The organism is Polyangium jinanense (assembly GCF_028435265.1).
Lineage (GTDB): Bacteria > Myxococcota_A > Polyangia > Polyangiales > Polyangiaceae > Polyangium > Polyangium jinanense.
This window is the reverse complement of the sequence record NZ_JAGTJK010000009.1, coordinates 1-115343: the sequence shown is the minus strand read 5'-3', so window position 1 is coordinate 115343 and position 115343 is coordinate 1. Positions and strand designations below refer to the sequence as shown.

Genomic DNA, 115343 nt, shown 5'->3' with positions numbered 1-115343 from the left:
GTCATGGTGTGGCAGCTCGTGCGTCCGCGCTTCGGATGGTGGAGAGCGATCGAACGCGCGACGGTGATGCTGCGCCATGCGTTGAAGAAGGCGTGGCGCGATGGGATACGATTCGTCGTTTTCGAGCTGCACGAGCTTCTGGCGAGAGTATGCGCGATCCGTGAACGAGGTTCGGGAACCTCGATCACGGGCTCGCCGGCTTCGATATCGAAGGGGGAGGACTTCGATCACGGGCTCGCCGGCTTCGATGTCGAAGGGGGAGGACTTCGATCACGGGCTCGCCGCCTTCGATGTCGAAGGGGGAGGACTTCGATCACGGGCTCGCCGCCTTCGATGTCGAAGGGGGAGGACTTCGAGCACGGGCTCGCCGCCTTCGATGTCGAAGGGGGAGGACTTCGATCACGGGCTCGCCGCCTTCGATGTCGAAGGGGGAGGACTTCGATCACGGGCTCGCCGCCTTCGATATCAAAGACGCCATGCGCTGCAAGCCGTGGGCGAGGCTCCTGCGGCATGTGTTTGCGATTGACGTGACGGTGTCCCGAATGCTCGGGCAAAATGCGCTGGCGGGTGGTGGCGCTCACGCCTCACAGAACGTCGCCGCTGACCTGAACATCCAGCTGCTCTGGCTCCCCAAGCGCTGCTCCGAGCTGCCCACGAACGAGAGCGACAAGGCTGAGGCATATCCGGGCAAGGCTTAGCACGGGAGGCTACTTCAGCGCATGAGCGCACTTGAGCGTATTGGACAAGCAAGGTGGAGCAAGGTGGAGCGCTCGGCGGGGGCTGCTCTCGGCCCCATCATCCCATTGACGCGAGCCGCGCCGCCATTACGAGCCTAGATGGACGCCAGATTGTCAGCACGGAGAGATGGGAATGGATCCCTCCAGGCTGAGCTCGTCAGCCTCGTAAACTCCCGAAGGGGAAACCGACGAGCCTTGGCCAGAAAGAACGGGAAAATCATCATGAGCAAGAAAGTCATCATGAGCAATGGCTATCTGGAAAGCGACGAGCCTGTGTTCGAGATCGAGGTGCTCGGCGAGCACTCTTCCGGACAACAAGGCATCTACACCGCGGCACCTCCTCTTCCTTGTTGCTCCAGCAGCAGTAACAGCGCCAGAAGCTGTAACAGCACCTCCACCCCCGGCGGGAGCAGGCCGCGCATGGGAAGCGGATCCTAGCCGAGCAAGCATGTTCATGGGCATGGCCGCCGGTCACGGTGACTCGCTGCGGTCGTCCGTCCCTTCCTCCAGGCTCTCCCGGTCGCCGGTGGTTCCCCGGCTCCTCGCGGTGTGTTCATGAAGCCGAAGATCAAGCAACATTTGACGGTGTTTCCGATCTCTGACGAGGAGTGGGGCATCCGAGGAGGAGCTGAAGAGCTCGTTCGTATACGAGCGAAGGGGGACGACGCCGCACGGGTGCTGAGCGCAATGCTTCCTTATCTTGATGGGACCCACGAGACGTCCGAGATCTTCATGGAGCTCGACCGAAAAGGACTATCTGCTGCGACCGCCCGAGCCCTGCTCGAGCGGCTCGAGCGGACCGCGATCCTCGAGCATGCGCTGGACGCCCCGCTCGACGAGGACGAGCAGGACGATCCGGCCATCCGGCGTCAGCGGAGCTTCTTTTCGCGCTTCGCGGACGATGGGGGCCGCGCTTTGCAGAAAAGACTGCAGAGCTCGCGGGTTGGTCTCGTTTGCGACGCAGGGCTCGGCCCGGTCGTCCTCCGGCAGCTCACGCAATCGGGCATCGAAGATGTCCTCGTCTTTCCCGTGCGTCCCGAGCTCGCTCGATGCGAGCTCAGCGTAGCCAGCACGCGGCTATCGTCCGTCGCGCGGGTCGCGGTTCACAGTCTCGATCGTCGACGCATCTGGCCCGATGGCCTCGCGGCGCCCTTGCCGGACCTGTTCATCGTGGCCTTGGCGGCGGACGATCCGGAGCTGCTGGAATCGATGGAAGAATTCTCCTTCGAGAGGAACGTTCCTTGGTTGCTCCTCCAGGTCGATAGCTCGCGCGAGGCGAGCATCGGGCCGTTGTTCGTCCCGCGCGAGTCGGCTTGCTACTCCTGCATGGAAGGCCGGGTGCTCAGCAATCTACGGTTCCCCGGCGAGTACCTCGCTTTTCGCGAGCACCTCCGACGCCAGCAGCATGCGAGCGCCGAGATCGGCGGCCTCGCCGCATTCTATGAGCTCACCGCCGGCATCGCCGTCATGGAAGTGGTAAAATTCATCACCGGGTACAGCGCCCCCCAGCTCGTCGGCAGACTATTGACCGTCGACACGACCACGTGGTCCAGCGAATTTCATGATGTGTTACGGCTACCGCAGTGCCGCTGCCGCCTCGGTCAGGAGACGTTTTTCCCCTGGAAGGAGCCGTGTTATGTCTCACGCCAAGGCAGGTAATCGCAATCGACTGGAGCTACGGGACGTGCCTTGGAGCTCTCCGATGGAGACGGTGCAGAAAGGTGGCCGCCTCGTGTCCCCGCGTACAGGCATCCTCCAGATGATCTGCGCCGGCGTCCATCAACCCGGTGACCCGCACTGCGAATCTTTCGCAGCCGTCGCGAGTGACGCTGCCCGGTTCTCGACGGCGACCAACGCCAGCAAGACCAGCAAGAGCGGTGGAGCGGGGCTGACGATGGACGCGGCGCTGGCGGCCACCATCGGGGAAGCCGTCGAGCGCTACTGCATGAACTTCTACGATAAGCGGGACCTGGTCCTCGATTGCGCCCGGAACCTCAACGACCTCGCGGTGAATCCGACCCTCGTCAGCTTGTTGTCGCGTGAACAGATCGAGAGGAACCCGACGGACTGGGCCTTCTTTGATGAGGACAGCGTCATCCGATGGGCCTGGGGTTACTCGCTCACCCAGGACCGCTGGCGCCTTGTCCCGGCCTGCCAGGTATACCTGAACTACACATTCGACGCGGACGAAGCCGCCATCATGTCCAATGCGTCGAGCGGCCTGGCGGCCGGAAACACGCTCGAGGAGGCGATACTCTCAGGGGTGTACGAGGTGATCGAGCGCGATGCCTTCACGAACGCCTGGCTGCATCGATACGTCGCCCGGCGCGTTCGCGCCAACAGCCCCAGGCTCGAGGAGTTCCTGGCCACGTGCTGCCTCGCCGAGCACCCGTCGATCAACATTTCGCTATTCGATATCACCCTCGATATCCCGGTGTTCTGCTCCTTCGCCGTCATCCAGCGCCCCGCGGAGTTCGGCCCCGTGCTGCTGGTCGGAACAGCGGCTCGCCTGGACCCCGAACGAGCGATCGAGAAGTCGCTGCTCGAGGCCTGCCAGGAGATGGCCTACGTCCGCTATCTCCGAAACGAGATGCAAGATTGGTATCCCAGCGAGGACTTCACCAATGTCACTACATTCGACGAGCACTTTATGGTATACAACCACCGTCCCGAGCTGATCGAGGAGGCCTTCGCCTTCTGCAGGGAAGTCCCCGGGGTCGTCTGCTCTTCCGATCTGCCCAGCCGCTCCACCGGGCGTGTGCTTGGGGATGTGAACAGGGCTGTCAAATTCCTCGACGAGCGAGGGTACGAGGTCATCGTCGTGGATATCACCACGCCGGATATTCAGGACATCGGTTTGCATGTCGTGAGGGTGCTGGTCCCCGGACTCGTGCCGTTGCACGGAGATCACAATCTTCCCTTCCTGGGCGTTCCACGGCTCGACGCACTCCGAGGCTCGCTGGCCGGAGGGCAGCCTGGGCGAACCGGCAGCCATGGATACAACCCTTACCCTCACCCTTTCCCCTGAGGAGTGGCGTGATGAAGGATTTGAAGTTGCTCGCCAAGCTCGGCCAGAACGCGGCCTTCGGACCTCTGGCCTGCCGCACCTCCGGCTACCAGCTCTTTCATGAGAGCAGCAAGTACAACGCCGCCAGCAGCAGCAGGATGGCCATGCTCCAGATCGCCTCGATCCGTCGCGACGAGGAAGTCATGGAGATGCTCAGCAAGCCATGCAAGCTCTATAGCCTGGCCGAGGCGCGCCCGCTGCAGATCCCGGAGGCCCTCAACACGCTGGAGCAATCCATTCATGATCGCCGTTCCGTCCGCCGTTACACCGGCGGGGCGATCTCTTTGGGCGATCTGTCGCGACTGCTCTTCTTCATGTACGGACAGACGCAGAAGGACGGCTGCTTCCGGGCCGTCGCCTCGGGTGGAGCCTTGTACCCGCTGGAGGTCTACGTGTTCGCGTTCCGGGTCGAAGCGCTGGAGCCAGGGCTCTATCACTATGCGCCGCAGCGCCACGGCCTCGACTTCATCCGTCGAGGCGACTACAGAGAGCAGCTGGAGGCCTGCATAACCCTGGAGGGCGTCGAGCTGTCGTCGTCCTGCATGCTCGTCGTGATCTCTGGCGTATTCATTCGATCGACGCTCAAGTACGGTGACCGCGGCTATCGCATGGTGCTGATGGAGTGCGGCGAAGCCGGCCAGAACCTGAGCCTGATGGCGACATCCATGGGCCTAGGCTCCGTGTGGCTCGGTGGATTCATGGATGATCGTCTCAATCGGCTCCTGGAGATCGACGGCGTCGAGGAATCTGCGCTCGCCCCGATGGTCGTCGGCAGGCGCGCGTGACGCTGTCGTCGGAGGAGAGGACCGTGCTTGCGTCTTGGGATCTCCCATGGCTCGAGGGGATGCCCGCTATTTTCTCGCGCAGAGCTCGGCCCAGTTTGCCTGGTGAAGCGCGACCGGCCTCGGAACCGCTGTCCTCGTGGCGCGCGCCGGCGGAACGAGCACCTTGCCGGTCGGATCGAGGACGGCCACGTACACCTCATTCACGCAGTTGCTCGATGGAGCGCATTGGCGCTGATCGTCATCGCGGGAATCGGTCCAGGCGGCGAGGATCCGGCTCTTGTCCGCTGTCGCCCAGAGTCCGTGCGTCCCGCCGGCCGCTTGGCTCAGGAGGACCTGCGGCGCCTGCGCTCCAGGTTCCGACGCAAAGACCAATTTTCGATCCTCGCTCCAAACACGCGTGAGCCGGCTGTTGATCCACGCCGCGGCGCCGAAGCGCGCCGTATGCTGGTCCCAAGGACTGGCCGGCGCGTCGGAGAGCACGCGGAAGTCGGCGGCCGAAAGCTCGAGCGCGTGCAGACCCATGGTATCCCGCGCGATTGCATGATTCACGCCGTTATCGCCAACCACGATGCCCACCCGGTCGCCAAGCGTCCCGAGCGCGACGAGCGTCCCCGTGTCCGCGAGCTTGACCGTGCCGGCGCTCCCCAAAGGCGCACCATCGGCAGCAAGGCGCTGGAGCCGAAGCTCGGGACCACCTTGGTGCCAGGCCAGCAAATAATCGCCGCCGACGGGCTCGAATAACATCTCTCCGCCCGCGAGACCGGCGCTCGACGAAATCGATACCGCGCCCCCCGTGGGCTCGCCATTCAGCCCGAGCGGCCTGAACCTCAATACCTCGTCCCCGCCCACACGGCCTTGCCAAACGATACCCGCGCGGGCTCCGGCGCGCGCCAGCGCGAGAAAAACCGGCCGCCCGGGCTCCGTCGAGATCGTCTTGATCGACCCCGGCCTCGGCGCTCCCTGGCTCGTGTCCACGTACACCAGACGAACGTCGCGGTCCTCCTTGCCACGGGCCGTCGTGAAGGCCACGAGCAGCCCGCCCGGAACGTCCAGCGTCTCGACGAGCCCCAGCCAGTCGTTATCGCTCCGCGCGAGCTCGACGGGCGCCCCGACCGGCTCGCCCCGAGGCCCGAGCTGCTGGGCGAACACGGCCCCGATGGAGCTCGTGTCCCCAGGCCGCACGTGCGTCTCGGTCCGTCGATAGACGAGGAGGTAGCCGTTCTCGCGTGCGACGAGCCGAGAGGGCGTGTTCTCCGCATACACGTGCTGCCTGGCCCGCTCGACCTGCGCGTTGCGGCAGGCCCAGAGCGCCTCATTGCCGCCGCGAATGGTGAGCTCGACAGGGTTCGAGACGAGCGCGAGCGGCGTGGCCCCGGATAGGCCGTCCGCCCGGTAGCGCACGCGTAGCGACACCACGCCGGGCCGGGCGTGATCGAGGACGCGGAACGAAGGCGCCCAGGCGTGCGCGTCGTCGATCTCGAGCTTGCTACGCGCGCCGAGGACGCGTCGATCCTTCGGCTCGATCGGATTCGTGAGACCACACCGCGCGTTGGGCGTGAAGCCCAGCGCGTGCGGCAGCGGCTGGCCTTTGGCATCCGCGAAGACGAGCTCATAGGCGGGCTGTCGCATGCCGCCCCAGGAGCCGTCGAGGGGCGGGACGACGACAGCCGCGTCACCCGAGGCATTGCGGAACGCGAGGTGAAAGTGGAGCTCATCGCCGACGGCGAGGTCGGTGTCGTCCACCGTCAGGACGAGCGAGACGCCCCGCTGCACCTCTTGCGCGGCAACATTTGCAGGGGAAGCGGAGGTGGACTGGGCGAGCGCGTGGTCCGTGCCGCAAGAGCCGAGCGCGAGCAGGGAGAGGAGCACGAAGCGCCGGTGAGCGACGGGGCTTTTGCGTTGCACGAGCGTATGATGCGAGACCACGTGCGCCTTGGCAACGGCCGCATGCGGTCCGGATGGCGATATCCGCCTTCGAGGCGCTGGCCACCGCGGTCCAAGCAATCGAAAGCACGTGAAGATTTCGCCGCGAGGGGGGCGGCGGAAATGCCGCCCTTCCGCTCCCCGAGGGCGCCCCCACGTCCCACCGTCGAGCGGCGTCGAGCACGTGGTCCGGCGTGCGATTGTAGCGGAAATTTAAGGGCGCAGCGCGCCATGGCATCGAGTGACGGCCCGGAGATCGTGGCCCCGACAGACGGCCGGCGAGAACGGCCCCTTCACGGGGAAGCGCATTTCACGGGTAAACGTGTGCCCTGCACCCGTCCGGGAGAGGCAAGCTCGCCGATGTCGAGCGCGGTCAAGGGCTCGAAATCCCTGGGAAGATTGCCGCGCCGTGAAACCAGAGGTGGACGGAATGCCACGCGTGGCGCCGGGGGAGGTAGACTTTCGTGGAGGAGCCTCAGTCCATGCGGTAGCAGCAGACGCAGGGCTTCGTTTTTCGGGTCGACGCCGTCCGCCCTCGTCACCCTCGACGCGGCCCCGGCACTTCATTGCCCTCGACCTCGCCGGGATCGCCGGCCTCGACCTCGACCCCCGCGGCAGGTTGCCCGGTCTTTCTCGTTGATCGCGAATGTCACATCGCGCGGCGTTTTCTACTCCCAAGATCCCTCTTGCGGATCGAACTTGGCGAAAGTTTCCGATCCCAACGCCGTTTCCGAGGCCCATTGCGAAATCTCGAAGATGGCATCGCTCCCTGCCGGGCACGAAAGAAAGAGAGCATAGGGTGTAAAGAGCGCCTCGGCACCGAAGTCGGGCATCGAATACCGACGGCCTCGTTTGGTGTTCTTCTGTTCTTCCCACCCGAAGGCGAGCCGCTCGGTCAGCGCTTCAAGCTCCGCTTCCGTGAAGCGATCGAGGACGTGCTCACCGAGCGCCTCGCGTTCGAGCGCTTCAAGCAGCTGACGTGTCTTCGCTTTGAACTTCGTCTGGACCCGGCGCGGGAGGATGTAAACGGCGTAGCTCATGAGGGTGCATCCTAAAGGAAAATCGTCTTTCGGTTTGACCGGTGGCGGGCCTCTGTTCTTCGGGACACGTAAGAGATGGACTACACAAAGTTCGTCGCGCGCGCAACAAAACCTAGTCTCAGGCCGATGGCGCTTGGGCGAGCTCCGCGAGCCGGACCTTCATTTTGCCGCTCCGCCCCCCGGCATCCGGGAGCGGCGGAAACTGGCTCACGAGCACGGTCACGGCGGCGAGACCTCGGAGGAGATTTCGCCGCTCACCGCGCCGCTTCGATGCCCGGATGCCCGAACCCAGCAAGCACACGAGCAGGGACCGGCGTTCTCCGGAGGTTTCAATCCATCTTTCGGAGCCTTCTCGGCTCCACATTCGGAAGCACGCGAAACCGGCCATTCCCAGCAAAATCTACCACGCGGGGCCCGCCCGAAGCCTGCTGTAGGTGCATCAAACCGCTCGGCTGCCCTTCCGTGCTGACGACAAATCCGAGCGTTGACCAACGCTTTGTCTCGTCCTCGCTGGTATACGGCATCACGACAAGCTCGCAGCCAGCGGCAAAGGTCGTGCATAGCCGGCGGATCACGGCCAGGTCCACATTCCGCTTCCGATAGGCGTCATCGATCGACATCTCTGCGATGTACAACAGATCGCTACCGCGCCCCTGCGCATATTCGTCTTTGAACCAGTCGTCGTCAAAGTAAACCGAATAAATGGTCTCGAATTCCGCGTCCTCCGCATCGAGCGCGTCCAGGAGTGACACGTTCAGGCGCGAGGCTTCCTCAACGTGAATGAGGGCGATCAACACGCTACCAATGTCCTCCTCGTCGTCGTCCTCGCATTCGTCCTTATTGTGGCCGCTCGATTCGTAGACGACGCAATGTAGCCACGTAATGAGGCCCCTGTCTTCGTTCGGCTCGGCGACAGGCAGATTTCCTACGAGACGTAATCCGATCATGGCGCGTTTCTATCCGAAAACGCGCCCTCGTCAACCCGAGAAAAACCACGACGCATCACCCGCTCGACGCATGCACGCTCGCGTCGAGCGGCGCGTCACGTGCTCGCCCGCGTCCAGATTCGCGCCGAGCTGGCGCCCGTGTCATGATGTGACCGCCCGTACGCCGAGGAGCACCCGCCGAGGCACCTCGCGCGAGGGCGTTCCGGGGTTCGTTCATCCGTTCCGGAATCGTCCCGAACCCCCTCGGCGTCTGCATCGCCCTGATACGATGCGGAACGCTCGTCCGCGGGCCTCGTGCTTGCAAGCGCGGCTTCCATGGCGCGCGCCTGCCCGCAAGGACCCCTCCCCAGAAGCCGGTACGGTCTTGCCGGGGTGGTGCTCGGGCTGGTCCTCGGCGCGTTCGGGGGCGCGTGCTCGACGAACGGCGCGCCGCGCCTCGACAGCCGATGCACGCTCGTTCCCGGGCCAAGCTCGGGGCCGCCCGGCGGCGCGGCCCTGAAAGCGGAGACCGTCGCGGACGGGCTCGAAGTGCCGTGGGGAATCGCCTTCCTGCCGAACGGCGACCTGCTCGTGACCGAGCGTCCCGGCCGCGTCCGGCTGCTGCATCAAGGTGGGCTCACGCCGCCCATCCTCGTGCTTTCGGTGGTGCAGGAGGGCGAAGGCGGGCTGCTCGGCGTCGCCGTCGATCCGAAATTCACGCAAAATCGGTATTTTTACATTTACCTGACGGTGCGTGGGTCGGACGGACCCGAGAATCGGATCGAGAGATATCGACTTTCGGACGACAGCGCGAGCGCGACGCGCGACAAGGTGCTCGTCGAGGGGATCCCGGCGAATCGATTCCACAATGGCGGGCGGCTGCGTTTCGGGCCCGACGGGATGCTGTATGCGGGGACGGGGGACGCGCAGCACCCGGATCTCGCGCGGGATCCGAAGAGCCTCGCCGGCAAGCTCTTGCGAATGACGCGGGACGGGGAGGTGCCCGGGGACAATCCGTTCCGCAAGAGCCTCGTGTACCTGAGCGGCGTGCGCAACGTGCAGGCCTTCGCGCTCGCGCCGGGCGGCGAGGTGATCGTCGCGGATCACGGGCCGAGCGGAGAGATGGGCCGAGAAGGGCACGACGAGATCACGCGGGCGCGGGCGGGCGACGATCTCGGGTGGCCCACGTATTACGGTTGCGAGGTGGCGCTCGGCGTGACGGCGCCGTCGCTCGTGTTCGAGCAGGCGACGCCGCCGGGCGGGGCCTTGCTTTACCAGGGCGACGCGATTCGCGAGTGGAAAGGGAGCCTGCTCGTGGCGACGCTCGGCTCGCAGCACCTGCATCGCGTGACGTTCGACAGGGAGGACCCGAGGCGCGTGGAGCACCACGAGGTCTATTTCCAGGGCGAGGGGCCGACGGGGCTCGGGCGGCTCCGCGACATCGTGACGGGGCCCGACGGGGCGCTCTACGTGACGACGAGCAATTGCGACGGCCGCGGCGATTGTCCTCGCGATGGGGACAAGATTTACCGGATTACCCGCTGGTCCCCGCCGCCGGCCCCGCTTCCATCGCCCGAGGGGTGACGTCTTTTTCCTTCCGTGGTGGGAGCGGGCGGGCACTTTTGCTAGGGTCCCGGGGCCGCCGTGTGGATCGCTCGCCCGCCTTTTGCCGTGCTCCTCGCTGCTTCGCTTCTCGGCTGCGTGCAGAGCCCACCCGGCCCGCCGCTCTGCGCCGCGGACGTGCCCTGCGCCGCGGAAGGGGACGCCTGCGTGGTCGGTCGTTGCAGGCCCAAAAAAGACACGCTCGTGACCGCGATGGACGCGCGCCGGCTGTTGCTCTTCCCGGACGCCGTGGCGGTCGTGTCGTCGAAGGGGCCGAGCGGGGGCGGTGAGGCGCTGCCGGAGGCGGTTTCGCTCGGGCGAAGCGCGGCGGGGGATACGTCGCTCCTGCTCCACTTCGAGGTGCCGGTCGCCGAGGTGGGCGAGGTGTCGTCGGCGTTCCTCGTGCTCGAGACGGCGACCGCGTCCGAACCGCCGACGCAGCCGGTGTCGCTCTCGATCGCGCGGATCCTCGAGCCCTGGCGCGCGGATTTCGTCTCGTGGGGGCGGAGCCCGCGTCTCGACGTGGCCGAGAAGGCGGGCACGGTGGGCGTGACGTCGCCGAGCCCCATGCGCATCGACGTGACGCACGTGGTGCAGCGCTGGGCGAAACGGACGGGCGAGGAGCACGGTCTCGCGGTGCTCGCCGATCCGAACGATCCGCGTGGGATCACGTTCTCCCTCGGCGTGGTGGAGAAGCGGGGGCCACGCCTCGAGGTCTACGTACGGTGACGGCGAAGGAGCCGCTCCTCTCGGTCCGCGACCTCGCCGTCTCGTTTGCGACCGCCGAGGGAACGAGCGTGAAGGCGCTCGACGGCGTCTCGTTCGACGTGCCGCAAGGAAAGACCGTGGGGCTCGTGGGCGAGTCGGGCTGCGGGAAGACGGCGACGGCGCTGTCGATCCTGCGGCTCTTGCCCACGCCGAGCGCGCGGATCGATCGCGGCGCGATCCTGTTTCAAGGGGAGGACCTCTTGAAGCTGCCGGAGCGCGCGATGCGGCAGGTGCGCGGCGGCAAAATCGGGATGGTGTTCCAGGAGCCGCTGACGGCGCTCACGCCGGTCTACTCGGTGGGCACGCAGATCATGGAGGCGATCCGCCTTCACGAGCGCATGTCCCGCAAGGAGGCGCGGGCCCGCGCGAGCGCGTTGCTCCACCGTGTCGGTTTTCCCCGGCCCGACGAGCGCTTCGACAGCTACCCGCACGAGCTCAGCGGCGGCATGCGGCAGCGCGTCCTGCTCGCGATGGCGCTCGCCGCGCCGCCGCGGCTGCTCGTCGCCGACGAACCCACGAGCGCGCTCGACATGGCGCTGCGCGCGCAGATCATGGCGCTGCTCGCGGATCAAGCGCGCGAACTCGGGATGAGCTTGCTCGTGATCACGCACGACCTGCCGTTCGTCGCTGAGATCGCGCACGAGATCGTGGTGCTCTACGCGGGGAAGGTGGTGGAGTCGGGGCCTCCTTCGCGGGTGCTCTCGTCGCCGCGGCATCCGTACACGCGAGCCCTCGTGCGCAGCGTGCCGCCCGCGGGCTCGTTCCGGACGCGCGGAGAGAAGCGGAAGGCGCTGCCGACGATCGAAGGATCGCTGCCGGATCCGCGCGGCGTTTCGCGTGGATGTGCGTTCGCGCCGCGCTGCCCCGAGGTGATGGAACGGTGCCGCGAGGAGGCGCCGCCGCTCGTCACGGTGGGAAGCGAGCGCGACGCGGTCCGGTGTTTCCTGCATGGAGGCGCGGCATGAGCGGAGGCGGACCGGACAAACCTCGCTCGGGCAAACCGCTGCTCCAGGTCGAGAAGCTCTCGACGTTGTTCCCCGTGCGGCAGGGGTTCTTCAAGGCGCCGAAGTTCTTGCACGCGGTCGACGGGGTGAGCTTCTACATCCGGCCGGGCGAGACGCTGGGGCTCGTCGGCGAGTCGGGCTGCGGCAAGAGCACGCTCGGACGCACGGTGCTGCGCCTCGTCGAGCCCACGCTCGGGCGCATCGTGTTCGACGGGCAAGACATCACGCGCCTCTCCGAGCGCGCGATCCGGCCGCTGCGCCGGCGCATGCAGATCGTCTTTCAGGACCCGTACTCATCGCTCAACCCGCGCATGACGGTGCGTGAGATCGTCGGCGAAGGGATCGCGGCGCTCCGGCTCGCGAAGACGCCGCGCGAGGCCGACGAGACCGTGGAGGAGATGGTCGCGAAGGTGGGGCTCGGCCGCGAGGCGCTCGATCGTTACCCGAACGAGTTCTCGGGCGGGCAGCGGCAACGCATCGCGATCGCACGAGCGCTCGCGGTGCGTCCCGATTTCGTCGTCTGCGACGAGCCCACGAGCGCGCTCGACGTGTCGGTGCAGGCGCAGATCCTGAACCTGCTCGAACGGCTGCAGGACGAGCTCTCCGTGAGCTACCTGTTCATCTCGCACGATCTGCGCGTGGTGAGCTACATGAGCCACCGCATCGCGGTGATGTACCTCGGCCGCATCGTGGAGATGGGGCCGGCGCGCGAGGTGGCGGAGCGGCGGCTACACCCGTACACGCGCGCGCTCTTCGGGGCGCTGCCGCGCGAGGACGGCGATCCGCGGCCGCGTCGCGTGCTCTGGGGCGAACCGCCCGGCCCGCTCGAACCGCCGCGCGGATGTGTCTTCCAGTCGCGTTGCCAGAAAGCCGAGAAGGGGCGCTGCGACGTCGAGGCGCCGGATCTCACGGAGATCGTCCCCGGGAGCCACCACCGCGTGGCCTGCTTCCATCCCGAAGCGAGCGAGATGCCAGCGCCATGGCCGAGCGCGAGGCCCTCGATCCCGGCGGGGGGCCCGCCGAGCGAGGGCTAGACGCCGATGCGCTCCGACGACTCGGCGTCCTCGATGCGGATGTCGGGCGACGGCAGCTCGAGCTCTTCGCAGGCGAGGACGGCTTCGAGCTTGATCGGATTGGCGATCGTGGGGGTTTGTCCGACCGTGAGCGCCTCGACGACGGCGCCTAGGGTCCAGCGGCCGAGGGACGAGAGGCGCACCTCGTCGCCCGCGACCTGGAGTGTGTCGCGAAGGTCCTCGTGCTGGTGAAGGAGCTCGTCGGCGGCCGGACCGAGCACCATGCGGGCCGTGCGCACGACGCGGCGGAGCACGCTGTTCCAGGCGGTGATCGTCTCCTCGTCGGTGGCGTCGTCGAGGATGTCGAGGCCGACGGGCAGGCGCGCGAGGCGGTCGATGTAGCGATGGAGCAACGCGCCGCGCAGCAGGCGGCCGTGCTGCGGGGCGATGATCTCGACGGGCGGATCGAGGGCGCGGATCGCGTCCATCGCGCGGGTGAGGACGCGGTTCGTCGGCATGTACGTCTGGTGGAAGGCGCGGATGCCGGCCCAGTCGCTCTCGTCGGCCCAGAGCCCGCGCGCCTCGATCGGCGTGAGGCCGCCGAAGAGGTCACCCGTGAAGAGCACGCGCGTCTCGGGATCGTAGAGCATCACCGCGCCGCGGAAGTGGCAGAAGGGGCTCGGGACGGGGAGCATCATGTGGCCCGTGGGCACGTCGAAGCCGCGGGGAAAACGGGCCGTGTCGACGTAGCGCTCGGGCGGCAGGTTGAAGTGCACGATGAGGCGCCACGTGGCCTCGGAGCAGACGATCGCGGCGCCCGGCGCGTAGCGGGCCGAGATCACGGCGGCGCTCGAGCCGACGTCCGGATCCTGGTGGTTGATGAACAGCGCCGAGAGCTTGTTCATCCCGCCGATGAGCGTGCCGATCTTGGCCGAGACGACGGCGAAGTCGGAGCTCGATCCGGGGTCGACGAGCAGGTGGAAGGGGCCTGCCTGTTCGAAGCCGGGCTTGGGGCGGAAGACGCGCAGGTACGGGTTCGCGTGGAAGATGCTCTTCGGGTCACGCTTGCCGACCCAGAACGTGTCCTTGGCGATCTCGATGGGCGAGACCACCTCGGGCCGGTCTTGCTGCTGGGGCGGCGTGGGGCGCTGGCCCGGCGGGCTCGCGGCGGGCGAGAGGGGGCCGCTCGTGCCACGCGAGGGCGTGAGCTGGCCGAGCGGCGCGTGAGGCGCGAGGGGCACGTGCGGCGCGTGCGGCGCGTGCGGTGCGTACGGCGCGTGCGGTGCGAGGGACGACGCGGAGTCCGGCGGCGTAGGCAACGTGGGCGGCTGCGTGCGCGTGCCGGCCATCGCGATGGTGGCAGGCTCCGAGCTCGTGCCGATCCTCGGCTCCACGAGTGCTTTGCCGTGCAAGCGATGGGCGTCGGGTGTGTTTCCGGGCGAGACGCGCGTGGTCGGTTGCAGCGCGTCGGCGACGGCGGCGCGCATCGTGGCGGCGTCCTGAAAGCGGTTCGCCTTGTCGAACTGGAGGGCCCGATCGACGAGCTCGATCACGGCGCGGGGCAGGGAGGGCGCGACGAGCGCGACCGAGCCGACGGGCTTCGTGGCGGCCATGATCAGGCTGCCGGTGAGGTTCTGCGCGTCGTGCACGAGGCGGCCCGAGAGGAGCGTGTACAGCGTCGCGCCGACGGCCCAGAGGTCGCTCGTGGCGTCGACCTCGTTCCAGTCGCCGCGCGCCTGCTCGGGGGGCATGAAGCCCGGCGTGCCCATGGTCGTGCCGAAGCTCGTCACGATGCGGCCTTGCTGGACCGCGGGCTCGAGCGCGCGCGCGAGGCCGAAATCGAGGACCTTGATGGTGCCGGCCTGCGTGAGGAAGATGTTCTCGGGCTTGAGATCGCGGTGCAGAATGCGCTTTTCGTGGGCGGCGACGAGCACGTCGAGCACGGCGTGCGCGAGCGTGAGCACCTCGTGCGTGGGGAGCTTGCCGCCGCAGCGCTGGGCGATACGGTCGTAGGTCTCGCCTTCGAGCAGCTCCATCACGAGGAAGGCGACGCCGTCGTCGGTCTCGTCGTCGTCGAGGATGCGGACGACGCCGGGGTGGCCGACGGCGTTCGCGGCATAGCCCTCGTGGTGGAACCGGGCGCGGATCGCGGGCTCGGCGGCGAGGTCCGGGTGGAGGACCTTCACGGCCGCGCGGTTCTTGTTGCGGTGCGTGGCCGCGTAGACGGCCGCCATGCCGCCCACGCCGAGCAGCATCTCGAGCCGCCACTTTCCCTTCAGAAGCGTCCCGATGCGCGCCTCTGCGCGATCTCGATTCGCCCGTTCCATGGCGATCATGCGGTCGTTTTCCCCACGGGAACCTCCGCGACCGGCATTGCCGAAAGCACCGGAGTCGAGAGAAATCTAAGGTAGCACGGACACATGCGCCGGGCGAGACGATAGCGATCGCAATGGTGCGTCACACCATTGACGTTGGATCGTCAAAAGGAGCTCACGCATTGCGTCGATGGGGAGACGACCCGGGGCGCGTGTCGTCGGACCATGGAGGACAAACGCGCTCACCACGGGAAGGAGGTGAGCGCGTGAGGGGTCCGATCAGGCCTGGGCCACCGGCTCTTCTTCGTCGCTCTCGTCGGCGGCATCATCCGCGGCCGGAACGACGCCCGTCCCGAGCTGCGACAGGATCTGCGTGCGCCACGAGATCAACGTCTGCGCGCGGCGGCCCGCGGTCGAATCCGACAGCCCGCTGAGCTTCACGATGTTCTTCGTGATCGTGTCCTGCGTGGGGGGCTTGTCGGTGAGGATCCCGGGGGCGATCGCGCCGATGATTTCGCTGTCCTGGATCGACTTGCGGAACGACTCGCGCTCCTCGGCGCTCCCGGCCGGGTCATTGCGGAGTGCGTTGCCGAGCTCGGTGGTCCCGAACCCGCCGCCCTCTTCCTCCACGAGGAACCCGAGCACGCGGGCGGTGTGGAGTCCGTAGAGCACGTGGCGGGGGTTGATCCCGGTGCGGTCGGAGACGTCAGCCTTCGATTTCGAGCCATCGGCGACCGCATCGATGATGCGGCGGACGTTTTCGAGGCTGTCTGCTTGCGGAATGTCTTTGCTTTCGAGGCGACGACGAGCGGTCGGCATGTTGAGGGGACGGAGTCTACATGCAGACCGGCGACCTTTCCGCCAAAAATTTGCCCGAACGTGTCGAGCGCGCGCGGAAAGGCCCCCGAGCCGCTGGAACCACGTGACGAGGCTGCCTCCGCGGGGGCATGATCGAAGTTTTTTGGCGCAGTTGACGTGTTTTGGATTACCTGCCTCGCGGGGAAGCGAGGTCAGCGGAGGGCGCGCATGGCGCGGGGAGGGAGACGCGACCGTACGGACGAGCTGATGGAGGCTCGACGCGCCGCATGGTTCGTCCTGTTGCAACTACGGGCCACATGCGCCCGCGCGCGTGGCGAAGGAATTGTTTGGAGGACCAACCTTTTGCGCCGGCGAGCGCGACCGCTCGTCGACGATCTTCACAGCACGAGCGCAGGCCCGTTCATCCGCGTGATCGACTCGCCGCCCGAGAGGCGCAAGTCCCGCACGAACACCGTGTCCGTGTCCGCCGCGTCTTGCCCGAGCACCACCGTCGTGCCCGTCTCCGTCCGCACGACGACCTGATCGAGCGGCGCGAGGAAGCTCCGCCCCTCGCTCGCCGACACCACCCGCAACCAGGGCGCCGTGTCGGCCCCGCGCTTCGCGATCCACGCCGCGATCGGCGTCGCAGGGATCCCCGCCGGCAGGGCCGTGTAGACCCACGGCGCATCCGCGGGCACGTGGAAGGTCGTCTCGGTGGAGCCCGACACGATCCGCACGATCCCCTCCGAGGGCACGAGATGCAGCCGCACCGGGAGCTCGTTCGCCGTGCTGCTCGTCGTCGTGATCTCGGCGGACACGATGCGGCCGCTCACGTCGAGCGTCACGTCCTCGACCACCTGCCGCTCGGCCCCGCTCGCGAGCATGAGGCGCGTCTCGCCATGCAGCTTCTCGATGCCGTCCGGTCCGAGCGAACGCCAGGTTTGACCGGTCGAGCCGCGCTTGCCCGCGAAGGCGTGCGTCGACTCCGCCGTTCCCTTTGATGGTTCCTTCGAGTCCCCCGCGCCCGCGGGTGCATCGCACGCGCTCGTGAGCGAGGCGGCGGCGACGATCGATACGGCGGCAAACAGCATCTGCGAAGTGCGCATCAGGAAGGCCCTCCGTCGGTCCGTTCATGGGGATCGACGGAGAACCCCGGCGCGTGTGACGAAAAAAGTTCAGCGTGTACAGCCGAGCCGCGTCGACCGTTCGCGCGCCTCGTCCGCCGTCACGCTCCGCGGCCGCGCGCGCCCCCATCGATCGAGCACCGTCCGGTACGACGCACACGCGCCGCGTGTGTCCCCCGACGCTTCGAGCGCCTGTCCGAGCCACAGATGCGCGCGCGTGTGCGCGATCGGAAAACTCAGCGCCGAGCAGCTCCCGGCCGCCTGCGTGAGCCAGCGTTTCGCCTCGTCGAGCCGACCGCCGAGCATGAACGTGACGCCGGCCGACGCGCCCACCAGCGTGCCCGGTACGTACGGCGGCAGCGGGCCGTGCTCCGCGAGCGCCTCGAGCGCGTCGCGCGCGTCCTCTCCCTGGATCGTCGTGGCCGCCCAGCCGTGCAGCCACAGATAACTGCGCGCCGCCGGCGTCGCGCGGGACGACCACTCCGCGAGCCACGCGCGCCGCCGCGCCGCGAGCCCCTCACGCGTGATCACGCCCGCCTTCCGCGCCGTCACGAGCAGCGCGGGCGTCGCGTCGTTCGAAAGGGCCGAGTCCTCCGCGCTCGGATCCGGCTCCCACGCGCCCTGACGATCCAGATAGTCGAGCGCCACGGCCCCGGCCTCCGCGTGTTTCCCCGACTCGATCAGGAGCTCCGCGACCGCGCGCGCCGCGATCCCGTGATCGTTGCGCCGCGCGCTGCCCTCCGCTCGCTTTCCGAGCGCCCGCGCGTGTTCGAGCGCCGCCTCGAAGTCACCGTAGAGCGCGGCCTTGCGCATCGCGCCCACGACGAGCACGCGACTCTGCACGAGCTCCGCCGTTCCCTTCGGCAACTCGTTCACCTGTTTGCCCGCGTGACGCAGCGCCTCCTCCACCGTCGCGCTCGGCTCGCCGCGTGACGCGAGCGCGTCGGCGAGCAGCGGGTACGAGAGGTGCGCCTGCGCGCCGCGCGCGATCATCTGCCGCGCCGACGACTCCATCGCGGCGCAACGCCCCGCATACCCTTCGAGGCGCGCGCGGTACGACAGGCACGCCATCGCATCCGGCGCGACCTCGAGGCACCGATCGATGGCCTTCTGCGCCTCGTCGAATCGGCCGCGGTACGCCTCGAAGACGGCGAGCGAGCTGAGCGCCCGGGCGAACTGCGGGTCGAGCTCGATCGCGCGCTTGAGGTGCTGGATCGCCGCTTGAAAGTCGTCGAAGTTGCCGCGGCCGAGCGCCAGGAAGTACCAGAGCTGCGCGTCGCCCGGGTGGTCTTTGATCATCACGCCGAGCCTGCGGCTTGCCTCGGCCCAGTCCGCGGGCTCGCGCTGCACGACCGGCTCGATCGCGTCGAGCAGCGCGCGGTCCCGCGGCGAGAGCGCGTCACTCTTCGCCCGCGCTTGCCGGAAGCTCTCGCGGACGCCGTCGAGGTGCTGCGCCATTCCGATCGCCGCGTACTGCACGTGCGCCGAGGCGAGGGCCGGATCGAGCGTGATCGCCCGCTGGAAATCCGGCCCCCACGAGCCGCCCGCGCGGAACGATTCGAGCCCCGCGCGATAGGCTGCGCGCGCTTCCTCGCTTTGCGACGCCGAGCTCGGCAGATCCGTCGCGACCACCGGCACGAGCGCGTTCGCAGCGGCGACACGCGTGCTCGCCGAGGGCTCCTCCAGCGGCGCCGCGGCCCTCTCGCTCCGGATCTTCGACGCCCCGATCGCCGCGACGAGCATCAAGACGAGCACCACGAGCGCGGCCGGGGCCAAAAAGCGCGTCATCCCCGGCTTTCGTGCGTCGTGATCGAGTGCGAGCTCCTTCGCGATCGCTCCGGCGTTCTCGTACCGCGCGTACGGCTCTTTTTGCAGGCACCGGAGCGCCACGCGTTCGAGGTCTGGATCCACGCCCGCGCGGATCGTCGACGGCAGCGTCGGCTCCGATCCTTCGATCGACGCGAGCACCGTGGCCGCGTTTTTACCGACGAACGGCCGCTTCCCCGTCAGCATCTCGTAGAGCATCACGCCGAACGAGAAGACGTCGCTCCGCGCGTCGACCGGTTTTCCGCGCGCTTGCTCGGGCGACATGTAGCTCGGCGTGCCGATGATCGCGCCGTCGGCCGTCGCGACCGACACCGGATCGATCTCCATGTGCGTCGCTTTCGCCAGCCCGAAATCGAGCAGGATCACCCGGCCATCGGCCTCGATCATCACGTTCTCGGGCTTCATGTCCCGATGCACGAGGCCACGACCGTGCGCCTTCGCGAGCGCGCGGGCGAGGTCCCTCGCGACGCGTCGCGCCTCGTCGAGCGGCAGCGCCGGCGCGTCCTTCGGCCTCGCGTCGAGCCGCTCGCGCAGCGTCGATCCGCGCACCCGCTCCATCGCGATGAACGCCCGACCGCAATCCTCGCCGACGTCGTAGATCGCCACGACACCCGCGTGCCCAAGCGCTGCGGCTGCGCGCGCCTCGCGCAAGAGGCGACGCTTGCGCTCCTCGTCCTCCGACAGGAGCACCTTCAGCGCGACTTCGCGGCCGAGTGTCGGATCCGTCGCGGCGAACACCACGCCCATGCCGCCGCGACCGATCTCTTCGCGCACGACGAATCGCCCCACGCGCTCGCCCGGTCGTGGCAACGTCGCCGGTGCGCCCGGCGCGCTCCGTGAAGGGATCCGTGCGATTTTCGCCAGGAAAGGATCAGGCGTGATCGCCCCGTCGCCGTCTTCGGACGAGGACGACAGGGACGTGTCGTCTTCGTCGTCGTCGACGTCCCGCCGCACGTCACTCGTGCGTCCGGACAAGGGCTCGCCTGGCATGGACCGCCGCGAGCATACCATCCGCGAGCGCCGTTTCGCGCGGGAGAGCACTTCCCAAGCGCCGGCGGGGCGGGCAAGATGACCGTGCCCGCGCGCTGCCCCAAGGCTCGGGCCTCACGTCGCATGGACGCGGACAAAAGGCGCACAATCGATGCAGACATCCGCCGCCTCGCCGAGGGCGGGGACATCGGCGCCGCCACGTCCGTCGCCTTGCGCGCCTACGGCCCCGAGATCTTCGAGTTCGTCGCGGCGCTCCACCGCAACGAGACCGACGCCGCGGAGGTATTCTCCCTTTTCGCCGAGAAGCTCTGGAAAAGCCTGCCGAGTTTTCGCTGGGACGCCTCCTTCCGCACCTGGGCGTATGCCGTGGCGCGCACGTCGTCCCTCGATTTTCGCCGCGCCGAGAAGCGCCGCGCCGCGCGGGTCGTGCCCTTGCCGGAGGGCTCTCAGCTTTCGGCGATCGAGGCCGAGGTCCGCACCGTCACGCGCTCGTACCTCCGCACCGAGCGACGCGATCGTTTCGCCGAGCTCCGGGCGCGCCTGCCGCCCGAGGAGCAGGAACTCCTCATGCTGCGCGTCGATCGACAGCTCTCGTGGGACGACCTCGCCGTCGTGCTCCACGGCGAGGACGCGCCGCCGCTCGGGGCGGACGAACGCAAACGTGTCGCCGCGCGCCTGCGCAAGCGCTTCCAGCACCTCAAGGAAAAGCTCTACGAGATGGGGCGGCGCGAGGGGCTCGTCGGGGATGACAGCTAGCGAAGAAAGGTCTTTCGCGCCGCGCCCTCGCCTGCTATCGCACGCGGCGAGATGAGCCGCATCTACCGCACCCTTCCTCCGCCGGGCACTGCGCTCGGCATTGCATTCTCCGGGGGCCTCGACACGCGCACGGCCGTGGCCTGGCTCTCGCGCCAGGGCCTCCGCGTCCATTGTTATACCGCCGATCTCGGCCAGCCGGACGAGAAGACCCCGGCGGACATCCCGCCCGTCGCGCTCACGCACGGCGCCGCGGCGGCGCGGCTCGTCGATTGCCGCGAGTCCATGGCGCGGGAAGGCATCATCGCCATCCAGTGCGGCGCGTTCCACCTCTCGACCGCCGGCCGCAAATATTACAATACGACGCCCCTCGGCCGCGCCGTCACCTCGACGGCCATCGTCCGCGCGATGCGCGAGGAGGGCGTGCACGTCTTTGGCGACGGCAGCACGCACAAGGGCAACGACATCCAGCGGTTTTACCGTTATGGCGTGCTCGTCGATCCCGAGCTCAAGATCTACAAGCCCTGGCTCGACCAGAAGTTCGTCGACGCCTTCGGTGGCCGCACCGAGATGGCCCAGTATCTCGATTCGATCGGCATGCCGTACCCGATGGGCACCGAGAAGGCGTACAGCACCGACGCGAACGTCCTCGGCGCGACGCACGAGGCGAAGGACCTCGAGTTCCTCGACAAGGGCATGACGATCGTGAACCCCATCATGGGCGTGCCGTTCTGGCGCTCGGACGTCGCGATCGCCGAGGAGGAGGTCACGGTCGAATACGCCGAGGGCGTGCCCGTCGCGCTGAACGGCGCACGATTCTCGTCGCTGTTCTCCCTCATCGTCGCGGCGAACGAAATCGGCGGGCGGCATGGACTCGGGATGAGTGATCAGATCGAGAATCGCGTCATCGGCGCGAAGAGCCGCGGCATTTACGAGGCGCCCGGCATGGCGCTGCTCCACATCGCCTACGAGCGCCTGCTCTCCGCGACGCACAACGAGGACACGACCGACCTCTACGTCACGCTCGGCCGCCGCCTCGGCCGCCTCCTCTACGAGGGCAAGTGGTACGACCCCGAGGCGATGATGCTGAAGGAGTCGCTCGCCCGCTGGGTCGCGACGCCGATCAGCGGCATCGTGCGCCTCTCGCTCCGCCGCGGCGACGATTACACGATCCTCGAGACCCGCGCGGAGAAGAGCGCGTATGCGCCCGAGAAACTCTCCATGGAGAAGACCGAGGCCGCGTTCACGCCCGAGGATCGCATCGGCGCCCTGGAGATCCAGAACCTCGCCGTCTCGGACAACCGCACCCTCCTGCTCCATTATGCCGATCGTCTCGGCCGCCTCACCGGTCCTTCGGCGTCGTCCTTCGGCGACGTCCTCGGCGAGGGGGAGGGCGGGCCGAAGCGCCTCTCCTGAGGGGATACGGCGCCGCTTGTCGCCGCGCGGGCGTGTTGGTAGCTTCACCTGTCCTCGATGCTGCTGCCACGCCCCGAGCTCCTCGAACCCGAGACCCTCTTCCACGGCCGGTATCGGGTGATCCGGCCGATCAAGTCCGGCGGCATGGGCACGGTCTACGAGGTCGTCGACGAGAAGACCTCGAGCCGGCGCGCCCTCAAGGTCATGCTGCCGAATCTCGTGTCGAGCGAGGAGGGCCGCAAGCGCTTCGAGCTCGAAGCGCGGGCGACGGGCGCGATCGAGAGTGATCACATCGTCCGGATCGTCGACGTCGGCATCGATCCCGGCACCGAGCTGCCGTTCCTCGTGATGGAGCTGCTCCGCGGTCGCGACCTCGGGGCGATCCTCGATCAGGGCATCCGGCTCACCGTCGAGGACGTGCTCCGTTATCTCGCGCAGACCGCGCTCGCCCTGGACAAACTCCATGCCGCGGGTGTCGTCCACCGCGATCTCAAGCCCGAGAACGTCTTCGTCTCGTGGCGCGACGACGGCACGCCTTGCGTCAAGGTCCTCGATTTCGGGGTCGTGAAGACGGAGGATCCTGTCGTCGCCGGCATCACGACGCGCGGCATCCTCGGCACGCCGATCTACATGGCGCCCGAGCAGGTCGAGGCCTCGCGCGACATCGGGCCCGCGGCCGACATTTATGCCCTCGGCCAGCTCGCCTACGAATTGCTCGTCGGCGAGCCTTACTGGTCCGAGGAGCTCGAGCGCGACGGCTCGCCCATCCTGCTCGCAACCGACATTTCGGGTGGCCCGCGCGAATCGCCGGAGGCGCGGGCCAAGCGCCGCAAGCGCGTCGACCTCCCTGCTGGATTCGATTCCTGGTTCGCCAGCGCGACCGCGAAATCGGTGGAGGCCCGTTTTCCGCGGGCGACGTTGGCCATCGCGGCCCTCACGGATCTCGTGCGCGAGAGCGCGCGGCCGTCGGTGGAGCAGGTTCCATCGGCCAAGCCCAGGTCATCGGCTGCGCGCCCGGCGGCGGCTCCGCCTCCGGCGCGCGAGGTCGCGAAAAAGGGATTTCTGGTCACGGTGGATGGCGCGACGAACGTGGTCCGCGTCGACGTGTGGGGGTTCTGGGACCTCGGGGACGGGAAGGGATACTGGGAGGAATTCGAGCGCAAGACGAGGCCGCTCCTCGGCAAACCGTGGTACGTCCTGGCAAACATCTCGAATTTTCCCCCGCAGAAGCCCGAGGTGAGCGCGTTCGTCGAGAAGACGATGACCCACGCGCGCCAGCATGGCCTCGTGCGCGCGGCGAACCTCATCAGCAGCGCGCTCGGGCGCATGCAGATTCAGAGGCTTTCCGTCGAGACGGGGCTACCGGTGTATTCGTTCTTCACGACGGAGGGCGAGGCATTGCGGTGGCTGCTCACGGGGAAATGAGCGCCGGATCCTGACGTACGCGCGTGAAGGTCTCACGCGGCCTTCGCGCGCATCTCGTCGAACCACGCGCGCGCTTTCGCCTGCGTCTCGAAGAAGCGGTGAGCGATCTTCGCGCCCGTGAGGGAGCTCGTCGCGCGAATGATGAGATCGAGCACCACGCGGACGGGGGCAGGTGCGCCCACGTACGCGACGAAATGCGGGGGGAGGTTCCGGGACCGATCACGCAGCTCGTGCCGCGATCCGGGGCTGAATCCGCCCGCGTCGGAAATGTCGCACAGGACGAAGAGCCGGCCCCGCGCGAGCAATCGTTCGTCCGTCAAGCGCGCGAGCGCCGCCATCTCGCCGGGCAGGATCGGCCCGTGGAACTCCATCACGAGGAGATCGCCGGGCTCGAATCGTACATAGTGCCGGCCGACCCACGTCCCTCGACGCTCATCGGCCGATCGTGCCCGAACGCGCGCGTGGCGTCCAGTTTGGCTCACGTATCACGCGAAAGGGACGGGATCGGGGCGATGGACGCCGCATTGCCTCTCCCTGTGCGTGTAAAGCTGGACAGTCGGGTGCGTCACGCGGTAACATCCCTTTCGCCATGAAGAACCGGAATTCCTTCGTTGGCAGGGGGCTCGAGGGTACGCGGCGGCGCTTTCGCCGGGCATTCCGCGGCGTGACGCTGGTCGAGGTGCTCATCGTCATCGCGATCATGGCGATCATCTCGTCGGGCGCGACGTACCTCGTGTTTCCCGAGTACAAGAAGGCGCGCATCCGGAGCGCGCTCATCGGCGCGTCCGTGATCAAGACGGCGGCCCAGATGTACGTCGAGCTCGATTTGCAAGGCGCCACCGACGATTGCCCGACCATCGAGGAGCTCGTGGTCGCCGGGAAGATCGACGGAAAGAAAACGGACGATCCCTGGGGCGTCCCGTACAGAATCCTGTGCGCAGGGAAGGAGATCAACGTCATCTCCTGCGGCAACGATCGAAAGCCGGACACGGAGGACGACGTATGGGACGATTTCAAACCGGCTGAGCTGGATCGATTGAGCGCCCTTTGATGCGCTCGCCGATGGATCGCTACGCGCCGACGCAGGAACGGCCCAAGGCTCCGCCTTCGAACCTCGTCCCCACCTCAGCGGCCGCCCGCTCGCCCGATTCGAGCGCCCCCTCCATGTAGCCCGTCCATTCCGTCGCCGTCTCGGTGCCGGCCCAGTGGATTCGCCCCGCCGGCTCGCGCAGCGCGCGCCCGGCGCCGGTCATCACCCCGGGCCCCATCACCCCAACGGGACAGCCGCGCGTCCATGCCTCCGTCGACCAGTCGAATTCGACGTATTCGCTCGGTCGGAGCGCCCGCTCGCCGAACATACGCCCGAGGCTCCCGAGCACCACCGCGCGCCGCTCCTCCGGAGGCCTCTCCGAGAAGACACGCGCCTTCTGGCCCACGACAAACCCCAGCAGCGAATGCACCGCGCCGTCGTGCGAGCCATTGTCGAACACGACCGACATCGGCCCCGTGCTCGTCACGGCTTCCCCCGAGAGCCCCGCCTCGCGCCAGAAAGGCCGATCGTAGACCGCGATGCATTTCACCGTGGAGCCCATCGGCATGCGTTGCGTGAGCTGATCCCGCACGACGGGCAGGAGCGGCCTATATTCGATGCGGCCCGCGAGCGCCGGAGGGACCGCGACGATCACGTACTGCGCGCGCACCGCAATCTCGTCCGACGTCACGACCACGCCGCGCCCATCCTGCTCGATGCGCCGCGCCGGCGCGGAGAGCACGACCGCGTCATCGAGCCGCGCCGCGAGCCGGATCGAGAGCTGCTGCGCGCTGCCCACGAAGCGCCGCTCCTGCGCCCCGCCCTCGATTTCGACGAGGCGCATGAGCCCGCCGCCCGCGCGCAGGTACGCGAGGAAATACAGCATCGAGATCTCGCGCGGCTCCGCGCCGAACACCACGCGCACCGCCGCGTCGAAGAGCTCGCGCACGTCGCTGCGCGTGATGAGCTGCCTGGCTGCGGTTTCGAGCGTATCTTCGTCCCACGCCGATGCCTCCGCCGCCGCGAGCGGCCTCCCCTCGGGCAGCCGCGCCGCGAGCGCGTCGAGCTTGCGCAAAGCGAAGTGCAGCGCGACGAGCCCCGGCACCGGCAGCGAGGGAATGGTCCCCGAATACGTCGAGACCCGCCCGTCCCGCAGCAAGACTTTTTGCCCGGAATGGTACGTCGGAAACGTCGCGACCCCGAGCTCGGCGGCGAGGCGCCCCAGGCGGCGTTGCCCCGCGCCGAGCCATTGCCCTCCGAGATCGAGGACACGGCCCCCGATCTCCCGGCCCAGCGTGCGCCCGCCGACGCGATCCCGCGCTTCGAGCACCACGACACGTTTTCCCATGCGGGTCAGCGCGTCCGCCGCCGAGAGGCCCGCGAGGCCGGCGCCGACGATGACGACGTCGGCCTCGTGTTCTTTCTGGAAAGGGGCCATGGCCTCGCCGCTCCGATCAGAGTCGCTCGAGGACGACCGCGATCCCCTGCCCGCCGCCGATGCAGGCGCTGCCCACCGCGATCTGCTTGCCCGTGCGGCGCAGCGTGTGGACGAGGTGCGCCGTGATGCGCGCGCCCGAGGCGCCGAGCGGGTGGCCGAGCGCAATGGCCCCGCCATTGACGTTCGCCTTCTCCAGCGGAATCCCGAGCTCCTTCTGCACCGCGAGCCATTGCGGCGCGAACGCCTCGTTCACGTCGAAGAGGTCGACTGCGTCGAAAGAAATCCCCGCGCGCTCGAGGGCCTTCGGAATGGCGGCCGCCGGGCCGATGCCCATGATCGAGGGATCCACGCCCGCCGACGCCCATTGCAGGAGCCTCGCGAGCGGCGTCCAGCCCTTCTCGCGCGCCTTTTCCGCCGTGGTCACGACGAGCATCGCCGCGCCGTCACAGATGCCGCTCGCATTGCCGGCCGTGACCGTGCCGTCCTTCTTGAAGACGGGCGCGAGCTTCGCCAGCGCCTCCGGCGTCGATTGCGGCCTCGGGTGCTCGTCCACCGCGAACGAGACCGGCGGCGCCCCGCGCTTGCCCGGCAGCTCGATCGGCGCGATCTCGTCCTTGAACGCGCCCGCCTCGTTCGCCGCGGCCCAGAGCTTCTGGCTGCGGAGCGCATATTCGTCACATTCGGCGCGCGAGATGTTGTATTTCGCCGCCAAATTTTCGGCCGTGATGGCCATCGGCGAATTCACGTAGCTATCGGTGAGCGCGCTCCAGAGCGAATCCTCGAGCGCCGGGGCCTTGCCGAACGCGAAGCCTTCGCGCCCGCCGCGGAGCACGTGCGGCGCCTGCGACATGTTCTCGGTGCCGCCCGCGAGCACCACGTCGGCGTCGCCGAGCAGGAGGAGCTGGGCCGCCTGCACGACCGCCTCGAACCCCGAGCCGCAAAGCCGGTTCACCGTGAGCGCCGGGACCTCGATGGGCACGCCCGCCTTGAGGCCGATGTGGCGCGCGCAGTAGATGGCGTCGGCGCTCGTCTGCATGACGTTGCCGACGACGACGTGTCCGACGTCGGTCGGCGCCGCGCCGGCCTGCGCGAGGGCAGCCTTGGCCGCGTGCGCCGCGAGATCGTTCGCCGTGACACCCTTGAGCGCGCCATTCATCGTCCCGAACGCGGTGCGCTTCGCGCCCACGATGACGATGTCCTTGCTGAGCTTGGCCATGTTTTCTCCGTGCATGTCCTGTGAGGGCCGGGAGCATGCGCCGGACTTTCGTGCCGGGCAAGTCCCCTAGAACATCGATCGGTTTGCAACCGCTCGCTCTCGTTCGAGCGCAAGAAATGCGCGAATCACGCGCCGCGGGAGCGTGAACCCTCACCTCGAAAACCGCATGCGGTACTCCATCGGCGACACGAAAAGATGCCGCTGGAACGTCACGCGCATCCGTTCCTCATTGCCGAATCCGCACTGCCGCGCGATCTCGTCCACGTTGCGCGTTGACGTTTCGAGCAGCCGCCGCGCCGCCTCCAGCCGGAACATCTCCACCGCCTTCGCCGGCGTTCGTCCCGTCGTCTGCCGGTAGACGCGCGAAAAGTTCCGCGGGCTCATCCTTGCTTTTTTCGCGAGCAGCTCGACCGTCAGATCCTCGCGGCCGAGATTTTCCGAGATCCAGTGGTGCAGATCGTCGAAGGCTCCGCCGTCTTCGACCTGCGATTGCAACACCTCGCTGAACTGCGACTGCCCGCCCGGCCGCTTGAGGAAAACCACGAGCTCGCGCGCCACCTTCATCGCGATGTCCCGCCCGCAGTCCGCTTCTACGAGCGCCAGGGAGAGATCGATTCCCGCCGTCACGCCCGCCGACGTCCAGACCGGCCCCTCCTGCACGAAGATCGCATCCCGATCGACCTCGACCGAGGGAAAACGTTTCTTCAAGAGGTCACACATCAACCAGTGCGTCGCGGCTCGTTTTCCCGTGAGGAGCCCTGCCTGGGCCAGGAAAAACGTTCCGGTGCACACGGAGGCCGTCCGCCGCGCCCTGCGGGACATTTCGGCGAGCCAGCACGCAAGCTCCGTGGCGCCGTCGAGCGCTTGCTCGATCTCCGGGGCGCCGGGCACGACGATTGTGTCCACCTCCTGGCCCGTGAACTCCGCGACCGGCGACGTATCGAGCTCCACGCCCTCCGCCGCGCGCACGAGCCCGCCTGTCAGGCTCACGGTTCGTCGCGCGTAGCCCGGCCGTCCGACCGCCTCCATGTAGCGCGACGCGGCCCAGAACACCGTCTGTGGCCCGGTCAGGTCAAGCAGCCCCATCCCGGGAAGCGCCACGAACAGCACGAGCCGCGGTTGGCTCACGCACGTTGGCCGAAAATCAGGGGTCAATGGCATTGGCGGCAGGCCCTCCTCGCCATACCAGAGGTAGCATGTCGAAGAAAGTATTGATCGTCGGAGGAGGCTTCGCCGGAGTCTGGGGCGCTCTGGCGGCCGCGCGGCTGCTCGACCAGCAAGGAAAAACCAGCGCGGACGTCGAGGTCACGCTCGTCTCTCCGCAGCCCGCCCTCCACATTCGCCCGCGGCTCTACGAGCCCTCTCCGGAGGACATGAGCGCGCCCCTTTTGCCACTCCTCGATGCGATCGGCGTCCGTTTCGTCGAGGGGTCCGTCGCGGAAATCCGGACCCGCGACACGCAGGTCGACGTGATTGCGACAAACGGCGCGAGGCGCAGCTTGCCTTATGATCGGCTGCTGCTCACCAGCGGCAGCAAGCTCTTCCGACCGCCCGTTCCCGGCCTCTCGGAGCATGCCTTCTCCGTCGATCAGCTGGGCGATGCCGTCGCGCTCGACAAGCACCTCGCGGCTCTCGCCGCCCTGCCCGAGACGCCCGCGCGAAATACGGTCGTCGTCGCAGGAGGCGGATTCACGGGGCTCGAGCTCGCCACGGAGCTGCCCCTGCGCTTGCGACAGGTGTTCGGCGCGAATGCGAAGATCTCGGTGATCATCGTCGAAAGGGGAGGGGAGGTCGGCGGCGGCCTCGGTGAGAACCCGCGTCCCGTCATCGTGGAGGCGCTCCAATCCCTCGGCGTGGAATATCGGAGCGGCATCGCCGTCGCGTCCATCGATGCCGGCGGCGTGGTGACCAATTCCGGCGAGCGCATCGAGGCCCACACCGTCGTCTGGACCGCCGGCATGCGCGCGAGCAGCCTCACGGCCCAGGTCTCTTCCTCGCTCGATCCCCTCGGCCGCGTCGAAGTCACCCCGGACCTGCGTGTCGTCGGCACACCGCACGTTTTCGCGGCGGGTGACGTCGCCCGCGCGCTCACCGACGAGCAGGGCCATTACGCCCTCATGTCGTGCCAGCACGCCATTGCGATGGGCCGTTTCGGGGGGCACAATGTCGTGGCCGACCTCCTCGGCGTTCCCACGCTCGAATACCGGCAGCGGTTTTACGCCACCTGCCTCGACCTCGGGGAATGGGGAGCTCTCTACGCGGAAGGCTGGGATCGCCAGATCAAGCTCACGGCCGCCGCGGGCAAGGAGCGCAAGCGCGCGATCAATACCATGTGGATTTATCCCCCCGCTCCGAACCGCGCTACAGCGCTCGCCGCGGGCGACCCCCTGATCACCTTCGGCTGAATTCAGCGCGGGGGGCGATCGGCTTTCCGGGCCGATCGGAGCCCCCCCCCGCGCTGCGAACGTCAGGGCCGCTCGACCTTGAACGACGGCGACGTCCAGGTCTCCCAGTGCGCCGGGTTGTTCGCGTCGCCGAGCGCCTTCAGCACGCTCATCTTCATCACGTAATTGCCGTTCGGCACGGTGACCACGTTCTTGCCGATCGTCGTGGTCCCATTCCAGGCGAACGAATACGTGCCCGTCGGATCCGCGTTCCGCCCGACGTACGTATACGTGTAGGCGGTGCCCCACGGCTTCTGAAGGCCCGCAGCCTCGACGATGTCGACCTTGATCGTCGTCACCTGGTGCTCGACGTGCAGGGTGACGTTCGGCACGTTGGTCGTCCCCGACATCGTGAAGACAGCGCCCGCGTTTTGCTTGTTGTAGGTCGGCGGATTGGTCGAATTGTTCTGTCGCGACAGCCAGGGGAAGCCCTGCGCCGTCGGGACGAGCGCCACGATCGATTGATAATCACCCTTGAAGCCGATGTACGGCACGCGCAGCGTCGTCGTGCCGCCCGTCTGCGCGAACTTGATGAAGCCGCCGTACACGCCTTGATCGGCGAGGTTCGGGTTCGGCGTGATCGTGACCTCCACCGTCGCCGTGCCGTTCGCCGGGACCGTCACGCTCTGCGCGCTGAAGTCCGCGGTCGGCGGCACGTCCGTCTTCGAGAGCGCCGCCGGCGTGCCGTACGTGCCCACCGACGAGGCGCCCGGCTGGTGCGAGACGTCGTACGTGATGGGCTCATTGCCGTCGTTCTTCAGGGTGATCGTCTGCGTCGTGGGGCCCGTCGTCTCGCCGAGGGCGATTCGGCTCGGCCACACGCTGGCCGTCGTGACCGCGGCCTTGTCGACGCGAATGAGGCCCGCGCCCTGCCGATGCGCGCTGTCGAGGATGCCCGTCGACGGATCGATGCCCCAGAGGAGCGGTTCCGCCGTGTTCTGGAGCCGCGCGCGAATCGCGTCGAAATCGGTCTCGCCCGTCGCCTGGATGAGCAACGCGATCGAGCCCGCCGTGTGCGGCGAGGCCATCGACGTGCCGCTCTGCGAGGTGTACCCGCCGAGCTCCAGCGGATACGTCGAATAGATCGACCCGCCCGGCGACGTGAGGTCCGGCTTGAACGAAAGATCCGGCCCTGCGCCCCACGAGCTGAACGTCGAAATGCGCCCGGCGACGCTGTTCGGCGAGGTGACCGTGTCGTCCGTCCATGTCAGGGACACCGCCCCCGCGCCCAGGCGCTGGACGATGAGATCACCTTCCGCCATCGTAATGCCGACGACCGGGATCCCCACGGGCGTCGTGCCCGCGGGCGAACCCGTGGGAATCGTGACGCCGGGGACCAGCGCGCCGGCCGCGTTGTTGTACACGACGACGGCCGAGGCGCCCGCGGCCTGCGCATTCTTCGATTTCTCGAAGAACGTGCAGCCGCCGCGCTTGATGAGCGCCACCTTGCCCGTGAGGCTCCCCGCCGCCGGCGGATTCACGTTGCACGCGTCCGTGGTAATCGTATTCGCCGTCGCCGTGGCCACGATCTCCAGCGTGCCCGTGAGCGGCGCGGGAGGCACGCCCGTGCCCACGTTGTACCCGAAGGACTTGGCGTCCGGCGTGATCGAAAACGAGAGCTGCGCGACGTGCGTGTTCTCGGCGGAGGCCGAGGCAAAAACGTTTGTCCCGACGCCCGGCGCGCCCGTGGCCCAGACGCCGCGGTCGCCGTTGTTGCCGCCCGAGCAGGAGACGATCGTACCGTTCTTCGAGAGGTTCGACGCCGCCACGGCCGTCGGATACTGCGGCCATTGATACCCGGAGCCGATGCTCATGTTGACGACACGCATGCCGTCCTGCTGCGCCCGCTCCATGGCCTGGATCATGATGTCCGTGCTCGTCGACCCGGCGCAGCCGAACACGCGATACGCGCCGAGCGTGACCTCGGGGGCGACGCCGACGACCGCGCCATTCGCGCCGACGATGCCGGCGACGTGCGTGCCGTGACCGCCGCAATCGTCCGGATCCGCGTCGGGAATGGCATACGCCCCCGCGACGCCCGACTGGAACCCGTCACCGACGAAATCGTAGCCGTACTGGACCCGGCACCCCGGACCAAAGCAGCCGCCGCCGAGATCGGGGTGATCATAATCGACGCCGCTGTCGATGATGCCGACGCGGACATTCGCGCCCGTGAGCCCGAGCTGGCTCCGCGCGATGTCGACGCCCGTCATCGCGATCGCCGTCGCCATGTCCATCTGCGGTCCGCCGTCCTCCGGCGTGTCCTCCTGCTGGATCGGGACCACCGGCCAGACCGACTTCACGCCGGGAATCCGTGCGAGCTCCGCGACGTGCTCGGGCGCGACCCGGATCGAAAGGCCGTTCCACAGCCGGTGGAACGAGAGCCGCTCGGTGTACGAGATGCCCCGCTTTTCGGCCTCGGCCTTGAACACGACCTTTTGCTGGAGGAGCAACGACTCCGACCCGCCGCGCAGGAGCGGCTTCTCTTCGAGCTCCACGAACCAGAACTCGGGGGTCTCGTTCTGCTCGCGCGTCACGACCGACGAGGGATCGTACGCGTCCCCGTTCCCATCCGCCTGTTCCCCGTCGGGCTCTCCGCCGCAAGCCGCGAGCAAGGAGGGCAATGCAAGTAGGTGAATCCAGCGAAAGCGCCTCATGTGTACCTCTTCGGCCGCCGCGTTTGGGGCCCTTTCCAGACCAGTGCCCCCGCCGCAACCGGGCGTCAAGAGGGTGGGAGGACTTGCCGTCGGGGAGGCGTGCCCCATTGCCTTCGAACATGCCCCCGAAAGGGCGGCCGGGGAGGGTGAAAATGCGAATTTCATCGCGGAAGACGCTCTTCGTTGTTTTCGGTTTGCTCGCCGCATCGTCCTTCCTCGCCCCGCGCGCCGCGGTGAGCGACGTTGCCGGCGAGATCACGAACCCATCCGCGGCGGCGCCGGTGCTCGAAGGGATGGGATCGCTCCACTTCCCCATCACCACCAGCGTCCCCTCCGCCCAGCGTTATTTCAACCAGGGCATGACGCTGGCTTATGCCTTCAACCACGCCGAGGCGGAGCGCTCGTTCCTCGAAGCCGCGCGCCTCGATCCCGGCTGCGCGATGTGTTTCTGGGGGGCCGCGCTCGTGCTCGGCCCGAACATCAACGCTCCCATGAGCGACGACGCCGTCCCGCGCGCGTATGCGCACATCCAGCGCGCCCGCGCGCTCGCGACCGCGAACAGCGTCACGCGCCGCGAGTGCGAGCTCATCGAGGCCCTCGCGATGCGATACGCGCCCGCCCCCGTGGCCGATCGCGCCCCGCTCGATGTCGCCTATGCCGGGGCCATGAAGAAGGTCGCCAAGCGCATCCCGGACGACGTGGACATTCTCGCGCTGTACGCCGAGGCGCTCATGGACCTGAGCCCCTGGAATTACTGGGAGCGCGGGAAGCCGCGGGCGAATACCGAGGAGGTGATGTCCGCGCTGGAGCGGGCGATGAAGCTCGATCCGAACCATCCCGGGGCAAACCATTACTACATTCATGTCGTCGAGTCCTCGTCGCACCCCGCGCGTGCGCTCGACGCGGCCGAGCGGCTCGCGGACCTCGTGCCTGGCGCCGGGCACCTCGTGCACATGCCGTCGCACATCTACCTTCGCCTGGGCCGCTATGATGACGCCGCGATCGCCAACAAGCGCGCCATCGTCGCCGACGACAGGTACGCGCCCCTCGCCGATCCCTCGAACATGTACCTCGTCATGTACCGGACGCACAACGTACACTTCCTGTGGGCCGTGTTGGCGCTCCAAGGGAAGTCCGAGGAGGCGCTTCGGGTTGCGCGCTCGATCCCGCGGCGTCTCGGACACGCCGCGCACGGCCACGGCGAACCCATGGCCACGATGGTCGAGCATTTCCTGGCCGCACCCCTCTATGCCCTGGTTCGTTTCGGCCGGTGGCAAGAGATCCTGCATGCGGAAGCGCCGCCCGAGGATCGCGCCTACTCGCGCGGCGTGTACCATTACGCCCGGGCCATTGCGTTCTCCCGGCTCGGCGACGTGAAAGCCGCGGATCGCGAGCTCGCCGCGCTGGAAAAGATTGCGGCGGAGCCCTCGCTCCTCAGGACCACGGTGTCCGGCGTGAACTCGCCGAGCGCCGTCCTGGGCGTCGCCCTCGCGGTCACGCGTGGCGAGCTCGCGGCGGATCGGGGCGATCTCGACACGGCCATCCGCGAGCTCCAATTCGCGGTCGTCCTCGAAGACGAGCTCCGTTACATGGAACCGCCGGACTGGCACCACCCGACGCGGCAGATCCTCGGCGCCGTCCTGCTCCGCGCGCGGAGGGCCACGGAGGCCGAGCGTGTCTATCGAGAGGACCTCGAAAACCTGCCGGAGAACGGGTTTTCGCTCTTCGGCCTCGCCCATGCGCTCGAGCTCCAGGGCAAGGCGTCCGAGGCGGCGAAGGTCCTTCGCCGATTCGAGGTCGCCTTCGCGCGCGCCGACATCCGGCTCGAAGCCTCCCGGTTCTGAAACCTCCTCGCCCCGAGGGGGACGCCTCGCGTCACGAACTTTTCGATGCTCCAAGCCGGTTCGGCTATCCTCGCCCGCGAGGAGGCCTTCGGTGACGAAAACACGCAAGAAGACGCTTGGATGGATCGCCCTCGGGTTGCTCGGGGCGACCTTTGCTGCCTGCGGGGGCGATGACAAACCGATAACGGAAAACCCCCCGACCGCGGTTGATCCGCTGGCCCATTGCCAGTTCGAAACCCCACCGGAGCGCCCGTCCAAACCGGCAAATGCTCCGACGGACGTCAAGGCCGGCTACGGCGCCGCCGTCCTGCCCATGCCCATCGGCACGCCCGTGGGCGGCTACGCCTCGCGCACCGTCGGCCTCGGCGGTGCCAAGCCCGTCGACGACCGCCCCCGGCGCTTCGGCAAGAGCCTCGTGCCCACCGTGGGCATCCACGACGCGCCACGCGCCGAGGCCCTCGCCCTCGAAGCCGGCGGCGAGCGCGTGGTCATCGTCCGCGTCGACGCGCCGCTCCTCAACGAGAACACACTCTTCGAGCTCGAATCAAAGGTCGCCCCCGACGGCTCCATGCGCGGCCGCATCATCATGACCGCCTCGCATAGCCACGCCGCCTGGGCCGGCTACCAGCCGAGCTTCATCCTCATGCCCGGCGTCGATCGCCCGAAATCCGCGCTCGCCGAGCGCGCCATCGCCGCCATGGCCGACGCCATCGAGCAGGCGCTCGGCGGGCTCGCCCCCGCGAAGATCGGCGTCACGGTCGAGAAGGACTTCGACCCGAACGACGAGGTCAACCGCGACCGGCGCGGCGAAAACAACATGCTCCCCGGGCCCGACGGCAACGACGCGGGCAAGCGAAAGGACCCGACGCTCTGGGTCCTGCGTGTCGACAAGGCCGACGGCACGCCCCTCGCGGCCCTCGTCGATTTCCCCATTCACGGCACGATCGGCGGCGGCGACAACCCGCTCGTCTCGACCGACGCCCCCGGCGCCATCGCGCGCGCGCTGAGCGCCGAGCTCGGATATCCCGTCATGCACGTGCAGGGCGCGGCCGGCGACGTCTCGCCCGCGGGCCACGACGGCCGCACCTCCTGTCCGGACTCGCTCCGGTGCCTCGACATTCCGCGCCTGGAGACGCTCGGCGCCCGCGCGACCGAGCTCATCGCGCCCATCATCGGCAGCGTTCAGACCGGCGACAAGGCTGCGTTCGAGATCGTCACGCGGAGCTACTACATCGGCCGCGACGGCGTCGTGAAGCGCCCCGACGGCACCGAGCTCCGCTACGCGCCGTACGATCCGAACGTCGAGGAGTACGTGCCCGACGGCGTCTTCCTCGACGAGAATGGCAAGGTCAAGAGCCCCATCGACGAGTTCAACACCTACGCCGGCGCGGGCCTGTGCGGCGAGCAGAGCGGCACGGGCGCGATCGCCGGTTTGCCCGGGGCGCTCAGCATGCCGGTCTACGGCTCGTGCCTCGAAATCGCCAAGGGCGGCGGCATCATCTTCGGCCTCTTCGACGTCGGCTCCGACATGCCCCTGCCGCTCTGCGACTCTGTCCGCACGACGGCCGCGGCGTTGCGTATTTCGGGCACGCCGACCGGCGATTACCTCGTCGTCACGGCGCCCGGCGAACCGGTCGCGCCCTGGGCAGCTTATCTTCGTGGCCTTTCGCCCGCGGGCCCCGATCGGACGCTGCTCATCGGGTATGCCGACGATCACGTCGGATACATTCTCACGGGCGAGGATTGGCTCGCGGGCGGCTACGAGCCGAGCATCAACGTCTGGGGCCCGCTCGAAGGCGAGCTGATCCTCGCCGGCGTGCTCGAAGCGGCGAAGCTCGCGTGGACGCCCGAAATCGAGGATCCCGAAGTCGGCAGCTCGCGCTTCACCGCCTGGAAATACCCCGACGAGGCGCCGATCACGAAGCTCGAGACCACCGATCATGGCACGGCGGCGTCCGTGTCCCCCGTGCTTTTCTGGCCGGACACGGTGGCCGCGGAGGTCTCCGTGCCGCAGGTTTCGCGGGCGGTCGGCGCCGCGCGGTTTGCCTGGTATGGCGGCGATCCGGCCATCGACATGCCCGAGGTATTCATCGAGCGGGAAGCGGCGCTCGGCATGTACCAGCCGCTCGCCGACGCGAAGGGCCGCCCGGCCACCTCGTACGAGGGTACGATTGTCACGACGTACTCGCCCGACCCGGTGCATGCGGAGGTGCCCGAGCACCACGTCTACACGGCGACGTGGCAGCCCGTCCCGTCGGACCTCTTCTCCGCGCAGAAACCGATGCTGCCATTCTCGCTCCCGCTCGGGAAATACCGCTTCCGCGTGAAGGGCAAAGCGCTCGCGGCATCCGGCGAGACGACCTACGAGATCACGAGCCCGTCGTTCGAGGTCGTCGCCGCGCCGCTTTCGTCTGCGTCGACCGCGACGCGTGGCGCCTCGTCGATCGACCTCGTGGCAAACCTCGGGACGGCGCCGGGGCTTCGTGCTTTGCGGGTGGGGCCGAGCGATTCGGGCGTGCCGCTGCTCGGCCCGTGGACGGTGACGGTGACGTTCGCGAACAACCAGACGAAGACGGTCGAGGTCAATCCCGACGCCGAGGGCAAGGCCAGCCTGCCGCTCACGATGCAGGAGGCGCTGGATGCGCAATCGGTCGAGATTCGCGACGTGGCGGGCAATGGCGGGACGCTGACCGTTCCTTGATTGTCCCGAGGGGGACGCCTCGCGTCCCCTTCTCGTCCGGGCAAAGCCCGGACGATTCACCCCGAGGCGAGTTCGCTTTGCGATCTCGCAGAGCGCCGAACAGTTCGGCGCTCTAACTCGCGCGCTTCTCGCGCCTCTCGCGCTTCTTCCCGTCGCGCCGCGCCTCCTTGCCGAACTTCTCGCGCGCGTTTTCCTTCAGCTCCTTCGCGAGCTTCTTCACGTCCTTCGCCTCGTCGCGCGTCACCTTGCCGTCTTTGCCGGCCTCCTTCGCGGCGGCGCGGATCGCGGCGGCGCCCGCCTCGAAATCCTTGCGGATCTGCGCCTTCATCGACTCCGGCAGCGGATGCGCGGCGAGGAGCGACTCCATTTGCTCGCGCGCGTGCTTGATCTTTTCCTCGACCTTCTCGTCGAAGCGGGCCGACTCCATGGGGAATTCGCCCTTGCCGTGCTTCTTCTTGTCGACCTTCTCGACCCTCGGCGCCTTGCCCTTCTCCTCGGCGGAGGCGGCGAGCGGGGCGGTCGCGAACACGAAGGCGAGGGCAAACGCGAGGGGGCGAACGAAAGTACGAAGGCTCGACATGGCGGGGCTCCTTTACGGGCGATGCCGTGGTTCGAGCGGAGGAAGAGCACGCGGCATGCCAGGCGTCCGGGCCTTGTGATCCGCGGATTTTGCGAGATCTCGGCCTGCGGAGCAAGCGCCGCACCTGCGGAATTCCGCGCCCGCTGCGGCGCATCGCGCGCACCGGGGCGGCTCGGGTACCGGCGCGACGGGCGCCGAGGGAGGCTGGTACGAGATCGATTACTGCTGTTCGAGTTGCTCGTAAGGCCAACCGGGCGGCGGCGGGGCCGTCGTCCAGCGGAAGTTTTCGGGCTCGAGGATCGATTCGAGATACTCTCGCCATAGCTCGAGGATCAATCGATATGTCGACGCCGTCACGAGGACCTGCATGGCCAGGCGACCCGTCCTCGTGGCCTGGTTCGGCCATTCGCTCGAAATTCGCGCCATCAGCGTGTATTCGAGCTCGATGATGCGGTCGACCGAATCCAGGCGCCGCTGGATCTCCTCGCATCGGACGGCGATGATCTTCTTGTACCAGTCGTGTCCCTCCCTGGTCATCGCGCCCTCCCTTCACGAGGTGATGGCGCGCCGCGGCCCCCCTCCTGGGCAGCCGCGGCGCGCGCATCGGGCTCGTTCACGGCTGTACGGGCGCCGGGGCCGGGGCCGGGGCCCCACCACCACTACCAGTACCGCCCGGCGTGGCCTCGAGGAAGCGGATCGCCCTCCCGGCCTTCATGAAGAGGAGGAGATTCTTGGCGACGACCTGCTCGAGCGTGTCCCGAACCGACTCGTTGACCTCGAGGATCTCGTCCACGGTCGCCGGCGTCACCGGCGTCGGCGTCTGGCCCGGGAGCGTACCGAGGACCCACTGAATCTTCTCACCCTCGGCGTTGAGGATGTGCGAGAGACCCATCTCCTCCATTGCGATCGAGATGAGGACGAGGGACGCGACGTCTTCGCGCTGAAAGTCGGGGAGGTTCGGGAAATTGGGGATATTGACCTGGCTCATGGTTTCTTCCTTCTTATTCGTAATGCCCCGCGGCGTCCGGCTCCCTATGAGCCGTTTCGTTTATCGCTGCGGGCACTAGCAATGACGAACGAGGCGTCGTTTTCGTGAGCAGAGAATCGACGCTCGCGCGTCGTTTTCCCGGACCGCTATCGGCATCCGACGCGGACGGACACGATCGCGTGTCTCGACGATTCCCGTGTCGATTGGCGAATCGATATTGACGGGGCCGCTCCTCCATCGAATCATCGGCAATATTCAACTTACCTGCACGCGCTCGACTGGCGCGTCGCGTCGATTGGGGAGGTTGCTCATGGGGGGGGAGAACCAGAGCTTCACGCGTGCCTCTTTTCAAGAGGCGTGGTCGCAATCCGAGCCACAGCTCCGGAAGCTCTGCTTTCGCTGGACAGGAAGGGATCCCGAGGCCGCGCGCGACGCGCTCGGCACGGTCGCCGTGCTCGCCATGGAGGAGCTCACGCAGCGCCCGGGCGAGATATCGAATGTGCGCGCCTGGCTGACCCGGCTCGCGCGGAACGCTTGTGTCGACATTCACCGGGAGCGCGCGATCAAAAGGCGCGCGATCGAGCGGCTCACGATCGAAGGGGGGATCGAATCGGCGCACGCCGAGTCTCCGGAGGCCGAGCAGATGCGGCGCGAGCTCGACGTGCTCGTAAGGAGGGCCATCGACGGCTTGCCGCCCGGACTCGCAGAGACCGCGAAGCTCCGTCTCGTCGAGGAAGAACCTTACGAGGACATCGCAGGCGAGCTCTCGCTCTCGCCCGAGACCGTACGAAAGCGTATCCAGGACGCGCGAACGCGTTTACGCAACGAGCTCGCGACGCACGTGGAGGAGACGAGGCCCCGCGGAATCACGCGCCGGGTGGAAAGCCGTCTCTCCACACGCTGATGCATACGGCCCGGGCCGGATATGTTTTATACGGCCCGGGCCGGATATGACATTGTCCGACCCATTTTACCTCGACTCCCGCGCGCAACGCGCCTCGGCTTGGTGATAGCTTGGTCGACACTTCTATACACTTGTACAATCGGGGGGCGTAATGACGACGACCGCGCCGGGTCCTGGGTTCCTGACGGCGAACGAGGCCGTAGCGTTCCTTTCCGTCAAGCGGGCAACACTCTACACCTACGTGAGCCGGGGCCTCTTGCGAAGCGTCCCGTGCCCCGGGGGGCGCGGCAGGTATTACCTGCGCGAGGACGTCGAGCGATTGAAAGCTCGGAGCGAGGCGCACGCCGGCAGGTCCGGGCCTGATTCCGATGTGGAGCGAAGCTCGTCCCGGACGTTCATCACGCAGATGTCCCCCGAGGGGCCACGTTATCGAGGGCACGCCGTGGCCGACCTCGTGCGCGAGGGCAACTCGTTCGAGGCCGTGGCCGAGCTCCTCATGGTCCGGGAGGCTCCCCTCGAAGGAGGATCGAGACTGGGCGTGGCCCTCGTCCGACGAGGAGCGGCGCGACGTCCTTTCAATCCTGCGCCGGGCCTGCGATGCGCTCGTGCTCCTCTCCTTGCCTTCGGCACCCCTCGACGTGGTGCGCCTGGGTATCCTCTTCTGGGCGCTACACCGGCACGGTAACCCCAGCCCGGACCCACAAGCGAACCTCGTCGAGGCGCGCGCGCTGCTCCGGCTCGTCGCCGCATTGCCCGCCACCTGCCGCGGCGTCACGCGCGCTCTATCGGCCGCCCGCGCCTCGACCCTCGCCGAGAGCCTCGCCATTGCGTGGCCCCCCTCGGAAGGGGATTCCAGCGCGCCGACGCGCGTGGCGCTGCTCGATCGCGCGCTCTCGCTCGTGGCCGATCATGCCGTTGATCCGCCCGCGCTCGCCGCGCGCGCCGCCGCGCATGCGGGCGGCAGCCTCGCGGCCTGCGTGCTCGCGGGCGTGGAGGCGCTCTCGGGGGACGAGCACGCCGGGGTATGCGCGGAGCTCGCCGATTGGATCGACGTCCTCGAGACGACGGCGAAGGTCAGGGAATTCGTGGCCGAGCGGCTCGACAGCGGGACCCCGATTCCTGGCTTCGGTCGTCTTGCCGGGGCGGACCCCCGCGCGGCGATTCTGCTCGAGGCCGCTGCATCCTTTGCGCCCGCGGATAGACGTCTCCAGCGCGCCCTGGATCTCGTCGGATTCGCGCGCGGTTGCGGGGAGCCCGGCCTCGAAGTGGGGCTCGTGGCCCTCGCCGCGGCGCTCGGATTGCCGCCGGGCGCGCCGCCATTCTAGCGGTCGGCCGCGTGGCCGGGCTCGTCGCGCACGTCCTCGAAGCCGAACATCGTTACTGACGTGCGAGCGCCTCGAACCACGGCCGGAGCGGGCGCGTTCCTCGCGCCTCGGCCACCGAATCCGTGGTCATGACGGCCGCGACGAACTCCAGCATATCGGACAGGCGCGGGTGCGGTAGGCGCAGGCCGGCGCTCCAGAACCGAAATACGCCGGGCGGCACGTGCATGATCCGCGGCTTTTTGCCCACGACGTCGAATGCGAGCCGCATGATCTCCTCGCGGGTCAGGACCTCCGGGCCGCCCACCGTGACGAACTCCGGGCCTTCCTCGACCACGGAGACCATGGCCTCGGCGACGCAGATAGGATGCACGGGATTGGCCTTTGCCGTCCCGTCGCCGGCGACGGAGCCGAATCCCATGCGGGCCATGTCGATCAGATCGCCGAGCGCCGAGTAAATCCCGGTTGGCCGGACGAACGAGCACGAGAGGCCCGAGGCGCGCAGCATGTCCTCCGTCTCGACGTGCGCCCGGATGTACCGCGTGTGATCGTATCCGGGCCCGGGGTGCGCGGAGAGATACACGAAACGTTTGGCGGAGGCGCGAAGCGAAGCTTCGAGGAGGTTTGCGTGGGCCGCGACGTCCACGTCGCGGAAGGAGCGACGCTCGCTCATCCCGAGCGCCACGTTCGCGCCGAGGCAGGACACGACGACGTCGATCCCCGCGAGCGCCTCGCCGAGCGAACCGGCCCGCGTCGCGTCCCCGAGGACGACCTCGCTCGCGAGCGGGCGGATCTTCTCGGCGTTTTTCGCGCTCCGGGAGAACGTTCGCACGAAATGGCCACGCTCGCGGAGGAGACGCAGCACCTCGGAGCCGACAGCGCCGGTCGCGCCGGCGAGGAGAATACGCGGTTGACTCATGGAAACCCCCCAGGGCCCGGAGTCTACCGCGCGTCTCACTCGCTCGTCGCGCGGATCCCGAACCGGGCCATCAATCGCTGCAAATGCCGCCGATCCACGCCCGCCTCGCGCGCCGCCCGCGACACGTTGCCGCCCGACTGCGCGAGGATCGCCTCCACGTAGGCCCGCTCGAAGCGCTCGACCCAGGCATCCTTCGCCTCGTGATACGGCAGCTTCAGGAGATTCGCCTCGACCCCGCTTGCGTGGGCCGTCTCCTTCGGCGTTTCGGGGCTCGGCGGGGCCTCGGCCTTGCGCTCCTCGGCCCGTGGGCTCACCGCGGGCTCGCCCGGCGCGGCGAAGGCGCCGAGCACGGCCCAGCGCTCCACGATGTTGCGCAGTTCCCGCACGTTGCCCGGGAAATCGTAGCGGGAGAGCATCGCGATCGCCGTCTCGTCGAGCCGCGCGCACGGCTGCAAACCCGACGCCGCGCGCCGCCGCGCGAGCTCGTCCTGGATGTGATCCACGAGCAGTCTGAGGTCCTCGATCCGCGTCCGCAAGGGCGGCACCCGCACGATCACCACCGCGAGCCGATAGTAGAGATCCTGCCGGAATCGCCCCGCCTGCACCTCGCGCGCGAGCGACCGGTTCGTCGCCGCCACGATACGCACGTCGACCGAGCGCGACCGATCCGAGCCCACGGCTTTGACCTCGCGTCGCTCGAGCGCGCGGAGCAGCTTCGCTTGCATGTCGAGCGGCAGCTCGCCGACCTCGTCGAGGAAGATCGTCCCCCGATCCGCCGCCACGAACGCGCCCGGCCGCTCCCGCACCGCGCCCGTGAATGCGCCCTTCTCGTGCCCGAAGAGCTCGCTCTCCAAAAGCTCCCGCGGGATCGCCCCGCAGTTCACCGCGACGAACGCGCCCGCGCGCCCGCTCGCCTCGTGCAGCCCCTCGGCCGCGAGCTCCTTGCCCGTGCCCGTCTCGCCTTCGAGCAGCACCGTCAGATCACTCGCGGCCACGCGCTCGAGCAGCGCGAACATCTCGCGCATCGCGGGGCTCGCGCCGAGCATGCGGCCGAAGCGCGCGCGCGGGCTGATCTCCTGCTCGACCGTCTCGGCGAGCGGTTCGAGGCGCAGCACGCTGTTGCCGAGGCGCACGAGCGTGTCGTCCGTGATGGCCACGCGCTCGATGCGCAGGTCGCCCACGAACGTGCCGTTCGTGGAGCCGAAGTCCGTGAGCGAGAAGCCGTGAGGCCCGAGGCGCACGGCGAGATGCTCGCGCGAGACGGCCGGGTCGCGCAGGGTCACGTCGACGTCGAGGCTCGAGCCGACGCGCACCTCGTCCTGCGCGAAGACGTGCGCGGCGCCCTGGTCACGCGCGTCGGGCGCGTCGACCACGACCACGCGCAGCTTGCGAATGCGGCGCACCGAGGGGCCGCTCGTCGCGTCGATCACCTCGGTCACGGGCCGCCGACCCCCCGACCCGCTCGGGGCGCTGCCGAGCAATTTCGTCCTGCTCTCGCCGTCGCTCATCGCTCGCGCTCCTCCGCCTCCTCGTCCTCGTTGCTGGCCGTGCCCTTTTGCGGGGCGACGAGCACCACGTGCTCGTTTGGGCGCACGCGGAACGTGTACTCGCGCCGCGCGCCCTTCGGTAGCACGACGGCGACCGTATGATCACCGCCCCTGAGCTCCAGCCTTCCATCTGCGGGCAAAGTCACCTTTTCCCCGTCGACCTCGACGTGCGCGCGTCGCGGCACGACGCCGGCGAGCGAGACGGAGCCGCGCGGGTTGCGCGGCGGGAGGCGTGCCGAGAACTGGCCCATCGCAAAGAGCAGCACCGCGCCGAGGGCCACGGCCAGATACACGGAGGCGGAGCGTCGGGGCGGCGGCGCGGGGCGGGCTGAAGGCGCGGGCGCAGGTTCGGGTGAAGGCTCGGGCAGAGGCTCGGCGAGCGCGGGTGGCGGGGTCTTTTCGGACAAACCACGCGCGTCGGCCGCGGGGAGCCGGGCGAGCGACGTTCGTTCCTCGGGGGCGCGCGCACGATGCGCCTCCACGCGCGCGGCGAGCGCTTCCCGATCGAGCGCCAGCGCTTCGAGGCCCGCCGCGATCGACACGCTCGTGGGCCTGCGCGAGGCTTCCCGCGCGAGCGCCGCCGAGAGCCCCGGAACGCGCGCCTCCCACGCCGCGAGCGCCCGCGGCGGATCCCCGCGCGCGCCCGCCGACGCGAGGTCGTCCTCGGGAAAGATGCGCCGCCCGAGCGCGCACTCCGCCACCACGACGGCCCACCCGTAGACGTCGCTCGCGGCGCTTGCCTCGCCGGGCAGCGCCGCCTCCGGGGCTAGATACCCCGGCGTCCCCGCGACCTCGGGGCGCGCCTCGCCCGCGCGCCTCGCGAGGCCGAGGTCGAGGAGCTTCGCCTCGCCGGTCTCGTCGATCATCACGTTCGAGGCGGCGAGGTCGCCGTGCACCCAGCCCTTCTCGTGCAGCGCTGCGAGCGCCCGTGCCACGTCGAGCCCGACCGCGCGCACCGCGCCTTCCGGCATCGGCTCCGCGCCCGCGACGAGCTCGTCGAGCGGCGCGCCGCGCACGTGCTCGAGGGCCACGTACGGCAGGCCTGCGAGGTCGCCACGTGCCTCGAGGGCGGGCAGCGCCGCGGCGCGCACCTCCGCGAGCACCTCGCCCTCGCGCTGGATGGCTTGCGCGGCGCGGCCCGAGGCGCGTTCGCCCAGCACGGGCCGCTTCAGCACGAACGTCTGGCCGCTCCGGTCGCCGAGCCGGACGGCGACGAGCACGTCCGACATCGCCCGCCGCGCGAGTCGTTGTACGAGGAGGAAGTCGCCGAAGAGCTCGGGCACGAACGGCGCGGGCACGGGCGGAGGGTAGCCGAGAACGGCCCCCGGCGGACACCTTCGCGCGGGATCCGGGAACCTTCCGTCTTCCGTGGCGTCCACACCCGGACAAAAGGGCCGCTCCGCAGGCGTGATCCGGCCCGAGGAAGGTCGTCATGCGTCGTCATCGTCCTCTCGTCGCGGCCCACACTCTCGTCCTCCTCGCGGGCCTCTCCGGATGCCTCGCTGCGCCTGGCGAGATCGACGACGAAAGGACCCCGCCGGCCGCGACCCGCGGCGCCCCCGCCATTCTCGAAACGGCCTCCGGCATCAGCGAAGACGACTTCCTTCAAGACGAGACGAAATCACCGACGCTCGCCGCGCCCCGCGGCTTCGGCACGATCACGGGGCGCCTGCCGGGCACGAGTACCGTCGTCCCCGGCGTGCGCCTGCGGGCGCATTCCGTGCGCGTGACCATTCGCGACGGATTCGCTCGCACCGAGATCGAGGAGGAGCTCGCGAACGACACGCCCACGGTCCTCGAAGGCCGATACGTCTTCCCGCTCCCGCCGGACGCGAGTTTGTCGCGGCTCGCGCTCTGGGTGGGCGACGAGCTCGTCGAGGGCGAAATGGTCGAGCGGAATCGCGCGGCCCGCATTTTCCAGGGCATCGTCGACGACACGGTGCGCCCGCGTGATCCGGCGCTGCTCGAATGGACGCAAAACAGCTCGTTCTCCTTGAAAATTTTCCCGATGCCGGCGCGCGGCAGCCGCAAGGTGATCCTCGCATACGACGAGGTCCTGCCCGTGACGAAGGGCGCCCTGCGGTACACGTATCCCCTTTCTCTCGGCGAGGATCGCGCGGTCCGGATGGATTCGTTCCGCGTGCACGTCACGGTCGAGGACGCGGGCGGCGCCGCGGCCGAGGCGAAGGTCCTCGGGCATGTGGCCTCTCTCCGCACCGAGGCGGGCCGCCTCGAAGCTGATTTTCAGGCCGAGTCGTTCGTCCCGAATGCCGATTTCGTCCTCGAATTCCCGCGTCCCCAGGCGGAGATCCTGCCCGTCGCGGTCGAGAGCGGCGGCGAGGGGCGCGGGTATTTCGCGGTCCGCGTCCCGGTCCCGACGGCGCCCGAGGCCAGCTCGATCGAGCCCCGCAATGAAAAGGTGCTCGTCCTCGACGCGAGCCACGGCGTCACGCGGGAGGGCCTCTCCGCCGAGGTGACGGTCGCCGAGACCATGCTGCGCCGATTGCAGGAAGGCGAGCGATTCGCCGTCCTTCTTTGCGACAGCGCCTGCGTTTCCTACCCCGAGCGTGGCCTCACCGCGAAGAGCGACACGTCTGTCGCCGAGGCATTTCGATTCTTGCACGAGCGCGCGCCGCAGGGCGCCTCGGATCTCGCCTCCGCCCTCGTCTCCGCGATTTCGCGCATCGAGACGCAGGGCCGAGGGCAGGTCGTTTATCTCGGCGATGGCGCGCCGTCCGCGGGAGAGTTGAAGGTCGATTCGATCGCCGCGCGGGTCCGGCCGGTTCTGTCGGACAAACAGGCCGAGCTTCGCCTGGTCGGCGCTGGTCCCTCCATTGACGAGCTCGTCCTCGGCGGGCTCGCGGAAGAGCTTTCTGCTTCCTATGAGCGGCTCGCGGCGGGCAGCGGTTCGCTCGCGCAACGCGCGCTCGTCCTAGCGAAGGGCCTCGACGTCCCGCTCCTCATGAATGCGCGCCTCACGTTGCCGGCGGGCTTCGTGGACGTGTTCCCGCGCAAGCTCCCGGCCGTGCGCGCCGGGGAAGAGATGGTCCTCGTGGGCCGGCTCTCCGGGGCGCCCTCGGCCGAGAGCGCGACCGTGGAGCTTTCGGGCGAATTCGATGGCATGCACGTGCTCGAAGCGCGGACGCTCTCGTTCTCGGCGGCGCCGGGCGCCGATCGAAAGGTCATTGCGCGGCGCTGGGCCACGGAGCGCATCAGCGAGCTCGGCCGGCGCGTGGACGACGACGCGGCCAAGGAGACCGTCGCGCTTTCGCAGCAATACCACGTGCAGAGCCGCCTGACCTCGCTGCTCGTCCTGGAGAACGACCGCATGTTCGCCGCTTTCGGCATTCCGCGAACGCAGGGAAAGAATGGCCTCTCCTCGGAGGTCGAAACCGGTCTCGGGCATTTGAGGGCGCCTTCCGATCCGATCGGCGAGGCATTCGGCACGGGCGGCCTCGGTTTGTCCGGGGTCGGCGAGGGTGGGGGCGGGACGGGGCAAGGGTTTGGCACGGGCCACGGCAGGCTCGGGTCCGTGCCCGACGGGATCGGAATGGGGAGCCACGCGAGCCGGTCGGTCCCGAGCGTCCGCATGGGCTCGACGACCGTGAGCGGTCGAATGCCCCCCGAGGTCATCCAGCGCATCGTGCGGCAGAATTTCGGGCGCTTCCGCCTCTGCTACGAGAATGGCCTCCGGTCGAACCCGACCCTCGCGGGCCGCGTCGCCGCCCGGTTCGTCATCGGTCGCGACGGCTCGGTCGTGTCCGTGGCCAATGGCGGCAGCGATCTCCCGAATGCGGACGTCGTCGCCTGCGTGATTCGCGCCTTCCAGGGCCTCTCGTTCCCCCAGCCGGAGGGCGGGACCATCACGGTGGTGTATCCGATCCTGTTTTCACCCGACGGCGGCGGCGCGCGCTCCTCACACCCGTGGCGCCTCTCGCGCCATTGGCGGGGTTCCTCCTGGATCGGCAAAGCGGACGAGGCCTGGCGCAGTGCCGGGAAGGACACGCTCGACAAGCTCGAAAAGTCTTCTCTGGAATCGCCCGAGAGTCGCCGGGCGCGTGAGGCGTGGGTCACGGGCCTGCTCGCGCGTGGTCGATTCGAGGAGGCGCTGCGCGAGGCCTCGAAATACGTCGAACTCGACCCGGACCGCGCCCGCGCACACGAGCTCCTTGCCGAGGCCGCGGCCGCGCTCGGCGAGGAAAACATCACGCTCGTCGCGCTCGATACCCAGGTGGAGCTCGACCCCTCGAATGCGTCTGCGCATAAGCGCGCGGCCCGGGCCTTCGAGGCGTCCGGCGACGAGCGCCTCGCCTGCGCGCATTTCCGCTCGTACGCCGAGCTGCGCCCGCTCGACCAGGATGGCGCCTACGAGGCGCTCCGCTGCCGCGCCCGCGTCCTCGGCGAGCGAGATGCCGTGCTCGCGACCATCGCTGCCCAGAAAAACCTGACCAAGTCCCTCATGTCCTTGCGCGATGCCCTGGAGAAGGGCGAGACGCCGGGCTACGTGGCGGGGGAGCCCGGTGGCGAACGAATCTCGGCGAAACTCACGTGCGGCGAGGGCGTGGAGGGTTGTCCGCGTGTCGTCTTGATCGATCCCGCGGGCCGCGTCACCACGCCGATCGTGCCGGGGACGGGCCGCTCGGGCACGTCGTGGATCGCGGCGTCCGCATCGAACGGGACGTACCGCGTGCTCGTGACCGGCGGCCTCCCGGCAACGAAGGGGGAGCTCGTGGTTCGTCTGGACGATACAATCAAGAAGTTCGAAGTGCGCGGCGGGGAAGGCGCGCGGACGGCGGCGGTGATTTCGAGCGGCGAGTGACAGATCGATGAAACGAAAAAGGCCGCGCCTCCCGAGGGAGCGCGGCCTTTTTTCATTCAAGCGGGGAATCGAATCAGATGACCTCCGCGCTCCGGTACGGATGCGAATCGGGAGCCATCGACTTGGCGCCCTTCTTCGCAGGGACCAGGCCCGCGGCCCGCGTCGCCACGAGGCTGCCGATCGCCACGAGCACCACGACCACCCGCACGATCCCGCCGATCACCGGCAGCGGGCCCGTCAGCACGAAGAGCGCGCAACCGAGTGCGAGGTGCGCATATTCGTTCTTCGTCTTGTGCCCGATGAGCGCGCGGCCCACGACCTCCAGCGTCGAGCACATCGCCGCGAAGACGCCGAAGGTCCCCGCAAGCAGCCCCACCACCGCGACCGGAATGCCCACCAGCGTGATGCAGAGCGCCACGAGCAGCGCTATCGCGCCGAGCGAACCCACGATACCGAGCGCGAACGAGCGCATCGGCCGGGCCGCAATCTCCACCTTGAGCGACTCCGCGCGCTTCGTGAAGAGCGCAATCAAGACCGCGCCGAGCGCAAAGAGCAGCGCACCGCCCGTCATCGCTTCGCTGAACTCACGCATGAAGTGCTGTGCGTTCGACGGTTCGTCGTGCTTTTCTTCCTCGACCCGCGTCGAGACGTCCCCCGCGACGACCGCGCCCTCTTCGCGGTCGAGCTTGCCGCCCACGATCCGCGCATCCCCGTCGAGGCGCGCCCCCTTCTTCACGTTGAGCGAGCCGCCCATCACCTGCGCGTCGCCCATCACGTGCGCGCCCGGCTCGATCGTCACCATCCCGCCCGCGACCTCCACGTCGCCCGTGACGACGCCCTTCACCGTGAGCGTGCCGCCGATCAAATGGACGTTCCTGACAACCTCGTCCTTCTCGATCACGAGGTTCTGCCCCACCACCTCGCGATCCTTGCCCTCGCCCTTGTTGGCATGCGCCCCGGGATGCTCGGGCCTGGCCGCGGGCGCGTCCCCCGCAACGTTTGGCGGGACAGGCGGCGCCGGAGGCACGGGCGGCACGGGCGGCGCCGCGGGCACCGGAGGCACGGGCGGCACCGCGGGCGCGGGCTCCGCGGCCTTCGCGGCGGGGGCGCGGGAAATCGAAATCAGCGTACCGTCGCGGCGGGCGACGTAATCCCCACCTTCGAGGAGAAGCGAAAGGACCTTGTCGGCAGGCTGGTCCTTGACGTGCAGCGAGGCCGGCTCCGTGGACGGGGCGTGAATCACCACGCTCCAGCCCGCCGCCTCGGCGAGGCGCTTGATGGCATCTTCCTGGGGCACGCGCTCGACGTCGAGGCTCACCTTTTTCTCGTCCGTCGGCCATTCACCTTGCTTCTCGACCGCCGCCAGCGAGGGCGCCGCGGTCGTCAGAGCAGAAAGCAAGAACGCGAGCCCAGTAAGCCTTCCAGCAGCCATTTCACACGCCTCCTTCTTGCGCCAAGTCGTTCGAGGACCCCGGACGCGACATGCGCGATACGACGAGGCCCGAAATCAAGAGCACTGCCGACGCCGCGAACGCGAGCGTCGGGAACCATTCACTCTTCGACACGAGCGCCGCGCTCCGCGTCAGCATGAGCGAGGCCCGCCAGATCGTCCCGAGCAAGCTCGGGACACCGGCGATTCGATCCAAAATGCCCGGCAGCGCGCCGAGCGTCGCGAGGAGCAGCGCGCCGAGCACCGCGCGCTTCGGCAAGGTCGCGAGCCCCCGCACGGACGCGGGCGCCTTCGCGATCGCCGCCGCGTCCGCCTTCACGGGCGCCTTTACGGGGGCGAACGACGGCTCCGCGAGCTCCGCGAGCAATTCGCTCGCGTGCGCCGAGAGCAGCGCCTCCGCGCCGAGGCGCTGCGCGCAATGGTCACAACCGTCGAGATGAGAGAGGGCATCCGCTGGGACGATCCCTGCTTCTCCGTCCGCTACACTCGAGAGCACGATATCCGTCACGTGTCCGTCGTGTTGCCAGGCCAGATCCGGCGGGAGTTTGTCGAGATCGTCCATCGTCGCCACCGTCGTTCCTCTCTCGTCATCTCTCGTCAGCGCTTGGGGCTTTGCTCCGCAAGCGGAGCTGCGCCCCAAACCCCATCATTCGCCGACCGTCTCCGCGAGCAGACGCCGGCCGCGCGCGAGCCACGTCGCCACGGTCCCGAGCGGGACCCCGAGGCGCTTGCAAATATCCTGGTATCCAAGCCCCTCGACGTGGAACATCACGAGCGCGCGCCGCTGCTCCTCGGGAAGCGAGCCGAGCGCCCGTTCGAGACGGGTCGCTCGCTCGGCGCTCGCCGTGCGTTCTTCCGGACCCGGCGAGGGGTCCGGCACCAGGTCGAGCCACGCCGTCGTGGTATCGTCGGACACGGACTCCATCCGTGCCTCCACCCGCCGCGTGCGCTTGCGGCTCCGCAGCGCATCGAGCGCCACGTGCCGCGCAATGCCGATCACCCACGGACGGAGCGGCTCTCCGTCACGCAAGCGGCTCCGGCCCTCGAGCGCGCGGGAGAGCGCCTCGTGCGTGCAATCCTCGACGTCCGGGTGATCCCGGCGCTCGCCGAGGACACACGCCACCACCGCCACGACGATCTGTCGCAGCGAAGCAGTTTCCTCCGGTGAGACGGCCGCCGTTTGGGGCGGCGCCTTCGGGCCGGGGACGTTGTGCGTCATGGGTGCGGGCTGCATCCTCGCCGCCCTGTTCGGCGGAGCGGGGGAAGAAATTTCGAGCCCCCGATTTTTTTCTGATCGGGGCCCGGATCTCGCCCACCTCTCGCGCTCCGAGGGCAGTCGTAGGGTCCTGCGTTGGTGAACGAGGTGACGACGTCGGCGACCGACCCGTTGAGCAAGGAGCCGGCGCTGAAGCGGTGCGCGGTGGTGGTGGAGCCGCTTCTGTAGAGGTCGGCTGGAACGAGGGGGGGGGAGCCGCGACGGGGTTCGCGCAAGACGAACCGTTTTGCGCGCCCTGGGCGGGGAAATCCGGCGTCGAGGTCGATGCGCCGCCGTTCGCGTCCGTGTGGTCTCGTTCCTGCGAGAAGCATTGCGCTGAGCTCCTGACCGCAAGCTGCGGTCGCCCTAGCGCGGGTTCAGGCGCGCCTGCCTGGCCTGCGCTCGTCGCGGCGAGCATAACGGGGGCATCCACGGCGCATTGCTCGACGGCGTGTCGGGGGTAGCGTCGAGGTGGTTGACGAGGAGATTACCATGAAGCGTAACATCGGACGTATCCTGGCCTCCATGCTCTTCCTTGGCGCGACGATCGGCGTTCTCTTCGGCGGCAGCGCACCGGCGGAGGCGCAGCAATCGGATCAGCCCTGCATCAACGTCTGCAGGCAACGGGAGAGGGATTGCCTCGACGACGCGAATAACCCCGGCCAGAGGAAGCAGTGTCGCCGGGACTTCGAGGATTGTGTCGAGGACCTTTGTCGGAGCTGAGACAGCCTGAACCGCACATCTCCGGCGCCCTCGGGAGACGTTCTCCCGGGGGGCGCCGGACGGCGCCGCATGTTCGCTCCGAGCGCCCTGATGAATCGAGGGGTTGCATCGCGGGGAAAACCGAGGCGAAATACGGGCCATGTGGTTCCCCACGACCCCTTCGGAGCTTTCGTACGTCGACAGCGCCCCGCAACGCATCGCGAACGTCGTGACGATCGACGCGACGCCCGAGCGCGTCTTCGATCTCTTCGCCACGGGTGAACGTCAAGAGGAGTGGTTTCAGGACTTCGTCGCCTGCCGGTGGACGAGCCCAGAGCCCCACACGGTGGGGACGACCCGCGAGGTCCAGCTGAAGACGTTGACCGTGAAGGAGCGTTTTCTCGCCTGGGATCGCGGCCAGCGGCTCGCGTTCTCCATCGACGGGATCACGCTGCCGATCGTGAAGCAAATGCTGGAGGACCTGCGGTTCGAGCCGCTCGACGGCGGCCGGCGGACGCGGCTCGTCTGGCACGTGTTCTACACGCCGGCGCTCGTCATGGTGCCCGTGCACGGGGCGGCGCGGGCGGTGTTTTCACACATGTTCCGGCGATCGGCGGAAAAACTCCAGCGGTTCGCCGAGCACAATCCGTAGCTTCGGATCACAGCGCCGTGATCACGACCGGCGTGGCCTTGCCATTGCCGTCGCCGGGACGGACACCGCCCCAGCCCTCGGGAAGGGCAGGCTCGGTCCATTGGAAGAGGAAATGGCCGTCTTCGGGGGAGACGTTCACGCACTCGGCGCTCTTCGGATTACCGAAATCTTCGTGCCAGTAAGCGACGTGCATCGCGAGCGGCGCGCGGAGGTACTGGATGTTCGGCACCTCCGAGATCCAGAGCATCTTCGGCGGCCATTCCTTGTCGGGTGACATCACGGCGACGCGGTCCTTCCACTCGATCGGGAAGATGCCGGTCTTCGTCATCGAATGGACGTACGGGTCATAGCCGGGGATGGGCGCGCCGCCCTTGCCCGGGGAGAACATGGTCGCGTAGACGGGTTTGTCGCCCTCGTAGGCCGTGAGCGTCCCGGGGTTGATCTTGGCCTCGATCCACTTTTCGCCGGGTTTGACCGAGCGCGGGAGTTTTTTGGCGGCCCGCGTGACCGTGACGCTGTCCGCGAGGACGAAGGCGCCGGGCTCGTTCCGGAGGGCGAGGTATGCCTTCTTGCCGACGACCACGCGCTCCGTGACCTGGACGTAGCTCTTCGGCGGAATGGTTTGTCCGGAAGGAACCATTTTCCCGTCCTCGCCGCGCGTATAACGCGGGATGGGCTCCTGCTTGCGGTTCCAGGCGAGCGGGAGGCGGACATCACTCCCGAGGTGCACGCCGTGGAAGGCGGTGCGGCGGAAGGGGCGCATGCGGTCGGCAGGGACGAGCATGAGGTCGGGCGTGACGAGCCAGGTGCGGCCCTCGGCCTCGAAGGCGCGCGCGTACGCGAGCATCGAGCCGTTCGGGATGACGCGCCAGACGAGCTTCGCCGGATCGTAGGCGCCATTGCCGCCGACGGCGCGCTGGCCATTCGCGAAGATGGAAAAGACCGGGTCGGTCGCGCGGATGTGGTCCTTCGGGTCGCCGCTGATGAGCTCCTCGTGGCCGCGTGACCACTCGGCGAGCTGCACGAACGTGCCCGGCGCGCCGAAGCTCCGTTCGGCTTTCTCCTGCTCGGCCTTCGTCGGAACGCGGCTGTACATGGGCGCGCCGTTCGAGAAGGCATATCGATACGGCATGACGGCGTCCTCGCGCGGGGCGAGCTCGGCGAGGGCGCGGTAATACGGGTCGTTCAGATCGAGCGTGGTCTTGCGGGGATCGAGACAGATGTAGCCGCGGGGAGCGACCTTGTAATAGCCGCGGGCGCAGTTTTTCCCCTCGACGGGTTCGTTCGAAAGGAGCGCGACGCTCGTGCCCATGCGGACGTACCCGAGCGGCAAACCCTTGGGCTCGGGGCGTTTGTAGATGTACGCCTGATCCGCGATGGCGCCGATGCGCGGCCGCTCCGTCTGCGCGGGTTTGGGCGCGGGATTGGGCTCGGTTTTGGCGGAAGCGAACTGGAACGTGCTCTCTTCGCCGAGGGGCGGTTCGACCTCGGCCTTGTTGAAGGGTGTGTTCCCGTCCTTCTTACGTTGGTTCCAGTCCTGCCACTCGCGCAGCTTGATGTCCTCTTGCCACTGTTCGATCTCGAGCTCGGTGGGCGGGACGACGCGCTCCTGCCTCGGGCGCTGGGAGCCTCCGTCGTATTTCGCCTCGGGTGCGGGCGCGCACGCGGGAATCAGGAAGAGGAAGAGCGGAAGGGCATGGCCTTCGAGCTTCATGGTTCGAAGGGTACCGTGCGCGTTTCGAAGGAGGCAAAGATCGATCGATCCTGCCTGGATCCGGGCCCAAAAGTGCGGCTGCTTCCCTTGCCGACCGGGGCGGGGTAGCCTGGAGGTTGGTTGGGCGACGCCGGGCAGGCCCGGCGCTCTCGGTCGCGAGCGGAGAATGCATGTTCAGGAAGTCGACGGCGCTTTCGTTTTTCACGGCCATCCTCCTCGGGGCCACGCATGTGTCCGGACAACCCTCCGCCGCGGACAAAGCCGTCGCGGACAAGCTCTTCGACGAGGGAAGGGCGCTGCTCGACCAGAACCGGGTGCCGGAAGCGTGCCTCAAGTTCGCGGAGAGTGATCGATACGATCCATCGGTCGGGACGCGGCTCAACCTGGGGGAATGTCACGAGCGGCAAGGAATGACGGCGAGCGCGTACGGTCACTTCGGGGACGCGGCGCGGCTCGCGCGGGAGCGGGGAGACAAGTCGCGGGAGGCGGTGGCGGAGGAGCGACGGCAGGCGCTGGAGAAGAAGCTGTCGCGGATCCGGATCACGGCGCCGTCGGGGATGGCGGGGCTCGAGGTGCTGCTCGACGGCAAGGTGCTGGGTGCGGCGGTGTTCGGGACGGCGCTGCCGGTGGATCCGGGGAGCCACGTGGTGGAAGCGCGGGCGCCGGGGAGGACTGGGTTTCACGCGGAGAAGGTGGTGTCAGCCGGGCCGGCGACGGTGGAGGTCGTGATCCCGGAGCTCGCGGCGGTCGCGCCGGCGGCGGGGAAGGACGTGGCGGAGGCGCCGAAGCCGCAGTGGTCGCAGCTGCGAGGGGTGGGGTTCGCGACGGGGATCGCGGGGGTCGTGGGGCTCGGGGTGGGGGTGGGGTTCGGGGCGGCTGCGCTGCAGAAGAACGTGGCGTCGAAGGAGAAGTGCGAGGCGGGGGATCCGACGCGGTGCACCACGGAGGGGTATTCGTTGCGGAACGCGGCGGGGTTTTCCGCGGATGTGGCGTCGGTGCTGATGGGGATCGGCGGGGGTGTGCTCGCGGCGGGGGTCGTGATGTTCGTGGTGGGCGGGAACGAGGAGCCCGCGGCGCAGGCGGAGCGCGCGTGGATCACGCCGGTGGTGGGTCGAGGGAGCTTCGGCGTGAGCGCCGGGATGGAGTTCTGAGATGCGAACGCGTGGAATGACGTGGATGCCGGGTCTTCTGGGCCTGGTGGTGGTGAGCGGGTACGGGTGCAAGCAGATCATCGGCTGGGAGCCGGCGACGATCTGGGAGCCGGATGCGGGAGGAGGAGGCGGCGGGGAAGGAGGGCTCGGCGGAGGCGGGAGCGGCGGTGCCGGTGGGAGTGGGGGCGTGGGCGGGAGTGGAGGTCTCGGCGGGAGTGGAGGCGTCGGTGGGGCGCCGCCGGAATGCATGGATGCGGGTGACTGTCAAGCGGAACCGAACCAGACGGCGGCCTGCGAGATGGGGACGTGCGTGTACACGTGCGAGACGGGGTGGGGGGACTGCACGGCGGCGCCAGGGTGCGAGACGGATCTGGGGACGACGAAGGCGCATTGCGGGGCTTGTGGGAATGCGTGCATCGCGTTTTGCAAGGCGGGGAGTTGTAATGACCCGGTCAGCGTGGCGGGGGGGTATTACCACCACTGCGCGGTGCTGAAGGATGGGGAGGTTTATTGTTGGGGGAGGAACGAAACGGGGGAGCTGGGAGACGGGTCGAAGGTGAGCAAAACCCAACCCGTGAAAATTGCTCTCCCGGGAGGGCTCACCGCCATTGACGTGTCCGCAAATGGTCGGTCTGCAGGCTCGTACAGCGCTCGCACATGCGCTGTCTTGAAGAACGGCACCGTTGCGTGCTGGGGAGAGAACGTACTCACGCCGACGCTCGTGGGGCAATTGGCGAACATAAAATCGATTTCAGTCGGCGGAGGTCACGTCTGCGCAGTCGATGTCGTTGGGGGGGCATTGTACTGTTGGGGGAGGAATCAGTCCGGACAGGTGGGAATTGGGGACACGTTCTTTGTGCAATTTCCAACAAAGATTGCATCCGTAAGCGACGTCGTGAAGGTGAGCGCCGGCAGTACACACACGTGTGCGCTCCAGATGGGGGGAAAGGTGTTCTGCTGGGGCAGAAACTTCAACGGTCAACTAGGCCTGGGAGACACCACCGATCGCCTGACTCCCACAGCGGTCTCGGCCCTTTCCGGTGTCACCAATATTCAGATCGGAGATTCCCACACTTGTAGTCTCGGCTCAACGGGACTTCATTGCTGGGGCTCCAATCAGGTTGGCTCGCTGGGGATCAACTCGTATATCGATGCATCGACACCCCAATTCGTGTCGTTGCTCGGTGCACAGCGAATTGATCTTGGTTACGGAAATACCGGAGCAACCGTGGACGGCGCTCTATGGATGTGGGGGAACAACGCCAGCGGACAGCTGGGCAACGGCAATCAAACGAATCAGCCGAAGCCCATTGTCAATAATCTCACGGGAGTCAGCTCGCTGGCATTCAGCGTGTCGACATCTTGTGCGCTGATGGACACAGGTGAGATCCTGTGCTGGGGCAATAATACGTATGGCCAGTTTGGGAATGGCACGACGGCGAGTAGCTTCACGCCGACGCCGCTCGTTTGGCCCTAGGGGCTCGGCGGCGCGCCGCTCCCGTCGCCGATATCGTACTTGAGCTCCACGTCCTCAATGTAGGTTCCGACGAACGGACTCGTCCTCGTGCAACTCGGGACCTTGTCGCCGCAGGCCGAGCCCGAGCAGGCGAAAGAGCGCTTCTCAATACCTTCTCCGGAGATTGCGTTCCCGTCGGTGATGACGTTGACCGTCGACGTGATCGTCGTCGTTCGCTTCGTCTCGGCTCCACTCGGGTCCTCAGAGTACTCGACGTCGACCACCTTGCCCGAGAACGTGAACCCTTCGTCCGACTCCGCGCCTTCGAGCGTAACGGCGCCCGTGTCGAGGTAGATCTTGTCCTCGATGCTGGCATAGATGATCCACGTCCCCGTGCCGCGCAGGGACGAACTGTCGTTCGCCAGGTTCTCCGGCGGTTCCGTCGCCGGATGCCAGCACCCGCTGCTCGAATCGGTCTCCCCGAACGAAACCCGGTAAATCCACGTATCCCCCGGGGACACGCCGCACCCCGTCAGACCGGCCAGCGCCGCAACGCACGGGAGCGCCCGGAGCAAGCTCTTTCCGAATTCCATCGCTCTTTCTCCTCAGTTCAAAGCTTCCGGGACGTCAGCCCCCCGCACCCCTCCTCCATCACGGCTGTGATCAACCCAACTGCCTCCAGTAGTGTGAGGACGCTTGGTGATCCGAAGCTGCGTGTGTCGAGAAGGCCGATCGTCCACAACTTTTTTCAGGTGAACGATACATCGCTCTCGCGGACAAACGGAATCTTTTCTGAAGTGAGGCGTCTCGCAGAAAGATCGACCGCCAGGTGACTTACGTCACCTCCCACGAACCGACGTCCCAGTTTGGCTGCCACAACGAGTGTGGTCCCGCTTCCACACATGAGGTCCGCCACCGTCGCGCCCTCCCGGCTCGACGCCCGGATGATGCGTTCCAGCAATCGCTCCGGCTTCTGCGTCGGATACCCCGTGCCTTCGACGCGCAGCGGCGTGTTCGCCACCATCGCCGGTACGTCGGTCCAAACACTGCCGAGCCGTCGTCCCTCATCCGCGTAGTAGCGGTACGTCCGGCCGTTCACGACACGCTCGCGGTACAGGCGGCCCGTCTCGTCGAGATGCCGGAAGTGCATCTCGAGGCTCGTCGCCGCGTACGGCTCGCGCAGGATCGGGTCGCTCGCGTTGTAGACGACCTCCCGGCGCTCCCGCGGATCCCGCACGTAAAGCAGGAGCGTCTGGTGCGTGACCGTGAACCCACGCGCGCCGCGGCTGCCGTTGCCAGGCGTCCAGATCACCTCGCCAAGGAACGCGCCCCGGCCGAAAAGGCGATCACACGCAACCTTCACCTCGTGCACGGTGCGATGATCGAGGTGCACGTAGATCGTGGCCCCCCGGCTCATCCGGCCGCGGATCACCTCGAGCCGCGGCAGGAGCATCGCCACGAGGCTCTCCGGATCGTAACGATCCTCGTACGCCACCGGGCCGCCCGACGCCTGCTTCTTGCCCCGGGTTTGTCCGGGCGCAGTGCGCGCCGTCATCGACGTGCCCACGCCGTACGGCGGGTCGAGGTAGACGAGGTCGAAGGAAACGTCCGGCGCGAGCGCGGCGCAGACGTCGGCCGCGTCGCCGTGCGCGAGGAGGTTCATCGGGTTCCCGTCGCCGCCTCGGGCTTGCCCGGGAGGAGATCGTCGAGGAGCGCCGCGAGCGCCTCCGCGTCGCTCCACGGTTCGAGCGCGAGCGGCTCCGGGAGCCACGGCCACGCAGGTCCGCGGCCCTCGCAGCCAGCCACCGCCTCGGCCGGCGTGCACGCCACGCGCAGGTGGAAGTGATCGTCGTGCGGCGCGGCGTCCTTCGGCTGCAAGAGGACGTTCTCCGCGCGCCAGACGAGCTCCGGATCCTCGCCCCGCGCCCGCGCATGTTCGATGAGCAGCGCTTCGAGCCAGCGCGCGAGGAAGAGCCACTCGACGTCGGCCTCGGGGGACGTGACGAGCGCCTTCACGAGCTGCCAGTTGCGCTCGGTGTCGAAGCGGACGAACGGGAGGCGTTTGTCCTCGGTCTCGGCGAGGCCGTCCGCGCCGAACCGGACGAACCCAGGGCTCGGGATCGAGCGGCCGTCCGGCGTCGTGCAGTAGAGGAGCAAGTCGACGTCGCGGCCCGTGCGATGCGAGCGGTGGCCGTTGCGAAAGCCGCCGTGGCGGTTCGAGAGATCGCCGACGAGCAGCGGCGCGCCGGGGCGAAGGGTCGCGACCTCGCGGGCGGCGCGCTTGACCGTTTCGACGAGGCGCGGCGTGCCGTACCGAGCGCTCGTGTTGCGCAAAAGCCGGTACCCGGTGCCCCGGTCGGGAAGCGCCGCCGCGCCCGTGAGCACACCCGCGTGGGGCAAACCCACGGACCCGGACAAACCCGGCGCGAGCGGCGTCGGCGTGCCCATGCACGCGACGAGGAGGAGCGCGAGTGCGGCACAAAACACGAGGAGCGAAGCGCGAGGACGCATGACGAGAGGAGAAGCCGCGCGCATGGAAGCATCGGACGAGCGTCGCGGGAAGGGGCCACGCGGCCTTGCCGCGCCCGACGCGCGAGGCCACCATCGAACCAGCATGGAAGAGCTGTTTCGCAGTGAGTTCGCGGTCGTCACGCGGGAGCCGGGGTTCATCCGCGTACGACGGACCACGACGCCGATGGCCGTGGCCGGCGTGACTGCGATCCTCGACAAGATCGCCAGCGAGTTTCGCATTCGCGTGCCGCTGCGCGAGCGCAAGGCCCTCGGCGTGCTGCTCGACACGCGGGAGGCTCCGATGATGACCGACGACGCGGCCATGGCGATCGTCCGCCCGCTCATGAACGAGGTCCTCACGGGCTTCCCGCGGAGCGCGATCCTCGTGAAGACCGCGGTCGGGAAGCTACAAGCCATGCGCAGGGCACGCGAGGAGACGAGCCTCGGCAGGGTCCAGCTCCCGGTGTTCGACGACGAGGCCGCGGCGATCGCGCACGTGCGCGGCGAAGAGCTCCCCGCGCCGCCGCCGCGCTCGTCACCGAGGCGCTAGCAAGCGGCGGCGCGCGGAGGCGCGTTCAGAAGCAGGGGCCGGCGCAGCTCTGCGCAACGCAGTTCGACCACTGGGTGCAAAGGTTGCCGGTGCAGCACTGCTGCTGGCAGCTCGCGGGCGTGCCGCCGCCGACGGTGCAGCGCTGGAAGCAGCTCATGCTCGACGCGCACTGCGGGTTCGAGAGGCAGCTCTCCGTCTGCTGGCAGCAGCTCCCGACGATGCACTGCGAGCACGGCGTGCCGCCCGGATCGAGGCTGCACGTGCCCGCGTCGACGGGCGGCACGCCGCAGTGCCCGCCGTTGCACACGAGGCCGACGCAGCACTGCGGATCACTCACGCAGTTCGATCCCGTGGGCAAACACGAGCCCGCGCCGCAGATGCCGTTCTGGCAGACGTTCGTGCAGCACTCGCCATTCTCGGCGCAGGGGAAGCCGTCGAGCTTGCATTGCGCGGCGCCGCAGACGCCGTTCGTGCAGTTGTTGGTGCAGCACTGGAAAGGCGCGTCGCAGGGGAAGCCGTCGGGCTGGCACTGGCCGAAGCCACACGTGAAGAAGTTCGGATCGCAGAAGGCCGAGCAGCAGTCGAAGCCGTTGTCGCAGAAGAAGCCGTCGGGCTGGCACTCGCTCATGGTGCAGAACCCGCCCGGATCGCAGACGCCGGAGCAGCACTCTTCGCCGAAGTTGCAGCCGAAGCCATTGGGCATGCACGCGCCGAGGCCGCAGGTGCTCGAGAGCGGGTCGCAGATGCCCGTGCAGCACTCGAAGTCGTTGACGCAGAAGAGGCCGTTGGGCGTGCAGCCGCCGGGGCTGCAGGCGAAGATCGAGAGGTCGCAGAAGCCCGAGCAGCACTGGAAGTCGGCTTCGCAGAAGAAGCCCTGGGGCTGGCACTGGCCGAAGCCGCAGATGAAGGTCTCCGGGTTGCAGAACTGCGCGCAGCACTCGAAGTCGTTCTGGCAGAAGCTGCCGTCGGGCTGGCACTGGCCGAAGCCGCAGCGCTGGCTCACCGGGTCGCAGAAGCCCGAGCAGCACTGGGCGTCGAGCTCGCAGAAGGTGTTGTCGGGCTGGCACTGGCCGAAGCCGCAGCGGTGCGTCTTCGGGTCGCAGAAGCCCGTGCAGCACTCGCCGGATGCGTTGCACGCGGCGCCGTCGACCTTGCAGATGCCGCCGCCGCAGATGCCGCTCTCGCAAAGGTTGGAGCAGCAATCATTCGGGGTGAAGCAGGCCGTGCCGTCGGGGCCGCACAACTCGAAGTTGCAGACGCCGCCAGGGCAGAAGCCGGAGCAGCACTCGGCGGCGACCTGGCAAGGCGCGCCGTTCGGGTTGCAGGAGCCGGGGCCGCAGACGCCCTCGGTGCAGAGGTTGGAGCAGCACTGCGAGGGGTTCGTACAGACGAACCCGTCCTGCTGGCAAGCGGAGCCGCAGACGTTCTGGTTGCAGGCGCCGCCGCAGCAGTCGCCGTTGTTGAAGCAGGCGGCGCCCTGGGGCTTGCAGGCGAGGGTGCCGCAGAAGCCGCTGGTACACTGGAAATCGCAGCACTCCTCTGGGCCATTGCACGCAAAGCCGTCGGGCTTGCACTCGATGCCGCCGCAGAAACCCTGCCAGCATTCGAGGCTGCAGCAGTCGCCGTGCTCGGTGCAGGCGAGGCCGTCGGGCGTGCACTGGACGCCACCGCAGAAGCCGTCCAGGCAGTCGAGGTCGCAGCAGTCGACGGTGGTCTCGCAGGCGCTGCCTTCGTGTTTGCAGAGCTGCTCGGGCTTGCAGACTTCGTCCTTGCAGGCGAGGCCGTTACAGCAGTCGCCGGGCAGGCCGCAGCTCTCGCCGAACGCGCCGCAGTTCGTGCCGCCGCCCGTGGCGTAGGCGTCGAAGTCCCCGGTCCGCGAGCCGCAGGAGGCGAACGTCAGGACCGACACGAGGACGAGGGCGAACGCGCATGCGACGCGCGCAGCAAGCGAAGGGCGCATGCGCGGATTTTAGGGGTCGAGGCGGCTCGGACGCGAGAAATTCGTGGTCTCCTCGGGAGAACCGGGAGCGAACGAGCTCTCGTTGCGCAGGTCGGAGGAGGGGCGCAAGATGGCGGGCATGGGATCTCCCGCGCGGAAGGTCAAGCCGGCGACGATCGAGGACTTGCTCGCGATCCCCGAGGAAGAGCGGCGGCACGAGATCATCGACGGCGAGCTCGTGCAGAAGGCGCAGCCGACCTTCACGCATGGACGTGGGCAAGGCCGTCTCTACGGCCGCGTCAGCGAGCCCTACGATCGCCGTCCGGGTCGTCGCGGTCCCGGTGGCTTTTGGCTGGCTCTCGATGTCGAGGTTGCGCTGGCCCCGAATCAGATTTACCGCCCCGATCTCGTCGGATGGCGACGCGAGCGTGTTCCCGAGCAACCCACCGAGTGGCCGGTTCGCATCCGCCCGGACTGGGTCTGCGAGGTCCTGTCGCCGAACAACCGTTCGAACGACAGGGTGAAGAAATATCGCAATTACCACCGATTCGAGGTGCCGCATTACTGGATCCTCGACCCGATGGACGAGACGCTGACCGTCTTTCGATGGACCGAGCCGGGGTACCTCGTGGCGCTCATCGCCGAGGGTGGCGAGCGCGTCCACGCCGAACCCTTCGAGGCCGTCGAGCTCGACATCAACGAGCTCTTCGGCGACGCCGACGAGGAAGAGCCCACCGAAGGCTAGTCGCTCGTCCTGAAAAACGTTTTTCCTGCCATCCCCCACCCCCATGCCCCCGATCTCCCCGAAAATCTCGTCGAAATCCTCCCCGAAAGACCCGACCGACCCCCGCGACACCGGCAGCGGCCTCGCGGGCGCGGCGCTCGCGGCGTTCGTGATCGCGGTGATCATCGTCGGCGTGCGGTACTGGGGCAGCCGCGGAGAGCCAGGCCCGGGGCCAGTCGATGCCGGGGACGCGGGGGACGCGGCCGTGGTCGAGGACAAACCCCCGCCGCCCCGGTGCACGGCCGTCTCCACCGAGGCGTTCGTCGTCGGGGAGCCTCAGGCCGCGAAGGCGCCCAAGGCTCCGGATGCCGGGGAAGGCGACGAGGAGGAAGAGTTCGACGAGCTCGCGCCATTCGCCGTGGAGCTCGGGCGTGGCACGACGTTCGAGGGCGGCTTCGCCGTGGGCGCGTTGCGCGACGGGGAGGGCGGGTCCGTGGCGATGGTCGTGACGCTCGGGCTCGACGGGCGTGGCGGGAAGCTCGTGCGGCTCGGGCGTAGCCGCGGGGACTTCGATGCGCCGACGGTGAGCGGGTACAAGGGGTCGGTGCTCGCGGCGATGCTCGAGCCGAACGCGGGTGGGCGATCGATCCGCCTCGCCCGGGTCAGCGGCGAGCAGGTCACGTGGGGGCCGGAGCTCAGCGAGGGGCGCGACGAGTCGCTCGCGGTGGATCTGGCCGCGTCGGGCGCGGGCGCGGTCGTGGTCTGGGACGACGTGAGCAAGGACGGCAAGCAGACGATGGTGATGCTCGCCCCGTTCGACCCGGAGACGATGAAGGCGAAGGGCGAGCCGCGCCCCGTGTCGCCGCCCAAGCAGGACGCGGAGACACCGAGGCTCGCGGCACGGCCCGGCGGGCTCTGGCTCGCGTACACGGTCGTCGGGGTGGCGAGGAAGCCGAAGGACGAGGATACGGGGCTCGTGGGGGAGGCGATCGCGCCGCGGTGGATCGAGGTCGTGCCGCTCGACGAGCAGGGCGCGGCGGTGGCGCTGCCGCGCGCGGTGACCCCGAAGGACGGGCACGCCCTCGCCTTCGACGTGGAGCCGAGCGAGGACGGGGGGATCATCGTGACGTACCGGGACGACGACACGCCGAGCGGGTCGAGCGGGGGGCGCGTCCTCGGTGTGTGGGTGCGTTTGTCCGGGATAGGGGAGGCGAGGCTGCTCACCGAGGAGCCGAGCTCGGCCGGCGTGCCGGACCTGATGCCGGGCTGGCTCGCGGTCTCGTCGCTCTCGGGGGCGACGCGGATCGGGACGATGACGGCGCGGGGCGAGCTCGTGGGGGAGCTCCGGCCGGAGCCGGTGCTTGGCAACGGGGAGGTGCTGGCCGCGACGCGGGCGGCGCTGCTCGTGGCGCGGCCGGCTGGCAAGGCGATGAAGCTCTCCGTGATGCAGTGCGTCCCCGAAGAACCCGGGGCGGCGGACGCGGGGTTGGAAGCCGGAACACCCTCGCCCTGAGGGGTCCCCAAACATTTTTTGGACGATCGGCCTTCTCAACACATTAGGGCGAGCGTGGGAGACTCTATCCAGCGCCCGCCGTCGCGCCCCAGACACAAACCCCGCGTCCAGGTTCTCTACGAGTTGTTCCTAGCGGAGGTGCGCGAGCGCCTCGAAAGCCTGGGGCTCTACGGAGACGACCTCGAGGAACTCGTCCAGATCGTCTTCGTCGTCGCCAACCGACGGGCCGCGGTGATCCCGCGGAACGACGAGGCCGCAAGACGCTGGCTCATGGAGGTGGCCCGAAAACAGGTATCGAACTACCGCAAGCTCTACCGGCACGCCTACGAGGTGCTCGACCCGGAGGCGATCGCCGACGCCGTCGCAGAGCCGCAGGACCCCGAGGCGTATCACGCCACGATCGCGCTCGTGCAGGCCGCCACGCGGCTCATGCCCGCCGAGGAGCGCGAGATCCTGCTCCGGCACGACGTGGAGGGCGAGACCCTGCACGAGATCGCGAAGTGGCTGGGGCTCAGGAAGAGCGGCGCCCACGTGCGGGTGCAGCAGGCCCGGGCGCGGTTCGTCGAGAAGCTCGCCCTGGTCGAGCAGCAGCGGAGGGGCCGGAGGCGCAAGCGCAGGTTCGTCCCGATGTGGCTCGCAGGGTGGCTCGTGGGCGTGTGGCGCTGGTTCGTGGAGAAGCGCCGGCGGCTCGCGCGGCTGGGCTAGAGCATCGATGTCCTAGCGCTCGCCGAGCGAGAAGAACGTGCCGCGCGGGCGGGTCGGGAGGTCGGGGGTGTAGTCCTTGCCGGAGAACACGCTCGGGCTCGTGACCCGCGTGAAAGCGCCTCGGCCCGCGCCGGCACGTGCGAGATCCTCGATGCGGACCACGATCGCCTCGACGGGGCTCGACGCACGGCTCCGTGGGCGGGAGGCGCGCCTTTGGCCCTGCGTGGGCTCGGGGGGCGGCCAGGGGATCTCCGGGAAGCGGAAGGAGTACACGGAGAATCCCGCGCCGACGTCCTGGGTGAGCGCAGGGACGAGGGGATCGCCGTGGTGGTCGAGCAGGGTGACCGCGACCGGGCCGAGGTCGCGGTCGCTCGCGAGGACGAGGCGCGCCTCGAGCTTGCCGTCGCGCGCGCAGGCGTGGACGTTGCCCGCGAGCCCGATCGAGGGGTCGGGGACGGGCGCGGTGGCGAAGCTCTCGCGCCAGGGCGCGCGTTTGTCCAGGTGTGTCCGGGCCGTCTGGTCGTCGAGGCGCTTCTCGAGCGGCGCGTGGATCTCGTAGCCCCGCGCGACGGGGCCGACCATGGCGCGTGGCTCGCCGCCCGTGTCGACGACGAAGACGCCGAGCCGCGGGCCGTCGGCGCCGAGGTAGGCGACCTGGTTCGCGCTCGTCAGGGTGAAATAGTCGGCGACGAGGTCGGCCGCGCGCGTGGCGCCGATCTCGCGGTCCTCGAACATGTCGAAGTACCAGCCGGTCCACTTGGGCGGCTCGCCGCTGTCGCCGCCGTAGCCGCCGAGGGGGATGTGCTCGGCGACCATCGCGAGCCAGGTGGCCTGGTCCGGGGTGGGCGCGCCGCGGGCGAGCTCGGTGCGGGCGATGGCGCGCAGCGTGCCGAGGACGCGGAGCAGGCCGTCGAAGCCGCCGCTTGCGACCTTGCGTAGGTTTTCGACGTGGGCGATGAGCGCGTCGTAGAAGGGCACGAGCGGCTCGACGTAGGCGTCGGGGATGGCGCAGCCGTAGGCGTCATAGCCCTGGCCCGCGATAAGCACGAACGTGTGGCGGAGCTGGGCATACCCGACGAGCGCGGAGCCCAAACGCAGGTCGGCGTAGGCGTCCTTGGCCATGAACGAAGGGCGTGCGCCCTCGGGATCCTTGCGCAAGGCGAGGATCGCGCGGAGGAAGCTCGCCTGGACGTCGCGGCCCTTCGCGGCGCCCGTGGCGAGCTCTGCGCGGGCCGTGTCGAGCGCGGGGCGGAGATCAGGAAAGCGGTCGAGGTCGTTTTTCAGGTACGTCGCGGCACGATCGTGGCCGAGGAGGTACGCGACGTCGGCCGCGCCGATCTCGGAGCGACCTTGGACGTCGTCGTGGACGAGGCGGCCGAGCGGCGCGATGTCCGGCACGATGCGCATGCCGAGGAGCGTGCTGATGACGGGCAGATTCGTCACGCCCTGCGGCATGAAGTGGACGCGCGCCGTGCGGCGGAAGCCGTCGCCGATCACGAGGCGGAGTTTTTCCGGGGCGGCCGGGTCCTTCGCGGTGAAACCGCCCTTCTGCATGAGGCGCAGCAGATCCGGGACGCCGACGTCTTCGCGCCGGCCGGCGAAGGCGCCGTAGATCTCCTCGAAGAGACCGATCTCGGCGAGCGCGCCGCTCTTCTGCGCGAGCTCGGCGAGGGCGAGGGCGGCGCGGGCTTCGCGCGGCGTTTCCCGCGGATCGGGGGTGGCGTCGGGGTGCGAGCTTCGCGAGTCGCGCGAGACGAGGTTCCACTCGAGGCGCGAGAGCCACATGATGGCGGCGAAGTACGCGTCCGACTGCCAGACCTCCATTTTGACCTGGTCGAAGAACGTGTTGTCGGCGTAGTGGCCCCGCGGCTCGAACTGGGTGAAGTCGATCATGCGGGTGCGGCCGAAGAGCTCGACGGGCGTGAGCTTTCTGTCCCGCTCCGCCGAGAGCAGCGCTTCGACTTGGTTGTCCTGTCCGAACAGCGAGAGCGGCGTGTTCGTCTTCTGCGGGACGTGCGCCGCGGCGAGCGCGAGGTAGAGGTCGAGGTCCTTCCGGGTCGTTTCGTCGATCGACGCGCCGCTCGCCGCGAGGGCCTTGCGTAGCTTCTTCAGCATCGACTCGAGCGCGGGCTGCAGGCGCGTGCGTTCGATGCGGGCGAGCGACAGCTCCGTGGCGCGGAAGACGGCGTGCAGGATCGGATCCGGCCCCACGTAGAGCGGCAGTTCCTCCTGGAAGACGTCGTGGAACGCGTTCGCGTAGTCCAGGTACGGGAGCCGATCGAGCGCGACGAACCCGTTCTCGCGTAACCGCGCATGCTCGACGTCGGTGAGGTGGACGTGCGCGTCGATGCGGTCGAGGAAGCGAGGCTTCTTCACGCCGTCCCACGGGGCGGAGGCGGGCTTCTGCGCGGCGCCGCCGGCGCGGGCTTTCGGTTCGACGCGGCGGATCGCCTCGTTCGAGATGAAGCAGGCGTCTTCGCCCTTGGGCGTCTTCTCGACGAAATCGCAGTCGAAGCCCCCGCAGCGGGGCTCCACCGGCGTGAAGAGCTTCAAGTCGGCGAGGGCGGTCGTGGGCGGGGTCGAGGTCGGCAGGGCGCATGCGGTCTCTGCTTTCAGCGACCGGATGAGCTCGCTCGGGGACGGGGCCTTTGGAGGAGCGGCCGAGGTCGCCGCGCTCGCGCTTGCGCTTGCTACGGCGGAGGAAGCGGGCGCGGTCGGTTGGGCCGGTACGCCGGTGTGATCCGTGGCCGCGGGGCTGCAGGCCGCGCCGAGGATCGTGGCGAGGGAAAGCGCGGCGAGGCGAGGGCGCATGGCCCGAGGGTATCAAGGTCTCGAGGCGACTCCTCTCTTCTTGGGGCCGCCACGCCGGGGCGCCGCCCCGGACCCCGCGGGGGCTGTTCGCCCCTCGACCCGAACCAGGGCAAGCCCTGGACTCGGGTTGGAAGAACTGCGCGGTGCGCAGTTCTTCCACAGGCCGGTGGCAAGACCAGAGACAGCGTTGCTGATCGAAAGGGCAGCGCGGCTGTCTTGGTTGGCAGGGGTCGTTCCTCGGCCTGTTCGATGAACTGCGCATCGCGCAGTTCATCGACCCTGGGTCCAGCGCTTGCGCTGGTCCGGGTGCAGGGGCGGACAGCCCCTGCTGGGGCCTGGGGCAACGCCCCAGCGCAGCGCCTCCCAGATGAGACCAATTAGACCCCGAGATCCCGCCCAGCCGCCTCGGCGCGCTCGTCGTCCCGCACGACCGCGCTCCGGGGCTCCGCCGCGCACGGGATCCACACGCGGAACGTCGTCCCTCGACCGAGGGTCGAGTCGCACGTGATGCGACCCTCGTGCGCGGTCACGATGCGCCGCACCGTTGCGAGGCCGATGCCCGTGCCCGGCGCGCGCACGCCGGGCACGCGGTAGAACGGCTCGAAGATGCGGTCCTTCGCGCCGTCGGGGATGCCCGGCCCGGTGTCCTCGACGGCGAGCTCGACGAAGCCTCCGTCGGCCCGCGCGGCGTGGATCGAGACGCGCCGCTCGTTGCTGCCCGCGATGTACTTGAGCGCGTTGCCGAGCAGGTTGAGCACCACCACGTGCAGGAGCTCGGGCGAGCAGGCGACGCGCGTGTCCTCCACGTGGACCGTGACCTCGGCGCGCACCTCGGTGGCCGTCTGCGCGAGCTCCTCCGCCACCTGCGCGACCACCTCGCGCACCGAGGCCTTCTGGCTCGTGTCGTCCGGGCGGCTCGACCGCGAGAACGCGAGCAGGCCTTCGAGCACCGCGTTCGCCCGCGTGACCGATCGTTCGAGCGAGGTCGCGATCCGCTCCGTGGCCTCCTTGCCCTCCGCGCGCCGGAGGCGGGCCGGCACGAGCGCGATCGGCGTGAGCAGGTTCCGGAGATCGTGGGCGATGCGGCCCGCGAACGCGTCGAGATCCGCGTTGACCTGCGAGAGCCGCTCGACGGTCTCCGCGAGATCCCGCCGCGCCGCTTCGGCCTCTGCGCGGGCGCGCTCCTCGCGCGTGAACAGCGCGAGCCGCTCCTCGGCCGCGCGGTAGAGCCGATGCATCGTGCGCGTGAGCAAGACGCCGAGGCCCGCCGCGAGCAGGACGGCGCCACACGCCACGATCACGACGAGCCTCGACGCGCGGGTTGCGGCGAGCCGGGCGCTGTCGCGGGCGACTTCGAGGCGCGAGTCCACGAAGAGCGCGTAGTCGCCGATCGCCACCTCGAGCGCCCCGAGCTTGGGGATCACCTCGGCCCCGACGACGCGCCCCACGTCCTCGTGCGTGCCGCCTGCGCGATGCAGCGCGAACGCCCGCGCGAGCGCCTCCTGGTGCGCCTTCTGCGCGGTCGTGATGCGCTCGAGCCGCGCGCGCTCGGCGGGATCCTCCGTGCGCGCGAAGAGCGCCTTGAGCCGGGCCTCGAAGGCTTGACGCGCGGCGTAGCTCTCCTCGAGCATCTCCGGATCGCCGGTGAGCAGGTACGCCCGGCCCTGCGACGATTTCTGCAGCGCGCCGGCGCGTAGACGCTCCACTTCGATGAACTCCGCGTCGTAGATCTGCTCGACGCGGTCCTGGCTCGCGATCACCGATTGCAGCGCGAAACTCGCGACGCCGCCGATGACGAGCGCGGCGAGGATGGCGACGAGGTACGCCGCGCCGATCGTCTGTTCGAGCTTGCGCCGCGCAATCGCGCGTTCGGCGTCGCCTTCACCGACGGCGGCGTTCGCGACGGAGAGCGTCCTTCGCATCGGATCGAGCTTCATGGCCCACCGCCGCGCGGGGCCCGAAAGGGCGTGGTGGACGAACCAAAAGCTTCTGGAAAATAAGATAAACGCAGCCCTTTGGCAGGGGGCCGCGCGAAGAGGCTGGCCGGCGGGAACACGAATCGCGCGAGAGCAGGGTCCGTACCACGCGCTTGTGCGCGGGCCGTGCCCACGTCGGCGCGTCCGGGGCGCGCGCGGCGCCGAGAAAGGCGCTTCGCGGGGGCGCTTTCGGCGCACATCGACGGGGGATTCGTCTATCGTGTTTTTGGCTTTTTATCGGAGAGGTTCTTCATGTCCGGACGAATGGGTGACGATCATGCGGCCGCGCGCCGGCGGGTGCTCCTCGGCCTCGGCGCCGCGCTCTCGGCGGCCGCCGTGGGTTGCGGCGGCGCGGGTTCGGCGACGGACGTCGCGGGCGCAGGCGCGGGCGTGGGCGCGTCGGGCGCGGGCGGCGCCGGGGGCGCGGGCGGCGCGGGCGGAATGGGCGGAATGGGCGGCGAAGGGGGCGCGGGCGGCGGCGATCCGGGCGAGAGCTGCACGGATTCGGGCGGCCTCTCCCCCGAGGAGCTGCTCGCGCCGATCGACACGTTCGTCATCCTGATGATGGAGAATCGTTCGTTCGACCATTACCTCGGGAGCTTGCGCTTGATCGAGGGCCGCGACGTGATCGGCCTCGACGGTACGGAAAAGAACCCGGCGCCGGACGGAACGTGGATCACGGTCTCGAAGCTCGACGATTACACGCCGGAGGATCCGCCGCACAACTGGGACGCCGCGCATGCGCAGTGGAACGGCGGCAAGAACGACGGGTTCGTCCTGGCCCACGCGGGATCGGCCCAGGCGGACGTGATGGGGTATCACGTCCGCGAGCAGATCCCGGTCCTGTATGCGCTCGCGGACGCGCACGCGGTTTGCGACCGGTGGTTTGCCTCGGTCATGGGACCGACGTGGCCGAACCGGTTTTACCTGCACGGCGGGACGAGCAAGGGGCAAAAGGGGAACCTCCCCGTCCTCGGCTTCGACAGCATCTTCAATTACCTGAACGAAGCCAAGGTCAGCCACAAGGTGTATTACCACGACATCGCGTGGTGCTCGGGCGCGTATTTGAAGACGACCGGGCTCGCGGGAATCGAGCAATTCTTTGCGGACGCGGAGGCGGGCACGCTGCCGAATGTGGTGTTCATCGACCCGCAGTTCTTCGGCGGGGGCGCGAACGACGACCATCCGGATCACGACATCCGGCTCGGGCAGGCGCTCATCGCGAGCGTGTACACGGCGCTCGCCAAGAGCCCGCAATGGGGCCGCTCGATGTTCGTCCTGACGTACGACGAACACGGCGGATTCTTCGACCACGTGGCGCCGCCGACGACGGAAGACGACGAGGCCGCATTCGAGCAGCTCGGCTTCCGTGTGCCGTCGATCGTGGCGGGGCCGTTCGCGCGGAAGGGGTGCGTGGTGGGCACGCAGTTCGAGCACGTCTCGGTGATCCGCACGTTGTGCCGGCGGTTCGGGTTGCCGGCGTGGAACACGCGTATCGCCGCGGCGAACGATCTCTCGTCGTGTCTTCAACCGGCCTATCTATCGGACCCGCGGCCGCCCGTGGAGCTGCCGCCGGTGGATGTCTCGATGGCCGAGCTCATGGCGCGAAGGGAGCACGCGGAGACGCATGCGGAGCTACGGGAGGCGCTGGATTCCGGGCTCATCCCGGAGCACCTGGATCGGCGCGGGGAGGGGATGGCGATTGCGAGGAGGGTGGTCGAGGCGGGAGCGCGGCTCGGGGCGGTGCGAATTCGGGATTGACCGATTCGTCAGCCGGGCGCGCTCGAGGGCTCTTCAGGCGCCTGGCTGCGCTCGCCGCGCGTGCCGTAGAGGTGCGTCAGCTCGAATGCGGCGGCGAGCGCGGGTTGTTTCGTCTCGCGGGCCGCCGCGCGTGCGGCTTTGCGCGCGGAGCGGGCGAGGGTGACGACGATTCCATCGATCAGGTCGAGGTGCTCGGTCGCGGCCATGGTGCCCTGTCCCTCGCGCTCCTTGGCAGCGGCGCGCAAGGCGTCGGCGGCGATCCCGAGGCGCGTGATGGCGTCCGGGCCGCCACGGTCGTGCACCACGGCGGTCACGTCTTCCCGCTTCAATACATCACGCAGGGTATCGAGCTGCACGGCGAGCTTTTCGGCGTCGTCCTGCGCGGCGCGTGTCTGATCGAGCGCGACGGCGATCACATCCGCGCTGGCCTCGTCGCCCTTCTCTTCGAGGTCGTTTCGCCCGGCGTGGAGGACGCTGCGGGCGGTCTCGCGGGCGCTTTTTCCTTCCTTCAGCGCCGTGACGAATCCCTTGTTCGTGAGCTTGCGCTGGCCTGCGACCCCGACGCGCCCGATACCGGCGGCGATGAGCGCGTCGCGCGCATCCGAGAGCCGCGCGCCGTCGGCGGTATTGAAGCCGTGCTTCTGGAGGGCGGGGGCGTACTTGTGGAGGGCTTCGAGGGTCTTGTTGGCCTGGTTCAGGGTATCGGTGGAGCCGAACTGCTTGCCGATGCGGAGGTACTCCTGGCGGGCTTTGGGGGCGATGGTGGCTGTGTCGAGGGGCATGATGGTTCCTTTCCGTGGACGGAAGGCGAGGTGGAATGATCGGTCGGGACGGTAACGCTCCAGGACGTCTCGGAAAGGGGCGGATTCGTGCTCTGGAACGCTGGGGAGTGTCTCGAAGCGGGAGGGGGGCGTCTCGAAACGGCTGGGAGGCGTCTCGAAACGGCTGGGGGGCGCGTCAAGGCAGAAGGGACGGGCGGCGAGGCAAGGGGGCCGCTGCGCGTTCCATTCGACGTTCCATGCACCGAGGCTGCGACGGGGGAGACGGAAACCGACATTCCCGTCGAGGTGAGGACCCGACACCGCAGATGAGGACGAGAGACCGCAGATGTCGACCTCGTCGGGAGGCGGCGTGGCGCACCGCAAAACCCTTCATGTTACCGCAAGAGCCTGCCCTTCCGATAGCTGGATCAAGATCCAGGTCGCGACCTTTGGACCTGCCTGCTTAGGGTGCCTCGCCTGCGGGCGACCCGTGGACATCCACCACGCGCCCCGCCCATGAAGGAGAAGAGTCATGACGCATTTCACCTCCCTTCGTCCTCTCCGTGCGATGGTCACCGTCCTCGGCCTGAGCAGCTTTGCGTTCCTCGGCGGCGCGTGCTCCAGCACGGACACGCAGGACGCCGAGCACCTCGGCGCGGCGGAAGAGCACCTCACCGACGCGCAGTGCTCGTTCTTCGACGTCAACGGCAAGAACCAGATCTGCCACTACACGGGCTCGGCGAACCACCCCTACACCATCATCAAGACCAGCGAGCAGGGCTGCATCAACGGTCACGCCATCCACGCCAACGACTACATCGCCGTGGGCGACCCGACCTGCCAGGGCGGCGGCTGCCTGCCGGCGACCGCGCCCTGCGACGCCACCCTGCCGTGTTGCGACGGGCTCACCTGCCAGAACGGTACGTGCGTCGACCTCTGCGCCGGCGTGACCTGCACCGCCTCCGACGCGTGTCACGTCGCCGGCACCTGCGACCCGGCCACCGGGGCCTGCTCGAACCCCGTCGCCGCCGACGGCACGGCCTGCGACGACGGCAACGGCTGCACCGTCACGGATAGCTGCGGCGCCGGTACCTGCACCGGCAGCGGCAATCCGTGCCAGAACGGCGGCACCTGCAACCCCGCGGAGCCCTACACCTGCACATGCCCCGCGGAGTTCACGGGGCCGAACTGCGAGACGCCCGCCTGCGTCCCCACCACCTGCGCCGCGCAGGGAGCGACCTGCGGCACCATCCCCGACGGCTGCGGCGGCACGCTCACCTGTGGCGGGCCGTGCGGCCCCGCCTGCCCCTGCGCCGCGAACCCGGCCTGGCAGGCCGCGCTGGCCGGGACGATCGTGAACGATGGGCGGTGCACGAATTACTCCTTCCCCGCCCCCTGCCATACTTCGGGCAACAACTCCTGGGCCGTCTCCGATCAGGGCACGTCGGTCGTGGAGCTCATGGCCGGAACGGACTCTGTGGACGGGGAGTCCTTCAGCTACTGCGGTGTGCAGGTGATGCAGGTGAGCGACCAATTCGCCGGCAACTGCAGCGGGGGTGCCTTCCCCGTCATGAATTTCTCCATCACCGCGGCGGAGGTCGCGACGTGCAGGGCCGAGATCGCGAACTTCGCGGCGGCCCAGAACACCACCTGCAACTGAGCCTCCATCTCCTACGCTCCAGGCGCGCCTACCCCCCGCCTGCCGCCGTGCCTCGATCGAGCCTGGTGAACAGGCTCGCGAGCTCGGCGGCCGACGCGACCTCGAGCTTCTCCATCCCCTCCGCCCGGTAGAGCCGCACGGCCGACGCGGAGATCGCGAGATCCGCCGCGATCTGCTTGTTCAGCATCCCCCGCGCCACCCGTTCGCACACCTCGCGCTGGCGCAGCGAGAGCGTCGCGAGCCGGGCGGCGAGTGCCTCCACCTGGGCCCGCGCCGCCCGTGCCGCCGCGTTGCGGGCAAGGGCGTGTTCCACGGCGGCGAGCAGCGCCTCCTCGTCGACCGGCTCGGGGAGGAAGTCCACGGCGCCCGCCTTCATCGCCTCCACGGCCAAACGCACGTCTCCATCGCCGCTGGTGAAGACCACGGGCAGCTCGCACCCGCTCTCGCGCAGAAGGGCCTTCACCTTCAGGCCGTTCGGATCGGGGAGCTGGGCGTCGATCACCATACAGCCCACCCCCGCCGCGCGCGCCGCCTCCAGGAAGGCGAGCGACGACGCGAACACCTGCACGGCGTGCCCCGCCTCCCGGAGCCGCGCGGCAGCGGTCCCGCGCCAGGAGGGGTCCCGGTGCACCAAGAAGACGGTGGCCGCCTCCGCTCCTCCCGGGGGTGGGCTCGTGGCTCCGCGCGCCCCCGCCTCGCCGAGGCTCGTCATCACCAGCGCCTTGCCCACCGGGTCGGACCACGTCCCGGTGAGGGAGAGCCTCTCCTCCGTGCACAAACTCTCGAGCGTCACGCGCGAATGCATCCTTCCCATGCCAGGTGTCCCCCCAGACATCGAGTGCGGAGCAGTGACATGCGAGGACCGGGCCGTGAAGGAATAGGAAAGAAAAAAAAAGGATGAGATGGGGTGGGAGGTCGAGTGACCACGCAGGCAGAGCAGGCCCCTCACACCAAAGCACGCGGGGGGCGCGCCAGCGGCACGGGCGATGCTTCCGACGCAGCCGCGTGGGGCCGTGAAGAACGCGATTCGGTTGACGATCCGCCCCCGGAGGGCGGCAGCAGCGACGCGCTGCCCGAGAGCGCGAGGTTACACGCCTGCGGGAAGCACCAACGAAAGGTACAGTGCGATCGCCATCGGCAGGTCGAGGCGCGGCTCGCACTGATAGAATACGTAATCGTCCGTATGGTCCCAGATGGGTCGGAAAATGCGCTGCCAGGGTGGACGCGAATGATTTTGGCCCGTAAATATCGCCGGGGAGCCGAGGGTGCTGACATTTCCATCGAAAGTGATGATGGGCGGATACGGCCCCCAGAGGGGCCATTTTGTCCATTTCCAGGCCATCGCTCGGTGACACGTTCAACAAGAACATCCGATGACGGATCCCCCGTGGGCTGCCCTCGGATGCGCGGCCCATCAGGTGGGTAACGAGCCTCATATCGTGGTCCGCGAAGACGATCCCTGTCTCGGTCGCTTCCTCGGGTGACCGCTCCACGACCTCGACAACGGCCCCGAGCGCGTCGGAGAGCTCCCGCGCGAATCTGTCATACTGGTGGAACTGCCGGGGGGGGTTGATTCAACGCCCGGCGGGAGACCCAGCGCGCTCAGCGGGCGAACCCAGAGACGAATCGGCGAATTCATTGCGTACCACCTGCTCCTTTGGCCGAACACCCTCGAAGGCACGATTTCCGTGGACGGAAGGCGAGGTGGGCCGATCGGTCGGGACGGTAACGTTTCAGGACGTCTCGGAAAGGGCGGATTCGTGCTCTGGAACGCTGGGGAACGTCTCGAAGCGGCTGGGAGGCGTCTCGAAGGAGGTTCGGGGCGTCGATGTACGGCGGAGGGGCGTCTCGAAGGAGGCTCGGGGCGTCGATGTACGGCGGAGGGGCGTCTCGAAGGAGGTTCGGGGCGTCGATGTACGGCGAGGGGGGCGTCTCGAAGGAGGTTCGGGGCGTCGATGTACGGCGAGGGGGCGTCTCGAAGGAGGTTCGGGGCGTCGATGTACGGCGAGGGGGCGTCTCGAAGGAGGTCGGGGGCGTCGATGTAGAGGTCGGGGGAGGGGAGGCGAGGCGAAAGCGGCGCAAGGTAGCGGTGGGGGGATGATCCGGGTAGGCTGGCGTCCACCATGACGACCAGCCCGCGGGTACGGCGGATCAAGGTGAAGGGTCTGTTCGGGATCTTCGACCATGAGATTCCGCTCAACATGGATGAGCGGATCACGATCCTGCATGGGCCGAATGGGTATGGGAAGACGATCGTTCTGCGGATGCTGGATGCGTTGTTCAGGGGGCAGTGGGAGACCATCGGCGCGGTCCCCTTCGATAGCTTTTCGGTCGAATTCGAAAACGGAATGGTCCTCGGCGTTAAACGTGAGCCCGAGGGCGACGTGCCGTCTCCATTCTTGGAAGCGCTCAAGGGCCTTGTGTTCTTTTGCCATGGTTCGCCGCTCCACGACCCCGCCGTTTTTTCGTGGGACTCACAGAGGGACCAGATAACATCGATCCTCTTTCACTTGGATGGGATCAAGGCGACGGTCACACAGCGGCTGATTGGCTGGTTGGCAGCGAGTTGCGGAGAATTGCAGCCACGGATGATCGAGACCCACCGGCTCGTTCATGAAGTTTCGCGTCACAGTCAGTTTTTGGGGAACCGGTCCGCCGTCTTGACATATTCGGATGAATTGGTGCAGGCAATCGAGGCGACGCTTGCGAGGTATGCCAGCCGCGCGCAGGAGCTTGATAGCACATTCCTTGATCGTCTCTTCCGGCAGACTCCGCAAACGGAGTTGCCCATCGAAGAGATCGAGGTGAGGCTGCGCGGGCTCGATGACAAGCGAGCAAGGCTCGTCCAGCTGGGCGTACTCGACCCAGAGCGCGAGTCGCACAAGAAAACCCCACGGCTCGAAGAATCAAAACGCGATGTGCTCACGGTGTACATCGAGGACACGGAAAGCAAGCTCGGTATGCTCGAGGACCTCGCGTGGCGCATCGAGCTCCTCACAGAGGCCGTCAACAGGCGCTTTGTCTACAAGCGGATGAGCGTATCTAGGGGAGAAGGGTTCGTCTTCCGTTCCTTGGTCGACGGTCGGAGCGTCCCCTCGGACCGGCTCTCCTCCGGCGAGCAACACGAGGTCGTCCTGCTTTATGAGCTTCTGTTCCATGTGAAGCCTGGCTCTCTGGTCCTCATCGACGAGCCCGAGATCTCCCTCCATTTAGCCTGGCAAAACCAGTTCCTTGGCGATCTTCTGCAAATGGTCGAGCTTGGAGGCTACGACGTGCTCGTCGCGACCCACTCACCATCCATCATCGATGATCGCTGGGACCTGACCGTCGAGCTGAAGGGCCCGGAGCTACCCGCAAAGGCCGCCGAATGAAAAACGCGATGCTCGATGCCATCAATGGCGCGCACATCGCCAACAAGATCCGGATGGAGCGCTCCCAGCACGCGGGCTCCTTCCTCGTCGTGGAGGGGGTAAGCGACAAGCGGTTCTTCGACTGGCTCATCGACAAGAACAAGTGCAAGATCGTCGTGGCATATGGCCGCGACAAGGCGCTCGACGCGTTTCATCGCTTGCAGGTTCCATCCTTCGATGGCGTCCTCTTCGTCATCGATGCCGATTTTGATGCCATAGAAGGTCGGAAGCCGCCCTCCATCAGCGTCATTTTCACGGACACGCACGACCTCGAGACCATGCTTCTCGCCTCGCCTGCATTCGAGAAAGTGCTGTTGCAGGTTGGGAGCGAGGAGAAGGTAGACAAGTTTCGTGGGCAGTATGGTGACCTTCGCGCATGTCTTCTCCGATGCGCAAAACATCTCGGTTACATGCTCTGGCTCTCGCGGAAGGACAGGCTCAATCTCAAGTTCGAAGAGCTCAAATTCGGCAAATTCGTCGATGAGAAGACGCTCCTCCTCGACCCGGCCGAGATGGTCAAGGTCGTCGCGAATCACTCGCAGCGTCCGGACCTCAAGAACGACGTTCTCCTCACCCGACTCGCGGCCCTGTACGACGACGGCCATGATCCCTTGCACGTCTGCTGCGGGCATCACCTGACCGAGATCCTCGCGTTCGCCCTGCGTAAGGCATGGGGAACGAACGACGCTGGCGCGTTCGACGGGCCGATGGTCGAGCGGATGCTGGTGCTCGCGTACGACGAGGGGCTTTTCGTGACGACACAGCTCTACGCTTCCATACGAGCCTGGGAGTCGCAGCACCCCCCGTTCATCGTACTTCGCGCCCTCGGCACCCCTGCCTGATCAAGGCACGATCGCCGCCGCCACATTCGTCACATTCGCCACCCCGGGCACAGTCGCCACCGTCGCCTGCGCCCCATTCACGCGCGCATGCTTCAGCGTCCCCCCCGTCGCATACACGATCTCCGCCTCGGCCCCTGACAATCCCGGAAGCGCGACCGGCGTCGACGACGTCGTTTGCGGGACCTCGACCGTCGTGGCCGCGCCCCACGCCCCGTCCTTCCCTCGCACGAAATAGATCCCCTCGTTCAGCACGCCTCGATACGCGACGACGAAATCCCCCGCCGCCGTCGCAGCCACCGACGGCGAAAGCCCCGTCGTCGCCGTGCCTACGGTTTCCTCCGCGGTCCACGAGTTCTGCGGCGTGATCAGCTTGACCGTGCAGATCCGATTGTCGGCTTGCCGCACGTAGAAAACACGCAAATCCTGATCCGCGTCGACGAGCGCAAACGGCCTGAGCCAGTTCGCGACGAGCGAGGTCGGCGCCTGTGCAGAAAGCGTCCACGCGCTCCCGGGTCCGCTCTTCGCGAGGTAATAGATGTGCGCATCATCGCCCGCGTACACCGCATACGCCCCCGCCGCGCCGTCCCTCGCGAGCGCCGTGGCACTCGGGCCGAACGCCTGGAACTGCGCCATGCCGGCGGGCATCGGGCTGAACGGGCTGAACGCGCCGGCCTCGTATTGCGAGAAATAATGCTTGTTGTCCGTGCCGAGGAACGTCATCAGCGTGGCCACGCCGAGCGGCGACGCGGTCGGGCCGTCCTTCGCGAATCCGAAGCTGCCGACCTTCTGCACGGCCCCAAAGCCCCCGGCCTTCGTCCACGTCGCCCAGAAGAGCTCGTTGTTCTCGGCTGCATTCGCGCTCTGGCGGCGCAAGACCGCGACCACGCCCTCCGGCTTCGGCGCGAGCCCGGCCGCGGAAAACTGGAGGTTGAGCGAGCCCGTGCCCCAGCCCGCAGCCGGATCGTAATGGGCTTCCCCTGCGTCCGGGCCCGCGAGCACGAGCAGCGTGCCCGTGGGATTGCCCCCGCCGGAGCCGCCCATTCCACCGGAACCGCCCATTCCACCCGCGCCGCCCATTCCGCCGGCGCCACCGCTTCCGCCCGTGCCTCCGCTTCCGCCGATGCCTCCGCTACCGCCCGCGCCACCGCTTCCGCCCATACCGCCGACGCCGCCCGTGCCGCCCGTGCCGCCCGTCCCGGAGCTGCTGCTCGCGGACGACGACGACGACGAGGACGAGCTGCTCGCGGCGAGCGAGGCGCCTGCCCCGGACGTGAAATCGGGCGGCTCGGTGCCTTGCGCGCAGCCGAAAAGCGGGACGAACGCGGAGAGCGCGACGAACCGGGGAAGCATGCCCCAGTTGTCACGTACTTCGTGATGGCGTCAAGCTTGGAGGAAGGAGAGAGGCGGGACGGATGGGGGCGGGCTGCCGCCCCCATCCCGGCGGCTCACCGGAGGGTGACCGCGTCTCACGCCCTGTCATTTTCACGCTACGAACAATCCCAGAATTCAAATTCGTAATCGTAGCAGTTTGGTGAGAAAGCGGCAGAAATCACGACCTTGGTCCGTAGTGCATGCTCGTCGCAGGATTCGACGCTTTCTTCCGGCATGAGGGCTTTGGAGTCGTAGAGGCTGTAATCGCCAGCCCAATCATGAAGCGAATAGTGCTCGATATGCAGCAGGTGGTGCTCGCGGTGCGATGAAAGACACGAGTTGTGCTTGTAACGTAGCTTGTATCCATTGACGAATCTGGCGGATTCACGACCCTCGCGGAATGCCTGCTCGACCTCGATTGTGTTTTCCGGACCTTCGGCTGAATCCACACCCGCTTCGTCTGCAGGGGCGCAGCCTTGGACCCCCATGAGGGTCGTGATCGCAACGGCGGCGAGAGTGGTGGATCGGTACATGGATCTTCGTCCTTCCTGCCTCGGGCCAATCGTCGATTGTGCCCACGACGCACACGTCCGTGACAGAGCAGGCGCAATGCCATGCGGCCATGACCACGCTCGACCCCCCCGCATGCGGGGGCGTGCAAGTGGCGGAAAGGAAGGACGCGCGTGAATCCGACGGGGAGGGAGTGGGGGGCCTTCGCCCCCCACCTGGGGAGACTATCGCACCGTCACCGCGAGCTTGTAATCGAAGACCGCGATGGGGTTGCCCGGCATCGCCGAGAACGGCGAGGCCTGCACGAGCAGGTAGTACGTGCCGCCCGCGAGGTTCTTTGCGAACGCGTGCGGCGCCGTCGCGCCGAGGCCGTCGATCGCCGAGCAATAACCACGGCCGCCGTCGTCGTCCGCGCCGAGCTCCACGCCCGCCGCGTCGTACAGCGTCAGGTAGCTATCGATGGGATCCGCCCCGTTCGCGCACGACTCCGCCGCCGTTCCCTCGATGATCTCGGCCCGCAGCGACTTGCCCGCCGGGACCGTGATCTCGAAGTAATCGTCATCGTCGTAGGACATGTGCAAGGCCGTGACGACCGTGTCCCAGCCCGCCGTCGGGTGGGCGTCGGCCACCAGGTTGTTCGGCTCGTTCTCCGGGCCGCTCTCCGTGAGCACCTTCGCCCGCAGCATGTACGAGGCGATGGTCCCGTCGTTGTTCGCCTCCTCGACGCCGACGTAATACGTGCCCGCGGCGAGGTTCATCGTCAGCGCCGAGCAAGAGCCCTCGCCGCTCACGTTGTCCGTTTCGAGGAGCTGCCCGGTCGAATCGAGCAGGCGCAGCGTGGACGTGAAGCCGCAGCCGATGCCCGTGGCGTTCAGCGTCTCGAGCACGAGCACCGCGTCCGACGCGAGGTCGAAGCGGAAGAGGTCGACGTCGCCCGCCGCGGCGATCGAGCCCGTCACGTTGGCGCTGCCCGTGAGCGTCACGCCGGCGGCGTCCGCCTCGGCCGTCGTGTTGTTCGGCTCGACCTCGGCGCCCGTCTCCAGCGCGCACACGTCGCTGCAGCCGTCGCCCGCGCTCGTGTTGCCGTCGTCGCAGGTCTCCGCGCCGTCGAGGAAGCCATCGCCGCAGACCGGGATGCGATCGCAGGTCGCCTCGCAGCCGGCGCCGCCGTCGCACTCCTCGCTGCCCTCGACCACGCCGTTGCCGCAGACGGCTTCGACGGCGATCTCGAGCAGATAGCCGGGGATGACGGTGTTGTTCTCGTAGTCCTCGACCTTGACGAAGTACGTGCCCGGGGCGAGGTGCCGCGCGCCCGCGTGCGTCTTGCCCGAGATGCGCGAGCAGATGTTGACGCCGCCGTCGTCCGCTTGCGCGAGCTCGGTCGTGCCGTCCGTGCCGTACAGCGTGATCACCGTGTCCAGCGGCAGCGCGCAGGTCCCGGGGCCGTTCGCGTCGTGCGTCTGGAGGCGGACGTCCGAGGTCGCGCTCAGCGTGAAGCTGTAGAAGTCGAGGTCGCTGCCCGGCGTGATCGCGCCGCTCACGATCGTGTACGGCGTGAAGGGGCCGCCCGCCGTCGCGCTCGTGTCGTTCGGCTCCGTCTCCGGCGTCGATTCCTTCGTGCACGTAGCATCGCAGCCGTCGCCCGGCGTCGTGTTGCCGTCGTCGCAGGTCTCGGGCGCGTCGATCTTGCCGTCGCCGCAGACCGCGTTGCGATCGCACGTCATCGAGCAGCCCGCGCCGCCGTCGCACTCCTCGGCACCCTCGACCTTGCCGTTGCCGCAGGTCGCGTCGAGCGTGATTTGCAGGCGATAGCCGGGGATCTCCGTGTTGTTGAGGAAGTCCTCGACGGAGACGTAATACGTGCCCGCCGGCAGGTGCCGGGCCGCGCCGTCGCCGGGCTTCTTCGCGTCGATCTTGCCGCAAGCGCCGAGGCCGCCGAGGTCACGCTCGAGCAGGAGCGTGGTGCCGTCGGTGCCGTAGAGGCGGAGCAACGTGTCGACGCCGACGCACGAGCCGGGGCCGTTCGCGTCGAACGACTCGACCGTGAGGTCGCTCGTCTGGTCGAGCTTGATCGCGTAGTAGTCGACGTCCGTGGCCGGGCTGATCGCGCCCTGGTAGAGCGCCGGCGGAGCGAAGCCACCCGAGGCCTGCGCGCTCGTCTCGTTCGGCTCCGTCTCCATGAGGATCGACGTCTCGCAGGTCGCGCTGCACGTGTCGCCGTCCATCGTGTTGCCGTCGTCGCACGTCTCGGGCGCGTCGACGTTGCCGTCGCCGCAGACCGGGATGCGATCGCAGGTGAAATCGCAGCCCGCGCCGCCGTCGCACTCCTCGGTGCCCTCGACCTTGCCGTCGCCGCAGACCGCGTCGTACGTCACGACGAGCTTGTAGCTCGGGATTGCTTTGTCGTTTCCGGCCTCCTCGACCTTCACGTAGTAGATGCCCGCCGCGAGGTGCCTGAGCGCCGCGTTCGTCGTGCCGTCGAGGCGCGAGCACGCGTTCGTGCCGCCATCGTCGTCGGAGCCGATCACCGTGGTGCCGTCGGGCGCGTAGAGCGTGACGAGCGTGTCGATGTTCAAGCAGCTCGACGGGCCGGAGCCGTCGTACGTCTCGATGTGCAGGTCGACCGTCTTGGGCACGACGATCTCGTACCAATCGGCGTCGCTACCGGGGTTGATCGAGCCGCTCACGAGGACGGGCGCCGTGTACGGGCCGTTCGCCGTGGCGGACCCGTTGTTCGGCTCGGTCTCCGAGAACGTGTCGACGACGCAGGTCGAGCTGCAGCCGTCGAGGTCCTTCGTGTTGCCGTCGTCGCACTGCTCCGTGCCGGCTTTGATGCCGTCGCCGCAGGTCGTCGCGCAGACGCTCGGCGCGCCCGTGCACGTGTAGCCGAGCTCCGGGGCGCAGGCGTCGCAGCCGTCGCCGGCCGTCGTGTTGCCGTCGTCGCAGGCCTCGGCGCCCGCGGGGATGCCGTCGCCGCAGGTCGTCGTGCACACGCTGGGCTCGCCGGTGCACATGAAGCCTGCTTCCTGCGCGCACGTGGCGTCGCAGCCGTCGCCAGCCGTCGTGTTGCCGTCGTCGCAGGCCTCGGCGCCGGTGATCGCGCCGTCGCCGCACACGTCCATCGAGCCGCCCGCGCCGCCCTGGCCGCCCGCGCCGCCCATGCCGCCTTGGCCGCCCATGCCGCCTTGGCCGCCCATGCCGCCTTGGCCGCCTTGGCCGCCTTGGCCGCCTTGGCCGCCTTGGCCGCCTTGGCCGCCTTGGCCGCCTTCGCCCCCCACGCCGCCCTGGCCGCCTACGCCGCCCTGGCCGCCTTGGCCTCCGGTGCCACCGGACCCGCCTTGTCCTTGCGGAATATCACTCCGATCGACCGCTGCGATCAGCTCGCAGCCCATGGATCCGAACGATCCCAGGCCGATCACGAGCGCCATACCAACGTGCCTCGTTAGCCTCGTCATGCGCGATTCTTCGCTCCCAATGGTTAGCGATGTCTCGCCCGACGCCTGCGCCGAGACGCGTACCCGAGGGCCTCTGCAAGCGAAGAGCGGGCATACCTCAATGAATCGACGGGCCGGCGTCAAGGAATAGGTGCCGCGCGCCTTCGATGAGGGATCTCCAGGGTGAAGGTGGCACCTTCCCCCGGTCGATTGTCCACGATCACCCGCCCGCCGTGCGCCTCCGCCACGCTCTTCACGATCGCGAGCCCGAGCCCCGTGCCGTCGCGATCCGCGTCGGTCGTGAAGAACCTGTCGAAGATGCGCGGCAAGATCGCGGGCGGCACGCCCGGACCTCGATCTTTCACGGCGATACGAATCACGGCCTCGGGCGGACCCCCCTCGACGCGGATCCGCACCGGCTCTCCCGGCGGCGAGAATCGAACGGCGTTGTCGAGCAAGTTGCCGAGCGCCGTCTCGACGTCCACGGGCCGGCAGAACACATCTCGTTCGCTCGCCAAGTATTCGAGGATCACCGGCTGATCCGGCGCCGAAGCGCGCTCCTTCGCCGCGAGCGCGAGCGCCGAAAGGTCACACACGCGCATCGGCTCGGCCGAGGCCTCGATGCGCGAAAGCTGGAGCAGGCGCGAGACCAGTCGATCGAGCCGCTCGACGTCGAGCTCGATGTTCCGCAAGAAACGAACGCGCGCCTCCGGATCGTCGTGCGCGCCTTCGCCGAGCAGCTCCGCCGCGCCGCGGATCGAGGTGAGCGGCGACTTGAACTCGTGCGCCACGTCCGCGGCGAACTCCGAGATGTACCGCATGCGCGCGTCGAGCCGCTCCTTCATCGACGCGAACGACTCGCCGAGCTCGCGGATCTCGCCGCCGCCGCCGATGGGCACGACCACGTCCCGCTCGCCCGCCGCGATGCGCTTGGCCGCGCGCGAGAGCCGTCCGAGGGGCCGCGAGATGCTCCACGCGAGCACGAGCGTCACGAGGCCCGTGCCGAGGAGCGCGACCGCGAGCACACGCCCGAGGCCCGAGCGGATGCGGTAGAGCTCGAAGAGGACGGGTTGCGTCGATCGCGCCACGTACACCACGCCCGTCACCACGCCGCCCGTGCGGATGGGCTCCGCGAGGAAGAGGATCACGCCCGGGTCGCGGTCGCGTACGCGCGTGCGTGTCGCCTTCGTGCCCGCGAGCGCCGAGCGCACCTCGAAGCGTTCCGCGAGCAAGGGCCACTTCTCCGCCGCGCGCATGTCGAGCGCCCACCGCACATCCCGCGCGCGCGGCAGCCGGAGCGGCGGCGGCGGCTCCGGCCCCTCGGGCGGCCCGTCCGCGTGCGAGTCGGCCACCACCTCGCCGGCCTTGTCCACGAGCCGGATCCGCGTCCGCGTCCGCTTGGCCGCCGTCGCGAGGATCTTCTCGTGCTCCGGATCCCCGAGCGCGCGGCCCGCGCCGAGGTTGTGCTCGACGAGCGAGCGCACGAGGATCGCCTGGTTCGACATGTCGCGTTCGAGCGCGTCGAGCAGCTCTCGCTCGTGGATCCGCGCGAATTCGAGCCCGATCGCGGGGACGAACAGCACGAGCAGGTTCACGACGAGCAGCCGCACGCGGATGCGGCCGAGCAGGACGAGCAGCCTACGCACCGGCGACCTTGTACCCGACGCCGTGCACCGTCGCGATCGGGTCCTCGCCGCCCGCGGCGCGGAACTTCGCGCGGATCCTGCGGACGTGCGTGTCGATCGTGCGCTCGGTGATGAGGTTGTCGTAGCGGTACGCGCGCGTCATGAGCTGGCTGCGCGAGAGCACGATGCCAGGTCGTTCGAGCAGCGCGCCGAGCAAGCCGAGCTCCGTCGCCGTGAGCGTCACGGGCGCGCCGTCGAGCCGCGCCTCGTGCCGCTCCACGTCGACCTCGATCCGCCCGTGCGTGAGTACCTTGCGCGCGGCCTCGCCCGGCGCTTCGAGCCTGCGGAAGAGGGCTTTTACGCGCGCCACGAGCTCGCGCACGGAAAACGGCTTCGTGAGGTAGTCGTCGCCGCCGAGGTCGAGGCCGAGCACACGATCGATCTCGTCGCTGCGCGCGGACAGGAAGAGGATCGGCACGCGGCTCTCGGTGCGGATGTGGCGGCACGCGGAGAGGCCGTCGACCTCGGGGAGCATCACGTCGAGGATGACGAGGTCGATGCCGCCCTTCGCGACGGCCTCGATGGCCTCGCGGCCGTCGGTCACCACGGAGACCTCGTAGCCCTCTTTGCGAAGCGCGTACTGCAGGACCTCGCGGATGCGCGCCTCGTCGTCGACGACCAGGATGTGCTTGCTCACGTCTCGATCGGCTCCTCGGCGCGGAGGCTCTCTTCGGCTTCGAGGGCAGCGCCGAGGCCCTCGACCCGCGCCTGCACCTCCGAGACGATACCACCGATGTCCGCCGCGGAGGATCCGCTGAAGCGCGCCACCGTGACCTGCGTGCGCAGCGCCTCGGCGAGCGCGCAGAGCTCCTCCAGGGCGCGCGCGTCCCGGTCGCGCAGCGACGACAGACGGCGGACGTTGTCGAGGTCGAGCCGCGCCGTCGCGAGGGCCCGGCTCGATCCCGAGGCGTGCTCGAGCTCGCGCACGCGCGCCTCGGCCCGCCCGAGATCAAACGCGTCCTTGCGGAGGAGCGCTTCGAGCTCTGCGTGCCGCTCGACGCGCCGCTCGACCTCCGCCTCGATCCGCGCCGCGGCCTCCGCCGGCAGCACACTCGCGAGCGGCGTCCCCCGCGACGCCGCGACCGCCTCCGCGAGCGCGGCTTTCACCCTCGCGAGCGCACTGCCCGCCGCGCCCTTCGGCGCCTCCGCAGCGCGCTTCGCGGTCAGCGCGATCGGCGCCCAGAGCGGCCAGAGCGGCACGGCCAGCGCGGCCGACATCGCCGCGCGCGAGCCTCCCGCGGGCGACGATCGGTAGATCGCCACCGCGCAGCAAATACCCGCGACGAGGTAGAGCACCGACAGATCCCGCAGGCTCATTGCCCGCCCTCCTCCTCGAAATCCTCCTCGACCTCGCGTGACCGCGTGCTCCTGCCGCGCTCCCACGCGTCGGACTCCGCGGGCGCATCGATCCGATACGGCCGATCGCTGTAAATCGCGGCCGACGTCAGGCTCGTCAGCACGGCCTCTGCAAAACTGCCCTCGCGGTCTCGCAGGAACGGCACGTTGATCGCGCGCGGACGCACCAGGTACGGACGCAGGATCCACGCGGTTTGTCCGCCGACCGCGATGAACACGCTGATGAACGCAATCGCCGTCGTGATCCGCCCTTTCCCTTCGCCGAGCCCCCGCACGAGCAAGGACAGCGCGGCGAACCCGGCCACGCCGTACGCGCCCGACGCGACGATCGCCGCCGTGTGATAGCCCATGCCGAGATCGAGCATCAGCCAGAGCGCGGGCGCGAATGCGAGCAGCACGAGCGACGATCGACCCGCCGACGCGAGCGCGAGCGCCACGATCGATCGCATCGGCCAGGGCCTGCCGAGCACCGCGGCGAGCGCGTGGAACGCCGGCGCCGCGAGCGCGAGCGTCGCGAGCACGGCAAGCGGCACCTTCGCGGCTCCGTAGAGGATCTGCATGCCGCCGCGGAAGCTCCCGAGCACGCCACCGAATGCGGCCGCGCCGAGCGCGATCGAGGCGAGCGAGGTCGCGCCGATGGCGCGCACCTCCGGATCGTCGTCGCGACAAGAGCGGGCGATCTCTCCGGGCGCGCGGAGCAAACGGGCGAGGACGGTGGCGCTCATTGGCCACCTCCGAAGATCGGCAGCGTGCTCCACCAGACCCGCGCCGACAGCGCCGTCGCGAAGATCGCGAAGCCGGCGAGCGCGAACCCGCTCATCGTCCGCACGCCCGCAGGCGCGCGCCCGAGCGGCGTCCCGATCGCCCCGAGAAACGCGCGCAGCCCGAAGGCCCCCGCGAGGATCAAACCGAGCCCCGCGGAAAACGCGGCGCCGATGCGCGAGCTCGACGTCGTCACGAAGAGCGCCATCGCGGGCGCGAGCCCGCCGAGCACGAGGCCTGTCGTCGCCGCTCCGCGCGCCGCGGCTTTCACCGCGGCCGGAGGATCGACCGGCGCATCGAACAGGGTGAGTACGATGAACAGCGCGGGCACGCCGAGCCCTGCCACGGCGAGCGGCGCGAGCGGCACCGCGGCCGCGTGCTTCAAAATCGAAAGCCCGCCGTCCCGCGTCCCGATCGAGAGTCCATACAGCGCCGACAGCGCGAGCGCCGTGGCGAACCTCCGCGCATCGTCGCGCAGCGCGCCCGCGGCGCCTTCCGGCCCGTCGCCGAGCAGCGATTTCGCGAATGACGGCGCGCCCTCGTCTGCGGGCATCTCCGGGGCGGCGTGGGACGAGGGCGGCGGGGGCGTGGTCCCTTGGGGTTCGGGCGGGGCGTCGCCCGCGAGGGCATCGACGTACGAGGCGTGGGCTTCCATCTTTCCTCCGGTGTGGCGGCCACGGGCCGCGCCAGACCTCCTTTCCGTATCGCGCCGGTTTGGCGCACCTCTGCCGTCGCCGCGGAGGAGTCGTGGAATGAATTCGACGAAATTGTGGCAGGGTGGATCACCGATGATCCACCTCTCGACCGCCGTTCCGTTGTCTCGTCTTCGGTTTCGCTGCTAGAAGGGGGGCCATGCACGTTCTCGTCATCGGCGGGACGCGGTTCGTCGGGCCGCTCCTCGTGCACCGCCTCCTCGCGGCGGGGCACCAGGTCACCTTGTTCAATCGCGGGACCCTGCCGGATCCCTTCGGCGCGCGGATCGAGCGGCTGCAGGGCGATCGAACGACAGCCGATCTGGCCCGGCTCATGCAAAACCGCACCTTCGACGCGGCCGTCGACTTCGCCGCCTATCGCTGGGAGGACACGCGCGGCGCGGTGGATGCGCTCGGCGGCCGCGTGGGGCACTACGTTTTCATCAGCACGGGCCAGGTCTACCTCGTGCGCGACGGCGCCCCGCGGCCTTCGCGGGAAATCGATTATGCCGGCCCGGTCATGCCCCGCCCCACGGACGAGGACGAGCTTGCGAACTGGGAATACGGCATGGGCAAACGCGACTGCGAGGACGCGCTCGTCGAAGCCTTCCAGAAATCGCGCTTCCCCTCCACGCGTGTTCGTATCCCCATCGTGAACGGCGAGCGCGACCATTATCGCCGCCTCGACCGTTATCTTCTCCGCCTCGTCGACGGCGGTCCGGTCATCGTCCCGGATGGCGGGACGCACCCGGTTCGTCACGTCTATGCGGGCGAGGTCGCGCGGTTCCTCGTGGAAATCCTCGGTCGCCAGCAAACATTTGGCGAAGCGTACAACGTCTGCCAGCGGGAGACGCCGTCCCTCGTGGAGCTTCTCGGGATCCTGCAAGGAATGCTCGGATCCCGGGCGAAGCTCGCACCCGTCCCGTCCGCGGACGTCATCGCCGCGGGGCTCAACCTCCGCGACGTCTCGCCGTTCAGCAGCAAATGGATGTCGATGCTCGATCCCTCGAAAGCCGAGGCCGAGCTCGGCTTCCGCCACGAGCCGCTCACCACCTCCCTCGGCAAGATCGTCGCGAGCTTCCTCGCGTACGGTTATGCGACGCCGCCGGACGGCTATGACCAGCGCGCGAAGGAGATCGAGCTCGCCGAACGCTGGCTCAAGGAGCGGGAGACCCTGCGCCCCGCGCCTTCGATGAACTTCGAGTAGCCCGCTTCCACGGGAGACGCAGCATCTGCGCCCGCCACGCAAGAGGCGCACGTCCCGAACCGCAGGCTCGGCCATCACCCCACGAAACCAGGCATTCGTGGGGATGGCATGGCCCTTGCCAAGATCATCGTTCCAAAGGCACCCGCACCTGGAGAGCGATGATGCAACGTACGATGAGGGCCGCGGTCGTTCGAGCGTTTGGACAGCCCCTTTCCATCGAAGAGGTCCCCGTCCCCGTGCCGAGCGCGGGCGAGGTCCTCGTCCGTGTCGTGGCGAGCGGGGTTTGTCATACCGATCTCCACGCGGCAAACGGCGATTGGCCGGTCAAACCCGCCTTGCCCTTCATCCCCGGCCACGAGGGCGTCGGTTACGTCGCCGCGCTCGGCGCCGGCGTCACCACGCTGAAGGAGGGCGACCGCGTCGGCGTCCCCTGGCTGCACAACGCGTGCGGCGCCTGCGACCCTTGCATCACCGGCTGGGAGACGCTCTGCCCGTCGCAGCAAAACACGGGGTATTCGGTCAACGGCGGGCATGCCGAATACGTCGTCGCGCCTGCGGCGTACGTGGGACGGATTCCGGACGCGCTCGGCTTCGTCGACGCCGCGCCGATCCTCTGCGCCGGCGTGACCAGCTACAAGGGCCTCAAGGAAACGGAGGCGCGCCCGGGGCAATGGGTCGTCGTCTCGGGCATTGGCGGCCTCGGGCATCTCGCGATTCCTTATGCGAAGGCGATGGGCCTGCGCGTCGTGGCCGTGGACGTGGGCGCTGACAAACTCGATCTGGCCCGCGAACTCGGCGCGGAGATCGCCATTGACGCGCTGCACGTCGACCCGGCGGCCGAGGTCCAAAAGCAGATCGGGGGCGCGCATGGGGCGCTCGTCACCGCGGTCTCGCCGGGCGCCTTCCGTCAGGCCCTCGGGACCCTTCGTTCCGGCGGGACGTGCGTGCTCGTCGGCCTGCCGCCCGGCGATTTCCCCACGCCGATCTTCGACGTCGTGCTCAAGCGCCTCACGCTGCGCGGATCGATCGTGGGCACGCGCATGGACCTGAAGGAAGCGCTGGAGATCGCCGCGCACGACAAGATCCGGCCCACCACCGAGGTGCAGCCGCTCGAGGCGATCAACAGCGTGTTCGCGCGCATGGCGGAAGGGACGATCCACGGCCGCGTGGTGCTCGCCCTTCGCGAGGAGGAAAAGGGGCCAGGCTGAACGTCTCCGTGCATCCGTGATGCCTCAGCGCGTCTTCGCGGTCGCGAGGGTGGCGCGACAGAAGACCACATTCTCGCCGTGCTTCGAGGGCGGGCAAAACCGCGTTTTGGGCGGCTCGCCCGCGGGGCTCGTGGCCGCCTCCTCCCCGCGCTCGCGACGCTGGGCCGGCGGCGCTGGATCGAGACGATTGCCGCGGTCGACCTTCACGTGGTCCCATTTCCCTCCCGTGCCGCCGCCGATTCCGCCGAACCAGCTCGACGGGGTGATCCCCGGAGTGTCCGCGTAGGGATCGTACATATCCGCCGGCAGATTGTCTCCGAACAGATCCGTTTTGACTGCCTCGGCGCGCTCCCCGGCGGACGCTGCGGGCGCAGCATCCTCCCGCACCGCCTCCATCGTGCCCTCGTCGCAAGGCCCGCTCACCTTGCGCTCGCCGCCTCGCTCCTCCGTTACCGTCTCCCCCGGCGCCGCGGTCACGAGCAGCATGCGCGTCTGCGGGACGTGCTCCTCGATCCGCGTCTCGGTGTACGAATTCCTCGGCCCGAAGAACGCCGCGCCGCCGAGCAGCAGCACGTGCGCGGCCAAGGAAAAGCCGTGGCAGAGCACGGGGACGAACGGCTTCACGGGGGGGAGGGGCGGCGGGGTGTCCATGCGTGGGCCTCGGGCGAGCGGCTCGATCGTGGACACCGCCGCGCGCGCCAGGTTCCCGCATTCTTGCGGCCCCCCCACGATCCAGGCATCCTGCAAGCCTTCCCCATGCGCGTGTCCCTCTTCGTCACAGTCGTCGCCGTGCCCGCCCTGCTCCTCGCCTGCGGCGCCCGCTCCGATCCCGCGGAGTTCGATCTCGGGAGCGGCGGCGGCGGCGGCACGGGCGGCGGCACGGGCGCCACGGGCGGCGGGCCTCCCGTCTGCACCGTGGAGCTCTGCAACGGCGTCGACGACGATTGCGACGGTCAGATCGACGAGGACAGCCAGAACGCGGGCGCCGATTGCATCACGGATCTGCCCGGCATCTGCAAGGACGGCACCGTCGTCTGCACCGGAGGCGCCCTCGCGTGCGCCTCGGACGTGGCCCCGCAACCCGAGATTTGCGGCAACGGCATCGACGAGGATTGCAATGGCATCATCGACGACGCCTGCGCCAAGCTGAACGGCTGCAGCGACGGCACGCGCGAGGGGTTCGTCGACGAGCAACAATTTCCGCAAATCGCGGGCTGCTCCGGCGGATGGGACCGCCCAGGCGTGATCTATACGTTCGACCCGGAGTGCAACCGCATCGCCGGGAACACGAGCGCGAACCCGGCCGGCAAGGGCTGCCGCGCGGAAGATCTCTGCGCGCCGGGCTTCCACGTCTGCAAGGGGGCGGACGACGCCGCCGCCCACGCGCCCGGGGGCTGCGCCGGCGTGGGCCTCGAACCGAACCTCTTCTTTGCGACACGGCAGGGCTCGACCGGCTGCGCGATATGCGCCCTCGGCACCGAGACCGATCCGAACATCTGCACGGCCGCAAGTTGCGTCGCGGACTGCGCGCCGAGCGACGTCACGGCGAACGACCTCTTCGGCTGCGGCACACTCGGCATTCCCAACGACGGCAACTGCGGGGTGCTCACCATGACCTCGGGCAACGTGTGCAGCGCGATCGGCGGTCCGTGGTGGTGCGGCGGACCCAATGACGGGTACGACGAGGCGCACGCCGTCGTCAAGCTCGGCCCCGAGGGCGGCGGCGTGCTCTGCTGCGCGGATTGAGCAGGGCGGGGGGCCTTGACGTCCGCCCGCCGCCCGCGTTTCATGGGCATCATGCCGTCGGGTGGGCCGAGGCTCTGCGTGCTCCACATCTCGGACCTGCATTTCTGCGCGCCCGAGGCGCGTGGACACTACTGGAACACCGAGGCCACCGAGCTCGCCGTCGCGCCCCACAACCGCCGCGGGCTCCTCGGCAGCCTGCTCTACGACCTGCGCAACGAAGGCCTCACGCCCGACCTCGTCGTCGTCTCGGGCGATCTCCTCGACCGCGGCAGCGAGACCGGCATCGAGCCCGTCGTCACGTTCCTGAAGACCCTCGCCGAGGGCCTCGGCCTCCCTGCCGCGCGAATCGTGATCGCCCCGGGAAACCACGACGTCCTGCGCGGCGGTGATCCCGCGGACCGTTACGCCCTGTACGATCGCATCCGCGGCGCCCTCTATGGCGATACGCGCCCGCCCTTCGCGGCAGGCACGCCGCCGCACAAGCGCGTCGATCACCACGTCTTCGAGGACCTCGACGTCGAGGTCGTCGCGTTCAACTCCTGCGAGGAGCTCGAAGCGAGCGCGCAGAAGGAGCACGGGTCCGTGGGCATTGGCCAGCGCGACCATGCGGACGGGCTCCTTCGGCGCACGCGGAGCAAGGGCCACTTTCGGATCGCGGTCGTCCATCACCACCTGGAGAGCCCCGCGGGCGTGGGACGCACCGATTACAGCGTCATGACCGACGCGGGCGGCATGCGGCGCTGGCTTGCGCGTGAGCGATTCCAGCTCGCGCTCCACGGCCACCAGCACGTCGATTGGCACGACGTACGCGAGCTCGACGGCTGGTTCCTCGCCATCGCCGCCTGCGCGAGCGCGGGCGTCGCCGAGTATGGCCGCAAGGAATGGGCGCTCCCCATTGCTTACCAGATCCTCGTCGTCGAGGGCCCGACCCGCGGGCGCCGCATTCGCCGTGAATACGACCCGCAAACCATGGAATGGGCCGACGCGGGCCGCGGCGAGGACACCCAGGCCCTTCGGTTCGGCCCTGCGGATGCGGCCGTCTCCTCGGGCGCGCGGCCCGAGCCCTTGCCGAAGACACCTCCGCCCGAGGAGCCCTCGCCGCCGAGCCTCACCCGCAAGGGCCGCATCGCCGTCAAGATCCAGCACCTCGAACGCGCGATCGACTCGCACCGCACCACGCTCCGCGTGCAGCTCGTGAGCGTCGGCGCCGCCGTCGTCCTCGGCATGGCCCTCGCGGCCTACCTCTACCGCACGCTGCCCCCGGTCCTCTCCGTATCGGGCGGCTTCGCGCTCCTCTTCGCGGGCTCGATCGGATTGCCGATGCGGCTCGCGTCGTATCGCGAGGCGATCGACAGGCTCCATTTTTTGAAAGACGGCTATCAGCGTTGCGCGTCGCACCGCGACGACGAGCTCGTGCGGGTGCTCGACGAGCGATTCCACCGGCTCATTTGAAGGGCGAGCCATGACCATGGATGAAAAAGAAAGGTTGGAAGCAGAGCTCTCGGCGCTCGAGGAGCGCGCGCGCTCGCAGCGTCAGAGGAGCATGCTCGTGACGCTCGTCCCGGTCCTCCTGACGGCGCTCATCGTCGTTTACTTCGCAATCGACATTTCTCGGAAGAACGTGGAGATCTACGACACGCGGAGGGCCAAGGACGAGCTCGATCAGAGGCTCAACGAGGGGCAGGCCAAGCTCGACGCGGTCGAGAAATCGCGGAAGAAGCTCGAAGACGAGACACGCCGCCTCGAGGATCGGAAAAAGGACCTCGAAGCATACCTGCGCAGCCAGCGGACAGCAGCGCCCCCCGCCACCGCCGGGGCGGCGGCAGGGGCGCCCCCCGCCGCCGAGGCCCCCGAGAGCGTCGTGCTGGCCGAAGAAGGCAAGGTCCCCGAGGGATTGCGCCCGACGCCGCGCGCGAAGGTCGTGCAGCGCCCGGACACGCACGGCGGCACGCTCTTCGACGTCCTGCTCTCGCTCGACGTCCCCGAAGCACAGAAGGACTCGATCAAGCGCGTGGTGTACGAGCTGAATCCGGTCTTCTACATCTCGAAGAGCGAGCTCATCGGGGGCGGCGCGCCCTCGTTCGAGGCCGCGGCCACGGTCAACACCTGCAAATCGACCGTCATTACCAAGATCGAGCTCAGCGACGGCTCTCGCATGGAGATCGACTACGACTGGTGCCGCGCCGACGGATGGCCTCAGAAACGACAAGACAAACAGGTCGTCCAGCCTGCCAGCCCGAAAGAGGTCATGAAAAACATCGAGCGCCTGAGCCCCTCGATCCCCAAGCCGCCCGTGGATATCGCGGACCAACCCCAAAGGCCTCCCCGGTAGATCCCGCCCGGCCGTTCTCCATCCTCTCCGCGTTTTCGATTCGGTCTCGTTTTTCCCGCCAGACGATCCGCGTGTCCACGTCGAAATCGTCCTGCCGAGCGTGAATCGTCCGCGCTGCGTCGCGTCGAAGAATCGCTGCCGACGTGATGGCTGCGTGGAGGTTCGAAATGAAGAAGTACGCGACGATCCTGGCTTTTTGCGCCCCTCTGCTCGGGCCTGTGATGGAGGCGCGAGCGGACGGCGGGATCGACGCGTCGCTCGATGCGTCGTTCTTCGGAAAGGTCCAGATGAGGACGCCTGCGCAGATGCAAGCGCAATGGCAGACGCCCGTCCAGATGCCGCCGCAAGTCCAGACGGCACCCCCGGCGGAGCGGCCTTACGGCCCTCGATCGATCCCGCGCCCGCAATATGGCCCCGCCCCCACCCCGCGGCGTTACGCGAACGTCTACCCCCGCTACACCGAGCTCCGCATCGCGCCGGCCTACGGCGGGATCGCCTGGATCTACGACGGCAACACCCTCATCGGCTCGATCGAGGGGCGCCCCGGCGTCATGTTCGTCCCCGAGGGGCGCGCCTACGGCGTCGTCATGACCCGCGGCGACCGGAGGGTTTGGCAGGGCCATGTCCAGGCCACGCCCGGCGTCGTGGCCCTCTCCCTCGACCGCCACGGCTCCCCGATCGTCGAGCGTGTCCCGCCGCCGCCCTCGCACAACGCGTATCCGCCGCCCGCGTTCGAGCTCGAACGGCCCCTCTCGGCCATCCAGTTCCGTACCACGATCGCCGACATGGAGGCCTTGCAAGACGAACGCAGCCGCCTCGCGTTCCTGGCCGAGGTCTTCGGGAATCGCGCCGTCACCGTCGGGCAAGCGCACGATCTGATCGCGCGCCTCGCATTCGATGATTCGCGCCTCAGGGCGCTCGAAATTCTCTCCCCCAACCTCATCGGCCGCGGCGATGCCTCGCGCCTGCTCGACGAATTCGTCACCTACGAGGCCCGCGTCCGCGCCGCCGCCATTCTCCGTATTCCTTGACTATCCACAACGCCCGCTCGACGTCCCGTCCGGCGGCACGCACGAGAGCCCGAGGGTCGCGCAATCGAGCGTGACCCTCGATCCAGCCACGCAGACCGAGATCGTCGTCCCATTGCATTCGTCGATCCCGGGATCGAGCGGCGAGCACGCCTCCCCGGACCGCGCGCACCGCGCGCCCCCGTCCTCCGCGATGCACGCGGCGCCCATCGCCGCGCAATCGAACTCCGAGGCGAGCGAGCCGTCGCAGACGCGCACCCGCGCCTCCTTTGGCGCGCATGACGTCGCGCCCGGCTCGTCGCACGGAAACACCCCGTCCTCGGTCGCGCATTGCGCGTCCGCGCCCTCGGCGCCTTCCGGGCAGGTGAGCCCCACCGTATTGCAATCCTTCGCGACCTTCAGGTTCGTCGCCGGATCACACCGCACGTAAACCCCCGACGTGCAGCGCGGCGGCGCCGCGGTCTCGGGCAGGCACCCGCTCAGCGCGCATCGCCCCTCGCTCCCGAGCCCGAGCCTGCACTCGCTTCCGGCGCCCCAGTGCGGCGTCACGCAACGCTCGGCGTACCGGCTCGTGCAATCGACGAGCATCCCCGCGGACGCGCACGCGTCGCCCGCCACGCCCACGCACCGCGTATCGTCCTCGCCCAGCGGCTCGACGAAGGCGCACGCGAGCGCCTCCTCGCATCCCCCGGCCTCGCTCACGCAGCCGAGCAGGCTCGCCTGCGCGGAGAGCCCGAATCGGCTCGGCGGAAGCGGGCCCGAAAGCCACCCGAGGCACGTCGAGAACCGCGTCGCGCTTGCAGGCACACCGATCGACCGCGCGATGGCCTCGGAGAGCCTCGGACAACGAAAGACCAGGCTACACGCCCGCGCGCCCTCCTCGATCGAGAGGTAACCGGGCAGCGCGTTCGCTTCCGGGGGCACCGTGAGCCCATCGAACACGGTACATCCGAGGAGCCCGAGGAGGAGCCAAGCGAAAAGTTTTCCACGCATCAACGGCGATTGTCGCCGATCTCCCCCGCCCGATACGGATTCGCGTGCAGATCCCATCGCGACGCGGGCGCCTTCGGCCGCGCCGAACCGGTCGCAGCGCCCGCCGCCGGCCTCGCCTCGGCCGAAGGCGCGGCCGCCGCCCCGCTCCCGCCCGGCGCCTCCGTGAGCGCCGTGTTCGTCGAGACAACCACGACCTCCCGCGCCCACGCCACGCGCGCCTCCACGCCCGCGTTCGCCCGCGTCGGGCTCGGCGCCGCCCGTCGCATCGCGGAAGCCGCGAGGAAACCGCCTCCCGCGAGTGCCGCCGCCGAAGCGAGCACCACGATCGCCCGCGACGACGATCGCCGCCGCGGCGCGTTCTCCATGGCCCCTTCGATCCTCGGTTGGTCCAGAAAAACCCGCACCGCCTCCCGCCGCCGTTCGATCTCCGCCGCTCCGAGCCGCGCGAGGATCGCCGCAACCTCGCGCGCGGGTGCCGGCGGGAGCGCGCGTTCGAGCGCCTCCGCGAACGCCGCGGCCGACGCGAAGCGCTCCTCGGGATCGCGGCAAAGCGCCGCTTCGAGCACCTCGTCGACCGCGGGCGAAAGGCCGAGCGCCGTCTCCGACAGCCGCGGAATCTCGTCCGCGAGCACGCCGATCAACACGTCCGCCTCGTCTCGCCCATCGAAGAGCCGCTCGCCCGTGATCGCCTCGTAGAGCACCACGCCTGCGGCGAACACGTCCGCGCGCCGATCGAGCTCGCGACGCCGGAGCTGCTCCGGCGCCATGTACGCGATCGTCCCCTTCATGATCCCGCTCTTCGTCTGCGTGATTCGCCGCGCCGCTTTGGCCACGCCGAAATCGATGAGCCGTGCTTGCCCATCCGTGCCGACGAGCACGTTTCGCGGGCTCACGTCGCGGTGCACGATCTCGAGTGGCTCGCCGCGCAGATCCTTCGCCTCGTGCGCCGCGTCGAGGCCGGCGAGCACGTCGAGCAGGATCCGGCTCGCCACCGCGGGCGGCAGCCGCTCGCCTCCGCGCCGGGCCGCGTCGAGCAGCGCGCCGAGCGAGAGCGACTCGACGTACGGCATCACCAGGCAAAGCTCGCCCGACGCGTCGACCACGTCCTCGACCGGCACCACGTTCGGATGCCGCATAGACGCCGCCACGCGCGCCTCGTCGGCCAGCATGTCCCTCAGGTTCGGCTCCTTCAGCAGATGCGGATGCACGCGCTTCAGCACGACGAGCCGCTCGAAGCCGACCTCGCCCGTCTTTCGCGCGAGGTACGTCGTCGCCATGCCGCCGGACGCGAGCTCGGCGATCCCCTCGTACGGACCGATCCGCTCGATCGATCGCGCCATTCAAAAACTCCCCGTGGCCCCGACGAACGCCGGGCCTCCGAGCACGGGCGGCGTGATCTTCAGTTCGACGCTTGGGGCTTCGGATCGCCTGACGGCGTCCTTCGCTCCAAACCCCACCTTCACATCCTTGCCGCGCTGGCCCGCGAGCCAGATCGATCCGAGTACGCCCGTGATCGCGCCGAGGCCGAGCGATACACCGATCAGCACGTTCGTGCGGAACTGTTTGTCCCGACCTTCGTCGAGTTTGTCCCAGGACGGCGCCGCGTCGAAATCCGATCGCGCGCTCAACGTATCGACCCCCGACCACACCATGAGCCCCGTGCTCACGAGCGTCGCGGCCCCGCTCGCGACGAGCGCCGGCACGAGCCAGGGTTTGCCTTCGCGCGGCGCCGTCGTGATCGTGGCCGGCGGGCGCGGCGCTTTCGCGATCGGACGCGGCGGCTCCTTCGGCGATTCCTTCGGCGCCGAACCGATATTCTCCGCGACGAGCGCCACGCTGCGCACGCCACCCGCTTCGAGCGCCTCCGTCCGCTGCACCGAGACCCCACGCACGCGACCTTTGATCACGTGCGTCCCGGGGTGCACGTACACGCTCGTCCCTTCGAGCGGCTGATCATCGACCCGCACCTCCTCGGCCTCGGGCGCGAACACCTCGATTCGCCCGAGCTTCGTCGCGAGCTCGGCGAGCGCCTTGCCTGCCGCGTCGCGATCCGGCGCGCGTTCCGGCGCCTCGCGCAGATACCGCGCGTATGCGTTCGCCGCGCGCGCGACCTCGCCGGCCTTGTCCCACGACCTCGCCGCGTTCCAGAGCGGCGCCGGGTGCGGGGCTTTTTGGTACGCCTCCTCGAAACGTTCGGCTGCTCTTGAAAAATCACCGGCTCGATACGCGCGTTCGCCCTCCTCGAATGCGCGCGTGGCGGCTGCGCGATCCTCCGTCGTGACCGCGCGCTCCTCGGCTTGCGCCGCCGCGATCCCCGCCTGTCCCGGCGCGACGACGAGCGCGAGCGTGGACACGACGAGGCCAGCACTTTTTCGAGAAACGAAGCGAGCGAGAAGGCGCATTCCGCGATAAGATACCACGCCTTCCGAGCGCGCCGAGACTCGCCCCGGCGCGGGGAGCAGGGGTATGACACATTCTGTCTTTCCCTCTCGAGCGACTCGTGTGTCCATCGCCTCCCTCCTCCTCGCGGCAGCCGCGTGTGGCCCTGCCGAGAGCGAGGACGAGAGCGTCGATGTCGAGCAGGCCCTCGACGCGCTCGACGTTTCGCAGCACGAAGCGGCGCTCGTCGTCGCCTCGATCGCGCGCCTCGATCCGAAGAGCGCCTATCCCGACCTCGCCGCGGTGAAAGCGGCGGCGACGGCGGGCCTCGTCTTCCGCCCCACGGATTGCGTCACGGCGACGCGCAAAGACAACACGGTGAAGTACCTGCTCTCGGGTTGCATCGGCCCGTTCAAGACGGCGAATCTCGACGGCACGTTCGACGTCGTGTTCTCGGTCGGCGCGAGTGGTCTGCACGCGCTCGCGTCCGCGCGGGATCTGCACGCTTCGCGGGCGATCCTCGACATCGATTCCGAGGGGTTTTACTCGCTCGACGCCGACGGCGAGACGCGGCGGCTCGTGGTCGAGGCGAGTGGCGAGGGCGTGGGCCCGCGCGGGCATCGAATCGAGCGCGCAGGCTCTTACACGGTCACCTGGAATGCCACGGAGAAATGCGTCACGTTCGACGGTGATTGGGAGACCATCGTCGGCGCGCGGGCTTTCCATACCGTGGTGAGCGGCCTGGCACGCTGCGCCGGCGAATGCCCCGCGGCCGGCGGCGAGATCGTCCACGAGAAGAAGGCTCTCGACATCCACATCCGCATCACGTTCGACGGCAGCGCCCGTGCGACCTGGTCGAGCTCGCGTGGCCAAAGCGGCACGATTCCGCTATTCTGCGGCGCGGGATCATGAACGAACAAGCGTCGTGGGGTTCGGGGCGAAGGGCGCCGTCAGGCGACCCGGAGCCCCGAGCGTCGAACAGGCGCGGAGGAGGACATCGATGAGCGACGCGGCAGAAGAGGGCGACGTTTCGCTCGTCGAGCGGGTCCTCGCGGGGGATCGGAGCGCGGCGGATACGCTCGTGAAGGCGCACCAACCCGGGATCCTGCGCCTCGTTCGCCGCTACGTCCGGCGCCCCGAGGACGCCGAGGACGTCGCGCAGCGGGCGTTCCTCAATGCGTTCGAAAAACTCGCTGACTTTCGCCGTGAATCGAGCTTCCGCACCTGGCTGTATCGGATCGCGGTCCACGTCGCGCTGAACCACGTCCGCGGCTCCTCGCGGGAAGGCCCGCTCGCCGACATGGACGATCTGCCCGCATTCACGAACTCCCTCGAAACGAGCCGGCTCGTCGCCGCCGAGGTCTGGGGCCGCGTCGCGCAACGGCTCGAAGAGCTCCCGCCGAAGCAGCGCCTCACCGTGGAGCTACGCCTCTTCCACGAGCTCAGCTTCCGCGAGATCGCGGTCCTCGCCGATTGCAGCGAGGACAGCGCGAAGGTGAACTTTCACCACGGCATCAAGCGTCTGCGCGGGCTGATTCCGGATCCGAACGGCTGAGCACACGAGCTTTTCGCCCCCGTTTCCATGCGGCGATCCCCGCGCCGAGCGCGCCGATCGCTGCGAAAAGGGCGAGGGCCCGCGGGATCGTCGGGACCAACCGTTCGTCCTTCTTTACCCATGAGGGAGCGGCATACGACGCGCAAATCCCCGCCACGTCATCCGGATCGAGTGCGCGCCTCGGCGCATGCCCCGGCTTGAGCCCCGCGCGCATCACGGCCGAGGTTTGCCCGCTGTGCGCGAGCCCCGCCGCGTGCCCGAGCTCGTGGAGCAGCACCGTCTCCAGATCGAGCGCATCCGCCGGAACATTCTCCGCGTCGCTCCACCGTCGCGTCGCGTCGAGCTCGATCACCACGCGCTGGATGTTCCCGGTGAACTTGTCACTCTCGACATCCGTATGTGCTCCAATCGCCGGGCCGTGACGCCACCCCGAAAGCACGGCCCGCACCTCGATCGGCGCATCCTCCCCCGCGTTCGCTTCGACAAACGAGAACCCGCTCGCCCCGCAAACCACGCGCGACCACGTCGCCATGGCCCGGAGCATCGCCCCCCGGCCCCCGTCGGACAAACCCGGCACGGGTGTGGCAAGACGCACCCGTGCCGGAAGCGAAGTCAAATGAAGGCGCGCGCCGTACTCGGATCGCCCGTGCTCGTAGCCCCAGGCTTCCGGCGTGAACGAAAGGGCCACGAACATCGCGAGGGATACCCGGACAAACACGAGCACGGCGCGCGCCCACATCATGCCGTCACTGGCCGATCGCGTCGGCCGCGTCCGCCTCGGCGACGTCGATGTCCATCGCGCCCGATTCCTCGAGCAGCGCATCGAGCTCCGGGTCCGTATCCTGCCCGTCCGCGCTCACGTTGCCCTGATCCGGCGGCGCTTCCTCCGCGAAACCGGCGCACATTGCGAGGTCGCCCTCGTCGGGGTTCATCGCGTTGTTGTTCGGGTTGTCATCCTTGTACGCCGTGCGGAGGCCGTCCTTGTCCCAGCACTCGTGCGCCGTGCCGAGCAGCTTCGGGTTCGGCCCGAGCGAGGCCACGGCCGCCGCGGCGCGCCCGCCTTCGCCGCCCTTCCACAGGATCCTGAGGCCGATCGCCTCCTGGCCCGGCAGATCCGCGCTCACGTCGCCCACGCCCACGGCCCGGAACCGGCCGCCCACGCCCACGAGCCGCACGAGGTCCGCGCCGTAATTGACCTTTTGCATCTGCGGGTCGTCCCGACGAACCACGTTCACGTAGGCGATACGCCGGCCGCGCTTGTCGCCCTTGTGATTCGCGAACCAGAAATGGACCGACCCGTCCGCGCCCGGGGCATTGTAGAGATCACTCACGTTCGTCAGGTTCACGTGGAACCGACCGCCGCCCGTCTTCGGGCCCTTCTTCACGAAGATGCCCGTGAGCAGCGGCTTCTTCGCGCCGTCCGTGGCCTTGCCCTGCACCAGGTACCGCAGCCGATCCTGCGTCATGCGCACGGCGGAGAACGTAATCTCCACGCCCTGGATCGTCTTCACCCATTGCGCATACGCCCGGCCGTCCGCCGTTACGCCCTTCCTGGCCGGCTCGCCCTGGGCCGCTTCCTTGATGAAGCTCATCACCGCGGCGACGTCGCTGCGCGCCTTGTCGCCCTGCTTCTTGCCCTCGGCGAGCAACGTCGCGGGATCGCCGATCACCTCCGCGGCCGCGGCCGCGTCCGGGTCCTGCGCGAGGAGATCACCGAGGTCGACGATCTCCTCGTCGACGATCGGATCGGTCGAGTTCACGGGCTCGGGCTCGGGATTGCCGCCGCAGCCGGCGAGCGCGAGGGCCGAAGAAAAGACGAGGCTCGAGAGCGTGTAACGAAGCCATTTCATGCCGAGATCTCTCCCTTCGATCCTCCACGCGGGGCGGAGGATCGTCATTCGAACGAGGGCGGGACGCGCGCCCCTCCGGCGCGTTCTCTCACCTCGTCCGCGCTTCTAGACACCCCGGCGGGCGAAAGGGAAAATCAGCGCTGCGCGCGGGCCTTCACGGCGAAGAGGCCCGGGCCGTCGCCCTCGCGGAGACCCTCGAAGTTCGCTTCGTACTGGAAGTAACGCGCCCTCGGCACGTCGAGCTGCATGTCCCCGGGCGGGCCCAGCGTGCCCGTTGGATCGACGAACCACCCGTCGCCGCCGCCCGGGCCCACGAACGAGGGATCGCCCTCCGCGCAGGCCGGGTCGCTGCACGTGCGCACCCGCAACGCGAGCCGCGCCCCGCCACGCCGATACATGGCCATGACCTCGTCCGGCTCGAGCGCGCGTTTCCACACGGCGACCTCGTCGTACGTCCCCTCGGCCTGATAGCCACCGTTGAGCAGAGCGCCGAGCGCGAAGTCGCTGCCGGTCAGGAAGATGGGCGTGTGGAACGTGGTCCCGAGCGTCGCCTCGGCGATCCCGTCGACGTAGAGAATGACCTGGCTCTGCGCGTGGCCCTTTTTGACGGCCGCGAGGTGGTGCCAGTTCCCGTCGTTGATCTGGGTCGTGCCGCAGAATGGCACGCCGTCGGACGCGTCGTCGCTGTTCGACTTGAAGGTGCCCGCCGCGCGGCCCTCGGCCGAGCCCGAGCCACAGGCGTTGAATGCGTCCCCGTCCGCGCAGCCGAGCCAGAGGTGCGGGCCGCCGAACCCGGTGTCGACGCCGAGGAAGACCCGGTTGACCACGCAGCTGGAGGAGGTCTTGACCCAGAGCGCCCAGGTGAAATCGCCCTCGTCGAAATCGAAATCGTAATCACCCATGATCGTATCGATCGCGACGTGCGTATTGAGTTTGTCCGCGAGGCCCTGCCCGATCGGACCCTCCTCGAACGAGAGCGTCGTACCCGAGGGCGCGCTCACGACGGCGTTGCTTTTCCCGCCGGACGTATCCATCGCCTCGGCCCCCGAGGTCAGCGCGCCCGTGCCGTCGAGGTGGAGCAAGAGGACGTTCGCGGACATGTCGCTCGACCCCTCCGCATACCCCGTCTCCTTGCCCCGGGAATCCGGCAATGCTTTCAGGTACGGCCCCGCCGGGGTCCACGCGAACGTGGTCCAGTCGACGGCCTCGCCCGCGTCGAAGACACGCGAACGGAACACGCCGTCATACGCCTCCGACTCGAGCCGCAATCGCCCCCCGGCCCACTCCATGTCGGTGAACGACCCGAGCTCGAATTCGCCTTCGAACGCGTCGTCCACGAATTCATACGTTCCGTCCGGCAGCTCGATCGGCCCGCTTCCGCTTCCGCCACCCGACGAGAGCGCGTCGAGATCGACGAGCGCCGAGCAGCCCAGCGTGAGGGAGGCGAGGGGGAAGAACGCCGCGAAAAGGTGCGTCTTCATCAGAAGGCTCCTCGAAGGCTCAAGAATCCGCCGCCGATCGTCGGGGCAAACTCGATCCGGGGCATCGCGCTCTTCTGCTCGTCGCGTGACCCCGACGTGAAATACACGACCGCCGCCGTTCCCAGGAGGACGACCGACGCGGCCGCCGTGATGTCCGCGGCCAGGAATTTCGTGCGAATGGGATCCACCGCCGCGTCCGTGCAGCGCGGCGCGCACGACGCTTCGAGATCCGATTTCGCCGAGAGCCCGAGCAGGCCGATCACGCCTGCCGCGCCGAGCCCGAGGATCCCCACGCCGCCGATCACGATCGGTGCGATCGGCACGCCGCTCCCCTTTTCGGCGGGCTTCTCTTCCGGGGCTTTCGGCTCCTTCTTGAACGACGCCTCGATCCGCACGAGCTTATCGCCCTCGTGCACGATCACCTTGCGGGTCACGGGCTCCGCGCCGTCTCGCTCGAACCGGAGCACGTGCTCGCCGGGATCCATCGGCATGGCCTTGCCGTCGAGCCGCTCGCGCACGAGTTTGTCACCCTCGAACACACGCACGTCGGCCGTCTCGTCGCCCTTCTCGTCGCGCGCCACGAGCACCACGGTCGGCAGGCTCTTCTCGATCTCGGCGAGCCACTCGGTGCAGTCCTTGCGCACGACGCGCGGGCAGTCGTTGTGCGAGCAGACGAGCGCCGCCTCCTGCGCCGACGCGAGCTTGCCTTCCTTGCGCAGCGACTGCGTTTGCTCGTACGAGGCCACGCACTCTTTTTTCGTCGTGGCGGAGGCGGGGGCCGCGAGCGGGATCGTCGCCGCGGCCAGGAAAACAAGGGCTCGGGTCTTCACAAACACTCCGGCTTGATGCGGCGGATGCCCTTCGCGTCGATGGTGTACGGAGGGCTGCAGCCGTCCGCGCGGGGCGCCGTTTTACCGCTCGTCGTCGTCGCGGTCGCCGCGCCCTTCGCCGTCGGGCGTGGCGTCGCCGCCGTCGTCGTCGTCGTCGCGACGGGCGTGCTCGTGGTCGCCGCGCTCGTCTCCGGCGGCGTGGGCGCGACCGTGGGCTCGGGCGGCTTTGCAGGCGTGTTCGCCGTCGTCGCCGTGACCGTCGGCGTGACCGGCTGGATCCCCGTCGCCTGCTCCTCGCGGCCTCGATCGAGCCAGAGCAGGGCCGCGCCTCCGAGCGCGGCGACGAGCACAGCGGCCGCGATCACCACGACCGATCGGGGCAGCGCCACCGCTTGCGGCCGATGGGACACGGCGATCCCCGAGACCTGCGAGGATCGCATCGCCGCCGCCACGCTCCCCGCTTCCACGCTCCCGTCGAGCGAAGACAGCGGCGGCACGTCCGCGTCCGACATCGACGCGTTCTCGATCGCTTGCACCTCGCGCGCGCGCCGCGTGATCCCGTCGGGCGCCACCTGCGCGAGCCACTCGCCGACCTCCCACGCGGGCGCCGGCGGCACGGCGGTTTCGAGCGCCATCGCCATCTCCCGCGCGGTCTGGAAGCGATGGGCTGGATCACGCGACAGCCCTCGCATCACCACCGCTTCGAGCTCGGGCGGCACCTCCACGCCGATCTGCTTCAGCGGCGGGATCTCGTTCATCGTCACCTGCGCGATGATCGCGAGCTCGCTGTCGCCGTTGAACAGCCTGCGCACGGCGAGCATCTCCCAGAGCACGATGGCCGCGGCGAACACGTCGACGCGCCGATCCACGGTGCTCCCGGAGCGGATCTGCTCCGGCGCCATGTACGCGTATTTTCCTTTGAGCTCGCCCTCGCGCGTCACCTGGGCGCGGCCCATCGCCTTCGCCACGCCGAAGTCGAGCACGCGTGTCGTCCCGTCTGCGCCGACGAGCACGTTCTGCGGCGACACGTCGCGGTGCACGATCCCGAGCGGCGCGCCGCGTTCGTCCACGGCCTCGTGCGCGGCGTGCAGCCCGTGCAGCGCGCTCGCCACCACGCCCGACACGATCCGGAGCGGCGGCCGCGATCGTTCGCGCTCCAAGTTTTTGAGCACGCGCGCGAGGCTCTCGCCGTGCACGTAGTCCATCACGAGGAGCAGCTCGCCGCCTTCGAAGATCACGTCGAGGATCGGCACCACGTTCGGGTGCTTGATCCGCGCGGCGAGGCGGGCCTCGTCGAGGAACATCGTCGAGAACTCGGGGTCCTTGGCAAACTGCGGGTGCAGCCGCTTGATCGCGACGGTCCGGGCGAACCCCGACGGCCCGAGCAGGCGCCCGAAATAGACCGTGGCCATGCCTCCCGACGCGATCTCGCCGTAGAGGGCGTACCGACCGACCTTGCGCGCGCCCGCGTGCCCTCCTGTCATGAGGTCGGTGTCACTCTAACAGACCGCGCCCTTTGGCGGCCACATCCTTACCCACCCTTTTTCTGTCGCGCCTTCCAGGCCCAAAACGCCTTCGAGCTCCCGCGGCTCTTCCCCTTCGCCTTCCCGCGCGCCTTCTTCTTCGGCTCCTCGTCGAGCGTGACGAACCGCGTGGGCGCCTCGCCGCCGTGCGTTTGTCCCTCCTCGGTCAGCGACACCCGCTGGAACTCGATCCACTCCCCGCCCTTCTGGAACGAGTCCGACCGCACCTCGCAGAGCCCCGCGCGCACGAGCCCGTTCACGAGGTGCTCGAACGACCGCCTATCGAGCGCGTCGCCGAACGTCTCGCGATGCAGCCGCCCCATCGGCTGCCCGTCCTCCTCGGCGAGCGCGTCCAAAATCTTCTGGATCGCCGCCGTCTCGGCGCGGCTCGGCTCGCGGAACTTCCTCCCGACGCACGCATCGGGCGCGCACACGTCGCACACCCCGCAGGGCCGCCCGTCGTCCTCCTGGTCACCGAAATGCCGCACCAGGTGCAGCATCCTGCACCCGTGCCCTTCGGCGTACCGGGCCATTTTGGCGAGGTCCTCCTGCTTGTGCTTGCGCTGCGCCACGTACTCGCCGAGGAAATCTTCGCGCCCCCGCCGGATCCCCCCATCCGCGTCGATGATCGCGCCGCCGCTGATCCAGAGCTTCTCCAGCACCTTCTCGAACTTCTCGGGATCGGACTCCACCCGCGGCGAGAGCGCCTCCTTCGTCTGCGGCCGCGACCCGAGCGCCCCGAACAGCGCCGAGAGCAGCGCCGGATCGGGATAATCGCGCTCGAAGAAAAACTCGTGCGTCCGCCGGTCCGTGAACGAATGCATCATGATCGCCCGCGAAGGCAAACCATCCCGCCCGGCGCGCCCGATCTCCTGGTAATACGCTTCCACGCTCCCGGGCAGCGCCATATGAACGACGGTCCGCACGTTCGGTTTGTCCACCCCCATTCCGAACGCGATTGTCGCCACCACCACCTCGAGCTCCCCGCCCAGGAACGCCGACTGGATCCGATCCCGCGTCCCCGTCTCCATCCCCGCGTGGTACGCCGCCGCCCCGAGCTCCGAAAGCTCCTTTGCCGTCTCCTCCGCGTGTTTCCGCGTCGGCGCATACACGATCGCCGGCCGCCGCTCCTTCGGCTCCAAAAGCTTCCGCACCGCCTCCACCCTCGCCGCGGGCGAAAGCTCCACCACCTCGATCCCGATATTGGTCCGCCGGAACCCATGAATGAACCGCGACGCCTCCGAGAGCCCGAGCTCCCGCGCGATATCGTCCTGCACCATCGGCGTCGCCGTCGCCGTCAGCGCCACCACCGGCGCCGGCCGGAGCGAAGGCAGCCGCTGCCCCAGCATCCGGTACTCTGGCCTGAAATCATGCCCCCAGTGCGAAATGCAATGCGCCTCGTCCACGGCGACCAGCGTCGGCTTCCGCTTCGCCAGCATCTCGGGAAACCCCGGCACCCTGAGCCGTTCCGGCGCGATAAATAGAAAATCCAGCCGCCCCGCCAAATACTCCGCGCAAGCCGCCCGTGAGCTCAGCCGATCCCGCCCCGAATGAATTCGTTCCGCGGCAAACCCTTGCGCCCGGAGCTTCCCCACCTGATCTTCCATCAAAGCAATGAGGGGACTCACCACGAGCGTCGTCCCCCTTCGTGCAATCCCCGGCAACTGATAACAAAGCGACTTCCCGGCCCCCGTCGGCATCACGAGCAGCACATCCTGCCCCTCGGTCACGGCCCGACAAACCGCCTCTTGATAAGGTCGAAACCCAGAAAAACCAAATCGCTCCCGCAAAATCTCTCCGAGCGTCGCCCCTGCTCGCACCTCTCGCCGCTCCGCCAGCGGTAACTCCGCCTGCCCCTGCAACACCCTCGCTTGTCCTGCCATACCCTTCACCACCCCCGCCGAGGCGAACGCTGCCGCCCCTTTCGGCTCGACCTTCCCCGTCTTCCCCCCCTCCTTCTCCTTCCGAGCCCCCTTGGCCCGAGACGCCCGTGATTCGAGGCCTGCGGGCGGCGTGGCTTTGGAGGGCCGGGGTGGGGGGTCCTGTTGTTTGAGGGCCCGCTTTGCGGGCCCGAGTTCGGGGGGACCGCCCCTTTCACCACGGCATCAAGCGTCTGCGCGGGCTGATTCCGGATCCGAACGGCTGAGCACACGAGCTTTTCGCCCCCGTTTCCATGCGGCGATCCCCGCGCCGAGCGCGCCGATCGCTGCGAAAAGGGCGAGGGCCCGCGGGATCGTCGGGACCAACCGTTCGTCCTTCTTTACCCATGAGGGAGCGGCATACGACGCGCAAATCCCCGCCACGTCATCCGGATCGAGTGCGCGCCTCGGCGCATGCCCCGGCTTGAGCCCCGCGCGCATCACGGCCGAGGTTTGCCCGCTGTGCGCGAGCCCCGCCGCGTGCCCGAGCTCGTGGAGCAGCACCGTCTCCAGATCGAGCGCATCCGCCGGAACATTCTCCGCGTCGCTCCACCGTCGCGTCGCGTCGAGCTCGATCACCACGCGCTGGATGTTCCCGGTGAACTTGTCACTCTCGACATCCGTATGTGCTCCAATCGCCGGGCCGTGACGCCACCCCGAAAGCACGGCCCGCACCTCGATCGGCGCATCCTCCCCCGCGTTCGCTTCGACAAACGAGAACCCGCTCGCCCCGCAAACCACGCGCGACCACGTCGCCATGGCCCGGAGCATCGCCCCCCGGCCCCCGTCGGACAAACCCGGCACGGGTGTGGCAAGACGCACCCGTGCCGGAAGCGAAGTCAAATGAAGGCGCGCGCCGTACTCGGATCGCCCGTGCTCGTAGCCCCAGGCTTCCGGCGTGAACGAAAGGGCCACGAACATCGCGAGGGATACCCGGACAAACACGAGCACGGCGCGCGCCCACATCATGCCGTCACTGGCCGATCGCGTCGGCCGCGTCCGCCTCGGCGACGTCGATGTCCATCGCGCCCGATTCCTCGAGCAGCGCATCGAGCTCCGGGTCCGTATCCTGCCCGTCCGCGCTCACGTTGCCCTGATCCGGCGGCGCTTCCTCCGCGAAACCGGCGCACATTGCGAGGTCGCCCTCGTCGGGGTTCATCGCGTTGTTGTTCGGGTTGTCATCCTTGTACGCCGTGCGGAGGCCGTCCTTGTCCCAGCACTCGTGCGCCGTGCCGAGCAGCTTCGGGTTCGGCCCGAGCGAGGCCACGGCCGCCGCGGCGCGCCCGCCTTCGCCGCCCTTCCACAGGATCCTGAGGCCGATCGCCTCCTGGCCCGGCAGATCCGCGCTCACGTCGCCCACGCCCACGGCCCGGAACCGGCCGCCCACGCCCACGAGCCGCACGAGGTCCGCGCCGTAATTGACCTTTTGCATCTGCGGGTCGTCCCGACGAACCACGTTCACGTAGGCGATACGCCGGCCGCGCTTGTCGCCCTTGTGATTCGCGAACCAGAAATGGACCGACCCGTCCGCGCCCGGGGCATTGTAGAGATCACTCACGTTCGTCAGGTTCACGTGGAACCGACCGCCGCCCGTCTTCGGGCCCTTCTTCACGAAGATGCCCGTGAGCAGCGGCTTCTTCGCGCCGTCCGTGGCCTTGCCCTGCACCAGGTACCGCAGCCGATCCTGCGTCATGCGCACGGCGGAGAACGTAATCTCCACGCCCTGGATCGTCTTCACCCATTGCGCATACGCCCGGCCGTCCGCCGTTACGCCCTTCCTGGCCGGCTCGCCCTGGGCCGCTTCCTTGATGAAGCTCATCACCGCGGCGACGTCGCTGCGCGCCTTGTCGCCCTGCTTCTTGCCCTCGGCGAGCAACGTCGCGGGATCGCCGATCACCTCCGCGGCCGCGGCCGCGTCCGGGTCCTGCGCGAGGAGATCACCGAGGTCGACGATCTCCTCGTCGACGATCGGATCGGTCGAGTTCACGGGCTCGGGCTCGGGATTGCCGCCGCAGCCGGCGAGCGCGAGGGCCGAAGAAAAGACGAGGCTCGAGAGCGTGTAACGAAGCCATTTCATGCCGAGATCTCTCCCTTCGATCCTCCACGCGGGGCGGAGGATCGTCATTCGAACGAGGGCGGGACGCGCGCCCCTCCGGCGCGTTCTCTCACCTCGTCCGCGCTTCTAGACACCCCGGCGGGCGAAAGGGAAAATCAGCGCTGCGCGCGGGCCTTCACGGCGAAGAGGCCCGGGCCGTCGCCCTCGCGGAGACCCTCGAAGTTCGCTTCGTACTGGAAGTAACGCGCCCTCGGCACGTCGAGCTGCATGTCCCCGGGCGGGCCCAGCGTGCCCGTTGGATCGACGAACCACCCGTCGCCGCCGCCCGGGCCCACGAACGAGGGATCGCCCTCCGCGCAGGCCGGGTCGCTGCACGTGCGCACCCGCAACGCGAGCCGCGCCCCGCCACGCCGATACATGGCCATGACCTCGTCCGGCTCGAGCGCGCGTTTCCACACGGCGACCTCGTCGTACGTCCCCTCGGCCTGATAGCCACCGTTGAGCAGAGCGCCGAGCGCGAAGTCGCTGCCGGTCAGGAAGATGGGCGTGTGGAACGTGGTCCCGAGCGTCGCCTCGGCGATCCCGTCGACGTAGAGAATGACCTGGCTCTGCGCGTGGCCCTTTTTGACGGCCGCGAGGTGGTGCCAGTTCCCGTCGTTGATCTGGGTCGTGCCGCAGAATGGCACGCCGTCGGACGCGTCGTCGCTGTTCGACTTGAAGGTGCCCGCCGCGCGGCCCTCGGCCGAGCCCGAGCCACAGGCGTTGAATGCGTCCCCGTCCGCGCAGCCGAGCCAGAGGTGCGGGCCGCCGAACCCGGTGTCGACGCCGAGGAAGACCCGGTTGACCACGCAGCTGGAGGAGGTCTTGACCCAGAGCGCCCAGGTGAAATCGCCCTCGTCGAAATCGAAATCGTAATCACCCATGATCGTATCGATCGCGACGTGCGTATTGAGTTTGTCCGCGAGGCCCTGCCCGATCGGACCCTCCTCGAACGAGAGCGTCGTACCCGAGGGCGCGCTCACGACGGCGTTGCTTTTCCCGCCGGACGTATCCATCGCCTCGGCCCCCGAGGTCAGCGCGCCCGTGCCGTCGAGGTGGAGCAAGAGGACGTTCGCGGACATGTCGCTCGACCCCTCCGCATACCCCGTCTCCTTGCCCCGGGAATCCGGCAATGCTTTCAGGTACGGCCCCGCCGGGGTCCACGCGAACGTGGTCCAGTCGACGGCCTCGCCCGCGTCGAAGACACGCGAACGGAACACGCCGTCATACGCCTCCGACTCGAGCCGCAATCGCCCCCCGGCCCACTCCATGTCGGTGAACGACCCGAGCTCGAATTCGCCTTCGAACGCGTCGTCCACGAATTCATACGTTCCGTCCGGCAGCTCGATCGGCCCGCTTCCGCTTCCGCCACCCGACGAGAGCGCGTCGAGATCGACGAGCGCCGAGCAGCCCAGCGTGAGGGAGGCGAGGGGGAAGAACGCCGCGAAAAGGTGCGTCTTCATCAGAAGGCTCCTCGAAGGCTCAAGAATCCGCCGCCGATCGTCGGGGCAAACTCGATCCGGGGCATCGCGCTCTTCTGCTCGTCGCGTGACCCCGACGTGAAATACACGACCGCCGCCGTTCCCAGGAGGACGACCGACGCGGCCGCCGTGATGTCCGCGGCCAGGAATTTCGTGCGAATGGGATCCACCGCCGCGTCCGTGCAGCGCGGCGCGCACGACGCTTCGAGATCCGATTTCGCCGAGAGCCCGAGCAGGCCGATCACGCCTGCCGCGCCGAGCCCGAGGATCCCCACGCCGCCGATCACGATCGGTGCGATCGGCACGCCGCTCCCCTTTTCGGCGGGCTTCTCTTCCGGGGCTTTCGGCTCCTTCTTGAACGACGCCTCGATCCGCACGAGCTTATCGCCCTCGTGCACGATCACCTTGCGGGTCACGGGCTCCGCGCCGTCTCGCTCGAACCGGAGCACGTGCTCGCCGGGATCCATCGGCATGGCCTTGCCGTCGAGCCGCTCGCGCACGAGTTTGTCACCCTCGAACACACGCACGTCGGCCGTCTCGTCGCCCTTCTCGTCGCGCGCCACGAGCACCACGGTCGGCAGGCTCTTCTCGATCTCGGCGAGCCACTCGGTGCAGTCCTTGCGCACGACGCGCGGGCAGTCGTTGTGCGAGCAGACGAGCGCCGCCTCCTGCGCCGACGCGAGCTTGCCTTCCTTGCGCAGCGACTGCGTTTGCTCGTACGAGGCCACGCACTCTTTTTTCGTCGTGGCGGAGGCGGGGGCCGCGAGCGGGATCGTCGCCGCGGCCAGGAAAACAAGGGCTCGGGTCTTCACAAACACTCCGGCTTGATGCGGCGGATGCCCTTCGCGTCGATGGTGTACGGAGGGCTGCAGCCGTCCGCGCGGGGCGCCGTTTTACCGCTCGTCGTCGTCGCGGTCGCCGCGCCCTTCGCCGTCGGGCGTGGCGTCGCCGCCGTCGTCGTCGTCGTCGCGACGGGCGTGCTCGTGGTCGCCGCGCTCGTCTCCGGCGGCGTGGGCGCGACCGTGGGCTCGGGCGGCTTTGCAGGCGTGTTCGCCGTCGTCGCCGTGACCGTCGGCGTGACCGGCTGGATCCCCGTCGCCTGCTCCTCGCGGCCTCGATCGAGCCAGAGCAGGGCCGCGCCTCCGAGCGCGGCGACGAGCACAGCGGCCGCGATCACCACGACCGATCGGGGCAGCGCCACCGCTTGCGGCCGATGGGACACGGCGATCCCCGAGACCTGCGAGGATCGCATCGCCGCCGCCACGCTCCCCGCTTCCACGCTCCCGTCGAGCGAAGACAGCGGCGGCACGTCCGCGTCCGACATCGACGCGTTCTCGATCGCTTGCACCTCGCGCGCGCGCCGCGTGATCCCGTCGGGCGCCACCTGCGCGAGCCACTCGCCGACCTCCCACGCGGGCGCCGGCGGCACGGCGGTTTCGAGCGCCATCGCCATCTCCCGCGCGGTCTGGAAGCGATGGGCTGGATCACGCGACAGCCCTCGCATCACCACCGCTTCGAGCTCGGGCGGCACCTCCACGCCGATCTGCTTCAGCGGCGGGATCTCGTTCATCGTCACCTGCGCGATGATCGCGAGCTCGCTGTCGCCGTTGAACAGCCTGCGCACGGCGAGCATCTCCCAGAGCACGATGGCCGCGGCGAACACGTCGACGCGCCGATCCACGGTGCTCCCGGAGCGGATCTGCTCCGGCGCCATGTACGCGTATTTTCCTTTGAGCTCGCCCTCGCGCGTCACCTGGGCGCGGCCCATCGCCTTCGCCACGCCGAAGTCGAGCACGCGTGTCGTCCCGTCTGCGCCGACGAGCACGTTCTGCGGCGACACGTCGCGGTGCACGATCCCGAGCGGCGCGCCGCGTTCGTCCACGGCCTCGTGCGCGGCGTGCAGCCCGTGCAGCGCGCTCGCCACCACGCCCGACACGATCCGGAGCGGCGGCCGCGATCGTTCGCGCTCCAAGTTTTTGAGCACGCGCGCGAGGCTCTCGCCGTGCACGTAGTCCATCACGAGGAGCAGCTCGCCGCCTTCGAAGATCACGTCGAGGATCGGCACCACGTTCGGGTGCTTGATCCGCGCGGCGAGGCGGGCCTCGTCGAGGAACATCGTCGAGAACTCGGGGTCCTTGGCAAACTGCGGGTGCAGCCGCTTGATCGCGACGGTCCGGGCGAACCCCGACGGCCCGAGCAGGCGCCCGAAATAGACCGTGGCCATGCCTCCCGACGCGATCTCGCCGTAGAGGGCGTACCGACCGACCTTGCGCGCGCCCGCGTGCCCTCCTGTCATGAGGTCGGTGTCACTCTAACAGACCGCGCCCTTTGGCGGCCACATCCTTACCCACCCTTTTTCTGTCGCGCCTTCCAGGCCCAAAACGCCTTCGAGCTCCCGCGGCTCTTCCCCTTCGCCTTCCCGCGCGCCTTCTTCTTCGGCTCCTCGTCGAGCGTGACGAACCGCGTGGGCGCCTCGCCGCCGTGCGTTTGTCCCTCCTCGGTCAGCGACACCCGCTGGAACTCGATCCACTCCCCGCCCTTCTGGAACGAGTCCGACCGCACCTCGCAGAGCCCCGCGCGCACGAGCCCGTTCACGAGGTGCTCGAACGACCGCCTATCGAGCGCGTCGCCGAACGTCTCGCGATGCAGCCGCCCCATCGGCTGCCCGTCCTCCTCGGCGAGCGCGTCCAAAATCTTCTGGATCGCCGCCGTCTCGGCGCGGCTCGGCTCGCGGAACTTCCTCCCGACGCACGCATCGGGCGCGCACACGTCGCACACCCCGCAGGGCCGCCCGTCGTCCTCCTGGTCACCGAAATGCCGCACCAGGTGCAGCATCCTGCACCCGTGCCCTTCGGCGTACCGGGCCATTTTGGCGAGGTCCTCCTGCTTGTGCTTGCGCTGCGCCACGTACTCGCCGAGGAAATCTTCGCGCCCCCGCCGGATCCCCCCATCCGCGTCGATGATCGCGCCGCCGCTGATCCAGAGCTTCTCCAGCACCTTCTCGAACTTCTCGGGATCGGACTCCACCCGCGGCGAGAGCGCCTCCTTCGTCTGCGGCCGCGACCCGAGCGCCCCGAACAGCGCCGAGAGCAGCGCCGGATCGGGATAATCGCGCTCGAAGAAAAACTCGTGCGTCCGCCGGTCCGTGAACGAATGCATCATGATCGCCCGCGAAGGCAAACCATCCCGCCCGGCGCGCCCGATCTCCTGGTAATACGCTTCCACGCTCCCGGGCAGCGCCATATGAACGACGGTCCGCACGTTCGGTTTGTCCACCCCCATTCCGAACGCGATTGTCGCCACCACCACCTCGAGCTCCCCGCCCAGGAACGCCGACTGGATCCGATCCCGCGTCCCCGTCTCCATCCCCGCGTGGTACGCCGCCGCCCCGAGCTCCGAAAGCTCCTTTGCCGTCTCCTCCGCGTGTTTCCGCGTCGGCGCATACACGATCGCCGGCCGCCGCTCCTTCGGCTCCAAAAGCTTCCGCACCGCCTCCACCCTCGCCGCGGGCGAAAGCTCCACCACCTCGATCCCGATATTGGTCCGCCGGAACCCATGAATGAACCGCGACGCCTCCGAGAGCCCGAGCTCCCGCGCGATATCGTCCTGCACCATCGGCGTCGCCGTCGCCGTCAGCGCCACCACCGGCGCCGGCCGGAGCGAAGGCAGCCGCTGCCCCAGCATCCGGTACTCTGGCCTGAAATCATGCCCCCAGTGCGAAATGCAATGCGCCTCGTCCACGGCGACCAGCGTCGGCTTCCGCTTCGCCAGCATCTCGGGAAACCCCGGCACCCTGAGCCGTTCCGGCGCGATAAATAGAAAATCCAGCCGCCCCGCCAAATACTCCGCGCAAGCCGCCCGTGAGCTCAGCCGATCCCGCCCCGAATGAATTCGTTCCGCGGCAAACCCTTGCGCCCGGAGCTTCCCCACCTGATCTTCCATCAAAGCAATGAGGGGACTCACCACGAGCGTCGTCCCCCTTCGTGCAATCCCCGGCAACTGATAACAAAGCGACTTCCCGGCCCCCGTCGGCATCACGAGCAGCACATCCTGCCCCTCGGTCACGGCCCGACAAACCGCCTCTTGATAAGGTCGAAACCCAGAAAAACCAAATCGCTCCCGCAAAATCTCTCCGAGCGTCGCCCCTGCTCGCACCTCTCGCCGCTCCGCCAGCGGTAACTCCGCCTGCCCCTGCAACACCCTCGCTTGTCCTGCCATACCCTTCACCACCCCCGCCGAGGCGAACGCTGCCGCCCCTTTCGGCTCGACCTTCCCCGTCTTCCCCCCCTCCTTCTCCTTCCGAGCCCCCTTGGCCCGAGACGCCCGTGATTCGAGGCCTGCGGGCGGCGTGGCTTTGGAGGGCCGGGGTGGGGGGTCCTGTTGTTTGAGGGCCCGCTTTGCGGGCCCGAGTTCGGGGGGACCGCCCCGGCCCTCCAAAGCC

General features: G+C 68.6%; 95 protein-coding genes (1 of these 95 running past the window's edge). 40 read left to right on the top strand and 55 right to left on the bottom strand.

The features are described from left to right. A protein-coding gene (locus tag KEG38_RS19640) for a hypothetical protein (protein WP_272421244.1) crosses the window boundary here: on the bottom strand, positions 1–188 show its 5' portion. 316 nt of this gene lie to the left of the window's left edge; only the first 188 of its 504 coding nucleotides appear in the window; its start codon is at positions 186–188; its stop codon lies off the left edge, out of view. A 231-nt stretch (positions 189–419) separates the two neighbouring features. On the opposite strand from KEG38_RS19640, the gene KEG38_RS19635 reads away from it, so the two are divergent. From KEG38_RS19635 to KEG38_RS19615, 5 genes are all read left to right on the top strand, one after another. Beyond that, positions 420–698, top strand: coding sequence for a hypothetical protein (locus tag KEG38_RS19635; protein WP_272421243.1), 279 nt, complete (start codon positions 420–422; stop codon positions 696–698). A gap of 261 nt (positions 699–959) precedes the next feature. Continuing rightward, entirely contained in the window at positions 960–1175 is a 216-nt protein-coding gene (locus tag KEG38_RS19630; RefSeq protein WP_272421242.1) for a hypothetical protein, read from the top strand. 249 nt (positions 1176–1424) lie between these two features. Further along, a complete protein-coding gene (locus KEG38_RS19625) occupies positions 1425–2396 on the top strand; it encodes a TOMM precursor leader peptide-binding protein (RefSeq protein ID WP_272421241.1) in 972 nt (323 codons plus the stop codon). 43 nt (positions 2397–2439) lie between these two features. After that, positions 2440–3765 carry a YcaO-like family protein gene (locus KEG38_RS19620; protein ID WP_272421240.1) on the top strand — a complete coding sequence of 442 codons (1326 nt, stop codon included), beginning with the start codon at positions 2440–2442 and terminating at the stop codon, positions 3763–3765. Between the two features lie 11 nt (positions 3766–3776). Beyond that, complete coding sequence (locus tag KEG38_RS19615; protein WP_272421239.1) at positions 3777–4589, top strand: SagB/ThcOx family dehydrogenase; 813 nt, start codon at positions 3777–3779, stop codon at positions 4587–4589. Between the two features lie 66 nt (positions 4590–4655). Here the strand turns inward: KEG38_RS19615 and KEG38_RS19610 are convergent, their stop codons facing one another. The 3 genes from KEG38_RS19610 to KEG38_RS19600 form a co-directional block, all read right to left on the bottom strand. Next, positions 4656–6494, bottom strand: a complete 1839-nt coding sequence (locus KEG38_RS19610; protein WP_272421238.1) for a hypothetical protein — start codon at positions 6492–6494, stop codon at positions 4656–4658. 686 nt (positions 6495–7180) lie between these two features. After that, positions 7181–7552, bottom strand: a complete 372-nt coding sequence (locus KEG38_RS19605) for a hypothetical protein (protein WP_272421237.1) — start codon at positions 7550–7552, stop codon at positions 7181–7183. Between the two features lie 329 nt (positions 7553–7881). Beyond that, a complete protein-coding gene (locus KEG38_RS19600; protein WP_272421236.1) occupies positions 7882–8499 on the bottom strand; it encodes a hypothetical protein in 618 nt (205 codons plus the stop codon). A 372-nt stretch (positions 8500–8871) separates the two neighbouring features. On the opposite strand from KEG38_RS19600, the gene KEG38_RS19595 reads away from it, so the two are divergent. From KEG38_RS19595 to KEG38_RS19580, 4 genes are read left to right on the top strand one after another with little or no spacing between them, the layout of a single operon-like run. Beyond that, the gene (locus KEG38_RS19595; RefSeq protein WP_272421235.1) at positions 8872–10062 is read left to right on the top strand and encodes a PQQ-dependent sugar dehydrogenase; all 1191 of its coding nucleotides are present in this window, start codon (positions 8872–8874) and stop codon (positions 10060–10062) included. 60 nt (positions 10063–10122) lie between these two features. Further along, entirely contained in the window at positions 10123–10809 is a 687-nt protein-coding gene (locus KEG38_RS19590) for a DNRLRE domain-containing protein (protein WP_272421234.1), read from the top strand. Next, positions 10806–11813 carry an ABC transporter ATP-binding protein gene (locus tag KEG38_RS55565; protein ID WP_272421233.1) on the top strand — a complete coding sequence of 336 codons (1008 nt, stop codon included), beginning with the start codon at positions 10806–10808 and terminating at the stop codon, positions 11811–11813. Before KEG38_RS19590 ends, KEG38_RS55565 begins: the two co-directional genes overlap by 4 nt. Next, positions 11810–12886 carry an ABC transporter ATP-binding protein gene (locus tag KEG38_RS19580; RefSeq protein ID WP_272421232.1) on the top strand — a complete coding sequence of 359 codons (1077 nt, stop codon included), beginning with the start codon at positions 11810–11812 and terminating at the stop codon, positions 12884–12886. The genes KEG38_RS55565 and KEG38_RS19580 overlap by 4 nt, the downstream gene beginning before the upstream one ends. On the opposite strand, the gene KEG38_RS19575 is transcribed toward KEG38_RS19580, so the two are convergent. The 4 genes from KEG38_RS19575 to KEG38_RS19560 all read right to left on the bottom strand — a co-directional run bounded on the left by KEG38_RS19575 (position 12883) and on the right by KEG38_RS19560 (position 19919). After that, the gene (locus KEG38_RS19575) at positions 12883–15192 is read right to left on the bottom strand and encodes an oxygen-binding di-iron domain-containing protein (protein ID WP_272421231.1); all 2310 of its coding nucleotides are present in this window, start codon (positions 15190–15192) and stop codon (positions 12883–12885) included. The two genes, KEG38_RS19580 and KEG38_RS19575, sit on opposite strands and share 4 nt — an antisense overlap. 267 nt (positions 15193–15459) lie before the next feature. Beyond that, complete coding sequence (locus KEG38_RS19570) at positions 15460–15999, bottom strand: hypothetical protein (protein WP_272421230.1); 540 nt, start codon at positions 15997–15999, stop codon at positions 15460–15462. Between the two features lie 377 nt (positions 16000–16376). Beyond that, a complete protein-coding gene (locus tag KEG38_RS19565; RefSeq protein ID WP_272421229.1) occupies positions 16377–17084 on the bottom strand; it encodes a hypothetical protein in 708 nt (235 codons plus the stop codon). Positions 17085–17153: 69 nt separating this feature from the next. Continuing rightward, positions 17154–19919, bottom strand: a complete 2766-nt coding sequence (locus KEG38_RS19560; protein WP_272421228.1) for a serine/threonine-protein kinase — start codon at positions 19917–19919, stop codon at positions 17154–17156. A 123-nt stretch (positions 19920–20042) separates the two neighbouring features. Between KEG38_RS19560 and KEG38_RS19555 the strand changes: the two genes are divergently transcribed. Genes KEG38_RS19555 through KEG38_RS19545 form a run of 3 tightly spaced genes read left to right on the top strand, consistent with a single transcriptional unit; the run spans position 20043 to position 23513 of the window. After that, on the top strand, positions 20043–20675 hold the full coding sequence (locus KEG38_RS19555; protein ID WP_272421227.1) for an RNA polymerase sigma factor: 633 nt from the start codon (positions 20043–20045) through the stop codon (positions 20673–20675). A 51-nt stretch (positions 20676–20726) separates the two neighbouring features. Next, on the top strand, positions 20727–22088 hold the full coding sequence (gene argG / locus KEG38_RS19550) for an argininosuccinate synthase (RefSeq protein WP_272421226.1): 1362 nt from the start codon (positions 20727–20729) through the stop codon (positions 22086–22088). 57 nt (positions 22089–22145) lie between these two features. Continuing rightward, positions 22146–23513, top strand: coding sequence for a serine/threonine-protein kinase (locus tag KEG38_RS19545; RefSeq protein WP_272421225.1), 1368 nt, complete (start codon positions 22146–22148; stop codon positions 23511–23513). A 32-nt stretch (positions 23514–23545) separates the two neighbouring features. On the opposite strand, the gene KEG38_RS19540 is transcribed toward KEG38_RS19545, so the two are convergent. Then, on the bottom strand, positions 23546–23887 hold the full coding sequence (locus tag KEG38_RS19540; RefSeq protein ID WP_272421224.1) for a hypothetical protein: 342 nt from the start codon (positions 23885–23887) through the stop codon (positions 23546–23548). Positions 23888–24102: 215 nt separating this feature from the next. Here KEG38_RS19540 and KEG38_RS19535 point away from each other — a divergent pair, with 215 nt between their 5' ends. Next, the gene (locus KEG38_RS19535) at positions 24103–24564 is read left to right on the top strand and encodes a type II secretion system protein (protein ID WP_272421223.1); all 462 of its coding nucleotides are present in this window, start codon (positions 24103–24105) and stop codon (positions 24562–24564) included. A 19-nt stretch (positions 24565–24583) separates the two neighbouring features. Here the strand turns inward: KEG38_RS19535 and KEG38_RS19530 are convergent, their stop codons facing one another. From KEG38_RS19530 to KEG38_RS19520, 3 genes are all read right to left on the bottom strand, one after another. Continuing rightward, positions 24584–25981, bottom strand: a complete 1398-nt coding sequence (locus KEG38_RS19530) for a flavin monoamine oxidase family protein (protein ID WP_272421222.1) — start codon at positions 25979–25981, stop codon at positions 24584–24586. 16 nt (positions 25982–25997) lie between these two features. Next, positions 25998–27197 (bottom strand): acetyl-CoA C-acetyltransferase, encoded by a 1200-nt coding sequence (locus tag KEG38_RS19525; protein ID WP_272421221.1) that lies wholly within the window; start codon positions 27195–27197, stop codon positions 25998–26000. A 150-nt stretch (positions 27198–27347) separates the two neighbouring features. Further along, positions 27348–28325, bottom strand: a complete 978-nt coding sequence (locus KEG38_RS19520; protein ID WP_272421220.1) for a GlxA family transcriptional regulator — start codon at positions 28323–28325, stop codon at positions 27348–27350. Positions 28326–28393: 68 nt separating this feature from the next. Here KEG38_RS19520 and KEG38_RS19515 point away from each other — a divergent pair, with 68 nt between their 5' ends. After that, the gene (locus KEG38_RS19515; RefSeq protein WP_272421219.1) at positions 28394–29602 is read left to right on the top strand and encodes an NAD(P)/FAD-dependent oxidoreductase; all 1209 of its coding nucleotides are present in this window, start codon (positions 28394–28396) and stop codon (positions 29600–29602) included. 62 nt (positions 29603–29664) lie between these two features. Here the strand turns inward: KEG38_RS19515 and KEG38_RS19510 are convergent, their stop codons facing one another. After that, complete coding sequence (locus KEG38_RS19510; RefSeq protein ID WP_272421218.1) at positions 29665–32298, bottom strand: S8 family serine peptidase; 2634 nt, start codon at positions 32296–32298, stop codon at positions 29665–29667. Between the two features lie 152 nt (positions 32299–32450). Here KEG38_RS19510 and KEG38_RS19505 point away from each other — a divergent pair, with 152 nt between their 5' ends. After that, on the top strand, positions 32451–34142 hold the full coding sequence (locus tag KEG38_RS19505) for a tetratricopeptide repeat protein (RefSeq protein ID WP_272421217.1): 1692 nt from the start codon (positions 32451–32453) through the stop codon (positions 34140–34142). Between the two features lie 91 nt (positions 34143–34233). Continuing rightward, the gene (locus tag KEG38_RS19500) at positions 34234–36843 is read left to right on the top strand and encodes a neutral/alkaline non-lysosomal ceramidase N-terminal domain-containing protein (RefSeq protein WP_272421216.1); all 2610 of its coding nucleotides are present in this window, start codon (positions 34234–34236) and stop codon (positions 36841–36843) included. Positions 36844–36955: 112 nt separating this feature from the next. On the opposite strand, the gene KEG38_RS19495 is transcribed toward KEG38_RS19500, so the two are convergent. The 3 genes from KEG38_RS19495 to KEG38_RS19485 form a co-directional block, all read right to left on the bottom strand. Next, on the bottom strand, positions 36956–37423 hold the full coding sequence (locus KEG38_RS19495; RefSeq protein ID WP_272421215.1) for a hypothetical protein: 468 nt from the start codon (positions 37421–37423) through the stop codon (positions 36956–36958). 219 nt (positions 37424–37642) lie between these two features. Further along, on the bottom strand, positions 37643–37960 hold the full coding sequence (locus KEG38_RS19490) for a hypothetical protein (RefSeq protein ID WP_272421214.1): 318 nt from the start codon (positions 37958–37960) through the stop codon (positions 37643–37645). 76 nt (positions 37961–38036) lie between these two features. Further along, a complete protein-coding gene (locus KEG38_RS19485; RefSeq protein WP_272421213.1) occupies positions 38037–38411 on the bottom strand; it encodes an alpha-helical endospore appendage domain-containing protein in 375 nt (124 codons plus the stop codon). 310 nt (positions 38412–38721) lie between these two features. Here KEG38_RS19485 and KEG38_RS19480 point away from each other — a divergent pair, with 310 nt between their 5' ends. The 3 genes from KEG38_RS19480 (at position 38722) to KEG38_RS19475 (ending at position 40640) form a co-directional block, all read left to right on the top strand. Then, on the top strand, positions 38722–39315 hold the full coding sequence (locus tag KEG38_RS19480) for an RNA polymerase sigma factor (protein WP_272421212.1): 594 nt from the start codon (positions 38722–38724) through the stop codon (positions 39313–39315). 151 nt (positions 39316–39466) lie between these two features. After that, complete coding sequence (locus KEG38_RS56010; protein ID WP_372518179.1) at positions 39467–40000, top strand: helix-turn-helix domain-containing protein; 534 nt, start codon at positions 39467–39469, stop codon at positions 39998–40000. Continuing rightward, positions 39933–40640, top strand: coding sequence for a citrate/2-methylcitrate synthase (locus tag KEG38_RS19475; protein WP_272421211.1), 708 nt, complete (start codon positions 39933–39935; stop codon positions 40638–40640). Before KEG38_RS56010 ends, KEG38_RS19475 begins: the two co-directional genes overlap by 68 nt. A 52-nt stretch (positions 40641–40692) precedes the next feature. Here the strand turns inward: KEG38_RS19475 and KEG38_RS19470 are convergent, their stop codons facing one another. From KEG38_RS19470 to KEG38_RS19460, 3 genes are read right to left on the bottom strand one after another with little or no spacing between them, the layout of a single operon-like run. After that, the gene (locus KEG38_RS19470; protein WP_272421210.1) at positions 40693–41556 is read right to left on the bottom strand and encodes an SDR family oxidoreductase; all 864 of its coding nucleotides are present in this window, start codon (positions 41554–41556) and stop codon (positions 40693–40695) included. 35 nt (positions 41557–41591) lie between these two features. Then, positions 41592–43064: a sigma 54-interacting transcriptional regulator gene (locus tag KEG38_RS19465; protein ID WP_272421209.1), complete on the bottom strand. Its 1473-nt coding sequence runs from the start codon at positions 43062–43064 to the stop codon at positions 41592–41594. Then, the gene (locus KEG38_RS19460; RefSeq protein ID WP_272421208.1) at positions 43061–44401 is read right to left on the bottom strand and encodes a serine/threonine-protein kinase; all 1341 of its coding nucleotides are present in this window, start codon (positions 44399–44401) and stop codon (positions 43061–43063) included. Before KEG38_RS19460 ends, KEG38_RS19465 begins: the two co-directional genes overlap by 4 nt. 134 nt (positions 44402–44535) lie before the next feature. Here KEG38_RS19460 and KEG38_RS19455 point away from each other — a divergent pair, with 134 nt between their 5' ends. Further along, a complete protein-coding gene (locus KEG38_RS19455; RefSeq protein WP_272421207.1) occupies positions 44536–47922 on the top strand; it encodes an AgmX/PglI C-terminal domain-containing protein in 3387 nt (1128 codons plus the stop codon). Between the two features lie 73 nt (positions 47923–47995). On the opposite strand, the gene KEG38_RS19450 is transcribed toward KEG38_RS19455, so the two are convergent. The 3 genes from KEG38_RS19450 to KEG38_RS19440 form a co-directional block, all read right to left on the bottom strand. Then, the gene (locus KEG38_RS19450) at positions 47996–49321 is read right to left on the bottom strand and encodes a DUF8173 domain-containing protein (RefSeq protein WP_272421206.1); all 1326 of its coding nucleotides are present in this window, start codon (positions 49319–49321) and stop codon (positions 47996–47998) included. Positions 49322–49355: 34 nt separating this feature from the next. Further along, complete coding sequence (locus KEG38_RS19445) at positions 49356–49943, bottom strand: hypothetical protein (protein ID WP_272421205.1); 588 nt, start codon at positions 49941–49943, stop codon at positions 49356–49358. Between the two features lie 75 nt (positions 49944–50018). After that, positions 50019–50591 (bottom strand): RNA polymerase sigma factor, encoded by a 573-nt coding sequence (locus KEG38_RS19440; RefSeq protein WP_272421204.1) that lies wholly within the window; start codon positions 50589–50591, stop codon positions 50019–50021. Positions 50592–51119: 528 nt separating this feature from the next. Here KEG38_RS19440 and KEG38_RS19435 point away from each other — a divergent pair. Together KEG38_RS19435 and KEG38_RS19430 are read left to right on the top strand one after the other, a co-directional pair. Beyond that, positions 51120–51350 carry a hypothetical protein gene (locus tag KEG38_RS19435; protein WP_272421203.1) on the top strand — a complete coding sequence of 77 codons (231 nt, stop codon included), beginning with the start codon at positions 51120–51122 and terminating at the stop codon, positions 51348–51350. A 139-nt stretch (positions 51351–51489) separates the two neighbouring features. Then, a complete protein-coding gene (locus KEG38_RS19430; protein WP_272421202.1) occupies positions 51490–51981 on the top strand; it encodes an SRPBCC family protein in 492 nt (163 codons plus the stop codon). A gap of 7 nt (positions 51982–51988) precedes the next feature. Here KEG38_RS19430 and KEG38_RS19425 read toward each other — a convergent pair whose 3' ends face one another. Further along, positions 51989–53695 carry a L,D-transpeptidase gene (locus KEG38_RS19425; RefSeq protein ID WP_272421201.1) on the bottom strand — a complete coding sequence of 569 codons (1707 nt, stop codon included), beginning with the start codon at positions 53693–53695 and terminating at the stop codon, positions 51989–51991. A gap of 170 nt (positions 53696–53865) precedes the next feature. Between KEG38_RS19425 and KEG38_RS19420 the strand changes: the two genes are divergently transcribed. Both KEG38_RS19420 and KEG38_RS19415 read left to right on the top strand, forming a co-directional pair. Further along, a complete protein-coding gene (locus KEG38_RS19420) occupies positions 53866–54846 on the top strand; it encodes a hypothetical protein (protein WP_272421200.1) in 981 nt (326 codons plus the stop codon). A 1-nt stretch (position 54847) separates the two neighbouring features. Further along, positions 54848–56323: an RCC1 domain-containing protein gene (locus tag KEG38_RS19415; protein WP_308216885.1), complete on the top strand. Its 1476-nt coding sequence runs from the start codon at positions 54848–54850 to the stop codon at positions 56321–56323. On the opposite strand, the gene KEG38_RS19410 is transcribed toward KEG38_RS19415, so the two are convergent. From KEG38_RS19410 to KEG38_RS19400, 3 genes are all read right to left on the bottom strand, one after another. Beyond that, positions 56320–56895 carry a hypothetical protein gene (locus KEG38_RS19410; protein WP_272421199.1) on the bottom strand — a complete coding sequence of 192 codons (576 nt, stop codon included), beginning with the start codon at positions 56893–56895 and terminating at the stop codon, positions 56320–56322. The two genes, KEG38_RS19415 and KEG38_RS19410, sit on opposite strands and share 4 nt — an antisense overlap. Before the next feature lie 155 nt (positions 56896–57050). Next, complete coding sequence (locus KEG38_RS19405; RefSeq protein ID WP_272421198.1) at positions 57051–57965, bottom strand: DNA-methyltransferase; 915 nt, start codon at positions 57963–57965, stop codon at positions 57051–57053. Continuing rightward, complete coding sequence (locus KEG38_RS19400) at positions 57962–58813, bottom strand: penicillin-insensitive murein endopeptidase (RefSeq protein ID WP_272421197.1); 852 nt, start codon at positions 58811–58813, stop codon at positions 57962–57964. The genes KEG38_RS19405 and KEG38_RS19400 overlap by 4 nt, the downstream gene beginning before the upstream one ends. A gap of 103 nt (positions 58814–58916) precedes the next feature. Between KEG38_RS19400 and KEG38_RS19395 the strand changes: the two genes are divergently transcribed. Continuing rightward, positions 58917–59363 carry a hypothetical protein gene (locus tag KEG38_RS19395; RefSeq protein ID WP_272421196.1) on the top strand — a complete coding sequence of 149 codons (447 nt, stop codon included), beginning with the start codon at positions 58917–58919 and terminating at the stop codon, positions 59361–59363. 25 nt (positions 59364–59388) lie between these two features. Here the strand turns inward: KEG38_RS19395 and KEG38_RS19390 are convergent, their stop codons facing one another. Continuing rightward, positions 59389–61323, bottom strand: coding sequence for a hypothetical protein (locus KEG38_RS19390; RefSeq protein ID WP_272421195.1), 1935 nt, complete (start codon positions 61321–61323; stop codon positions 59389–59391). Between the two features lie 118 nt (positions 61324–61441). Here KEG38_RS19390 and KEG38_RS19385 point away from each other — a divergent pair, with 118 nt between their 5' ends. The 3 genes from KEG38_RS19385 to KEG38_RS19375 all read left to right on the top strand — a co-directional run bounded on the left by KEG38_RS19385 (position 61442) and on the right by KEG38_RS19375 (position 64244). After that, positions 61442–62047: a Uma2 family endonuclease gene (locus KEG38_RS19385; protein ID WP_272421194.1), complete on the top strand. Its 606-nt coding sequence runs from the start codon at positions 61442–61444 to the stop codon at positions 62045–62047. Between the two features lie 43 nt (positions 62048–62090). Beyond that, positions 62091–63539, top strand: a complete 1449-nt coding sequence (locus tag KEG38_RS19380; RefSeq protein ID WP_272421193.1) for a hypothetical protein — start codon at positions 62091–62093, stop codon at positions 63537–63539. A 123-nt stretch (positions 63540–63662) separates the two neighbouring features. Continuing rightward, complete coding sequence (locus KEG38_RS19375) at positions 63663–64244, top strand: RNA polymerase sigma factor (protein ID WP_272421192.1); 582 nt, start codon at positions 63663–63665, stop codon at positions 64242–64244. A gap of 12 nt (positions 64245–64256) precedes the next feature. Here KEG38_RS19375 and KEG38_RS19370 read toward each other — a convergent pair whose 3' ends face one another. Together KEG38_RS19370 and KEG38_RS19365 are read right to left on the bottom strand one after the other, a co-directional pair. Continuing rightward, entirely contained in the window at positions 64257–67055 is a 2799-nt protein-coding gene (locus KEG38_RS19370; RefSeq protein WP_272421191.1) for a DUF3160 domain-containing protein, read from the bottom strand. Between the two features lie 377 nt (positions 67056–67432). Continuing rightward, positions 67433–68992: a sensor histidine kinase gene (locus KEG38_RS19365; protein ID WP_272421190.1), complete on the bottom strand. Its 1560-nt coding sequence runs from the start codon at positions 68990–68992 to the stop codon at positions 67433–67435. Between the two features lie 291 nt (positions 68993–69283). On the opposite strand from KEG38_RS19365, the gene KEG38_RS19360 reads away from it, so the two are divergent. After that, entirely contained in the window at positions 69284–70792 is a 1509-nt protein-coding gene (locus KEG38_RS19360; RefSeq protein ID WP_272421189.1) for an alkaline phosphatase family protein, read from the top strand. Positions 70793–70800: 8 nt separating this feature from the next. Here the strand turns inward: KEG38_RS19360 and KEG38_RS19355 are convergent, their stop codons facing one another. Then, positions 70801–71574, bottom strand: coding sequence for a hypothetical protein (locus tag KEG38_RS19355; protein ID WP_272421188.1), 774 nt, complete (start codon positions 71572–71574; stop codon positions 70801–70803). Positions 71575–72085: 511 nt separating this feature from the next. On the opposite strand from KEG38_RS19355, the gene KEG38_RS19350 reads away from it, so the two are divergent. Further along, a complete protein-coding gene (locus KEG38_RS19350; RefSeq protein WP_272421187.1) occupies positions 72086–73213 on the top strand; it encodes a calcium-binding EGF-like domain-containing protein in 1128 nt (375 codons plus the stop codon). A 28-nt stretch (positions 73214–73241) separates the two neighbouring features. On the opposite strand, the gene KEG38_RS19345 is transcribed toward KEG38_RS19350, so the two are convergent. After that, the gene (locus tag KEG38_RS19345) at positions 73242–74006 is read right to left on the bottom strand and encodes a response regulator transcription factor (RefSeq protein ID WP_272421186.1); all 765 of its coding nucleotides are present in this window, start codon (positions 74004–74006) and stop codon (positions 73242–73244) included. Between the two features lie 1330 nt (positions 74007–75336). On the opposite strand from KEG38_RS19345, the gene KEG38_RS19340 reads away from it, so the two are divergent. Then, on the top strand, positions 75337–76584 hold the full coding sequence (locus KEG38_RS19340; RefSeq protein ID WP_272421185.1) for an AAA family ATPase: 1248 nt from the start codon (positions 75337–75339) through the stop codon (positions 76582–76584). Further along, the gene (locus KEG38_RS19335; protein WP_272421184.1) at positions 76581–77465 is read left to right on the top strand and encodes a DUF4435 domain-containing protein; all 885 of its coding nucleotides are present in this window, start codon (positions 76581–76583) and stop codon (positions 77463–77465) included. Before KEG38_RS19340 ends, KEG38_RS19335 begins: the two co-directional genes overlap by 4 nt. On the opposite strand, the gene KEG38_RS19330 is transcribed toward KEG38_RS19335, so the two are convergent. The 8 genes from KEG38_RS19330 to KEG38_RS19295 all read right to left on the bottom strand — a co-directional run bounded on the left by KEG38_RS19330 (position 77466) and on the right by KEG38_RS19295 (position 87238). Further along, positions 77466–78815 (bottom strand): hypothetical protein, encoded by a 1350-nt coding sequence (locus KEG38_RS19330; protein ID WP_272421183.1) that lies wholly within the window; start codon positions 78813–78815, stop codon positions 77466–77468. A gap of 137 nt (positions 78816–78952) precedes the next feature. After that, on the bottom strand, positions 78953–79369 hold the full coding sequence (locus tag KEG38_RS19325) for a hypothetical protein (protein ID WP_272421182.1): 417 nt from the start codon (positions 79367–79369) through the stop codon (positions 78953–78955). A gap of 201 nt (positions 79370–79570) precedes the next feature. Further along, on the bottom strand, positions 79571–82801 hold the full coding sequence (locus tag KEG38_RS19320) for a DVUA0089 family protein (protein ID WP_272421181.1): 3231 nt from the start codon (positions 82799–82801) through the stop codon (positions 79571–79573). 119 nt (positions 82802–82920) lie between these two features. Beyond that, the gene (locus tag KEG38_RS19315) at positions 82921–84426 is read right to left on the bottom strand and encodes an ATP-binding protein (protein WP_272421180.1); all 1506 of its coding nucleotides are present in this window, start codon (positions 84424–84426) and stop codon (positions 82921–82923) included. Further along, a complete protein-coding gene (locus KEG38_RS19310) occupies positions 84419–85102 on the bottom strand; it encodes a response regulator transcription factor (protein WP_272421179.1) in 684 nt (227 codons plus the stop codon). The genes KEG38_RS19315 and KEG38_RS19310 overlap by 8 nt, the downstream gene beginning before the upstream one ends. Continuing rightward, complete coding sequence (locus KEG38_RS19305) at positions 85099–85782, bottom strand: hypothetical protein (RefSeq protein WP_272421178.1); 684 nt, start codon at positions 85780–85782, stop codon at positions 85099–85101. Before KEG38_RS19305 ends, KEG38_RS19310 begins: the two co-directional genes overlap by 4 nt. Next, positions 85779–86546 (bottom strand): hypothetical protein, encoded by a 768-nt coding sequence (locus tag KEG38_RS19300; RefSeq protein WP_272421177.1) that lies wholly within the window; start codon positions 86544–86546, stop codon positions 85779–85781. The genes KEG38_RS19305 and KEG38_RS19300 overlap by 4 nt, the downstream gene beginning before the upstream one ends. After that, a complete protein-coding gene (locus KEG38_RS19295; protein ID WP_272421176.1) occupies positions 86543–87238 on the bottom strand; it encodes a hypothetical protein in 696 nt (231 codons plus the stop codon). The genes KEG38_RS19300 and KEG38_RS19295 overlap by 4 nt, the downstream gene beginning before the upstream one ends. 197 nt (positions 87239–87435) lie before the next feature. On the opposite strand from KEG38_RS19295, the gene KEG38_RS19290 reads away from it, so the two are divergent. Next, complete coding sequence (locus tag KEG38_RS19290; protein ID WP_272421175.1) at positions 87436–88482, top strand: NAD-dependent epimerase/dehydratase family protein; 1047 nt, start codon at positions 87436–87438, stop codon at positions 88480–88482. Positions 88483–88643: 161 nt separating this feature from the next. Then, a complete protein-coding gene (gene adhP / locus KEG38_RS19285) occupies positions 88644–89690 on the top strand; it encodes an alcohol dehydrogenase AdhP (protein ID WP_272421174.1) in 1047 nt (348 codons plus the stop codon). 24 nt (positions 89691–89714) lie between these two features. Here adhP and KEG38_RS19280 read toward each other — a convergent pair whose 3' ends face one another. Beyond that, positions 89715–90314 (bottom strand): hypothetical protein, encoded by a 600-nt coding sequence (locus KEG38_RS19280; protein WP_272421173.1) that lies wholly within the window; start codon positions 90312–90314, stop codon positions 89715–89717. Positions 90315–90446: 132 nt separating this feature from the next. Here KEG38_RS19280 and KEG38_RS19275 point away from each other — a divergent pair, with 132 nt between their 5' ends. The 4 genes from KEG38_RS19275 (at position 90447) to KEG38_RS19260 (ending at position 94799) form a co-directional block, all read left to right on the top strand. Beyond that, positions 90447–91436 carry a MopE-related protein gene (locus tag KEG38_RS19275; RefSeq protein WP_272421172.1) on the top strand — a complete coding sequence of 330 codons (990 nt, stop codon included), beginning with the start codon at positions 90447–90449 and terminating at the stop codon, positions 91434–91436. A gap of 15 nt (positions 91437–91451) precedes the next feature. After that, a complete protein-coding gene (locus tag KEG38_RS19270) occupies positions 91452–92888 on the top strand; it encodes a metallophosphoesterase family protein (RefSeq protein ID WP_272421171.1) in 1437 nt (478 codons plus the stop codon). 10 nt (positions 92889–92898) lie between these two features. Continuing rightward, entirely contained in the window at positions 92899–93768 is an 870-nt protein-coding gene (locus KEG38_RS19265; protein ID WP_272421170.1) for a coiled-coil domain-containing protein, read from the top strand. A gap of 167 nt (positions 93769–93935) precedes the next feature. Next, entirely contained in the window at positions 93936–94799 is an 864-nt protein-coding gene (locus tag KEG38_RS19260) for a DUF4476 domain-containing protein (RefSeq protein ID WP_272421169.1), read from the top strand. On the opposite strand, the gene KEG38_RS19255 is transcribed toward KEG38_RS19260, so the two are convergent. The 3 genes from KEG38_RS19255 to KEG38_RS19245 are packed head-to-tail and all read right to left on the bottom strand — an operon-like array spanning position 94800 to position 98191. Next, the gene (locus KEG38_RS19255; protein WP_272421168.1) at positions 94800–95789 is read right to left on the bottom strand and encodes a hypothetical protein; all 990 of its coding nucleotides are present in this window, start codon (positions 95787–95789) and stop codon (positions 94800–94802) included. After that, positions 95789–97129, bottom strand: a complete 1341-nt coding sequence (locus KEG38_RS19250; RefSeq protein ID WP_272421167.1) for a serine/threonine-protein kinase — start codon at positions 97127–97129, stop codon at positions 95789–95791. Before KEG38_RS19250 ends, KEG38_RS19255 begins: the two co-directional genes overlap by 1 nt. After that, positions 97130–98191, bottom strand: a complete 1062-nt coding sequence (locus tag KEG38_RS19245; protein WP_272421166.1) for a tetratricopeptide repeat protein — start codon at positions 98189–98191, stop codon at positions 97130–97132. 100 nt (positions 98192–98291) lie between these two features. Between KEG38_RS19245 and KEG38_RS19240 the strand changes: the two genes are divergently transcribed. Then, entirely contained in the window at positions 98292–99080 is a 789-nt protein-coding gene (locus KEG38_RS19240) for a hypothetical protein (protein ID WP_272421165.1), read from the top strand. 88 nt (positions 99081–99168) lie between these two features. Then, on the top strand, positions 99169–99723 hold the full coding sequence (locus KEG38_RS19235; protein ID WP_272421164.1) for an RNA polymerase sigma factor: 555 nt from the start codon (positions 99169–99171) through the stop codon (positions 99721–99723). Here the strand turns inward: KEG38_RS19235 and KEG38_RS19230 are convergent. The 12 genes from KEG38_RS19230 to KEG38_RS19175 form a co-directional block, all read right to left on the bottom strand. Next, positions 99683–100465, bottom strand: coding sequence for a matrixin family metalloprotease (locus KEG38_RS19230; RefSeq protein WP_272421163.1), 783 nt, complete (start codon positions 100463–100465; stop codon positions 99683–99685). The two genes, KEG38_RS19235 and KEG38_RS19230, sit on opposite strands and share 41 nt — an antisense overlap. 4 nt (positions 100466–100469) lie before the next feature. Beyond that, positions 100470–101573, bottom strand: coding sequence for a hypothetical protein (locus KEG38_RS19225; RefSeq protein WP_272421162.1), 1104 nt, complete (start codon positions 101571–101573; stop codon positions 100470–100472). 134 nt (positions 101574–101707) lie between these two features. Continuing rightward, a complete protein-coding gene (locus KEG38_RS19220; RefSeq protein ID WP_272421161.1) occupies positions 101708–103054 on the bottom strand; it encodes a LamG domain-containing protein in 1347 nt (448 codons plus the stop codon). Next, positions 103054–103884 (bottom strand): hypothetical protein, encoded by an 831-nt coding sequence (locus tag KEG38_RS19215; RefSeq protein WP_272421160.1) that lies wholly within the window; start codon positions 103882–103884, stop codon positions 103054–103056. The genes KEG38_RS19220 and KEG38_RS19215 overlap by 1 nt, the downstream gene beginning before the upstream one ends. Then, on the bottom strand, positions 103881–105368 hold the full coding sequence (locus tag KEG38_RS19210; RefSeq protein ID WP_272421159.1) for a serine/threonine-protein kinase: 1488 nt from the start codon (positions 105366–105368) through the stop codon (positions 103881–103883). The genes KEG38_RS19215 and KEG38_RS19210 overlap by 4 nt, the downstream gene beginning before the upstream one ends. A 47-nt stretch (positions 105369–105415) precedes the next feature. Further along, positions 105416–107290: a RecQ family ATP-dependent DNA helicase gene (locus KEG38_RS19205; RefSeq protein WP_276073241.1), complete on the bottom strand. Its 1875-nt coding sequence runs from the start codon at positions 107288–107290 to the stop codon at positions 105416–105418. Positions 107291–107512: 222 nt separating this feature from the next. Continuing rightward, the gene (locus tag KEG38_RS19200) at positions 107513–108295 is read right to left on the bottom strand and encodes a matrixin family metalloprotease (protein ID WP_272421163.1); all 783 of its coding nucleotides are present in this window, start codon (positions 108293–108295) and stop codon (positions 107513–107515) included. A gap of 4 nt (positions 108296–108299) precedes the next feature. Then, positions 108300–109403 carry a hypothetical protein gene (locus KEG38_RS19195; protein ID WP_272421162.1) on the bottom strand — a complete coding sequence of 368 codons (1104 nt, stop codon included), beginning with the start codon at positions 109401–109403 and terminating at the stop codon, positions 108300–108302. Between the two features lie 134 nt (positions 109404–109537). Then, the gene (locus tag KEG38_RS19190) at positions 109538–110884 is read right to left on the bottom strand and encodes a LamG domain-containing protein (RefSeq protein WP_272421161.1); all 1347 of its coding nucleotides are present in this window, start codon (positions 110882–110884) and stop codon (positions 109538–109540) included. Then, positions 110884–111714, bottom strand: a complete 831-nt coding sequence (locus KEG38_RS19185) for a hypothetical protein (RefSeq protein ID WP_272421160.1) — start codon at positions 111712–111714, stop codon at positions 110884–110886. The genes KEG38_RS19190 and KEG38_RS19185 overlap by 1 nt, the downstream gene beginning before the upstream one ends. Next, a complete protein-coding gene (locus tag KEG38_RS19180; protein ID WP_272421159.1) occupies positions 111711–113198 on the bottom strand; it encodes a serine/threonine-protein kinase in 1488 nt (495 codons plus the stop codon). The genes KEG38_RS19185 and KEG38_RS19180 overlap by 4 nt, the downstream gene beginning before the upstream one ends. A 47-nt stretch (positions 113199–113245) precedes the next feature. Beyond that, positions 113246–115120 (bottom strand): RecQ family ATP-dependent DNA helicase, encoded by a 1875-nt coding sequence (locus tag KEG38_RS19175; RefSeq protein WP_276073241.1) that lies wholly within the window; start codon positions 115118–115120, stop codon positions 113246–113248. Positions 115121–115343 lie beyond the last annotated feature (223 nt).

Excerpts from the sequence above, each read along its gene's own strand:
- KEG38_RS19635 (WP_272421243.1), top strand. The coding sequence starts at position 420 with ATGTCGAAGGGGGAGGACTTCGATCACGGGCTCGCCGCCTTCGATATC.
- KEG38_RS19630 (WP_272421242.1), top strand. The coding sequence starts at position 960 with ATGAGCAAGAAAGTCATCATGAGCAATGGCTATCTGGAAAGCGACGAG.
- KEG38_RS19625 (WP_272421241.1), top strand. The coding sequence starts at position 1,425 with ATGCTTCCTTATCTTGATGGGACCCACGAGACGTCCGAGATCTTCATG.
- KEG38_RS19620 (WP_272421240.1), top strand. The coding sequence starts at position 2,440 with ATGGAGACGGTGCAGAAAGGTGGCCGCCTCGTGTCCCCGCGTACAGGC.
- KEG38_RS19615 (WP_272421239.1), top strand. The coding sequence starts at position 3,777 with ATGAAGGATTTGAAGTTGCTCGCCAAGCTCGGCCAGAACGCGGCCTTC.
- KEG38_RS19605 (WP_272421237.1), bottom strand. The coding sequence starts at position 7,552 with ATGAGCTACGCCGTTTACATCCTCCCGCGCCGGGTCCAGACGAAGTTC.
- KEG38_RS19600 (WP_272421236.1), bottom strand. The coding sequence starts at position 8,499 with ATGATCGGATTACGTCTCGTAGGAAATCTGCCTGTCGCCGAGCCGAAC.
- KEG38_RS19580 (WP_272421232.1), top strand. The coding sequence starts at position 11,810 with ATGAGCGGAGGCGGACCGGACAAACCTCGCTCGGGCAAACCGCTGCTC.
- KEG38_RS19575 (WP_272421231.1), bottom strand. The coding sequence starts at position 15,192 with ATGGAACGGGCGAATCGAGATCGCGCAGAGGCGCGCATCGGGACGCTT.
- KEG38_RS19570 (WP_272421230.1), bottom strand. The coding sequence starts at position 15,999 with ATGCCGACCGCTCGTCGTCGCCTCGAAAGCAAAGACATTCCGCAAGCA.
- KEG38_RS19565 (WP_272421229.1), bottom strand. The coding sequence starts at position 17,084 with ATGCGCACTTCGCAGATGCTGTTTGCCGCCGTATCGATCGTCGCCGCC.
- KEG38_RS19560 (WP_272421228.1), bottom strand. The coding sequence starts at position 19,919 with ATGCCAGGCGAGCCCTTGTCCGGACGCACGAGTGACGTGCGGCGGGAC.
- KEG38_RS19555 (WP_272421227.1), top strand. The coding sequence starts at position 20,043 with ATGGACGCGGACAAAAGGCGCACAATCGATGCAGACATCCGCCGCCTC.
- argG (WP_272421226.1), top strand. The coding sequence starts at position 20,727 with ATGAGCCGCATCTACCGCACCCTTCCTCCGCCGGGCACTGCGCTCGGC.
- KEG38_RS19545 (WP_272421225.1), top strand. The coding sequence starts at position 22,146 with ATGCTGCTGCCACGCCCCGAGCTCCTCGAACCCGAGACCCTCTTCCAC.
- KEG38_RS19535 (WP_272421223.1), top strand. The coding sequence starts at position 24,103 with ATGAAGAACCGGAATTCCTTCGTTGGCAGGGGGCTCGAGGGTACGCGG.
- KEG38_RS19530 (WP_272421222.1), bottom strand. The coding sequence starts at position 25,981 with ATGGCCCCTTTCCAGAAAGAACACGAGGCCGACGTCGTCATCGTCGGC.
- KEG38_RS19525 (WP_272421221.1), bottom strand. The coding sequence starts at position 27,197 with ATGGCCAAGCTCAGCAAGGACATCGTCATCGTGGGCGCGAAGCGCACC.
- KEG38_RS19515 (WP_272421219.1), top strand. The coding sequence starts at position 28,394 with ATGTCGAAGAAAGTATTGATCGTCGGAGGAGGCTTCGCCGGAGTCTGG.
- KEG38_RS19510 (WP_272421218.1), bottom strand. The coding sequence starts at position 32,298 with ATGAGGCGCTTTCGCTGGATTCACCTACTTGCATTGCCCTCCTTGCTC.
- KEG38_RS19505 (WP_272421217.1), top strand. The coding sequence starts at position 32,451 with ATGCGAATTTCATCGCGGAAGACGCTCTTCGTTGTTTTCGGTTTGCTC.
- KEG38_RS19495 (WP_272421215.1), bottom strand. The coding sequence starts at position 37,423 with ATGTCGAGCCTTCGTACTTTCGTTCGCCCCCTCGCGTTTGCCCTCGCC.
- KEG38_RS19490 (WP_272421214.1), bottom strand. The coding sequence starts at position 37,960 with ATGACCAGGGAGGGACACGACTGGTACAAGAAGATCATCGCCGTCCGA.
- KEG38_RS19485 (WP_272421213.1), bottom strand. The coding sequence starts at position 38,411 with ATGAGCCAGGTCAATATCCCCAATTTCCCGAACCTCCCCGACTTTCAG.
- KEG38_RS19480 (WP_272421212.1), top strand. The coding sequence starts at position 38,722 with ATGGGGGGGGAGAACCAGAGCTTCACGCGTGCCTCTTTTCAAGAGGCG.
- KEG38_RS56010 (WP_372518179.1), top strand. The coding sequence starts at position 39,467 with ATGACGACGACCGCGCCGGGTCCTGGGTTCCTGACGGCGAACGAGGCC.
- KEG38_RS19470 (WP_272421210.1), bottom strand. The coding sequence starts at position 41,556 with ATGAGTCAACCGCGTATTCTCCTCGCCGGCGCGACCGGCGCTGTCGGC.
- KEG38_RS19465 (WP_272421209.1), bottom strand. The coding sequence starts at position 43,064 with ATGAGCGACGGCGAGAGCAGGACGAAATTGCTCGGCAGCGCCCCGAGC.
- KEG38_RS19455 (WP_272421207.1), top strand. The coding sequence starts at position 44,536 with ATGCGTCGTCATCGTCCTCTCGTCGCGGCCCACACTCTCGTCCTCCTC.
- KEG38_RS19440 (WP_272421204.1), bottom strand. The coding sequence starts at position 50,591 with ATGACGCACAACGTCCCCGGCCCGAAGGCGCCGCCCCAAACGGCGGCC.
- KEG38_RS19435 (WP_272421203.1), top strand. The coding sequence starts at position 51,120 with ATGAAGCGTAACATCGGACGTATCCTGGCCTCCATGCTCTTCCTTGGC.
- KEG38_RS19430 (WP_272421202.1), top strand. The coding sequence starts at position 51,490 with ATGTGGTTCCCCACGACCCCTTCGGAGCTTTCGTACGTCGACAGCGCC.
- KEG38_RS19425 (WP_272421201.1), bottom strand. The coding sequence starts at position 53,695 with ATGAAGCTCGAAGGCCATGCCCTTCCGCTCTTCCTCTTCCTGATTCCC.
- KEG38_RS19420 (WP_272421200.1), top strand. The coding sequence starts at position 53,866 with ATGTTCAGGAAGTCGACGGCGCTTTCGTTTTTCACGGCCATCCTCCTC.
- KEG38_RS19415 (WP_308216885.1), top strand. The coding sequence starts at position 54,848 with ATGCGAACGCGTGGAATGACGTGGATGCCGGGTCTTCTGGGCCTGGTG.
- KEG38_RS19410 (WP_272421199.1), bottom strand. The coding sequence starts at position 56,895 with ATGGAATTCGGAAAGAGCTTGCTCCGGGCGCTCCCGTGCGTTGCGGCG.
- KEG38_RS19405 (WP_272421198.1), bottom strand. The coding sequence starts at position 57,965 with ATGAACCTCCTCGCGCACGGCGACGCGGCCGACGTCTGCGCCGCGCTC.
- KEG38_RS19400 (WP_272421197.1), bottom strand. The coding sequence starts at position 58,813 with ATGCGTCCTCGCGCTTCGCTCCTCGTGTTTTGTGCCGCACTCGCGCTC.
- KEG38_RS19395 (WP_272421196.1), top strand. The coding sequence starts at position 58,917 with ATGGAAGAGCTGTTTCGCAGTGAGTTCGCGGTCGTCACGCGGGAGCCG.
- KEG38_RS19390 (WP_272421195.1), bottom strand. The coding sequence starts at position 61,323 with ATGCGCCCTTCGCTTGCTGCGCGCGTCGCATGCGCGTTCGCCCTCGTC.
- KEG38_RS19385 (WP_272421194.1), top strand. The coding sequence starts at position 61,442 with ATGGGATCTCCCGCGCGGAAGGTCAAGCCGGCGACGATCGAGGACTTG.
- KEG38_RS19380 (WP_272421193.1), top strand. The coding sequence starts at position 62,091 with ATGCCCCCGATCTCCCCGAAAATCTCGTCGAAATCCTCCCCGAAAGAC.
- KEG38_RS19370 (WP_272421191.1), bottom strand. The coding sequence starts at position 67,055 with ATGCGCCCTCGCCTCGCCGCGCTTTCCCTCGCCACGATCCTCGGCGCG.
- KEG38_RS19365 (WP_272421190.1), bottom strand. The coding sequence starts at position 68,992 with ATGAAGCTCGATCCGATGCGAAGGACGCTCTCCGTCGCGAACGCCGCC.
- KEG38_RS19360 (WP_272421189.1), top strand. The coding sequence starts at position 69,284 with ATGTCCGGACGAATGGGTGACGATCATGCGGCCGCGCGCCGGCGGGTG.
- KEG38_RS19355 (WP_272421188.1), bottom strand. The coding sequence starts at position 71,574 with ATGCCCCTCGACACAGCCACCATCGCCCCCAAAGCCCGCCAGGAGTAC.
- KEG38_RS19350 (WP_272421187.1), top strand. The coding sequence starts at position 72,086 with ATGACGCATTTCACCTCCCTTCGTCCTCTCCGTGCGATGGTCACCGTC.
- KEG38_RS19340 (WP_272421185.1), top strand. The coding sequence starts at position 75,337 with ATGACGACCAGCCCGCGGGTACGGCGGATCAAGGTGAAGGGTCTGTTC.
- KEG38_RS19335 (WP_272421184.1), top strand. The coding sequence starts at position 76,581 with ATGAAAAACGCGATGCTCGATGCCATCAATGGCGCGCACATCGCCAAC.
- KEG38_RS19330 (WP_272421183.1), bottom strand. The coding sequence starts at position 78,815 with ATGCTTCCCCGGTTCGTCGCGCTCTCCGCGTTCGTCCCGCTTTTCGGC.
- KEG38_RS19325 (WP_272421182.1), bottom strand. The coding sequence starts at position 79,369 with ATGTACCGATCCACCACTCTCGCCGCCGTTGCGATCACGACCCTCATG.
- KEG38_RS19320 (WP_272421181.1), bottom strand. The coding sequence starts at position 82,801 with ATGACGAGGCTAACGAGGCACGTTGGTATGGCGCTCGTGATCGGCCTG.
- KEG38_RS19305 (WP_272421178.1), bottom strand. The coding sequence starts at position 85,782 with ATGAGCCTGCGGGATCTGTCGGTGCTCTACCTCGTCGCGGGTATTTGC.
- KEG38_RS19300 (WP_272421177.1), bottom strand. The coding sequence starts at position 86,546 with ATGAGCGCCACCGTCCTCGCCCGTTTGCTCCGCGCGCCCGGAGAGATC.
- KEG38_RS19295 (WP_272421176.1), bottom strand. The coding sequence starts at position 87,238 with ATGGAAGCCCACGCCTCGTACGTCGATGCCCTCGCGGGCGACGCCCCG.
- KEG38_RS19290 (WP_272421175.1), top strand. The coding sequence starts at position 87,436 with ATGCACGTTCTCGTCATCGGCGGGACGCGGTTCGTCGGGCCGCTCCTC.
- adhP (WP_272421174.1), top strand. The coding sequence starts at position 88,644 with ATGCAACGTACGATGAGGGCCGCGGTCGTTCGAGCGTTTGGACAGCCC.
- KEG38_RS19275 (WP_272421172.1), top strand. The coding sequence starts at position 90,447 with ATGCGCGTGTCCCTCTTCGTCACAGTCGTCGCCGTGCCCGCCCTGCTC.
- KEG38_RS19265 (WP_272421170.1), top strand. The coding sequence starts at position 92,899 with ATGACCATGGATGAAAAAGAAAGGTTGGAAGCAGAGCTCTCGGCGCTC.
- KEG38_RS19260 (WP_272421169.1), top strand. The coding sequence starts at position 93,936 with ATGAAGAAGTACGCGACGATCCTGGCTTTTTGCGCCCCTCTGCTCGGG.
- KEG38_RS19255 (WP_272421168.1), bottom strand. The coding sequence starts at position 95,789 with ATGCGTGGAAAACTTTTCGCTTGGCTCCTCCTCGGGCTCCTCGGATGT.
- KEG38_RS19250 (WP_272421167.1), bottom strand. The coding sequence starts at position 97,129 with ATGGCGCGATCGATCGAGCGGATCGGTCCGTACGAGGGGATCGCCGAG.
- KEG38_RS19245 (WP_272421166.1), bottom strand. The coding sequence starts at position 98,191 with ATGCGCCTTCTCGCTCGCTTCGTTTCTCGAAAAAGTGCTGGCCTCGTC.
- KEG38_RS19235 (WP_272421164.1), top strand. The coding sequence starts at position 99,169 with ATGAGCGACGCGGCAGAAGAGGGCGACGTTTCGCTCGTCGAGCGGGTC.
- KEG38_RS19230 (WP_272421163.1), bottom strand. The coding sequence starts at position 100,465 with ATGATGTGGGCGCGCGCCGTGCTCGTGTTTGTCCGGGTATCCCTCGCG.
- KEG38_RS19225 (WP_272421162.1), bottom strand. The coding sequence starts at position 101,573 with ATGAAATGGCTTCGTTACACGCTCTCGAGCCTCGTCTTTTCTTCGGCC.
- KEG38_RS19220 (WP_272421161.1), bottom strand. The coding sequence starts at position 103,054 with ATGAAGACGCACCTTTTCGCGGCGTTCTTCCCCCTCGCCTCCCTCACG.
- KEG38_RS19210 (WP_272421159.1), bottom strand. The coding sequence starts at position 105,368 with ATGACAGGAGGGCACGCGGGCGCGCGCAAGGTCGGTCGGTACGCCCTC.
- KEG38_RS19205 (WP_276073241.1), bottom strand. The coding sequence starts at position 107,290 with ATGGCAGGACAAGCGAGGGTGTTGCAGGGGCAGGCGGAGTTACCGCTG.
- KEG38_RS19200 (WP_272421163.1), bottom strand. The coding sequence starts at position 108,295 with ATGATGTGGGCGCGCGCCGTGCTCGTGTTTGTCCGGGTATCCCTCGCG.
- KEG38_RS19195 (WP_272421162.1), bottom strand. The coding sequence starts at position 109,403 with ATGAAATGGCTTCGTTACACGCTCTCGAGCCTCGTCTTTTCTTCGGCC.
- KEG38_RS19190 (WP_272421161.1), bottom strand. The coding sequence starts at position 110,884 with ATGAAGACGCACCTTTTCGCGGCGTTCTTCCCCCTCGCCTCCCTCACG.
- KEG38_RS19180 (WP_272421159.1), bottom strand. The coding sequence starts at position 113,198 with ATGACAGGAGGGCACGCGGGCGCGCGCAAGGTCGGTCGGTACGCCCTC.
- KEG38_RS19175 (WP_276073241.1), bottom strand. The coding sequence starts at position 115,120 with ATGGCAGGACAAGCGAGGGTGTTGCAGGGGCAGGCGGAGTTACCGCTG.